General features: G+C 35.2%; 81 protein-coding genes, 6 tRNA genes, 3 rRNA genes and 3 pseudogenes. 51 read left to right on the plus strand and 42 right to left on the minus strand.

Going from position 1 to position 84,007, the window contains the following annotated elements; all coding sequences use genetic code 11:
- Nucleotides 1-115 precede the first annotated feature (115 nt).
- Nucleotides 116-316 carry a cold-shock protein gene (locus ACLHDF_RS28725; protein ID WP_013056497.1) on the plus strand — a complete coding sequence of 67 codons (201 nt, stop codon included), beginning with the start codon at nt 116-118 and terminating at the stop codon, nt 314-316.
- A 262-nt stretch (nt 317-578) separates the two neighbouring features.
- Here ACLHDF_RS28725 and ACLHDF_RS28730 read toward each other — a convergent pair whose 3' ends face one another.
- The gene (locus ACLHDF_RS28730) at nt 579-782 is read right to left on the minus strand and encodes a cold-shock protein (RefSeq protein ID WP_413921831.1); all 204 of its coding nucleotides are present in this window, start codon (nt 780-782) and stop codon (nt 579-581) included.
- Between the two features lie 379 nt (nt 783-1,161).
- Here ACLHDF_RS28730 and ACLHDF_RS28735 point away from each other — a divergent pair.
- The 14 genes from ACLHDF_RS28735 (at nt 1,162) to ACLHDF_RS28800 (ending at nt 10,384) form a co-directional block, all read left to right on the plus strand.
- Nucleotides 1,162-2,713 (plus strand): 16S ribosomal RNA (locus ACLHDF_RS28735).
- Between the two features lie 225 nt (nt 2,714-2,938).
- Nucleotides 2,939-5,874 (plus strand): 23S ribosomal RNA (locus ACLHDF_RS28740).
- A 63-nt stretch (nt 5,875-5,937) separates the two neighbouring features.
- Nucleotides 5,938-6,053, plus strand: a 5S ribosomal RNA gene (rrf, locus tag ACLHDF_RS28745).
- Together the 16S, 23S and 5S rRNA genes with 6 tRNA genes alongside form the textbook arrangement of a ribosomal RNA operon.
- 116 nt (nt 6,054-6,169) lie before the next feature.
- A tRNA-Val gene (locus ACLHDF_RS28750) sits at nt 6,170-6,245 on the plus strand.
- Nucleotides 6,246-6,249: 4 nt separating this feature from the next.
- Nucleotides 6,250-6,325 (plus strand) — tRNA-Thr (locus ACLHDF_RS28755).
- A gap of 7 nt (nt 6,326-6,332) precedes the next feature.
- Nucleotides 6,333-6,407, plus strand: a tRNA-Gln gene (locus ACLHDF_RS28760).
- 4 nt (nt 6,408-6,411) lie between these two features.
- Nucleotides 6,412-6,487 (plus strand) — tRNA-Lys (locus ACLHDF_RS28765).
- 3 nt (nt 6,488-6,490) lie between these two features.
- Nucleotides 6,491-6,565 (plus strand) — tRNA-Asn (locus ACLHDF_RS28770).
- Between the two features lie 4 nt (nt 6,566-6,569).
- Nucleotides 6,570-6,645, plus strand: a tRNA-Glu gene (locus ACLHDF_RS28775).
- A 132-nt stretch (nt 6,646-6,777) separates the two neighbouring features.
- Nucleotides 6,778-7,092 carry a hypothetical protein gene (locus ACLHDF_RS28780; RefSeq protein ID WP_413921832.1) on the plus strand — a complete coding sequence of 105 codons (315 nt, stop codon included), beginning with the start codon at nt 6,778-6,780 and terminating at the stop codon, nt 7,090-7,092.
- A 217-nt stretch (nt 7,093-7,309) separates the two neighbouring features.
- Nucleotides 7,310-7,657: a hypothetical protein gene (locus ACLHDF_RS28785; protein WP_413921833.1), complete on the plus strand. Its 348-nt coding sequence runs from the start codon at nt 7,310-7,312 to the stop codon at nt 7,655-7,657.
- Between the two features lie 46 nt (nt 7,658-7,703).
- Nucleotides 7,704-7,910, plus strand: a complete 207-nt coding sequence (locus tag ACLHDF_RS28790; RefSeq protein WP_413921834.1) for a hypothetical protein — start codon at nt 7,704-7,706, stop codon at nt 7,908-7,910.
- An 891-nt stretch (nt 7,911-8,801) separates the two neighbouring features.
- Entirely contained in the window at nt 8,802-9,986 is a 1,185-nt protein-coding gene (locus tag ACLHDF_RS28795) for a hypothetical protein (RefSeq protein ID WP_413921699.1), read from the plus strand.
- Nucleotides 9,987-10,003: 17 nt separating this feature from the next.
- Entirely contained in the window at nt 10,004-10,384 is a 381-nt protein-coding gene (locus tag ACLHDF_RS28800; protein WP_413921835.1) for a hypothetical protein, read from the plus strand.
- 829 nt (nt 10,385-11,213) lie between these two features.
- Here ACLHDF_RS28800 and ACLHDF_RS28805 read toward each other — a convergent pair.
- Nucleotides 11,214-12,041: an HAD family hydrolase gene (locus ACLHDF_RS28805; protein ID WP_413921836.1), complete on the minus strand. Its 828-nt coding sequence runs from the start codon at nt 12,039-12,041 to the stop codon at nt 11,214-11,216.
- Between the two features lie 385 nt (nt 12,042-12,426).
- On the opposite strand from ACLHDF_RS28805, the gene fsa reads away from it, so the two are divergent.
- On the plus strand, nt 12,427-13,095 hold the full coding sequence (fsa, locus tag ACLHDF_RS28810) for a fructose-6-phosphate aldolase (protein ID WP_413921837.1): 669 nt from the start codon (nt 12,427-12,429) through the stop codon (nt 13,093-13,095).
- A gap of 567 nt (nt 13,096-13,662) precedes the next feature.
- The gene (locus ACLHDF_RS28815; RefSeq protein WP_413921838.1) at nt 13,663-13,794 is read left to right on the plus strand and encodes a hypothetical protein; all 132 of its coding nucleotides are present in this window, start codon (nt 13,663-13,665) and stop codon (nt 13,792-13,794) included.
- Between the two features lie 457 nt (nt 13,795-14,251).
- Here ACLHDF_RS28815 and ACLHDF_RS28820 read toward each other — a convergent pair whose 3' ends face one another.
- Nucleotides 14,252-15,226 carry a LacI family DNA-binding transcriptional regulator gene (locus ACLHDF_RS28820; RefSeq protein ID WP_413921839.1) on the minus strand — a complete coding sequence of 325 codons (975 nt, stop codon included), beginning with the start codon at nt 15,224-15,226 and terminating at the stop codon, nt 14,252-14,254.
- A gap of 555 nt (nt 15,227-15,781) precedes the next feature.
- On the opposite strand from ACLHDF_RS28820, the gene ACLHDF_RS28825 reads away from it, so the two are divergent.
- The 8 genes and pseudogenes from ACLHDF_RS28825 (at nt 15,782) to ACLHDF_RS28860 (ending at nt 23,854) form a co-directional block, all read left to right on the plus strand.
- Nucleotides 15,782-17,083, plus strand: coding sequence for an ABC transporter substrate-binding protein (locus ACLHDF_RS28825; protein WP_413921840.1), 1,302 nt, complete (start codon nt 15,782-15,784; stop codon nt 17,081-17,083).
- Between the two features lie 25 nt (nt 17,084-17,108).
- A complete protein-coding gene (locus tag ACLHDF_RS28830; protein WP_413921841.1) occupies nt 17,109-18,053 on the plus strand; it encodes a carbohydrate ABC transporter permease in 945 nt (314 codons plus the stop codon).
- On the plus strand, nt 18,053-18,901 hold the full coding sequence (locus tag ACLHDF_RS28835; protein ID WP_413921842.1) for a carbohydrate ABC transporter permease: 849 nt from the start codon (nt 18,053-18,055) through the stop codon (nt 18,899-18,901). Before ACLHDF_RS28830 ends, ACLHDF_RS28835 begins: the two co-directional genes overlap by 1 nt.
- 179 nt (nt 18,902-19,080) lie before the next feature.
- Nucleotides 19,081-20,322, plus strand: coding sequence for an MFS transporter (locus tag ACLHDF_RS28840; protein ID WP_413921843.1), 1,242 nt, complete (start codon nt 19,081-19,083; stop codon nt 20,320-20,322).
- A 12-nt stretch (nt 20,323-20,334) separates the two neighbouring features.
- Nucleotides 20,335-21,807: a glycoside hydrolase family 32 protein gene (locus ACLHDF_RS28845; protein ID WP_413921844.1), complete on the plus strand. Its 1,473-nt coding sequence runs from the start codon at nt 20,335-20,337 to the stop codon at nt 21,805-21,807.
- A gap of 53 nt (nt 21,808-21,860) precedes the next feature.
- A complete protein-coding gene (locus ACLHDF_RS28850) occupies nt 21,861-22,850 on the plus strand; it encodes a carbohydrate kinase family protein (RefSeq protein WP_413921845.1) in 990 nt (329 codons plus the stop codon).
- 76 nt (nt 22,851-22,926) lie between these two features.
- Nucleotides 22,927-23,486 (plus strand): annotated as a pseudogene (locus ACLHDF_RS28855) (maltose acetyltransferase domain-containing protein).
- Between the two features lie 98 nt (nt 23,487-23,584).
- Nucleotides 23,585-23,854, plus strand: coding sequence for a hypothetical protein (locus tag ACLHDF_RS28860; RefSeq protein ID WP_413921846.1), 270 nt, complete (start codon nt 23,585-23,587; stop codon nt 23,852-23,854).
- Nucleotides 23,855-24,131: 277 nt separating this feature from the next.
- Here the strand turns inward: ACLHDF_RS28860 and ACLHDF_RS28865 are convergent.
- The 4 genes and pseudogenes from ACLHDF_RS28865 to ACLHDF_RS28880 form a co-directional block, all read right to left on the minus strand.
- Nucleotides 24,132-24,245: pseudogene (locus ACLHDF_RS28865) on the minus strand (NAD(P)H-dependent oxidoreductase); the annotation flags it as partial.
- Nucleotides 24,246-24,261: 16 nt separating this feature from the next.
- On the minus strand, nt 24,262-25,248 hold the full coding sequence (locus ACLHDF_RS28870) for an NAD(P)H-dependent flavin oxidoreductase (RefSeq protein ID WP_413921847.1): 987 nt from the start codon (nt 25,246-25,248) through the stop codon (nt 24,262-24,264).
- Nucleotides 25,229-25,585 (minus strand): MmcQ/YjbR family DNA-binding protein, encoded by a 357-nt coding sequence (locus tag ACLHDF_RS28875; RefSeq protein ID WP_413921848.1) that lies wholly within the window; start codon nt 25,583-25,585, stop codon nt 25,229-25,231. Before ACLHDF_RS28875 ends, ACLHDF_RS28870 begins: the two co-directional genes overlap by 20 nt.
- 67 nt (nt 25,586-25,652) lie before the next feature.
- Entirely contained in the window at nt 25,653-26,243 is a 591-nt protein-coding gene (locus ACLHDF_RS28880) for a TetR/AcrR family transcriptional regulator (RefSeq protein WP_413921849.1), read from the minus strand.
- Between the two features lie 432 nt (nt 26,244-26,675).
- Here ACLHDF_RS28880 and ACLHDF_RS28885 point away from each other — a divergent pair, with 432 nt between their 5' ends.
- The 3 genes from ACLHDF_RS28885 to ACLHDF_RS28895 all read left to right on the plus strand — a co-directional run bounded on the left by ACLHDF_RS28885 (nt 26,676) and on the right by ACLHDF_RS28895 (nt 30,468).
- Complete coding sequence (locus ACLHDF_RS28885) at nt 26,676-27,809, plus strand: Gfo/Idh/MocA family protein (RefSeq protein WP_413921896.1); 1,134 nt, start codon at nt 26,676-26,678, stop codon at nt 27,807-27,809.
- Nucleotides 27,810-27,965: 156 nt separating this feature from the next.
- On the plus strand, nt 27,966-28,877 hold the full coding sequence (locus ACLHDF_RS28890) for an AraC family transcriptional regulator (RefSeq protein ID WP_413921850.1): 912 nt from the start codon (nt 27,966-27,968) through the stop codon (nt 28,875-28,877).
- Between the two features lie 166 nt (nt 28,878-29,043).
- Entirely contained in the window at nt 29,044-30,468 is a 1,425-nt protein-coding gene (locus ACLHDF_RS28895; RefSeq protein ID WP_413921897.1) for a sugar porter family MFS transporter, read from the plus strand.
- 430 nt (nt 30,469-30,898) lie between these two features.
- On the opposite strand, the gene ACLHDF_RS28900 is transcribed toward ACLHDF_RS28895, so the two are convergent.
- The 3 genes from ACLHDF_RS28900 to ACLHDF_RS28910 all read right to left on the minus strand — a co-directional run bounded on the left by ACLHDF_RS28900 (nt 30,899) and on the right by ACLHDF_RS28910 (nt 32,629).
- Entirely contained in the window at nt 30,899-31,177 is a 279-nt protein-coding gene (locus tag ACLHDF_RS28900; RefSeq protein WP_413921851.1) for a hypothetical protein, read from the minus strand.
- 64 nt (nt 31,178-31,241) lie between these two features.
- On the minus strand, nt 31,242-31,598 hold the full coding sequence (locus ACLHDF_RS28905; RefSeq protein WP_413921852.1) for a hypothetical protein: 357 nt from the start codon (nt 31,596-31,598) through the stop codon (nt 31,242-31,244).
- A gap of 284 nt (nt 31,599-31,882) precedes the next feature.
- Nucleotides 31,883-32,629 (minus strand): alpha/beta fold hydrolase, encoded by a 747-nt coding sequence (locus ACLHDF_RS28910; RefSeq protein ID WP_413921853.1) that lies wholly within the window; start codon nt 32,627-32,629, stop codon nt 31,883-31,885.
- A 530-nt stretch (nt 32,630-33,159) separates the two neighbouring features.
- Here ACLHDF_RS28910 and ACLHDF_RS28915 point away from each other — a divergent pair.
- From ACLHDF_RS28915 to ACLHDF_RS28925, 3 genes and pseudogenes are all read left to right on the plus strand, one after another.
- Nucleotides 33,160-33,576, plus strand: a complete 417-nt coding sequence (locus tag ACLHDF_RS28915) for a carboxymuconolactone decarboxylase family protein (RefSeq protein WP_413921854.1) — start codon at nt 33,160-33,162, stop codon at nt 33,574-33,576.
- Nucleotides 33,577-33,802: 226 nt separating this feature from the next.
- Nucleotides 33,803-34,146 (plus strand): annotated as a pseudogene (locus ACLHDF_RS28920) (GNAT family N-acetyltransferase); the annotation flags it as partial.
- 326 nt (nt 34,147-34,472) lie between these two features.
- Nucleotides 34,473-34,982 carry a GNAT family N-acetyltransferase gene (locus ACLHDF_RS28925; RefSeq protein ID WP_413921855.1) on the plus strand — a complete coding sequence of 170 codons (510 nt, stop codon included), beginning with the start codon at nt 34,473-34,475 and terminating at the stop codon, nt 34,980-34,982.
- 207 nt (nt 34,983-35,189) lie between these two features.
- On the opposite strand, the gene ACLHDF_RS28930 is transcribed toward ACLHDF_RS28925, so the two are convergent.
- Nucleotides 35,190-35,474: a YxiJ family protein gene (locus ACLHDF_RS28930; RefSeq protein WP_413921856.1), complete on the minus strand. Its 285-nt coding sequence runs from the start codon at nt 35,472-35,474 to the stop codon at nt 35,190-35,192.
- A 336-nt stretch (nt 35,475-35,810) separates the two neighbouring features.
- Here ACLHDF_RS28930 and ACLHDF_RS28935 point away from each other — a divergent pair, with 336 nt between their 5' ends.
- Nucleotides 35,811-36,827, plus strand: coding sequence for a DUF3231 family protein (locus ACLHDF_RS28935; protein WP_413921857.1), 1,017 nt, complete (start codon nt 35,811-35,813; stop codon nt 36,825-36,827).
- A gap of 310 nt (nt 36,828-37,137) precedes the next feature.
- Here ACLHDF_RS28935 and ACLHDF_RS28940 read toward each other — a convergent pair whose 3' ends face one another.
- The 3 genes from ACLHDF_RS28940 to ACLHDF_RS28950 all read right to left on the minus strand — a co-directional run bounded on the left by ACLHDF_RS28940 (nt 37,138) and on the right by ACLHDF_RS28950 (nt 39,368).
- On the minus strand, nt 37,138-37,698 hold the full coding sequence (locus ACLHDF_RS28940) for an MEDS domain-containing protein (RefSeq protein ID WP_413921858.1): 561 nt from the start codon (nt 37,696-37,698) through the stop codon (nt 37,138-37,140).
- Nucleotides 37,699-37,977: 279 nt separating this feature from the next.
- Nucleotides 37,978-38,814 (minus strand): STAS domain-containing protein, encoded by an 837-nt coding sequence (locus tag ACLHDF_RS28945; RefSeq protein ID WP_413921859.1) that lies wholly within the window; start codon nt 38,812-38,814, stop codon nt 37,978-37,980.
- 242 nt (nt 38,815-39,056) lie between these two features.
- Nucleotides 39,057-39,368, minus strand: coding sequence for a hypothetical protein (locus ACLHDF_RS28950; RefSeq protein WP_413921860.1), 312 nt, complete (start codon nt 39,366-39,368; stop codon nt 39,057-39,059).
- A 315-nt stretch (nt 39,369-39,683) separates the two neighbouring features.
- Here ACLHDF_RS28950 and ACLHDF_RS28955 point away from each other — a divergent pair, with 315 nt between their 5' ends.
- Nucleotides 39,684-39,926: a hypothetical protein gene (locus ACLHDF_RS28955; protein ID WP_413921861.1), complete on the plus strand. Its 243-nt coding sequence runs from the start codon at nt 39,684-39,686 to the stop codon at nt 39,924-39,926.
- A 984-nt stretch (nt 39,927-40,910) separates the two neighbouring features.
- Here ACLHDF_RS28955 and ACLHDF_RS28960 read toward each other — a convergent pair.
- Nucleotides 40,911-42,596, minus strand: a complete 1,686-nt coding sequence (locus ACLHDF_RS28960; protein WP_413921862.1) for a NucA/NucB deoxyribonuclease domain-containing protein — start codon at nt 42,594-42,596, stop codon at nt 40,911-40,913.
- 474 nt (nt 42,597-43,070) lie between these two features.
- Between ACLHDF_RS28960 and ACLHDF_RS28965 the strand changes: the two genes are divergently transcribed.
- From ACLHDF_RS28965 to ACLHDF_RS28975, 3 genes are all read left to right on the plus strand, one after another.
- Nucleotides 43,071-43,502, plus strand: coding sequence for a dual specificity protein phosphatase family protein (locus tag ACLHDF_RS28965; RefSeq protein WP_413921863.1), 432 nt, complete (start codon nt 43,071-43,073; stop codon nt 43,500-43,502).
- Nucleotides 43,503-43,763: 261 nt separating this feature from the next.
- Nucleotides 43,764-44,051, plus strand: a complete 288-nt coding sequence (locus ACLHDF_RS28970) for an ArsR/SmtB family transcription factor (RefSeq protein WP_057238061.1) — start codon at nt 43,764-43,766, stop codon at nt 44,049-44,051.
- 65 nt (nt 44,052-44,116) lie between these two features.
- Nucleotides 44,117-45,424 (plus strand): MFS transporter, encoded by a 1,308-nt coding sequence (locus ACLHDF_RS28975; RefSeq protein ID WP_413921864.1) that lies wholly within the window; start codon nt 44,117-44,119, stop codon nt 45,422-45,424.
- A gap of 384 nt (nt 45,425-45,808) precedes the next feature.
- Here the strand turns inward: ACLHDF_RS28975 and ACLHDF_RS28980 are convergent, their stop codons facing one another.
- Together ACLHDF_RS28980 and ACLHDF_RS28985 are read right to left on the minus strand one after the other, a co-directional pair.
- Complete coding sequence (locus ACLHDF_RS28980; RefSeq protein WP_413921865.1) at nt 45,809-46,318, minus strand: GrpB family protein; 510 nt, start codon at nt 46,316-46,318, stop codon at nt 45,809-45,811.
- Between the two features lie 510 nt (nt 46,319-46,828).
- Nucleotides 46,829-47,038, minus strand: coding sequence for a cold-shock protein (locus ACLHDF_RS28985; protein WP_413921866.1), 210 nt, complete (start codon nt 47,036-47,038; stop codon nt 46,829-46,831).
- A 582-nt stretch (nt 47,039-47,620) separates the two neighbouring features.
- On the opposite strand from ACLHDF_RS28985, the gene ACLHDF_RS28990 reads away from it, so the two are divergent.
- Nucleotides 47,621-47,866: a YolD-like family protein gene (locus ACLHDF_RS28990; RefSeq protein WP_413921898.1), complete on the plus strand. Its 246-nt coding sequence runs from the start codon at nt 47,621-47,623 to the stop codon at nt 47,864-47,866.
- A gap of 149 nt (nt 47,867-48,015) precedes the next feature.
- Here ACLHDF_RS28990 and ACLHDF_RS28995 read toward each other — a convergent pair whose 3' ends face one another.
- Both ACLHDF_RS28995 and ACLHDF_RS29000 read right to left on the minus strand, forming a co-directional pair.
- Entirely contained in the window at nt 48,016-48,456 is a 441-nt protein-coding gene (locus ACLHDF_RS28995) for a DMT family transporter (RefSeq protein WP_413921867.1), read from the minus strand.
- A gap of 119 nt (nt 48,457-48,575) precedes the next feature.
- On the minus strand, nt 48,576-49,490 hold the full coding sequence (locus tag ACLHDF_RS29000) for a LysR family transcriptional regulator (protein WP_413921868.1): 915 nt from the start codon (nt 49,488-49,490) through the stop codon (nt 48,576-48,578).
- A gap of 157 nt (nt 49,491-49,647) precedes the next feature.
- Here ACLHDF_RS29000 and ACLHDF_RS29005 point away from each other — a divergent pair, with 157 nt between their 5' ends.
- A complete protein-coding gene (locus ACLHDF_RS29005; RefSeq protein WP_413921869.1) occupies nt 49,648-50,940 on the plus strand; it encodes an MFS transporter in 1,293 nt (430 codons plus the stop codon).
- A 413-nt stretch (nt 50,941-51,353) separates the two neighbouring features.
- Here the strand turns inward: ACLHDF_RS29005 and ACLHDF_RS29010 are convergent, their stop codons facing one another.
- Nucleotides 51,354-52,283, minus strand: coding sequence for a DMT family transporter (locus tag ACLHDF_RS29010; RefSeq protein ID WP_413921870.1), 930 nt, complete (start codon nt 52,281-52,283; stop codon nt 51,354-51,356).
- Between the two features lie 112 nt (nt 52,284-52,395).
- Between ACLHDF_RS29010 and ACLHDF_RS29015 the strand changes: the two genes are divergently transcribed.
- Nucleotides 52,396-53,826: a PLP-dependent aminotransferase family protein gene (locus ACLHDF_RS29015; RefSeq protein ID WP_413921871.1), complete on the plus strand. Its 1,431-nt coding sequence runs from the start codon at nt 52,396-52,398 to the stop codon at nt 53,824-53,826.
- Between the two features lie 45 nt (nt 53,827-53,871).
- On the plus strand, nt 53,872-54,045 hold the full coding sequence (locus tag ACLHDF_RS29020) for a hypothetical protein (RefSeq protein WP_413921899.1): 174 nt from the start codon (nt 53,872-53,874) through the stop codon (nt 54,043-54,045).
- Nucleotides 54,046-54,222: 177 nt separating this feature from the next.
- On the opposite strand, the gene spxA is transcribed toward ACLHDF_RS29020, so the two are convergent.
- Nucleotides 54,223-54,621, minus strand: a complete 399-nt coding sequence (gene spxA, locus ACLHDF_RS29025; protein ID WP_413921900.1) for a transcriptional regulator SpxA — start codon at nt 54,619-54,621, stop codon at nt 54,223-54,225.
- Nucleotides 54,622-55,416: 795 nt separating this feature from the next.
- On the opposite strand from spxA, the gene ACLHDF_RS29030 reads away from it, so the two are divergent.
- Complete coding sequence (locus tag ACLHDF_RS29030) at nt 55,417-56,676, plus strand: cytochrome P450 (protein ID WP_413921872.1); 1,260 nt, start codon at nt 55,417-55,419, stop codon at nt 56,674-56,676.
- A 41-nt stretch (nt 56,677-56,717) separates the two neighbouring features.
- Here the strand turns inward: ACLHDF_RS29030 and ACLHDF_RS29035 are convergent, their stop codons facing one another.
- Together ACLHDF_RS29035 and ACLHDF_RS29040 are read right to left on the minus strand one after the other, a co-directional pair.
- Nucleotides 56,718-57,155 carry an Hsp20/alpha crystallin family protein gene (locus ACLHDF_RS29035; RefSeq protein ID WP_413921873.1) on the minus strand — a complete coding sequence of 146 codons (438 nt, stop codon included), beginning with the start codon at nt 57,153-57,155 and terminating at the stop codon, nt 56,718-56,720.
- A 539-nt stretch (nt 57,156-57,694) separates the two neighbouring features.
- Nucleotides 57,695-58,405: a MerR family transcriptional regulator gene (locus tag ACLHDF_RS29040; protein ID WP_413921874.1), complete on the minus strand. Its 711-nt coding sequence runs from the start codon at nt 58,403-58,405 to the stop codon at nt 57,695-57,697.
- A 149-nt stretch (nt 58,406-58,554) separates the two neighbouring features.
- Between ACLHDF_RS29040 and ACLHDF_RS29045 the strand changes: the two genes are divergently transcribed.
- Both ACLHDF_RS29045 and ACLHDF_RS29050 read left to right on the plus strand, forming a co-directional pair.
- Complete coding sequence (locus ACLHDF_RS29045) at nt 58,555-59,427, plus strand: alpha/beta fold hydrolase (protein WP_413921875.1); 873 nt, start codon at nt 58,555-58,557, stop codon at nt 59,425-59,427.
- A 104-nt stretch (nt 59,428-59,531) separates the two neighbouring features.
- Entirely contained in the window at nt 59,532-59,705 is a 174-nt protein-coding gene (locus ACLHDF_RS29050) for a hypothetical protein (protein WP_413921876.1), read from the plus strand.
- Nucleotides 59,706-59,806: 101 nt separating this feature from the next.
- Here ACLHDF_RS29050 and ACLHDF_RS29055 read toward each other — a convergent pair whose 3' ends face one another.
- The gene (locus ACLHDF_RS29055) at nt 59,807-60,073 is read right to left on the minus strand and encodes an AbrB/MazE/SpoVT family DNA-binding domain-containing protein (RefSeq protein WP_413921877.1); all 267 of its coding nucleotides are present in this window, start codon (nt 60,071-60,073) and stop codon (nt 59,807-59,809) included.
- A 675-nt stretch (nt 60,074-60,748) separates the two neighbouring features.
- Nucleotides 60,749-61,300, minus strand: coding sequence for a L,D-transpeptidase (locus ACLHDF_RS29060; protein WP_413921878.1), 552 nt, complete (start codon nt 61,298-61,300; stop codon nt 60,749-60,751).
- Between the two features lie 746 nt (nt 61,301-62,046).
- Between ACLHDF_RS29060 and ACLHDF_RS29065 the strand changes: the two genes are divergently transcribed.
- Complete coding sequence (locus ACLHDF_RS29065; protein WP_306386215.1) at nt 62,047-62,628, plus strand: YitT family protein; 582 nt, start codon at nt 62,047-62,049, stop codon at nt 62,626-62,628.
- 130 nt (nt 62,629-62,758) lie between these two features.
- On the opposite strand, the gene ACLHDF_RS29070 is transcribed toward ACLHDF_RS29065, so the two are convergent.
- The 6 genes from ACLHDF_RS29070 to ACLHDF_RS29095 all read right to left on the minus strand — a co-directional run bounded on the left by ACLHDF_RS29070 (nt 62,759) and on the right by ACLHDF_RS29095 (nt 66,096).
- Nucleotides 62,759-63,436, minus strand: coding sequence for a DUF421 domain-containing protein (locus ACLHDF_RS29070; RefSeq protein ID WP_413921879.1), 678 nt, complete (start codon nt 63,434-63,436; stop codon nt 62,759-62,761).
- Nucleotides 63,437-63,601: 165 nt separating this feature from the next.
- Nucleotides 63,602-64,063, minus strand: coding sequence for a hypothetical protein (locus ACLHDF_RS29075; RefSeq protein WP_413921880.1), 462 nt, complete (start codon nt 64,061-64,063; stop codon nt 63,602-63,604).
- Between the two features lie 82 nt (nt 64,064-64,145).
- Nucleotides 64,146-64,442: a DUF3231 family protein gene (locus ACLHDF_RS29080; protein ID WP_413921901.1), complete on the minus strand. Its 297-nt coding sequence runs from the start codon at nt 64,440-64,442 to the stop codon at nt 64,146-64,148.
- Entirely contained in the window at nt 64,379-64,972 is a 594-nt protein-coding gene (locus tag ACLHDF_RS29085; protein ID WP_413921902.1) for a DUF3231 family protein, read from the minus strand. Before ACLHDF_RS29085 ends, ACLHDF_RS29080 begins: the two co-directional genes overlap by 64 nt.
- Before the next feature lie 10 nt (nt 64,973-64,982).
- Nucleotides 64,983-65,531, minus strand: coding sequence for a DUF3231 family protein (locus ACLHDF_RS29090; protein ID WP_413921881.1), 549 nt, complete (start codon nt 65,529-65,531; stop codon nt 64,983-64,985).
- Between the two features lie 10 nt (nt 65,532-65,541).
- Complete coding sequence (locus tag ACLHDF_RS29095; protein WP_413921882.1) at nt 65,542-66,096, minus strand: DUF3231 family protein; 555 nt, start codon at nt 66,094-66,096, stop codon at nt 65,542-65,544.
- Between the two features lie 751 nt (nt 66,097-66,847).
- On the opposite strand from ACLHDF_RS29095, the gene ACLHDF_RS29100 reads away from it, so the two are divergent.
- The 3 genes from ACLHDF_RS29100 to ACLHDF_RS29110 all read left to right on the plus strand — a co-directional run bounded on the left by ACLHDF_RS29100 (nt 66,848) and on the right by ACLHDF_RS29110 (nt 69,259).
- Nucleotides 66,848-67,981: an FtsK/SpoIIIE domain-containing protein gene (locus ACLHDF_RS29100; protein WP_413921163.1), complete on the plus strand. Its 1,134-nt coding sequence runs from the start codon at nt 66,848-66,850 to the stop codon at nt 67,979-67,981.
- Nucleotides 67,978-68,673 carry a hypothetical protein gene (locus ACLHDF_RS29105; protein WP_413921883.1) on the plus strand — a complete coding sequence of 232 codons (696 nt, stop codon included), beginning with the start codon at nt 67,978-67,980 and terminating at the stop codon, nt 68,671-68,673. Before ACLHDF_RS29100 ends, ACLHDF_RS29105 begins: the two co-directional genes overlap by 4 nt.
- Nucleotides 68,674-68,854: 181 nt before the next feature.
- Complete coding sequence (locus tag ACLHDF_RS29110) at nt 68,855-69,259, plus strand: hypothetical protein (protein WP_413921884.1); 405 nt, start codon at nt 68,855-68,857, stop codon at nt 69,257-69,259.
- 1,003 nt (nt 69,260-70,262) lie between these two features.
- On the opposite strand, the gene ACLHDF_RS29115 is transcribed toward ACLHDF_RS29110, so the two are convergent.
- Nucleotides 70,263-70,592: a helix-turn-helix domain-containing protein gene (locus ACLHDF_RS29115; protein ID WP_413921885.1), complete on the minus strand. Its 330-nt coding sequence runs from the start codon at nt 70,590-70,592 to the stop codon at nt 70,263-70,265.
- A 329-nt stretch (nt 70,593-70,921) separates the two neighbouring features.
- Here ACLHDF_RS29115 and ACLHDF_RS29120 point away from each other — a divergent pair, with 329 nt between their 5' ends.
- Complete coding sequence (locus ACLHDF_RS29120) at nt 70,922-72,475, plus strand: DUF4365 domain-containing protein (protein ID WP_413921886.1); 1,554 nt, start codon at nt 70,922-70,924, stop codon at nt 72,473-72,475.
- A gap of 97 nt (nt 72,476-72,572) precedes the next feature.
- Here ACLHDF_RS29120 and ACLHDF_RS29125 read toward each other — a convergent pair whose 3' ends face one another.
- The 7 genes from ACLHDF_RS29125 to ACLHDF_RS29155 all read right to left on the minus strand — a co-directional run bounded on the left by ACLHDF_RS29125 (nt 72,573) and on the right by ACLHDF_RS29155 (nt 77,938).
- The gene (locus ACLHDF_RS29125) at nt 72,573-72,794 is read right to left on the minus strand and encodes a helix-turn-helix domain-containing protein (RefSeq protein ID WP_347396090.1); all 222 of its coding nucleotides are present in this window, start codon (nt 72,792-72,794) and stop codon (nt 72,573-72,575) included.
- Nucleotides 72,795-73,139: 345 nt separating this feature from the next.
- A complete protein-coding gene (locus ACLHDF_RS29130; protein WP_413921887.1) occupies nt 73,140-73,613 on the minus strand; it encodes a hypothetical protein in 474 nt (157 codons plus the stop codon).
- 802 nt (nt 73,614-74,415) lie between these two features.
- Nucleotides 74,416-75,150: a MerR family transcriptional regulator gene (locus tag ACLHDF_RS29135; RefSeq protein ID WP_413921888.1), complete on the minus strand. Its 735-nt coding sequence runs from the start codon at nt 75,148-75,150 to the stop codon at nt 74,416-74,418.
- Between the two features lie 618 nt (nt 75,151-75,768).
- On the minus strand, nt 75,769-75,993 hold the full coding sequence (locus tag ACLHDF_RS29140; protein ID WP_413921889.1) for a hypothetical protein: 225 nt from the start codon (nt 75,991-75,993) through the stop codon (nt 75,769-75,771).
- A 125-nt stretch (nt 75,994-76,118) separates the two neighbouring features.
- Nucleotides 76,119-76,361, minus strand: a complete 243-nt coding sequence (locus ACLHDF_RS29145) for a hypothetical protein (protein WP_413921890.1) — start codon at nt 76,359-76,361, stop codon at nt 76,119-76,121.
- A 1-nt stretch (nt 76,362) separates the two neighbouring features.
- A complete protein-coding gene (locus tag ACLHDF_RS29150; RefSeq protein ID WP_413921891.1) occupies nt 76,363-76,542 on the minus strand; it encodes a hypothetical protein in 180 nt (59 codons plus the stop codon).
- 109 nt (nt 76,543-76,651) lie between these two features.
- On the minus strand, nt 76,652-77,938 hold the full coding sequence (locus tag ACLHDF_RS29155) for a replication protein (RefSeq protein WP_413921892.1): 1,287 nt from the start codon (nt 77,936-77,938) through the stop codon (nt 76,652-76,654).
- A gap of 2,722 nt (nt 77,939-80,660) precedes the next feature.
- Between ACLHDF_RS29155 and sigH the strand changes: the two genes are divergently transcribed.
- Both sigH and ACLHDF_RS29165 read left to right on the plus strand, forming a co-directional pair.
- Nucleotides 80,661-81,323, plus strand: coding sequence for an RNA polymerase sporulation sigma factor SigH (gene sigH / locus ACLHDF_RS29160; protein ID WP_413921893.1), 663 nt, complete (start codon nt 80,661-80,663; stop codon nt 81,321-81,323).
- Nucleotides 81,324-81,461: 138 nt separating this feature from the next.
- Nucleotides 81,462-81,734: a DUF1871 family protein gene (locus tag ACLHDF_RS29165; protein WP_413921894.1), complete on the plus strand. Its 273-nt coding sequence runs from the start codon at nt 81,462-81,464 to the stop codon at nt 81,732-81,734.
- 552 nt (nt 81,735-82,286) lie between these two features.
- Here ACLHDF_RS29165 and ACLHDF_RS29170 read toward each other — a convergent pair.
- Nucleotides 82,287-82,466 carry a hypothetical protein gene (locus ACLHDF_RS29170; RefSeq protein ID WP_413921895.1) on the minus strand — a complete coding sequence of 60 codons (180 nt, stop codon included), beginning with the start codon at nt 82,464-82,466 and terminating at the stop codon, nt 82,287-82,289.
- Between the two features lie 138 nt (nt 82,467-82,604).
- Nucleotides 82,605-82,745 (minus strand): FbpB family small basic protein, encoded by a 141-nt coding sequence (locus ACLHDF_RS29175; protein WP_080743162.1) that lies wholly within the window; start codon nt 82,743-82,745, stop codon nt 82,605-82,607.
- Nucleotides 82,746-82,987: 242 nt separating this feature from the next.
- Here ACLHDF_RS29175 and ACLHDF_RS29180 point away from each other — a divergent pair, with 242 nt between their 5' ends.
- Complete coding sequence (locus ACLHDF_RS29180) at nt 82,988-83,188, plus strand: cold-shock protein (protein WP_013056497.1); 201 nt, start codon at nt 82,988-82,990, stop codon at nt 83,186-83,188.
- 262 nt (nt 83,189-83,450) lie between these two features.
- Here the strand turns inward: ACLHDF_RS29180 and ACLHDF_RS29185 are convergent, their stop codons facing one another.
- A complete protein-coding gene (locus ACLHDF_RS29185) occupies nt 83,451-83,654 on the minus strand; it encodes a cold-shock protein (protein ID WP_413921831.1) in 204 nt (67 codons plus the stop codon).
- Nucleotides 83,655-84,007: the final 353 nt, after the last annotated feature.

Below are 84,007 nucleotides of genomic sequence, written 5' to 3' on the forward strand. Positions count from 1 at the left end.
TCGGTATAAGATTGAGAGAAGAAAAACCTTAAACAGAAGTTTTTATCTTGAAATAGTATGATTGGGCAAGAGAGGTAATACATTTGTGGAGTATTCCACAGCAGGAGGCAACATTATGACACAAGGTACAGTAAAATGGTTTAATGCAGACAAAGGTTTCGGTTTCATTGAAATCGAAGGCGGAGACGATGTATTCGTTCATTTCAGTGCTATTCAAGGTGAAGGTTTCAAATCATTAGAAGAAGGTCAAAAAGTTACTTTTGATATCGAGCAAGGTCAACGTGGAGCACAAGCTGCTAACGTTCACAAAGCATAATCAAAAGTGATAAAAAAAGACTCCTATGAAGGAGTCTTTTTTTATGGTCTTATAATTAGAAAACCATGATTTATCCACTATTATTCCAATAGAAAACCCAGACTTTTAAAAAAGCCTGGGTTTTAGTCAAGACGATCGATACAAGGTTAAACTAGTTATAACACACAATAGAAATACAAAGCAAACGTGAATATATTAACAAGTATTTGTAACTAAATAAATAGCAGTAATTTTTTGATCTTTGTAAAAACGTAGATATACATTATCTTCGATGGGGATTACGGGGGATTTTATCAATAAGCCGTTCCCCAGCTCTCATGTGATTTCCACACAAAGGGCATTTTTGATGATTATCGTAGGAGAAATCTTTTCTCATCCATCCCTTACAATCTTCTACTATACATTCCCACACTTCTGTTTGTTCTTGAGCTAAAGGTTCTTGATTTCTTTTACCGTAATAAGACATACTAATCACTACTCCTCTTATTATAGTATACCTTATAAAAGAGTACTAAATACTTTATACATTTTTTTCTATGCATATTTTTACTAGCATCGGTCTCTTATTTAAATTTTATAAAATAAGAGTAAAAGGCTTGGACATGAAGGTTAAGGTATAAAAATTAATTTTTGGTTAATAGTTGTTACTGTGATGCGGAAAATATAATGAAGATAAAAAATAATGTTTTTCAGAAAAAACTATTGACGTTTAAGTGAATATGTTTTATTATTATAAAGCGTCGTTGATACGACAACTTATTTTACGAAATATTGTACTTTGAAAACTGAACAAAGCGACAAACGTCAACGTTAATTTTTATTTTTAATTGAGCAATTCAAACATTTCTTCGGAGAGTTTGATCCTGGCTCAGGATGAACGCTGGCGGCGTGCCTAATACATGCAAGTCGAGCGAACTGATTAGAAGCTTGCTTCTATGACGTTAGCGGCGGACGGGTGAGTAACACGTGGGCAACCTACCTGTAAGACTGGGATAACTTCGGGAAACCGAAGCTAATACCGGATAGGATCTTCTCCTTCATGGGAGATGATTGAAAGATGGTTTCGGCTATCACTTACAGATGGGCCCGCGGTGCATTAGCTAGTTGGTGAGGTAACGGCTCACCAAGGCAACGATGCATAGCCGACCTGAGAGGGTGATCGGCCACACTGGGACTGAGACACGGCCCAGACTCCTACGGGAGGCAGCAGTAGGGAATCTTCCGCAATGGACGAAAGTCTGACGGAGCAACGCCGCGTGAGTGATGAAGGCTTTCGGGTCGTAAAACTCTGTTGTTAGGGAAGAACAAGTACGAGAGTAACTGCTCGTACCTTGACGGTACCTAACCAGAAAGCCACGGCTAACTACGTGCCAGCAGCCGCGGTAATACGTAGGTGGCAAGCGTTATCCGGAATTATTGGGCGTAAAGCGCGCGCAGGCGGTTTCTTAAGTCTGATGTGAAAGCCCACGGCTCAACCGTGGAGGGTCATTGGAAACTGGGGAACTTGAGTGCAGAAGAGAAAAGCGGAATTCCACGTGTAGCGGTGAAATGCGTAGAGATGTGGAGGAACACCAGTGGCGAAGGCGGCTTTTTGGTCTGTAACTGACGCTGAGGCGCGAAAGCGTGGGGAGCAAACAGGATTAGATACCCTGGTAGTCCACGCCGTAAACGATGAGTGCTAAGTGTTAGAGGGTTTCCGCCCTTTAGTGCTGCAGCTAACGCATTAAGCACTCCGCCTGGGGAGTACGGTCGCAAGACTGAAACTCAAAGGAATTGACGGGGGCCCGCACAAGCGGTGGAGCATGTGGTTTAATTCGAAGCAACGCGAAGAACCTTACCAGGTCTTGACATCCTCTGACAACTCTAGAGATAGAGCGTTCCCCTTCGGGGGACAGAGTGACAGGTGGTGCATGGTTGTCGTCAGCTCGTGTCGTGAGATGTTGGGTTAAGTCCCGCAACGAGCGCAACCCTTGATCTTAGTTGCCAGCATTCAGTTGGGCACTCTAAGGTGACTGCCGGTGACAAACCGGAGGAAGGTGGGGATGACGTCAAATCATCATGCCCCTTATGACCTGGGCTACACACGTGCTACAATGGATGGTACAAAGGGCTGCAAGACCGCGAGGTCAAGCCAATCCCATAAAACCATTCTCAGTTCGGATTGTAGGCTGCAACTCGCCTACATGAAGCTGGAATCGCTAGTAATCGCGGATCAGCATGCCGCGGTGAATACGTTCCCGGGCCTTGTACACACCGCCCGTCACACCACGAGAGTTTGTAACACCCGAAGTCGGTGGAGTAACCGTAAGGGGCTAGCCGCCTAAGGTGGGACAGATGATTGGGGTGAAGTCGTAACAAGGTAGCCGTATCGGAAGGTGCGGCTGGATCACCTCCTTTCTAAGGATTTTATAAGACGTACGTTTTGACACTTTGTTCAGTTTTGAGAGTTCAATCTCTCAATTATAGAAAGCACACTACTTTCTTCTTATCTAATAAGAAGAATTTTGGTTGCGATTGTTCTTTGAAAACTAGATAACAGTAATAGCTGAGGAAAAGTGAAACTTTTCTTTTAATCAAATCAATAAATAACACAACAGTATGTTGTACCATTTATTCGCTAATGGTTAAGTTAGAAAGGGCGCACGGTGAATGCCTTGGCACTAGGAGCCGATGAAGGACGGGACTAACACCGATATGCTTCGGGGAGCTGTAAGTGAGCTTTGATCCGGAGATTTCCGAATGGGGAAACCCACTGTTCGTAATGGAACAGTATCCTTACCTGAATACATAAGGTATTGATGGCAGACCCGGGGAACTGAAACATCTAAGTACCCGGAGGAAGAGAAAGCAAATGCGATTTCCTGAGTAGCGGCGAGCGAAACGGAATTAGCCCAAACCAAGAGGCTTGCCTCTTGGGGTTGTAGGACACTCTATACGGAGTTACAAAGGAACGAAGTAAATGAAGCGACCTGGAAAGGTCCGTCGAAGAAGGTAACAACCCTGTAGTTGAAACTTCGTTCCCTCTTGAGTGGATCCTGAGTACGGCGGAACACGTGAAATTCCGTCGGAATCTGGGAGGACCATCTCCCAAGGCTAAATACTCCCTAGTGACCGATAGTGAACCAGTACCGTGAGGGAAAGGTGAAAAGCACCCCGGAAGGGGAGTGAAAGAGATCCTGAAACCGTGTGCCTACAAGTAGTCAGAGCCCGTTAATGGGTGATGGCGTGCCTTTTGTAGAATGAACCGGCGAGTTACGATCCCATGCAAGGTTAAGCCGATAAGGCGGAGCCGTAGCGAAAGCGAGTCTGAATAGGGCGTTTAGTATGTGGTTGTAGACCCGAAACCAGGTGATCTACCCATGTCCAGGGTGAAGTTCAGGTAACACTGAATGGAGGCCCGAACCCACGCACGTTGAAAAGTGCGGGGATGAGGTGTGGGTAGCGGAGAAATTCCAATCGAACCTGGAGATAGCTGGTTCTCTCCGAAATAGCTTTAGGGCTAGCCTCATGTTGTAAGAGTCTTGGAGGTAGAGCACTGATTGGACTAGGGGCCCCCAACGGGTTACCGAATTCAGTCAAACTCCGAATGCCAAAGACTTATCCATGGGAGTCAGACTGCGAGTGATAAGATCCGTAGTCAAAAGGGAAACAGCCCAGACCACCAGCTAAGGTCCCCAAGTATACGTTAAGTGGAAAAGGATGTGGAGTTGCTTAGACAACCAGGATGTTGGCTTAGAAGCAGCCACCATTTAAAGAGTGCGTAATAGCTCACTGGTCGAGTGACTCTGCGCCGAAAATGTACCGGGGCTAAACGTATCACCGAAGCTGTGGATTGACATCTTAGATGTCAGTGGTAGGAGAGCGTTCTAAGTGCAGCGAAGTCAGACCGTAAGGACTGATGGAGCGCTTAGAAGTGAGAATGCCGGTATGAGTAGCGAAAGACAAGTGAGAATCTTGTCCACCGAATGCCTAAGGTTTCCTGAGGAAGGCTCGTCCGCTCAGGGTTAGTCGGGACCTAAGCCGAGGCTGAAAAGCGTAGGCGATGGCCAACAGGTTGATATTCCTGTACCACCTCCCCGCCGTTTGAGTAATGGGGGGACGCAGTAGGATAGGGTAAGCGCGCTGCTGGATATGCGCGTTCAAGCAGTTAGGCTGATGAGTAGGCAAATCCGCTCATCATTAAGGCTGAGCTGTGATGACGAGGGAACTATAGTACCGAAGTTCCTGATTCCACACTGCCAAGAAAAGCCTCTAGCGAGGCGGGAGGTGCCCGTACCGCAAACCGACACAGGTAGGCGAGGAGAGAATCCTAAGGTGATCGAGAGAACTCTCGTTAAGGAACTCGGCAAAATGACCCCGTAACTTCGGGAGAAGGGGTGCTCTGGTAGGGTGTATAGCCCGAGAGAGCCGCAGTGAATAGGCCCAGGCGACTGTTTAGCAAAAACACAGGTCTCTGCGAAGCCGCAAGGCGAAGTATAGGGGCTGACGCCTGCCCGGTGCTGGAAGGTTAAGAGGAGGGGTTATCCTTAGGGAGAAGCTCTGAATTGAAGCCCCAGTAAACGGCGGCCGTAACTATAACGGTCCTAAGGTAGCGAAATTCCTTGTCGGGTAAGTTCCGACCCGCACGAAAGGCGTAACGATCTGGGCACTGTCTCAACGAGAGACTCGGTGAAATTATAGTACCTGTGAAGATGCAGGTTACCCGCGACAGGACGGAAAGACCCCGTGGAGCTTTACTGTAGCCTGATATTGAATTTTGGTACAGCTTGTACAGGATAGGTAGGAGCCTGAGAAGCCGGAGCGCTAGCTTCGGTGGAGGCGTCGGTGGGATACTACCCTGGCTGTATTGAAATTCTAACCCGCGGCCCTTATCGGGCCGGGAGACAGTGTCAGGTGGGCAGTTTGACTGGGGCGGTCGCCTCCTAAAATGTAACGGAGGCGCCCAAAGGTTCCCTCAGAATGGTTGGAAATCATTCGTAGAGTGTAAAGGCACAAGGGAGCTTGACTGCGAGACCTACAAGTCGAGCAGGGACGAAAGTCGGGCTTAGTGATCCGATGGTTCCGCATGGAAGGGCCATCGCTCAACGGATAAAAGCTACCCCGGGGATAACAGGCTTATCTCCCCCAAGAGTCCACATCGACGGGGAGGTTTGGCACCTCGATGTCGGCTCATCGCATCCTGGGGCTGTAGTCGGTCCCAAGGGTTGGGCTGTTCGCCCATTAAAGCGGTACGCGAGCTGGGTTCAGAACGTCGTGAGACAGTTCGGTCCCTATCCGTCGTGGGCGTAGGAAATTTGAGAGGAGCTGTCCTTAGTACGAGAGGACCGGGATGGACACACCGCTGGTGTACCAGTTGTCTTGCCAAAGGCATCGCTGGGTAGCTATGTGTGGACGGGATAAGTGCTGAAAGCATCTAAGCATGAAGCCCCCCTCAAGATGAGATTTCCCATAGCGCAAGCTAGTAAGATCCCTGAAAGATGATCAGGTTGATAGGTCAGAGGTGGAAGCATGGCGACATGTGTAGCTGACTGATACTAATCGATCGAGGACTTAACCAAACTTTTAAAAGCGTAAGCTTTACTCAGCGAACTGTTATCTAGTTTTGAGAGAGCAATCTCTTGTCTGGTGGCGATAGCGAAGAGGTCACACCCGTTCCCATACCGAACACGGAAGTTAAGCTCTTTAGCGCCAATGGTAGTTGGGACTTTGTCCCTGTGAGAGTAGGACGTTGCCAGGCAATGAATAAGACCCCTTATGAGTCTCTTGTAAAAGAGCATGGGGGTTTTTTATTTGAAATATTCTATCATAAGTAATGAAAATAACGCTTTTTATAGCGCTTATATAGATTTTTTTGGAGGATTAGCTCAGCTGGGAGAGCACCTGCCTTACAAGCAGGGGGTCGGCGGTTCGATCCCGTCATCCTCCACCACCGTGCCGGTGTAGCTCAACTGGTAGAGCAACTGACTTGTAATCAGTAGGTTGGGGGTTCAAGTCCTCTTGCCGGCACCATTTTTATTGGGCTATCGCCAAGCGGTAAGGCAACGGATTTTGATTCCGTCATGCGTTGGTTCGAATCCAGCTAGCCCAGCCATAGAGAGCCATTAGCTCAGTTGGGAGAGCATCTGACTTTTAATCAGAGGGTCGAAGGTTCGAGTCCACTTAGGCCCACCATATTCCACAGTAGCTCAGTGGTAGAGCTATCGGCTGTTAACCGATCGGTCGTAGGTTCGAGTCCTACCTGTGGAGCCATACTGGCCCGTTCGTTGGTCAAGCGGTTAAGACACCGCCCTTTCACGGCGGTAACACGGGTTCGAATCCCGTACGGGTCATCAAAAGAGCAGTTTGCATTTGCAAACTGCTCTTTTATTTATGTATATTCATGTGCAATACTTCCCGGGCGTTATTCTAAAGGAATTCCTCTTTTTATGTCGAAAATTAGTAAGTATTAAGGAGGGTTTTAGGTGCCTAAAGATTTAGTGAAGGAACTATTAGATAAAGGCTTTAAAGTAGTGGATTTAAAATGTGTCGGCACTATAGATATCATTCCAGCAGAGGAACTGTATTTAGAAAAAATAAGTACTGATGCCATAGTTAACATGTTATCACTAGATGAAGACAGCATTAAGCTTTTTCTTGATGAAGAACTTCCTTATTTTGTAGGAAGTACCAAACCATTAGCTGGATATATCAATTTAGAAAATGAGTCGCCCATGATCGAGGACGCAATTATTGACTACAAAGTGTATGTTAAAGAAGCAATTCTTCAGTCTAAGTAGTCATCAAAAGAGCAGTTCACATTTGTAAGCTGCTCTTTTATTTATGGTAGATAATTAACTGATTTTAATGGAATACGGTATGTAGTTCTAATGGAAACACTTTAAAATACTTGCGGCTAATCTTCCAAGCTTGAACATACTAATACTAATAATTTAAAAATGCAACTGACATCCCGTGCTATAATAGATAAAAACTAAATACTAGGGGCAATGAATGATGGAAGAATTAAAACAAAAAAATCAATATGCTGCTGAACTATATGAAAAAGGGTTTAAGTGGATGCGTTTTATAAGCTTTTTTATGGGGGTGAACCTTATTTTCACCCTAGCTTTAGTAGCAGTTTCCTTAGTAGCCCCTCAAATTCAAGAAACTTTTCAATGGGTAGCATTTGGTGTATATGGGTTTACAGTACTTTATCTCATCTTTATGCGGGAAGTAGCCTTTAGAAAGACATATGAATCTTTGGTAGTTTGGATGCGAATTGTATGGGGGTTTAGCTTTATTGCTAGCGCGTTTGGGGCAGTCACTATGTTCGTGGTTAATACTCACTGGACTCTATTTTAAAGGGGTACCTGTTTATGTTGGAAGTAAAAATAAAGGAGGAATACATATGAATCCATACGAACAATTTCAATTAAATAAAGAGGTAGAAGAGATGGCTAAACAACGAATTGAAATCCATAAAAAGCGAATAAAACTATCTGAAGAGTTGGAAAACAACTGGGGTAATAAAGAACTCCAAGATAGAATCATTGAATTAGAAGAAGAAAGCCAAAAACTTAAGAAGAAAATTGAAGCTTTACAGGCTAACTTTTAAGCATTGGTATGCTCCCTTTATAGTAGACCAGTAAAAGAAAGCAACCTATTCCCACACAAAGGAATAGGTTCAATGAAGTAAGATGATATAGGTGTATATAACCATTCAAATGCATTTCTATTATAATCTATATTGGAAAATAAAGCACTTACATTTTATGAAGAGCATAAAAAAATCCGTAACCACGAAGGGTAACGGACTCGTTGGAAGTTGATTTTAAGAACCAATATGCATCTATTAGTTTACCATATTATTTATCAGAATGAAAGCGATTGCAAAAAATGATACACAATACAAAAAAGCATATACTAGGCACGGACTTATCTGCATAAGATTTTTTACTTCTAAGATCTTCAAAGGTACATTAATACCCCAAATTGCTTCACATTAAAAAACATCATTGTCTTTTATTCGATAGTTCAAGCGTAATAAATCTGAATATTCAAAATAAAAGGCTACATCATTTTAGAATGATGTAGCCTTTTATTTTAAGTGTCAGATGAAATTTGTAAAGAATAATCAGTTCCTCTACAAGTATATCACATTCATATAAATGATAAATGAATTTTTTTGGGGATGTGTGTATGTATAAGCGTACTGTTTTTTATGCATTACGTATCTTTTAGAAAAAGCCTGTTTTTTAGTTATGCTTGGAAAAGAGTCTACATCTTTTTTGGTACACACTCTTTTTATATTCATGATATAAAGTAAGGTACATAAGATAACGAATTTGAATATCGTAGGGGATATAAGTTCCACTTAATTTGTATAATTGTTGATATATAGAATGTTTTGTAGATAACTTAGTTGCTCCCACATATTGAATATTTATCCTAAATCAAGTACAATAAGTTGAATATAAGTTCAACTTAAAAGATGAGGTGTTTATAAATGAAAATTTCACGTTTTAATAAAGACTGCGGTAACTCTGTTGATATGAACATTATGGATGGATATCTATTTGATTTCCCAACGAATGTAGTTGAACTTCAAAAGGAAGCTGCAGACTCCTTTTTCACAGATGCTGTTACAGCTCCAGAAGAATTCAAAAAGCGTATTTTACTTTCTACAACCATTGAGGGAGAAGAGAAGGAGCGTTATTTCTTAGTAGGCGACATTGCAGCTAGTCAATTGCTGGCTAATAATCACATTAATAAATTACATAATAAAATTACAAGTCATATTCCATACATCACCTTTTTAGCTGCGATTGCGTATTACCATGCGTTACATGCAAAAAATAAAAAAGACAATACAATTGAAATTGACTATTTTTCTACTATGTTACCAATCTGGCTTCTTAAGAAAGAGAGCACATTTGGGGCGGCTCAAAAAGCCATGGCTAATCGCTTCTCAGGCGACCATACATTTACTGTTCATACGCCTGGTTTTGAAAATACTTTAAAGGTAGTAGTAGAAGAAAGTGCGTGCTTAAAAGAGGGAGAAAGTGCACGTTTTGCGTTAAAAAAAGACTTAACACTTCAAGATCGTGAAGATGCAAATGAGTATGTAGAATGTGAAACGGTGATGGTGGATATAGGTGGTGGTTCCATTGATGTGGTTATTCTACCCGAAGGGTTGAAAGCAGCTAATAGTCGTGAATCGTTCCAAAGTATTGAGGGTATTCCTTATTTAGCGCATATTGATAAATTGCGTAAAGAGAAATTTTTAGAGTTATTCACAGACTTACGTGCCTTCGATCAATTTATTCTTGATAACTACAGCAAGCAAAAGTTTGTACTAAAAAACGAGAATACAGGTGAATCCATTGATTTAACAAGTACAATCAAATCTTCACTACGAGAATACGTGGAAATCTTATTGGCTAAATTAAATGATGTCGCACCACCACCGGCGAATAAACTACGTAAGTATGTATACTGCGGCGGGGTAGCTCCTACTTTGGAAGTAGCTATCATGAACAGTATGCGTGAAAAAATTGGAGAAGAACGTACGGAGAAGTATCATAAGGTTCCCCAAGATAGCCGCCATTTAAATTTATTTGGCTTAGAGATTCGTAGTATTGGTTACGTTCAAAAGAAGCAAGAAGCAGAGAAAAAAGCCGTTAAATCCTAACAACGTAGGTGATAGGGATGTCAGAGCGTCAAAATGCGTTTACCATTAAGACGAATCGATTGAGTGATGAAGTGTATAATAAACTAGCTACATATGCTAAATCGCGTAAGTTGGGGGATTATATTTCATCTTTAATTCTACATGATCTAGATGGTTCATTTACTGAAAGAAAAGCAATTGAAGACAAAAAAACCTACGAAATGCTTGAACATATCAAGAATGAACTAGCTGATTTAAAAACATTAGCAAAAACAACAGATTTTGTAGGAAACGATTCCTTCAAAGAAGAAGAGCCTTCTTCAAAGGTTCCACAACTAAAAGAAGGAAAGATTGCAGATTTAGAAAATATATCTGGCTCATTAGACGATGACGACTTAGAAGAATATAACGATTTTTAAACAGTAAAACCACTAGAATTGAACCTAGTGGTTTTTTCTGTTTTACATATCACTACACTTATAAGGTGGTGATTATTCATCTTAGGTAGTTTGCTCAATTAAGATATAAACCATTCATATAAATATTTCTCTAGCTATGAAACATTTATGTAGCAACAGGCTTAAACTTGCTACTATTTTGGGGAGCTCCTTTTAAGTTGGAAAATAGATTACTTTACTTATCATAGGATGTAGTACTTTCTTGTGTTGAAGAGAATAAATCCTTTAAGTCAATGTTTTCTATGTCAGTTACATAAGCTACAATCAAAAAAATAAAAATAATCCAGTATATGATTTTTTTCAATCCCCCCAACTCCTTTACTAAAAACAGTATTATGAGAAACGCTCAGAATTGCAATAAATGGACATTTAACTGCGAAATAAATGGTATTTTTTTCTGATAACTTCTCAATAACAACATTTCAACACTTTTGCATTAGAATCCCTTTAATAGTGTATAGTTAATTTATGATTAAGATTGTTCAATATAGATAGTTCCAAAAGGTAAATCTATTTAGACGGTTGGAGGCAATAAAATTTTACGTAACAAACGAAAAGTACCGATACATTGATAAGGCTATTACAAGGAAATAGCGACCTTATTCCTTTTCATTTTGCCGAATATGCTAGCAAAATAAGTGATATTTTCCACTTGAGCTTGATTAACGACAGTCAGTAAATTCAAGGTCAAAAACCTTCTAAAAAAGCCACTCTTTTAGAGTGACTTGACTGAATTTTTATAGAATGTATGGATGTATAGGTTTTTAGAAGAAATGGGCATAATTTAGCGTTATATCACGGATATGACATCTTGTGTTTTTGTTAGTTTTAAAAGATGGTGCACTGCATAGGCAAACCCATCTTCATCATTTGTTTTAGTTATTAAATCAGCTTTTTGTTGAATGTCTAGGGGAGCATTTCCCATAGCAACTGAGGTAGTTGCTACCTCGAATTGAGCAAGATCGTTGCCCCCATCTCCGAAAGCAAAAATCTCTTCAAAATCCAGATTCATCATCTGTTGGTAACGCAATATAGCCTTTCCTTTATGCGCTTCGTTTGAAGTGATTTCTACGTTATTAGGAAAAGAAGAAGCCACCGAAATATCAAATTGATCAGCTAATGCCCTTTTTACTTCTTCGACTTTTTCCAATTGCTCGTACTGTACCAAAGCAATTAATTTATAGATTTTAAGGTTGTCTTTATTTAGAATTTCATCGTAATTGTATTCTTGAAAAAGAGTGGCGAGCTCTTCCTTGCTTTTATTATGTAATGGAGGCAAAGTTGAAGGAAAGCCACCATAATTAGTGTATACAAGAATCCCTACACCAATTTCATTTAGAATTGAAAATATTTTTTTATATGTAGAAACAGATATAGTTGCCTCATACAGCAATTCTCTTGTTTTTGAATATAAAACAGAACCATTAATACAAAAAATGGGAACTTCCATATTTTGTACCGCCCTCAGTTTAATTACGTCTGCATAGGCTCGGCCTGTATTCAAAATAATACTATGTCCTTGCTGGTGCAATTCTTTTAAGGTTTTCACATTTTCTTCAGATATTTCATGTTGAGAGTTTAATAACGTACCATCTAAATCAATTGAAATACATTTCATTGTTTGATCTTAATTCCTTTCCCCTCTTTAGTCTTTTGTACGAACTAAAGTTATCTTATTTTTGTTATTACCTAGGATAGCTATATTAAACCATACCTTCTCTAATTATAAAAATTCGGTATGAAATGTTTAATACCTGCTTCGGAATCTGGTATCAATAAATCAGAAAGAGTATTTCTATAATCTATCTCATAAAAAAAACTATAATTAAGAAAAAGAATCCATTTACAGAAAGCGTTTTACTTTATAATCGTGGTAATTTCAGATAGAATAAAAGAGGCTCGTCAGCTAACTTGAAGCCTGGGAAAGTATAGATTTCATACATATAACTCTATTGTAAAGAAAAAATACATTTTGACTTTCAAACTATTGGAGGAAAGAAATCATGAAATTTTTTATTGATACTGCAAACCTTGAAGACATTAAGAAAGCATACAAAGTGGGAGTTTTATCCGGCGTTACAACCAATCCATCTCTAGTAGCAAAAGAAGGCGTAAGATTTGAAGATCGTATTGAAGAAATCCTTCAGATGGTGCCAGAAGTTGAATCTGTTTCAGCAGAGGTAACACCTGATGCAATTACAGCCGAAGATATGATTGCTCAAGCTGAAGAATTGATTAAAATTAATGATAGCGATAAAAATATTACTATTAAACTTCCTATGACGTTAGCTGGATTAGAAGCTACTCGTTATCTTTCTAAAAAAGGTGTAAAAACAAATGTAACTCTTATTTTTACAGTGAATCAAGCTCTCTTAGCTGCTCGTGCTGGTGCAACCTACGTTTCTCCTTTTTTAGGACGATTAGATGATATCTCTGAGGATGGAGTACACTTAGTATCCAGAATTGCAGAACTATTCCGTGTTCAAAATATCGATTCTCAAATCATTGCTGCATCTGTAAGACATCCAGATCATGTAACTCGTGTAGCAATGGCAGGTGCTCATATTGCAACAATTCCTTACTCCGTTATCGAGCAATTAGTAAAGCATCCTTTAACTGAACAAGGAATTGAAAAATTTGCAACTGATTGGGAAAAAGCTGTTAAAAACTAAAACAATTTTAATTTAAACATCAAGTGTGAAAGCTGATTGAGTTTAATATTGTAGATATATTTTATTTTTTGTCATATGGATGCTTGCGGGCATCCTTTTTTATTTCTCTTTTCTTGCCCAGAGTAGAACAATAATATGAATTTTTTCGATATATCTAATTAGTAATTTCTTTAAAACAACTATAGTGGAAATAGTAATATTTGATATAAATTAATTAATAAATATTTTTTATGAAGAATAAAATTAACATTATTACTGATTCAATAAAGCACAGATAAATTTGCATCTTAAATTAAGATATTTAATAAATTATTTTTATTAAAATTGTTTTAACTATTACTTCTTTTATAGAAAAACCCACAATTTGTCGTCAGTTAGAGTAAATGATAAAACTTTAATTTTTATAAGTTAATTTTGTCATTTACATTATATATATACTAAAATTAATTTAGTTATAGTATTAATGGTAATATTAATAATGATATTATTACTAATAACATTATGGTATTTTTCTAATTGATTTTTATACTTTATTAAATTATATATATTAATAACAGAAGATATTAAATGGAAAATAGCGATAATACAAAGGTAATTGTTAAATTGGAGTTTAATAAAGAGGTATGTAAGCAGTTGAATGAAATTCTTGATCATTTGCAATCTTATTTAATCAGCATCGTAACCAGAGAAGAAGAATGATTATGTATACCAATTTAATGTTATAATAATCTCAAATTCGAAGGGGAGTGTTTGAGTGGATATATTTGCTAGTATCATTCCTATCATCGTAGTGCTTGGCATACTTATAGTAGCAGTTAGGTTTCTTTACAAATCGTTTGTTAAAAGTAGAAATAGAATATAAAAGAAAACAGCCTTGCAACTTTTGCTATCTGTATAATAAGCAAACTGAATTAACATAATTACTCTTTCCAGTACACACCCCAAATAGAACCCATATGGCAGAAGGGCTCTGACAAGGGTTCTTTTTCCGGAGTATGCAGCTTTTTATACAACTTTGATTTCTCAACCTTTCTGAGACAACCAAGCTCGAAATCTTTGGGGAAAATTAGTTATTTTAATCACTCTAAATTAAGAATAAATTGTTTTCAGGTCTTTGAAGAGGAAATTTTCTCCTTTCTAAATGTTATGAATTTATTTAAGTAGTTCCACCTTCTAAAAGCTTAATAGGCAGATAAGTTTCAAGTTCTATATTGTTGAATTCGCCTTCAATCTCTTTAGATAAAATGTCAATTGCTACCTTCGCAATAGAATCGATAGGTTGTTGTATAGTCGTTAATTCTGGTAGTATAGCCTTTACTGTTTCTGTTCCATCGTAACCAATCACTTTTAATTGAGTGGGTATATCTTTGCCTCTTTTTTTAGCTTCTGTTATGACAGCAGCAGCAATTAGATCATCACTTGCAAAAATACCATCTACTTCCGGATGTTCATTAAAAAGCTCAGCTATTACCTCCTCACGGCTCTTTTGAGGAGAGACTTCATATGTAATTGGTAATTTTTCGTATCCTTTCATAACATCCTCATACGCTTTTCTTCTTAAGTTTGCTGGTGTTTCCAGGTCGAGCGGACCATTAATATGAATAATATTTTCACACTGTTTCTTTATTAACAATTCTGTAGCTTTTTTCCCTCCATCATAATTATCGGATCCTACAACAGGAATCTTTTCAGATAAATAATGATCAATTGCTACGATAGGTAAATTTTGTTTGTGATAATCTAGGACTCCTCGGTTGTATGTTACAACAATGACCCCATCTACCTGATTTCGTATAAGCATTTCTAAGTATTTTTCCTCTTTATCCATACGGTTTAAACTGTTACAAAGCAATAATTTATAACCTAGTGATGTACAAACACTTTCAATATGAAAGGCAAGTTCACCGAAAAACGGGTTACTTGAATTGGGTATAATTAACCCTATTAAATTTGTTTTTTTATGAAATAACGAACGTGCTAAATCGTTTGGAAAATAGTTAATTTCCTCCATTGCTTTATAAACTTTATCCTTTGTTTTCTCACTTATGTAACCTCGATTATTTAAGACACGTGAAACTGTTGTTGATGAAACTCCTGCAACCTTTGCTACGTCATGGATATTAGGTTTCATTATCTTTCCTCCTATCCCACTAAATATCACTTGTTAATATTATATTAGGATTTTTTATCTTTATTATTTAAATAAACTTTTATATTTTTTAGTCCCATAAGAATTTTTTGATTAGGTTAGGGAAATAGCTTGTTGAACATTAGATAGACACTTTATAACAATTAAAATTAATTCCTCCTTTGATAGCTTTACAATTTCCTGATTAATAAAAATTTCATATTGTGAAATAGTTCATTTCGAGGAACACTTTAATTAATTAAAGTTTATTTGTTACGGACTTATTGTAGAAAATATCTCTAACATGTGCAAGAATTAGGGGTTAATTAATATTAGCTTATATCGAATAGACATTAACTTTTATTGTGAACGAGATATGGATAATACATATATTCTAATATATTATACCTCCGTTTTAAGGATAGGAGCGAAAAGTTTGATATTTCAAAAAAAATATGTCAACCGATTGACATATGTAAACGGTTGACATAAAATACTCCTTGAAAGCGCTTTTATATATTTATTGTGATTAAGGATAAATAAGGGGGACTGGAACGTATGAAGAAATGGTTTTTAGTAGGTATATCTTTATTACTAATTCTTGCTGTAGCAGGCTGTAGCAAGGGTAAAAGCGTAAGTAGTGACGGCAAACAAATGATTACAATGTGGGTACATGTATCAGATGATAGTGAAGAAGGTAAGGTTTATAAAAAACGAGTAGATACTTTTAACAAGAAGTATGCATCTAAAAATGTTAAAGCTAAAATTGAATTTATTCCACGTAGTGGGAACGGCGGGGGGTATGAGGATAAAGTGAACGCAGCGTTGACAACTGATACATTACCCGATGTTATTACATTAGATGGTCCAAATACAGCTGCTTATGCAAAATCTGGCATCATTGCCCCACTAGATGATTACGTGAAAGATCAAGATGATTTACTACCAAGTATTAAGCAACAAGGAACATACAAAGACAAATTGTATGCGATTGGTGCGAGTGAATCGTCCGTGGGAATTTACTACAATAAAAAAATGCTACAAGAGGCAGGCGTTGATTTAAATACGTTACCGACAGTTGATAATCCTTGGACATGGGATCAGTTTATGTCCCTATGTAAAACGTTGAAAGAAAAATATAATAAACCGGCTATTGATATGCAATTACAATCAAAAGATGAAATGTTAACGTATGCACTAACGCCATTTGTATGGTCTGCAGGCGGAGAAATTATTTCGAAAGACGGTACTAAAGCAGAAGGTGTATTTAATAAAAAGCCTAGTATTGAAGCCATGACTTTTATTCAAACGATGTTAAAAGAAGGTTATACAACGCGTACTCCGGTCAAACAAGCTTTTGAAACAGAAAAGTACCCAATGAAGTTTAGTGGTGTATGGACAGTGACGGATATGAAAACAAATTTTCAAAAAGTCGATTATGGTGTTATGCCTTATCCAGTATCACCAAAGACAAAGAAACTGGTTTCACCTTCAGGAAGTTGGCAGTTTGCAATGACACAGAAATCTGAAAATAAAGAATGGTCTGCTAAACTAGTAGATTGGATGACAAATAAAGATTCGAATTTAGAATTAAGTCGTACAATTGCAGCACTACCAGTTCGTTACTCTTCTGAAAAAGTACTTACAAAAGAATTTTCTGATCAAATGAATGTGTTTATGAAGCAATTAGAGGAATCAGGACACGCACGACCAGTAACACCAGCATATCCACAAGTAACACGTGCTTTCCAGCAAACAATTGATGATATCAGTTTCTATGATCAAAACAAAAACATTAAAAAAGTCTTAGATACACGTGCTACAGAAATGCAAGCAGCTATCGATAAGGCTAATCGATAAAAGCAGCTAGCTAGAAGGAGGCATTATGATTAAAACTGGATTAAAAGGAAGTAAGACTGTTTACACATTCCCAGGAACAGAAAAAGAGACTAAAAATAGAATTAAATGGAGAGAAAATGTAGTAGCTTATACATTTTTAGGACCGGCACTATTACTTTTATCGCTGTTTCTTATTATTCCAGCTATTATGTCCGTCTACTATGCATTTACAGATTATTATCTTTTAACACCCGATACGCGCAGATTCGTAGGATTAGACAACTTTATTAATTTATTTAAGGATCCTATTTTCTTGAAAAGTCTGGTGAATACACTGAAATTTGTCATTTGGGTAATTCCTTTACAGATAGGGGCAGCTCTTGGGCTGGCCCTCCTGTTAAACAAACAACGTAAAGCTAACACATTTTTTAAAGTGGCTTACTTTAGTCCTGTAGTAATGTCGCTCGTTGTTATCTCAGTTCTTTGGCTTTATTTGTTAAATCCAAATGAAGGAATTATCAACAATGTACTCACTTATTTTGGTGTTTCAGCTCAACCGTTCTTAACAAGCCCTAAACAGGCTATGTTTACAATTGTTTTTGTTTCAGCATGGCAGGGAGCTGGCTTTCAAATGTTAATTTTTCTAGCAGGTTTGCAAAATATACCTGGAGACGTCTACGAAGCTGCACAACTAGATGGAATGAATAAATGGCAACGATTTATTCATATTACGTTACCATTATTAAAGCCAACCTCTATTTTTATATTTATTACGACATTAATTGGTGCGTTTAAGCTATTAGTCCAACCAATGGTTATGACACAAGGAGGCCCAGTCAACTCCACGATGACGGTTGTATATTACATTTATCAAACTGGCTTTACGGATCGAATGGTTGGATACGCTAGTTCGATTGCCCTTCTATTTGGAACAATTATTGGGTTAGTTACGCTAGCGCAACGGAAATTAGTAAAGGAGGAAGATGACTAATGAGACGAAAATTCGGTCCTTTAACAACCCTAGAGTACATTTGTTTAGTTTTACTAGCCGTATTATTTATATTCCCGTTATTTTGGATGATTGCATCTTCAATGAAACCTGAAGCAGAAGTTTATAAAAACATGAACAGTATCAAAGCATTCCTACCTTCCTTTCATCCATCAGATTGGTTTATATCCTATAAGCAAGTTCTGTCACGCTTTCATTTACTTGGTTATATGATAAACAGCTTGTTTTATGGTTTATGTGTAGCAGCAGGTTCTGTCATTATCAATGGGATGGCAGGTTATGCGTTCGCTAAATTGAATTTTAATGGAAAAAGAGTGTTGTTTGGTCTTTTATTGGCTCTTTTAATCGTACCGCTGGAAACAATCTTAATCTCACAATTTACTATAGTTCACAAACTGGGATTAGTAGACACTCGTCTTGCTGTAATTCTGCCAGCCTTAGCAGGGGCATTCAATATTTATTTATTCCGAAACTTTTTCATGTCTATTCCAGCAGAGATTATTGAATCAGCCAAATTGGATGGAGCAAATACCTGGCAAATATTCTTGAGAATTATGCTACCCATGTCTAAACCAGCTGTTGCTACAGTAGGAACTTTAGCTTTTATCGGAAGTTGGAATGATTATATTTGGCCTTTAATGGTTTTAACAGACAAGTCAAAATTTCCGATTCAAGTGGCAATTACAGCTATCAATAGTACGGATCCAGTTTACACGAATCAAGTTATGGCTGTTTTAACAATATCCACCATCCCATTAATTCTTATCTATATAGTGGCTCAGCGTTATATTTTAGAAGGGATTGGTGGTTCAGGAACAGGTATTAAATAAGAAAAAATTAGGTTATTCCTGCGTAAACACTACCTATGTATGGGTAATTTTTAAACCGGGTGTCAACCGGTTGACATAAAAATATTGACATGTGAAACCGGTTGACATAAAATAATTACGAAAGTGCTTTCATATCAAAAATTACTATTCTACATCACTAGCTAAAGGGGCAATTTAATGTGAAAGGTTCAAAAAGTCTATATTGGAAGTTAAGTGCATATTTCTTCTTTTTCTTTTTTACTTGGTCTGCTAGTTACTCTTTATTTTCTATCTGGTTAGGTCAAGAAATAAAATTAAATGGTTCAGAAACAGGTTTAATCTTTTCTGTAAACGCTATCTTTGCCTTATGTATGCAGCCCTTGTATGGTTACATTTCTGACAAGATAGGTTTAAAGAAAAATATCTTATTTTTTATCAGTTTATTACTTATATTTGTAGGACCCTTTTATATTTTTATTTATGGACCGTTATTACAATACAATGTCTTTTTAGGCGCAGTTATCGGAGGACTATATTTAGGAGTAGCTTTTTTAGCTGGTATCGGAGCTATTGAATCTTACATTGAAAAGGTTAGTCGTAAATATAAGTTTGAGTACGGCAAATCAAGAATGTGGGGATCATTAGGATGGGCAGCAGCTACATTTTTTGCAGGCCAGCTATTTAATATCAACCCACATATTAATTTTTGGGTAGCATCTGTTTCAGCTATCATATTGGTAACAATAATTATGTCCGTAAAAATAGATATGACAGATTACGAGATGGAGAAAGCCGATTCTGTTACATTAAAAGACGTTGGACGACTTTTTCTATTAAAAGATTTTTGGTTTTTGATGATGTATGTCATGGGAGTGACATGTGTTTATAGCGTTTATGATCAACAATTCCCAATTTATTATGCATCCTTATTTCCAAATGAAGCTCTAGGTAATCAAGTATTTGGATATTTAAACTCTTTCCAAGTATTTTTAGAGGCTGGGATGATGTTTCTTGCCCCGTTTGTAGTAAACAAACTTGGTGCAAAGAATAGTTTAATTTTAGCAGGACTTCTAATGGCCTTTCGAATTATTGGGTCTGGACTTGTAATTGGCCCAATTGGCATTTCATCTATGAAATTAATTCATGCACTTGAATTACCGATTATGTTGATTGCTATTTTCAAGTATTTAGCAGCGAATTTTGATACAAGACTATCTTCTGTATTATATTTAGTGGGTTTTCAATTTGTCTCTCAAGTAGGTGCATCTATTCTTTCACCAATCGCAGGTGGATTATACGATAGTGTAGGTTTTCGTCATACCTACATCATCATGGGAATCATGGTTTTGTGTTTTACAATCATTTCAATTTTTACGTTGTTAAATTCAAAAAATGGCATAGGTTCGCGAGTCAAGGCAGAAAAGATACAAAAAGTTATCTAGGAGGATATTAGGATGTTAACAGTAAACAGAATTCAGCAAGCAGAAGAGGCACTAAAGAATACAAAAGAAAGAATGAGTAATCGTTATCGACTAGGTTATCATATCATGGCACCGGCGAACTGGATCAATGATCCAAATGGGTTAGTACAGTATAAAGGGGAATACCACGTATTTTATCAGCACCACCCATATGATGAAAATTGGGGACCGATGCATTGGGGGCACGTAAAAAGTAAGGATCTTGTTCATTGGGAGCACCTTCCTGTTGCCTTAGCTCCTGGAGATGTTTGTGATACAGATGGATGTTTCTCGGGAAGTGCCGTCGATAATAATGGAGAACTAACTTTAATCTATACGGGACATCATTATACCGATAAAGAAAAGGACCTTTTCTATCAAAATCAAAATATTGCGGTCAGTACCGATGGCACTACATTCGAAAAAGTTGGAGAGAATCCAGTTATTGCCCAACCACCAGCAGATAGTGCCCATCATTTTCGTGATCCAAAGGTATGGAAACATAACGACGTTTGGTATATGGTTTTAGGAAATTCAACTAAGGATAATATTGGACGAGTTATTCTATATCGTTCTTCTAATCTACGTGAATGGGAGTACATTGGTGTCCTTGCGCAAAGTGATGGAACTCTTGGATACATGTGGGAATGCCCAGACTTCTTTGAATTAGATGGAAAGTATGTCCTCATGATTTCTCCACAAGGGATTCATAAAGATGGAGATTTATATAATAACTTATTTCAGACAGGTTATTTCATTGGAGATTATAATTACGAAACCAACGAGTTTGTACATGGGGCATTTACTGAGTTAGATAATGGACATGACTTTTACGCGGTTCAAACATTATTAGATGAGAAAGGTCGTCGGATTGCGATTGGTTGGATGGACATGTGGGAGTCCAATATGCCAACAAAAGCAGATGGATGGTGTGGAGCACTTACATTGCCACGTGAAGTTACCCTAGGAGAAAATAATGAAATTTTAATGAATCCGGTTGAAGAGTTACGTTTATTACGTGGGATTGAACATAATGCACTTACGAATCAAGTGGTTTCCGAGAATCATTTAATAGAAACAAACGAGGATTTACTTGAAATAAAAGCTGTATTTGACTTAACCAATTGTAACTCTCAATCTGTAGGTTTAAGGGTTCGTGGAATTAATAAGGAAGAAACAGTATTAACGTATCACTTAGACAAGCATAAATTGACAATTGATTGTTCTAAGTCAGGTAAGGTAGAAGATGGAGTCAGAAATGCTATCCTTAGAACAAACAAAGAGCTTTCGCTACGTATATTTATTGATCGATCTTCTATTGAAGTATTTGCAAATGAAGGACAAGCAACTATGACAAGTCGTATTTATCCAACTGAAGATAGATTAGGCATTGAGGTGTTTGCAGATGTTGGGGATGTAAGAATTAAGGAATTAACATATTGGAAGTTAAAAGATATCTGGAAATAAATTATGAATGAACAAGTGTTTGTACACTTGTTCATTGTTTTGGGGTGAAGATGTTGAAAAGAGTTTTTTGTATTGGTGAAACATTAATTGATTTTATTCCTGTTCAAAAAGAAAAATCTTTAAAAGAAGTTACTAGTTTTGAACGTGTGGCTGGGGGGGCTCCTATGAACGTTGCAATTGCGATTGCAAAATACGGAGGAAATTCTGTTATGCTGACGAAAATAGCTAATGATAGCTTCGGTGATTATTTAGTAGATGTGCTAGCAGGAAATGGGGTAGATACTTCCTACATTATTCGATGTAATGAAGGAGAGACCGGTTTGGCATTCGTATCTGTAGATAAATTGGGAGATAGGGACTTCAGTTTTTACAGAAAGAATTCAGCTGACTTATTACTCTTACCAAACGAGGTGAAAGTAGGGTGGTTTGATAAGGGAGACCTTCTTCATTTTTGTTCTGTAGATTTAGTCGAAAGTCCAATGAAACAAACTCATATAAAAGTAATAGATAGTTTTCAAAAAATAGGGGGGATTGTCAGTTTTGATCCTAATGTTCGTCTTCCCTTATGGCCTGATAAAGAAATCTGTCGTCGAACAATTCTAGAATTTTTACCTTTAGCAGATATTGTGAAAGTATCGGATGAAGAATTATTTTTTATAACCAATATTAAGGGAGAAAGAGAAGCCATTAACTCTCTTTTTGTTGGCAATGTAAAAGTAGTAGTTTATACAAAAGGAAAAGATGGAGCTATTATTTATTTGAAAAATGGAGAACAATTTGAGGATAAAGGATTTAGAGTAACTGTTTCAGATACAACCGGGGCAGGTGATGCGTTTATAGGTGGTTTTTTATATCAATTGCTTTCAATTGATATATCGAGCGAAAATCTATGTCAAAAAGTGAGTGAACACCATCAACAATTGCTTACCTTTGCTAATGCAAGTGGGGCACTTACTGCTTCAGTAAAAGGAGCGATCCACGCAGCACCTGGAAAACAACATATAATGAATTTTATTGCTACTCAAAGAGGCAGATTAACTTAAGAAAATATGTATTTATAATTGGGAATTAGTTTGGAATTCACAATATAAGTAAGGGTTAAAAGAAAGGATTTAAATAATGAGGACTGAAAAAGAAAAGATGTTAGGTGGAGAAATGTATAATCCTGCAGACGCACAATTAAGAAAGGATCAAGAACATGCTAGAAGGCAGGTTAGGATATATAATGAAACTTTAGAGAGTGAAGGGAATAAGCGTATAAAATTATTAAAAGGTTTATTCGGTTCTACTGGGGAAAACGTATATGTTGAACCGAATATTAGAGTTGACTATGGCTATAACATATTTGTTGGCGAAAACTTTTTTGCAAACTTTGATTGTGTCATCCTAGACATTTGTGAAGTGAGATTTGGAGATAATTGTTTACTTGGTCCTGGTGTACATATCTATACAGCAACTCATCCAATTGACCCGAATGAACGAAATTCAGGAAAGGAATACGCAAAACCAATTATTTTGGAGATAATGTATGGATTGGTGGAAGTGCAGTGATAAATCCAGGAGTGACGATAGGAGACAATGTTGTTATTGCATCTGGCTCAGTAGTGACTAAAGACGTACCTAACAATGTAGTGGTAGGTGGGAATCCAGCAAAAATTATTAAAAAAATTAGAAATTAAGGATATAAGAATATTTCACTAAATTTTAGTAACAGTACTCTAAATGAAATTTGAATTTCTAACTTATTAGTTAATTGGTGATTAAATTGGATATATGGATGGGGAAAATTAGAGATTATAATCATTTTGGTCATTATTTAGGGACCTATCAAGCAATTATAGAGAAACAGGATAAGATGCTTTATAAGATGACATTATCGTTTAATCCAGTATATACGCTAAAAAAGCGAGATAAAAATAATCATTTAAAAGGTAAAATATTGTATAGTTCAAGTGTAGAGGTACTTAAAAGAAAATTTAGAAATAAAATCCCTCTTTTAAAGAAACAAACGAAAGTAGTATGGATAAAAAGAGGGTTAAATATTTAATTTCTTCAAATGAAAGGTCATGATGGGAAGAAATCTTGCTTGTAAAGCTAGTTTTATTGGTCCCGGTGTAAGCCAACCCATGATTATGCATTTTAAGTATATACAGAGTAAAATAACTTAGAAAGACATATCTTATGATATGTCCTTTTAGTATGGTTAATTTTCATCTTTTTTTCATTGTTAAATGATAAATTAATTGCTAATCATGCTGTAAAGCATTTTCCATAGATATTCTACTTTACAAGCTTATATAAAAAAGGTGAGCTTTTTTCTTATAATCTGCAATTTTGTACTCATGTCCTGCTTCTGCTAATCCCTCAATAAATTTCTTAGCTATGTTCGCACTGAGTGAGTCTCTTCTTGGGTGAGACACAAAGACAAGTACTTTCATAAAAATTCCCCCAATTTTATCTTAGGTTACTTTTATTTCTTGTTCCCAAAATGTTTATCAAACGCTGCTTTCCTTGTTCAGCTGTAGAAACCATCTCATCAAATAATTCCTGAACCGTAGGAACATCATTAATTAGTCCGATAACCTGTCCAGCCCAACCAAATCCCTCTCCTTCATTCCCATTGTAAATATATTTGCAGTTTGCCTTACCACTGACCATATCTTTTAAATCTTCATAAGTTGCTCCTTTATGCTCACGTTCAATAATATCGTTAGTATATTTTGATTCTAAAACACGCCCAGGATGCCCTAAAGTTTTCTTGATAATGACTGTGTCTGTCTCTTTTCCGTTCACAAGTGCTTCTTTGTATACAGGGTTTGCATGCACACACTCTTGCGTAGCAATAAATCTTGTTCCCATTTCTATCCCTTCAGCTCCAAGGGCTAGGGCTGCTAATAAGCCTCTTCCATCTCCAATGCCTCCACTAGCTAGTACAGGAATTGACACAGATTCAACTACACGAGGGATAAGAACCATTGTACCAATATCATCCCGTCCTAAGTGGCCGCCTCCTTCTTGTCCTACTGCCATTATGGCATCAGCCCCAAGTTCCTCAGCCTTTTGTGCTTGTCTAACTCCTGAAACTAGAACAAGAGTTTTAATGTTTTCTCCTTTTATCCGTTCAAAAACAGGTTGGGGATTCCCTCCGGTTATAGAAATAGCAGGTACCTTCTCCTCGATAGCCACTTCTAGCAAGTCTTTATAATTTCCATCATGCCTCGCAATTGCAAAATTTACCCCAAATGGCTTATCGGTCATGGTACGTACTCTACGAATTTCTTCCCGAAGCTTTTCTGGAGTTCCTAGAGTCGCAGCTGTAATTTGCCCAAGTCCACCAGCATTAGAGACAGATGAAGCTAATTCAGCATAAGCTAAGTAGGCTAATCCTCCTTGAACGATTGGATATTGGATTCCAAAGATTTCAGTTATTCTTGTTTTCATAAGTTTTCCTCTCCTTCGTTAAATGATAGCTTGTTTTAACCATTTCATGTATTTCTTTTTCTGGTACGGTACCGTCTAGAATGATAGAATTCCAATGTTCTTTATTAAGGTGATAAGCTGGTACTACGGAATGATAAATTTGGCGCCAATGACGATTTACCTCTGGTTCACCTTTTAAATTTATCCAAATATGATTGTCTCTCTCAAAAATCCATGCAAAGACTTTTTGATTTTCTTTATGCCTAATGGTAGTCCAATTTTTATCACGAAACGGTTGGTCTTCAAATACATTCCTATATTTCATGCAGTAATTAATAGCTTCTTGTCTACTTTTCATGAATTTTCATCCTTTCATTTGTTATGAATAAAGATTTACGTAAATGAAAGTTAAGAAGGCTTGATGTCTATGCCTGTTTACTACCATTAATTCCTTGCCAAAAGACATTCCAAGTTGAAGAGATTCTTTTATTTAAACGTTCTGATCTCCCTCCATACAACATTTCTACAAATAAACCATCTAGAATAGTCAGATAGGCTGCTGTAGCAGTATCAGCGCTAAATTGAGAATGTAATAAATGCTCTTTTTCTTTAAATAATGTCTCTAATAAACACTCTAAATTATTCGTTAATTGGTAAGAGTCACGTACTATCAGCTCCCTGAGATGCTGTGGAGGGAAAAATGAGGTTCGGATAAAAAAGCTTGTGTTAAAATTTCTGTCATATCGATCTAAATACTCTATTAAGAACTTATATAATAACTTCTCTAGAGGTAACGTACGATTGGTTCCGTCAAAAAAGCCTTCTATAAAATGTAGTTCACGTGATAGAGATTCATTAAAAGAGTAAACAAAAAGCTCTTCTTTGCTTTTAAAATATGTATATATAGATTGCTTTTTAATCCCAACTTCATTAGCAAGGGATGATAACGACGTTCCTTCATAACCATTTAGTGCAAATTGTCTTAGGGCTGCTTCTTTAAGCTGATTAAATGTCACAATCTCGCCTCCTTCCGAACGTTCGTCAGTTTATGTTATCAGCATTTATCTTTGCCGTCAATCAGATACACCTTTCACCTTTCATCTCTCATTTACATTGATTATTATAATCAACGAAATTAACAATAAGATAGAAGCCTCTTATGCCCCCAAAGTAAATTTAATTTTTTAACTCGTTTTACTCTCTCAGAATCTTTAGTGCAAGATTGTGAAGTTTTTTAAAAAATAATTAACAATATTCTGATGAATTATGATTTTTTCAGTGCTCTAAAAGTAAGATAGTGGAGGTTATTATATGCCAAAACATTATAATTTAATTACAGGTACAGAAACCGCTTACATATCAGTTGAATTAAAAATCATAATTTTCGAAAAGGAGTGTTTGCTTTGTTAAATGGAGAAAAGAAAATTGAAAGACCTCTTAGATGGGCAATGGTAGGTGGAGGACGCGAAAGTCAGGTAGGATACAAACATAGAACGGGTGCTTTAAGGGACAATACAGCCTTTACCTTAGTAGCCGGAGCATTTGATATTGATGCAGAAAGAGGGAAAGACTTTGGTGTAAATATTGGTGTAGATGAGGATCGATGCTATCCTGACTACAAAACAATGTTCACTGAGGAAGGGAAACGGGAGGATGGCATTGAGGTCGTATCGATTGCTACTCCTAACGGAACCCACTATGAAATTTGTAAGGCAGCGTTAGAAGCTGATTTACATGTCATCTGTGAAAAACCTTTATTTTTCACTTCTGAGGAAGGGATAGAAATCAAAGATTTAGCAGAGAAAAAAGGAAAAATCGTTGGTGTCACGTATGGTTTCTCCGGTAATCAGATGTTACTTCAAATGCGGGCAATGATTGAACAAGATAAAATTGGTGAGATACGAGTCGTTGAACTACAGTATACTCATGGTTTTAGTTTAAATAATCAAGTTGATAAGGCGAGTGCTTCACAAAAATGGCGTGTTGATCCTAAAATTGCAGGACCTAGTTTTGTGTTAGGGGATCTCTCTACTCATACTTACTACATGTCCCAGTTAATTATGCCAAATATGAAAATTAGGGAATTATTATGTGACCGTCAAAGTTTTGTTGGAAGTCGCGCTCCTTTAGAAGATAATGCCTTTGTTCTTATGCGTTATGAAAACGGAGCTGTAGGACGATTATGGACGTCTTCTGTAAATGCAGGGTGCATGGATGGCCATAGAATTCGTATTGTAGGATCGAAAGGCAGTTTAGAGTGGTGGGATAGCAAGCCCGGTGAATTAAAGTATGAAATTCAAGGAGAGCCTGGGCAAACTTTAATTCGGGCCATGCCTTATCTGGATGATAGCTGTAATGCGGACGAACGTTTAGGTGCATTGCATGTAGAGGGACTCTCTGAGGCTTGGGCAAATATATACTTAAAATTTGCTACGGCAATAGATGCAAAGAACAGAGGCGATGAAGAATTGTTAAAGAATCTTGTTTATCCTGATATTAATGCTGGTATTGAAGGTATACGATGGATAGAAAATTGTGTCAGATCTGCTGATAATGGTGCTGCTTGGGTAGAATTCATCTAAAAGTTTAAGGCCCATTTAGATCCACTGGTTTAACGATTGTGGGTGGGTTTTAATTTATAATGCCTTTATAACTCGTAACATAAGATTGTGAAGTATGTAGTTAATTCATTATAATGAATTAACTACATACAGACTAGGGAAGAAGAGGTTGATTTTATGGTACAGAGTTTTGTAAAAAAGAAGTTCATACCAACTTTTGCAAACGGGAGATCCCCTAAACTACTTTACGTTTGTAAGGCTGAAGCAGATCATACTAAATTACCTTGTGTTATGCATGTGCATCAGGATCGCTTAGAAATTTTATATATCAGACAAGGGAGAGGAATTCATACAATTGGAGGGCGTCAGTATCACACTAAACAGGGTGACATTCTTATTTACAATAGTGGTGTTATTCATGATGAGCGTACGAATCCAGAAGCAGAAATGACTGTATACAGCTGTGGGATAAGTAATTTGAAGTTAGAGGGGATGCGAGAAAATTGTCTATTGCCTGATGGTGCGAGTCCAGTTTTGTTCAGCGATGCTTTTAGTCAGGACATCGAAAATCTCTTTTGCATGATGTATACCCAAATTTGTTCAGAGAATGCTGGAGCTGAAGAAATAAGCCACCATTTGTTACAAGCTCTTATTATCATGCTGGTAAAACAGTTTAATAGAAGTATAGAGAAGGAAGAAGATAAAGAAGTTATTTTAGGAGAGCGAATAAGAGGGTATATTGATGACCACTATTCCGAAAATCACACGTTGGAAAGTATAAGCGAGACATTGAATATTAGTTTATCTTACTTGTGCCACATTTTTAAGGAGACTACTGGGTATGCTCCTATGCAATACATTATGAGACGTAGAATTGGGGAAGCGCAGTCTTTGCTAATTAATACCCAATATAGTGCTACTCAAATTGCCTCTATAGTAGGCTATAATAATTCCAACTATTTTAATACAATTTTCACGAGGATTGTCGGCATGTCCCCCATCAAATATCGAAAGTGTTGGGTAGATCAAAATAGCCCAAAAAGAATATCTTCTATTGATATAAATGAAATCGTTTTCAATGAGGATTAAAAAAAGAAAAACCCCATTAAGAGGGTTTCATACGATTAAACCCCAAAAATACGTATTTATATTAGGGTACCGGGTCATTATTCATTCTCAACTCAAGAGACCTAATGGTGCCCATAGAATGCTAGATATTTACCCATTTGCTAAAAAGCAAGGAGGAGAAAGTACCTTGAATAAACAGGTAAATCAAAAGTCATTTTTAAGTACTATTGTCTTAGTCTCTACATTTGGTGGACTTCTCTTTGGATATGATACTGGAGTTATCAATGGTGCGTTACCTTTTATGTCGGAACCAGACCAGCTTAATCTTAACTCCTTCGCTCAAGGGTTTGTTGCAAGTTCACTTCTTTTTGGGGCTGCTATAGGTGCTCTATTTGGAGGACGACTAGCAGATTACAGTGGTCGCCGTAAGAATATTCTTTTACTTGCAGTCCTGTTCTTTATCTCTACACTGGGATGTACTCTTGCTCCAAATATGGGGGTAATGGTTACCTTTCGTTTCTTATTGGGACTTGCTGTAGGAGGAGCGTCAGTTATAGTACCGAGCTATCTGGCAGAAATGTCACCTGTAGAAAGACGAGGCCGAATGGTTAGTCAAAATGAATTAATGATTGTTACTGGTCAACTATTAGCCTTTATTTTCAATGCTATTATTGGCAATACAATGAGTGACAGTTCACATGCATGGCGATACATGCTGGTCATTGCCGCACTTCCTGCGGTCTTCTTATTCTTAGGTATGCTTAAAGTGCCAGAGAGCCCTCGCTGGCTTGTTTCAAAAGGAAGAAAAGTAGAAGCACTACGTGTTCTTCAAAAAATACGGGATAAAAACCAAGCTAATGTGGAACTTAATGAAATTGAGAATGCCGTTGCAGAAGAGTCAACTATGAAGAAAGCAACTTTTAAGGATCTATCTATTCCATGGGTAAGACGTATCCTATTTATCGGGATTGGTATAGCTATCGTGCAGCAAATTACAGGGATCAATGCAATTATGTATTATGGTACCGAAATTCTCAAGGATGCAGGTTTTGCAACAGAAGTTGCTCTCATTGGTAATATTGCAAACGGAGCTATTTCAGTCATAGCTGTTTTCTTTGGGATTTGGCTCCTTGGAAGGGTTGGTCGCCGACCAATGCTACTAATTGGATTAGGTGGAACTACGACATCACTTCTCCTTATTGCAATATTATCCTTAACACTTAAAGGATCTGTTGCTCTTCCATTTGTTATACTTTCTTTGACAGTTGTATTTCTTGCTTTTATGCAGGGATTTATTGGTCCGGTAACATGGTTAATACTTGCAGAGATTTTTCCATCAAGGCTAAGAGGTCTTGGCATGGGGCTAAGTGTCTTTTTCTTATGGATGACAAATTCTATCATCGGTTTGGTTTTCCCAGTATTACTTGCAACCATCGGTTTATCAACTACTTTTTTTATCTTTGTCGTTCTTGGAGTAGGCGGTATCATGTTTGTAAAAAAGTATATGCCAGAAACGAAGGGCCGTACCCTAGAGGAGTTGGAACATTACTTCCGAACATACGATGATGATACAAGAGCTGAAAAAGAAGTTACTGAGGGAACTGCGCTATAATCTACAAATGGTATGATTAAAAGTTAGATGTCTACGGACATCTTTTTTCTATTCTAAAAGAGGAAAGGTACCAAGTTTTAAATAATTTATTTATACATATTTAAGTAATTAATTAGCTTATAGTCAAACTCGATATTTATCTACTCAACATAATGTACTTTATAGGCAAAAAAATAAGCAATGCACTATTTTGCATTGCTTATTTTTTGTAGATTACTTCGTAAGCTACATATATAACAAACAGTGCTATGGAAGCAATTCCTATTTCTATAAATGATCCGCAGACTATCCCTTCAACACATATTTGACCATTATAAAAAGATACGCCCATACTTAACACCCCTATATACACCGGTGTTAGAGTATATGTTTAGCTATTCCTTTCTAGTTAACATAAAACTTGTTATCGGCAATCATTAAAGCACCTTTATTAAGGTAATGGTCTACTTAGTATTATTTTTTCAATCCATTCTTGTATTTCTATATCTTCATGAAAATATATATCTGGTTCAATTTCTAAGTCAATACATAACAAGAAAATAAGGTATTCATGTAGTTGATCTTCATCAGAAGAGAGTCTATTTCTACCCTCTAGGTTTTGAACCCATTTATAGGACCATTGATTAAATTGCTCTCTAGACATATTTCCTTTAAGAACGATCTCTAATTTGTTTATCCAATCCTGTTTAGTTGGCTGACTTTCAAACATTAATTTCACCTTTTCTAAGTATTTACTAAAGTTAAGATGATCAGCGTTATCGATAGCAAGTATGTTAAAACTTAATATCTACCCAATGTCCCTCTATTAACTTCTCATAAGTTCCCCATTTAGGAGCATGGGTATTTATACTTTTAACTCTTACTGGTTCAATAATATCTTCCTGACAACCCTCCATTGGATTCTGTATATAAATCCAAGAAACTTTACTATCTCTGTCCCTTAAGAATTCCCTGTTGAAAAGCTCCTCTGCTTCTTGTAATGTTTCAAAACTATAATCTTCAATTGAAGGCACATCATCTAACGTATCGTAAAGAAACATATTTATTTCATCTTTAAGATCAACTATCATAACTATCATAACTTTCTTAACATCATGTATAGGCGTATCTAATATTGTATATTTTCTCATTAAATCTCCTTACTCAAATAAATTTTTCATTTAATGATTATAAATGGTTTCAGAAGTGTTATCCTCTTTTATCTTCTAAATGGATGCATATCTTGCACACTTACAGTTACATAATACGGCTTCTAGGAAACAAAAAAAGGTGTCCCTTGGTAAATTAGGACACCTTTTAATTATTTAATCAATTAATTCTTCTTCATGAAACAAATTAGATATTTTCTGCTACGATTATTAAAAACATCGGTCTTCTCGTTTCATGTACCATTTCAGGGATACTTTCTAATATTTCATTCCTTCATAAAATCATTAATGTGATGATACAATTTCTCAGGATGGGTGAGATTGACCATATGGTCAGCATCTGGAATTTCTATGATGCGAGCATCTGAGTGCTTTCGAAAGTAATCAGCAACACGAAGGTTATCAGGTGAATCCTCCTTACCAATTATCAACAATGTTTTAGTCGTCAATTCTCCTAATCTTTCGATTGCCAATGGTTGCTGCCAAATCAATTTAACGGCTGGCCATTCAAACATTCGATTCATATGGTGCTTGAGCATTTGAACCATTAAACCCCGGTGAGGACTCATCGTTAGAACAGGATAAGATGGATCACTGAGCAAAAGCTCAACCATCTTATCTATATCTGGGGCAGCTTGATGAATCTTCTTCATGTTCTCTTCAAATTCTTTGGAATAGGTAAACCCAGATAATCCAGGCGCAAGCAAAACAAGTTTTGAAACCCTTTCAGGATAATTCAGAGCGAATTCAGTAGCAATTTGGCCACCCATTGAGTGACCGATAAGCGTTGCCTGGCTGATTTCTAGATGATTAAGTAGTGACAGCAAATCTTTAACAGGGTTGATATCTTCTAAAGGAACCGGTGATTTCCCCGTCCCACGTCCATCATAAGCAACAACCTTATAGTGTTTTGCTAAAAGAGGCACCATAAATGTCCAGTTCCGTACATCAGCACCGCCAGTTAGGAGAACAACAGGATGGCCATGCCCATTAACTTCGTAATACAAATCCATTGAAATTCCTCCACCCATTACAATTTAATATTATTTTATTGTCGAATGAACTTTTATTCATTGTTCAAAAGTGGTAGTAGGGTATCTTTATTTTAAAGAACCAATCACCTTGACATCGACTTATAGCCATTCAAATAATTTACTTCGTCTCATTTATAAAAAAACCTTTATGGATTCTGTCCATTTTATGTTCCTAAGTTGTATATAGTATTTATTCTTGGTTACCATAATGGATTTTTCCGGAACATATACAAAAAAACTCCCCAAAGCCCCAAGGGGGCTGTTGAGTTTTCATTTTACCGATTGTGAAATTCCCTATACATCAACTTTTGGTTTAGTGTGATTAACTATGCTGATAAAGATAGCTTTTTAAATATAAATAATTTCTTTACATTACATTTGTAATGAAAGAAATTATTTTGGATTCTATTTGTATCTTATTTAAATGTTATTTAATTCGAAATAAATTCTCAAAGGAACTGAAAACTTTTAGAATAAGGGATGAAAAATAATAAGGGAGGATCAGTATTATGACAAATATTTCTTTATCCGGTAATGGAAGTACTCCTTTTCAGCAGCTATTAGGCCATAACACAAATGTATTGAGTGCTTGGAACAACCTAGGAGAAATTCTAGAAGGGGATAACAGCCTCTCAGCTTCTTTGAAAGAGCAAGTTAGAAGAACATTAGCTCAAAAAAATGGATGCGAATATTGTAAAGCAAAAGGAAAGCCTAACCCAGATTTATTTGATGAGAAAACGTCTCTTGCTGTAGGTTTTGCGGAAGTTTTTTTAAAACAAAGAGGGGAAATAAACGAATCCTTTTTTCAAGTGTTGAAGGAAACCCTCACCGATCGTGAGATTAGTGAATTATGTGCATTTATAAGCTTTGCTACAGCTTCACAATATTTTGGAGCCTTATTGGCTTTAAAGCCGAATAAGGAGTAAGCATATGATCAAGTAGACCAAGAGTTTTCCCTAAATCAATAGGAGTAAAAATAGGTAGAGTTTACACCATATCTATTATATCTATTTAATAAATGTAATTTTGCTCTTACAATAAGGGGGAAGACATGCTTTAAATAAGATAAAATCATGAACTTTATTAGTAAAATACAAGGAGGAACCTTTATTGATTTCGGAATTATATACAAAAAGGTTACACCTAAGAAAGATGAATGAATCCGATGCATCTAATTTATTTAATATTTGGTCTAACCCTTATGTTACTAGGTACATGAATATTAATAATTTTACCAAGATAGAACAAGCAAGAGATATGATTAACTTTTTAAATAAACTAGCTTTTGAAAAAAAGGCTATTCGCTTTGCTATTATTGAATTAAAAACATATGAAATTATTGGATCATGTGGCTATAACATGTTAGACTTCGAGCATCCAAAAGTTGAAATCGGATACGAGCTTTCCAAAGCAGTATGGGGAGAGGGTACGCGTCTGAAGCTATTAACAGTTTATTAAATTATGCTTTTTTAGATTTAGACATAAACCGAGTTGAAGCAAAAGTAGAGCCTTTAAATACTAATTCGATTAAAACTTTACGTCGGTTGAATTTTACATTTGAAGGAACACTTAGGTAAGTAGAGAAGTCAAAAGGTAAGTTTATAGATCTTAATGTATATTCCAAATAAAAAATAGATTAATGGCTTAATTCAATTATACATTTACTTGCTTTACTAACATTTACCTTTACTTACATCGTGATTAGAAATACATTTCTACCTTTGTCAGTAATATTTACGGGATGAAGTATGGCAGGATGTATAGCTTGTTATTAACATTTAAAAAAATTCGCTGGTTGAGGGCAGAAGGAGCAGATAAATAAATGAGTACAAAAAAAATATATCTTACCCCATTTGAAACGACCCATATTCAACAGTTACATAAATGGTTAAATGATGAACAAGCAATACGAATGATTGGTAGGACACCTTTAACTTATGAAGAGGTAGTACAGGAAGTAGAAAAGAAAAGAATGAATGACGATTTAATTTTAGGGATTGAAACCAATGAACAAGTATTAGTTGGCTGGGTATTCCTAAAAGATATAGATTATACACATGGAAGAGCTAGTATCGGCATTCTTTTATCTTCAGAAGCTAGGGGTCAAGGGTATGGTCAAATGGCCATGGAGCAAATGATTGATCTAGGATTTAAACAGCTTCGTCTAAATAAAATCTATTTAACAACAAGAGGATTAAACGAGCAAGCCATTGCATTATATAAAAAAATTGGTTTTGTTACAGAAGGCACATTAAGAAATCACGCCTATGTGGAAGGGAAATATGTAGATACATATTTTATGGGTATATTAGCTTCAGAGTGGCACAGGTGAACCTCAGTTAATGTATATTATATAACTTCTAGAGCAAACTATTAAAGTCAACGTGGTCTGTTCTTTAGAAGAATAGATCAAAAAAGCCACCAACTCATCAATGGCTTTTTTTCGTTTTAAGCTGTATGAGATATAAATCTTTAGTTAACATAAAACAGCTTCTAGGAACAAAACAAGAGCTGATAAATTGATTTATCGGCTCTTGTTTTACTGGCTTGTATTAAATAAATAACTTAACGTAAGCTCTCTGGTTTTCTCATGAATTTTATATTCTTCATAAAAAGTTGGATAGCTAAAGATTTCTTTTTCTAAAAAAGAATATTGAGGAAAAACTTCAAAAAAGGTCAACTTTAATTCATTTATTTGATTTTGAGGAATTTTTTTCGTTTTGCCTTTTAAAACATAGCTTAAACTCCCAGCTATATTTGCCCAATAACTATCTAAATCCGCAGTTAGTATGTCATCTTCTCGAAACTTTTCATTAGAATTCATTTTTTATTTTATCAACACCATCGTGAGAAAACGGATGATACAATTCAACTTTAAGTTGTCTTAGATCATTAAGTAACTTCGTTTTGTCTATATTAAACGCCACCTTTCGTAATCTATACCAATCTTACTTTATCATTTTTATTAATAATACAACTTCAAATCACTATGTATAAGATATACAGAACTCGTTTACATAAGGGTCATTATCAGAAATCTTAATAATAATTCAAAATTTCTTCAAATACGAGGTCAACGAATAATTCTTTGTATTTTTCATATTTATTTACTTTTTGTCAAGAATATATTTATCTGATATATCTCTAGGAGGCCAACAAGGTGAATGAAAAGAAAATCTATTTAACATCGGCTGAAATTGGTTGTCTTTGGACTTCCTATATGAATGATAGTATGTCTAAATATATTTTAGGTTATATGCTTAAACATTTGAATGATCCGGATATCCGACCTGCTGTTCAATTTGCCTATGACATTGCGGTTGGTCATTTGGATCAATTACTTACCATTTTTGAGCAAGAACAGTATGCAGTTCCTCACGGTTTTACCGAACAAGACGTAAATATGGAAGCTCCTTGGCTTTTTTCCGATGTATTTTGTTTAACATATGTAAATCATATGGCGAAAGTTGGAATGCTAGCTTATAGTGGATTTGTTTCCATGAGTGCAAGAGAAGATATTAGAACTTTCTATACAAAAGGGTTAATAGAAACGTCTACACTTTATAATCAGACTACTGAAATTGCCATTTCAAAAGGGGTGCATTCAAGACATCCTTATATTGAAGTTCCAAGAGAAGCAGATTATGTCGATAGCAAAAAATATTTAAGTGGATTAAATCCATTTAAAAACAAACGTCCATTAAACTCCGTGGAAATTTCGCATTTGTACATGAACGTGCTAACGAATTCGATGGGGGTTAAACTTTCTATTGGCTTTGCTCAAACCTCTCCATCTAAAGAAATCCAAGATTATATGTTACGAGGAAAAGACATATCGAACAAACACATCAAAATTTTTGCCGATATCTTGCTTGAAAACGATCTTGCCACCCCTCGTTTACCGGATGTCAGTATAAGCAATTCAACTACTAAAACATTTTCAGATAAACTAATGATGTTTCATATGTCACTACTAAGTGCTGCCGGTACAGGGAACTATGCCACTGCAGCAGCTGCCAGTCAACGAAGCGATTTAGGGCTTAATTATGAACGATTGTCATTAGAAATTGCTCAATATGCTAAAACTGGGGCCGATATCATGATTAAACACAATTGGCTTGAACAACCACCGGGAACAAAGGATCGTGAGAAATTAGCCAGAAAAAAGGAACAATAATAATTGCACAAAAAACTTGATTACCTTTTTAACCTTATATTAATTTTAAAAATTCGCATGTATCTCCTTGTATTTAATGGTCACAAGAATGAATAACTTACTCTATTTTGAACAAACTACCCAAGACGCTCTGCAACGTCAGCTAACTATTGATCACCATTCATGAAACAGAAAAAACTACTGATCCCTGTTCAGTAGTTTTTCCGATTTTTAAGCTGTATATCATATACAATAGTAGTTAACATAATCACCGATATAGGAACCAAAAAAGCTATGGATATGTAGATTCATGGCCATACTTTTAATAAATTCACTCATTGTAAAAGGGAGAAATAAAAAAGGTATCATCTGTCATAATGTATTGATGTAATTGCTGCAGAGTAGCATCCAACGTTGAAGATAAAGAATCAGCAGCATATGCACAAATAGAAATCATACCTTCCTCTTTAACAAAATTATCGGCAGTTGATTCAAATTTTTCTAGTAAAAGAACATCTGGTTCCTCTGAAGCCCATTCTACGTGAGCCCATGTTCTGATCCATGTATTTTTCATTTTCAACATAGACAAATCTTCTTGAAAATGAGTAAGAATGGTTTCTGTGTGAAAATCACCATTTGCCAAGTAATAATCAAAATTATTAACTAAACGAATAGATTCTTTTTGTTGATGATTAAACTCTTTATCAATTTTAGCTTTAATTTGAGGAAGTGTCCTCATACTCTCAATTATTAATATACGTTGTTTACTCTCTAATCCATTCTTAATAAAACTCATTAAATTATTTATGTAAAATTGGTTATCTTCATAACGGTAAAAGACATGGCCTTTATCAAATTTTTTGGAACTAGATATAGAATTAATTGTTTTCATAGTTCACCTCAGAATGATTTTGGCGAAAATTCAAAAAATTATAGGCTAATAAGGTATTCTCATTTGTGATAATTTTACATTAAGTTGTTTAAGATGTATATCACATACGGAATTAGTATTTTATCAGTGTTATAGCAAAACAGCCCTAGAGTTATAACTCCAAGGCTATCTTAGTAATGATTACTTAGATAGAATAAACTTTATTTACTTTTTCAATACGAATGTATTTTCACAAACTCATCTGTATTTCCGCGTGTAGAGGAAACTTCTCTATTCCTCCTACAGTCGGTTCTGTTCTAGATATTCTTTTAATGTTTGCTGTAATGTTCCTTTTGCTTCTGCCTTTCCTTCAAAGGAGATTCCTGAGTGAATCATTGTCCGCACCAGATCAGCACGTAAACCTGTGAGAATAGCTTTACATCCCATCATTGAAATTGCAGTTAATATTTTTTGAAAATGGTCAATGACATGCATCTCCATGTTAGCAATTCCAGACAGATCTATAATTAATGTTTCAATCCTTAAATCTGAAATATCCATCAATACTTTCTCCTCAATCGTTTGGATACGATGGATGTCAACCATTCCGATCAAGGGCAATACAGCTACAGATTGACTAAGTGGTATAATAGGTACTGATAGATGTTCAACTAAGTCCCTCTGGGAGGCGATTAATTCATCTTTATACCTGGAATAACTAATCAGAAAAGTGTTGAGAAATTGATCAATCCTATCATTAATACGCTTCTCTAAGGCATAAAATTCTTCACGGTCTTTAAAATGGTTATTTATTCGGTCATATTGATAGAGAAAATGCCACAATGTTCGCCTAATAGCCTGTACCCACTCTAGTTTAAAGGCAAGAGTTAGGGTGTGCTCTGCCCAGGCTATCCCTTCTTGCTGAGCGAAAGCAATGAGTTGTTCTTCCTTTTGCTCTACGACATATAAAGATAATTTTTGAGCATTTTTTAAAAGATCAATATTCCCAGTTTCTAAAATGTCATTAATCTTAGAAGCTACGTTAACCGCCTCTGATAAGAGTTTATCCTGGAAATTCTGTTTGTTGTCTCTAATAAAATCGGTCATTTTCTCTCTCTGGTTATAAATAATTTTCATTTTAAATACGCCCCTTATTCGATTTTAGATTATAGTTATCTTTAATTAATCAATATCTCCAAATGAAATATTATCTATTTTTATTTTCAGTCTCAGTCTTTGTATATCAAGAAAAGTTCTCTTTCTTTGTACTAACGACACTAGATATGTTTTTAGATAAAAAACAACAAAGCTTTTATAATGAATCTTTAAACATCGATATACCTATGTATCATGCTCATTTTTTTCAACATGATAAAGGGTTAATTAAGGTCATTTCTACTAGCTGATACCCATTTAGATAGTTCATCGAAAACAATCTGAACTTGTTTTTTACTTAACTTGTCAACATTCTCCCAAGTAATAGAAATGTAATCTTCTAAATAATCAGGGGAGGAAATAGATTCAGAAGCAAGTGCTTTATAGAATAAAGGATTACCACCTCTATCTACTTCACCCTTACATCTATAGTTTTCAAACTTCCAACCATCTTTTGTTTTTATAAACTGATAAAGGTCATTGTGTCCCCATCTAGGACTGTAAATTTGCATTTTAAATCTAGATGCACTACTCAATTTCAGCTACCTCCTACCTCCTCAAAATATCACTTTTACATAGGATTCTTTGTATCTTTACCCCTTAAACGTATATTTTATTTACATCTTTTTTACCATATATTTCTGTAGCTCCTAACTATATTGTATTCGCAATATAGCGCCTAACCTTAATAGAAAATTACATTTTATTGGTTTTTTACAAATTTATTTCATTTTTAAAATCTTTATTTCAATTATTGAAGGTAATAACCTATAAATATACCCTATGTTAAAATGGATTAAACTTTAATTTATAAATTTTTTTAAAATAGTGAGAAGGGGGTTCATTGATAGATGACAATCATTAAAATCAAAGAGATGTTAGAAACTTTATTACAGTATGAAGATAGTGAAATCACTCATACCATTTGTAATGTAAATAATACCTTTTCTCTCAGTTATTCTAAAGAACTAAAGAATTTTCAAGTAACAAATGTTGAAACAGGTTATATTGAACATTTTCCGGATGTGGAGACTACGTCTATAGCTTTGTGTAGAATAATAAATACTGCGGAAAAAGAAGGCACTGAACAATAAGTTACTTTTAAAATTTACATAATAGGAATTCTAGGTAGTAAAAGGATAAGGAATTTAATTCAAGGATATTTCTTTCATATCGTTATGTTAGTGTGAGGGACAGAAGAAACAAATAAAATAAATTATTTGGTCTCTTTGTACCTAAAGTTTCCTCCTGATGGGAAGGAATACATTTATTTATGAGCATAACCGATATAAAAAATGCTTAATACTCTAATTGAATATGAGGATAGCACGATTACCCATACCATGCCTGGATTAATGGAATTAGTGTATTCTAAGGCACTTCAAACCTTTCAAGTTACTACATTTGCTGATGGAAATGTATCACCATATGACGATATAGATATTGCTTGCGACGCTTTATATACCATATACAACCTTAGTTAACATAATGGAGGTTATAGGAAATTGCATAACAAAAAGCCCTTTTATTAAGGGCTTTTTTATTTTTTCATCTTTATCAAAGATACTAATTTGAAGCAAAATCTTCTCGATCCGCAGCTTCTGGTAGAACTGCTGTAGACTTCTTCATAATTGAACACCTCTCCACATAAATTATTATTTATCATTTACCTGTTGTTTTTAACTTAAAATCTTGTTTTATAGTGACCAACCACTATATTATAACTAAATAGTTAATCCTCTTTACTTTAATCGACCCTAGGTAGCTGTTTAGGTAGTAGAAAATAATATTCTTTCTAACATTCTCTTCACCGACGATAGAGTTGTTCCGTGAAAGGGCCAGATTGTTAAATAATCAGGAAGAGTAAAAATAGTGATTAAATATTGTTTTGTTTACGAAATGTTAAACCTTACTAGCGTTTTTTATAAATATAGGACTATTAAAAAAGAAATTAGTATTTCTTGAATTAAAGGAATAACGTAATGTTGAAACAGTAGGTTTGGATCTGATTCTCTAATGGTTTAAAAGAGGCCGGCCTTTAAGTGTCACATACTTAAAGGCCAGCCTCTAAGTTATTATTATGGGATTGCATAAACTTCGACAGTGAAGCTTTCTCCATCGGTGTTTTCCGGTCTGGCAATGTAGAAATCTTCGCTCGTTTTGATTTCTGTCTCGGATCCGTCTGTAAGGTCATTGAAGATCGTTTCGTCGATGCCGAAGCTGATGTCTTTCATGACATCGAATTTCGCATTAGTAGGGCCGTCGACGATTTTCCATTGTAACTTGGTCGCGTAAGAAGGGATATTCCCGATCGTGAAGTTATCACTTGATCGGTTATCCTGTCCATCCTGAGGCTGGCCTTCCGATCTGATCGTAGCTATTTTCTCAGGGGCTTCGACCTGCACATTGAAAGTGTCCCCATCCAGAATCCTATCATAGGCGTACCAGGCACCAAGCCATGTCCCTGCAGCGCCGTTCGATTCGGTTGAAATCATTTTTACTGAAAAATTATCCGATCCATTGGTCGCCGAACCTTCCCAGGTGGAAGCAAACGGATATTCGTCACACTGCTTGCCGGTCCGATCCTCATCTCCGAATTCCCTGTCACAAGTCCTTCTTGTCTTGTTCCTATTGCGATTATATTCATCCTGATGACGTTTCGTATACATCCGTGTCAGTGTGCTGTCTCCCACAGCTCCCGGTATTTTCTTTCCAACCATTTGAGGCTTCGTCTGATCTGGATAATCCATCGCAAACTTCCAATGCTGTCCAGCTTCGGCTAACATCGAAAATTCTGGCTTTGTGACCGGAACATTGAAGATTGGTCTGGCTTTACTGAATACGGCTCCTTGCCAGAAATATTGATCTGGGAAAGCAAACATATATTTTGCAGAATCGTAACGAACGGTCTGTTTAATACCATCAATGCTTTTTTTGAATTTCCTTGGTGCATGTGTAAGGGTAAGTTTTGGCCAAAATTCCATGTACCCTAACTGATCAGGGTTTGCGTCAGTCGGTGGGGGTGCTTCTGATGTGAAAATTTCTGTGCTGAAGTTCGTGTTTTTCCATTGGGCGATTGTTCGTTCCGTCGGCGGAAAGTCAGGATCCTCTTTACAGTCACCTGCGTTTACCTTGGATTCACATACCATATCAATTTTTAACTTGGCCCCATTCAAGGATGGATGGGTCACGAGGATATTATCAAGTGTATAATAGACCCTCATTTTCCGGCTTTGGTTGGAGCCATAACCTATTTCAGTGAATTGAAATTGAACGCCTTCGTAAAAACAGAACCCACCAATGCATTTTACTGGGACTTGATATGTTGCGACGTGGGACCAACAGAAGGAATACCGGTTCTTAATATACCCTGTTTCTGAACTGCTGTCTGGACTTCCCTGGCATTCTTCTGTAGTCAGGATATGATCATAGTCGAAGTCAGGGGGTGTCCATCCGGCTGCTGTCTTGATCGGAGGCGCCATGTTCGCTCTGTATGTTGTGTCACTTTGCTGGTCTTCCTCCATCAATTTATCTAATGTCTGGATGCCTTCTTTTTTCTGGATCTGATCTTGCTTAATTCCAATCTCTTCAACTGACTTGCCTTGCTTCATAAGTTTAGTTGCCTTTTCAATCTTCTCCTTGTTGTTTGGGAGCCAATAACCTCCGCCATTTGAATCAGACTGCGCTTGCGCCGGTGAAATCATTCCTGTGACCAAAAACAAAAAAAATACAGATAAAACGATACGTCTATAAAACCTGGACATCCTATCCCTCCCTTATTTTTTGATTTGGAATAAAATGTTGTCTTAGAAACATATAGAGGAATTATCTTTGCAGATAATAAACTAGATTCATTACTTCGATGGCATCCAAATCGATGATAGAATACTATAAAAAAAATTCTCCCACAATATAATATAAGGAAAATGAAACCAAAAACCTACAATAATTACCATATTAATTAGCGTGCTAGGAAAAATGGGTCATATAAAAAATCCCTTTATTTATAAAGGTTCTCCACAATCGGGCGCCATTTGTCGTCATTAAGGTAAATAGTTAAACTGTGGATTTTTATGAAATACTTTACGATTTACTTAACATAAAACAAATTATAGGAAATAAAATAGTGAAAAGCCTTTTAGCAAAAAATTATATTTTTATGTACAGTTTTAAACTTTATCAGAATTAACGAGCATTTTTGGAAGATATCTTTTATAAAGGAGGGTTATCTCATAAGTATGGTGGAAATGATACCAGGAAGGTTATATATTGGGGGACGAATAAAAAACTTCGATTGGAATTTTATTTATAGCCATATTTCAGCTATTATAAATCTTCAAATACAACAGGATCAACCACCTTTTGACTTCAGTCACCGGATCATGATTTGGGCGCCTCTTACTCTCTCTTCACCTCCCAGTCTGCAATGGACTATAGATATGACTAAGTTGATAAATAACCTAATTGATTCAGGGTACTCTGTTCTATTACATGATACAGCAGGAATTCAACGTCTAGGATTTGTCATTACAGCGTTTTATATGCAGCGTTTTAGCCTAGGACGAGATCAAGCTCTATCAGTTATACGTCAAAGAAAACCAGACATTAATCCACCTGAGAATTATATGAATTTGTTAGCTCAATTTGAGGCTTATATCCAACATCCATGATTTCTAATTTATTTTAAATAAGACTATTATCCTTTCAGTCAATATGTTAAATTATCGGAAATTATAGTTTACAAAAAAGCAGTTGATTATTATTTCAACGGCTTTTTTAGAGAGTATCCATTTGTCTATATGAGGTAAAACATTTATCTTGAACAAGTTACCATAATCACAATTCTAGGTACTAAAAAATAAATCAAAGTAGCCATCTCTAAGGAAAATAACAATAGTTGACAATTTGGTTAATTATTATATAATAGTTTTATGACTTTAGAACAAACAAATGACCTTCAAAGAGTTAAAATATTTAATGCATTAGCAGATGAAAAGAGAATAAATATTATTCGTATCTTATCTCAAGAAGAAAATTGCCCGCGATGTACAGATATTGGAAGGAGTTTAGGAATTAGTAAATCAAATGGTTCTTACCATTTGAAAATTTTATCTGATGCACAGCTGGTAACAATTAAACGAGAAGGTGTAACTAAATACGTTTCTTTGAATACCGAAATATTTAAACAATACCTTCCTGGATTTTTGGCTACATTATAAAGTAGCTTTTTTTTCAATAATTAGTTTTAAAGTTTTATGACTATTTGATCAAAGAGGAGTTATTTATGAAAAACAGGACGAATTATCTCATTGTAACGTTATGTTTCATTGTTCTATCTGGTGTCATTAATGCTATTTTATTTAACGTGGCTCTTGAGGATATGACAAAAGATTTGAGTGTTACGAGCTCTGCAATCAGTTGGATTGTTATTTCTTATACATTGGTTATTACTTTTGGCTCAATCACATATAGCAAATTAGCTTCCTACATTCAGATAAAAAAATTATTAATGATTGGTGTTCTTTTATTCACTTTAGGTTCAGTAATAGGCTACTTATCTAATGGATATATTGGAGTTCTGATAGGACGTGTTATTCAAGCTATGGGAGGCAGTTCTTTTATTGCTTTATCCATGATCACAGCAAATCAATATCTTCCATTAGCTAAGCGAAATGTCACTCTTACATTAATAGGAGGGTGTTTGTCTCTAGGTTCTGGATTTGGTTTTTTGATGGGAGGAATACTAACTCATACCTGGGGATGGCCATCCTTATTCTTATTTATGAGCCTGACTTTACTCGTAGTTTTTGGCCTATACTACTTTGTCCCCTCTGGATATGCTGGTAAAGAGAAAGTGACTAAACCCTTTGATTTTTCCGGGTTGTTTTATTTATTTCTCTTTGTTATTTCTTTTATCTTAGGAGTAAAACTAAATGGATATTTGCTTATTCTAAGCGTCCTTTCTATCCTCTTATTAGGCTTGCATAGTAAAAAACAAGGAGTCTTGTTATTTATTGATTTTTCCGTATTTCGATCTTATTCTTTTAACAGATTAATCTTAGTTAGCTTTATTAATAATGCAGCCATGGTAGCTATTTTGTTTCTTTTTCCTTTACAGGCCATTCGAACATTTCATGTATCGACTATCCTAATTGGTCTTATCTTATGTAGTATCTCAATAGTAGGCTTTTTGATTAGTCTACTTGTGAGGAAAGCTGTTCATTTTATAAGTAACAAGAAATTAATGGTTATATCTATTGGTGTACAATTAATAGGTTTTGGCATTCTAATCTTTCTTGGTCTTCATTCTATGGCTATGATCACACTAGGAGTATTATTTATCTATATAAGTTTTAGTGCTCTAACTGTAATTATTAATATTGAAATTCCTCATACAATAGAGAAGGAGAAAATGTCGATGGGGATAGGGGTATACAATCTCTTCAACTTTTTAGGGATGTCTTTTGGTCCTTCCATATCCAGCCGTTTATTAGAGATTTCTTCAAATCTTAATTTTTCCTTCTTCTTCTTTGTAGTGTTATTAATCCTTTCTTTTGTGTTATCTATAGTAGAACGAAAGAGTACTGAGTAATATGAGATTTACAGCAAACTACTCAAGACGTGCTGCAACGTCAGCTAATCGATGATTACCATTCATGAAACAGAAAAACTACCCTGTCAGACAGCAGGGTAGTTTTTTCTGTTTTTACGCTGTATATGGTATACATCTTTAGTTAACATAGTGTACCTTATCAGTATGGAATAGAAAAGACGCCTTTTTGTTTTAAAAATAAGTAATCGCTTTCATTTTTTCGCTTTCTCAAAATGATTTGATAGGTTATAATAAATATCTACAAAAATATTAAATGATATGTAAGTAACAAGCAATTACACCCTTAATATTTAACAACAAGAAAATCCCTTGCATTTAAGGGATTTTCTTGTTATTAAGTTTTCTTTTTTTATAATTGTATCTTCAACTTTTTTTAGCCTGCTCGAGTATATTGGATACGTAATCAGCTTTTTCGTCCGAATAAAAGAGTAGTGTAGTATATCCTTTAGTAATGGCGCTAAGTTTTCTTTCACTATATTGCTTGGCTATACGTGGATTATTTCTTAAGTAATTTCTTATAAGGAGGTTATTTATCGGTTGCTCGCTATTCCAAATGACAACAGCAAGGTCATAGGCATGTTCTTGACGTTTTCGAAAATATAATCTTCCCGTTCCATCCATTTCTCCAAACCCTTCATAACCAAGCTGTATTAGATTATTAGCTACGGAGTTTTTCAAATCGAGTGTTTTAACACCTATTAGGATATCAATAATGGATTTTGCAAACATCCCTTGTATCGGGGTACTGCTAAAATGCTGTATATCAATGGCACCTTCTTTAAAAGCTTTAAAAGGATTTACCCTTTCATTTTGAAATAAAATAGTCCACTGTTTATCATAAGGAACTACACTAATTATCTCATCAATTTTCATTCGAAATCCCACTTCCTTTCTTTGAAATATTACATTAGTACATTGATATGGGTTAATGTATACGATATACAAAGTTAGTTAACACAATCACTCTTTCCAGAAGACATTAAAAAGAGAACCCTTATTGGGAGAAGGGTTCTCGGTGGGGCCTTGTTTCTTCTTTATGCAGCTTTTTATGCATCCTTGATATAACGGTATTTCCTTGGATAAGTGGATAGAATTTGATGTATAAAAAGTGCACGTTTTATTCATATGCTCGTCCCTATAAAAATAGTCTTTTTTGAAAAAAATGTGATATTGTTTACTTGCGGTTATATTCTGGCACTTTATAATTGCGAATCCCGATAAAAAGCTACCTCACTTACCAATGTAGGGAGAGCTTTTTATTTTTTCTACAATTTATAATAGTATGTGACCTATTTTAGACTAATGGTCAAAACAGCTTTATAAAGCACAAATAAGGCAACGGAATAACCTGTTTCCTTTTAAATAACAGATGATCGTAGGGTATTAGTCTAGGACCCGTACACGTACTGCTTCTAGACCCCTTTGACCTGTTTCTACGTCAAAGGAAACCTTTTGACCTTCTCTCAGATCTGCATAACCATTCCCTTCAATAGAGCGAAAAGAAACAAAAATCTCAGTTTCATCTTCTGTTGTAATAAAACCATATCCTTTATTAAAATTGTACCACTTAATTGTTCCATTTTGTCTTCCCATATAATCTTCCCCCTAAATTATCAGTCTTTTTATATTGTATAACATTTGTATCATGGAGAGGAAATCAATGGAGAAAATTGAATTGTGTCTTTATTATTAAGTCTGGTTTTTCTAATCTATAAAATTAACGTAAATTCATTTTCCTTAATACACCGCCCGTAAAAGCATACTCTCACGGACAAAAATTAAACGTTATTAGCGAACGGTTTTAAAAGTTCGTTTAAGTACAAAAACCATATACGAACGCCTTTAATCTAGCACGCGACTTTTACGAACAGTTTTAATACTGGATATGTAACAGATAAAGCTTTCCATTAAAATAAGTTACAACATTTACACACTTTATGGAAAAAGCCTATATTTGTTGGCAGGGAGTATAAAACGTTAAATAGGAAAGGCTCCTTAAATAAAAAAGTAAAAAGCATAAACTACCTACAGGTGGTTTATGCTTTTTGACTTAAGATAATAATAAAAGAAAAGTTGTCAACTATCACCTTAACACCGTAACGCTTTAAAGTGAATTCTGAAATTATTTACTCTATATACTTATATTAAGAGAATAATCCATGTCGCATAACCCTAATATCCGTAGCTCAACCTGTTTTAACAGAAGAGCAAATGGAACAAATCAATTTCATCTTGATTGAAGCATCACATACAAATAAACAAGTATACCTTACATATTATAAGAACGGACAGCGTATAATCGAAACAGGATTCATACAATTTGTTGACTCCCTAGGGGATTTATTTATTTTTATAGATGAAGTATTTGAATTAAAAATTAAAATAAAGTTAAGTGAGCTAATTGATGTTCGTTTTATGTAAGGAAAAAATAAAAACGTATTCAAAATAAGCACTAACTAAAAGAGGAGATAGTCAGTGCTTATTTAGATAAAGTATTAGTTATTTTTTCTACTGTATGATCTTATGTTTACTGTCGATTTCACAACTATTTTCTTTTATATTATTACACTTTAGAATTTTTGGATGATAATAACTCCACCAATGATTAAAACTATTCCTATTACTCTAGGAATGCTTAAAGAGTGCACATGCACTCCTATTAATCCAAAGTGGTCAATTAAAGTAGAAGCAACCATCTGACCTGCAAGAATATAAGCAACTGTAGCAGTCGCTCCTAGCCGAGGTATAAGTATAATAGATGCAACTACATAAAAAGCTCCTAAAAGACCGCCGGTCCATACCCACCACGGTGCTGCGAACCATTCTTTATTCACACTCATACCTTTTCCGAACAAAGATATAATAAGCAAAACAATTGCACCTACTATAAAAGAAATAGTCGAAGCAATGATAGGGGAATGTACGACAGATCTCAATTGAGCATTGACACTAAATTGAGTAGGTAAAGCCATGCCAGCTAATAATGCAAATATAATTAAGAAAATTATCATTATAGCCCTCCCATAAATCTTTTATATTCAACAGAGCTGATTGCAACTGAGAATTGTTAATATTTCTTCTATATTTGAATGACTAAAGAAATTTCAATACTAAAAAGCACCATGTTCGCTCAACAAGTAGCTTCTGCACATGACCAGCCTCTTGCATGTTTCAAAGTAATCTCAATAAACATTGATAAAGCTGGAGAAATCCACTTATTTTTGCGATAAGCGACTTGGGAGAAAATTTGTTTAAAGTCACCGACACAGGGAATTATTTTTAACTTTCCTTCCTTGATTTCATCATTTACTGTCATTAAAGGTAAACAAGCAATACCAAGCCCACTCATTATACAACGTTTCATCGCTTCTATACTCCAAAGCTCCATCGTGTGGGAAGGGACGATTCCCCGTTCTCTAAGGTACTCTTCAAATATCGTTCGATAACTGCATTCTTGCTCGTTCACAATCAGACACTCGCTTATCCTTTGATTTTCGTAGCCTTTATCTAAAATATTCAGCAAGCAACAATCAGCACTTCCAACAAGGACAAGTGGTTCGTCCAATAACGAATGGACGATTAAATCTGAATCCTGCAACTGCGGCAACATGACAAATGCAATATCTGCACTACCATTAAGTATTGCTCTCTTATTATCTCCGCAGGTTGCGTTGCTTAAACTGATATTTACATGAGGAAACTTCTTTCTATATTCTCTTAATATTGGTTCTAGACGGTATACCGTTAAAGACTCTGGGGCTGCAATCTTTAATTCCCCTCTTATTTCCTCTCCATCATTGGTGATGCTTTCGATCTTTCCATAGGTATCTAAAATCTCTTGAGTATAGGGCCACAACTTCTTTCCAATATCAGTCAATCTAACCTTTCGACCCATTCGATCAAAAAGAGGTGCACCTATATGTTCTTCAAGTGCCTGAATATGAGAAGTCACCGTGGATTGAGTGTAACCTAAATGTTCTGCTGCTTGTGTAAAGCTACCCGTTTCAATGATCTTTTTAAATGTAACAAAATGACGTATTTCCATCATATCACCCACTTTTATTTTACTTTTGGTTTTATAGTATCAAAAAAATCGATGGATAACATCGTGTTTTTCAATTTTACTGATAATAAGTTATGACTTAATATTAAGGACAATAGAAAACAGGACAATATTTGAAGATAACAGGGGTGATTAAGTTTTGAGACATATACACTATAGCTGGTTTATTCTGGTTATAACATTTTTTTCTATTATTGTAGCCGGAATCGTCATGTCATCATCAGGGGTTTTCATAGAACCTTTCGAAAATGAATTTGGCTGGGATCGTTCTGTTATTGCACTAGCTTTTGCCATTAGTATGTTTTTATATGGTATATCAGGTCCGTTTATGGCAGCATTACTTAATATAATTGGCTTAAAAAAATTGATGATTATTTCTATGACAACTTTGCTGACTGGCATTATACTAACGTTCATTATGAATCAATCATGGCAGATGATCATCATTTGGGGCTTTATTATTGGGCTAGGATCAAGTCTTTTTTTAACAGTGTTAAGTCCATATGTGGCGAATCATTGGTTTGAGAAAAGAAGAGGGCTTGCAGTAGGAATATTAACGGCAAGTACAGCGACAGGTCAGTTAATTCTACTTCCTGTTTTGGCGGCTATTATAGAAAATTATTCGTGGCGCCCAGCACTTTGTTTAATTATGGTCCTTAGTTTCATTATGCTTATAATAATCCTCTTATTTATGAAAAACACACCAAAGGATGTTGGTATTCTTCCCTATGGACTTGAACAAGAAGTACAAGGGAGCAATGAAAGACAAAAGGAAAATCCTATTACTATAGCCTTCAAGGGTTTATTCGAAGCTGTGAAAGTGAAGGAATTTTGGTTATTAGCTGGAAGTTACTTTATTTGTGGGCTTTCAACGAACGGCTTAATTGGTACACATTTTATTTCTTACTGTATGAGTTTTGGACTCCCTTTAGTTACAGCAGCTTCGTTTCTTTCGTTTATGGGAATTTTTGACCTGGTAGGAACAACTCTATCCGGTTGGCTATCAGATCGTTTCGATAATCGGTGGCTATTGTTTTGGTACTACGGCTTAAGAGGAGCTTCTCTTGTATTACTTCCTTATGCATTAATTGAAGGGTCTATGACTATGCTAATTATCTTTACTGTGTTTTATGGATTAGATTGGATTGCAACTGTTCCACCAACTATTAGTATCTCAAGACGAATCTTTGGCATCAATAAAAGTGGAATAGTTTATGGTTGGATTAATGCATCTCATCAGGCAGGTTCTGCAGTAGCAGCATATGGAGGCGGTCTAATTTATAGATTTTTCAACTCTTATACGTGGGCCTTCGTCTTAGCAGGAGCCTTCTGTATATTAGCAAGCTTATTTGTCATTATTATTAAAAAACAATATTCAAATCAATTAACTAAAGAGGGAGTAATGAATAAACAGCAATGCATAGAAAACTAAAATCGATGTATCTACTTTACTCGCACCGTAGAGGATAAATTATTTATCCAACAAATTTTTTATGGATTTGGAAAAGCATCCTGTATTGGATAGAATCTATTTAATTATTAAAAGGTGCTTTTCTGAAGTGGCTAAAACCTAATTTCTATGTGCTTAAAGCGAGAAATTAGGCTTTTTATTTGAATTTCCTTGATATTGTATATCTGCGTTTTCCTAAAGCTATTTTTAATTACCTTTTTCTTCTTTATAATTCTCTTTTATTAGTATCTTCTCACATAGGACTTGCTTAACTCAGGGTTTTTACGGGTTTTTCTTACATATAAAAGAACAAAAATTATAGCAATTGAAACGTTAATATAGATAAAGTGTCCTTACTTTTTAAAATTGATTGCTTTATTGTCATGTATCAAGTATTATCGTTGATTGCATACTTTTTCCACTTTGTTTGGCTTTTTGTCCACTAACTGTCTTAAGTTATCCACATTGACCAGAACGATTCCAACGATAATCGTGATTCCCCCTGCCAACGACAGTAATGTAAGAGGCTCATGATATAAAAGAGCTCCCAAACTAAGGGCAATCAAGGGAGAGATATAGAGCCAAGTGGATGGAAAGACGGGATTCGTTTTGGCTACAAGCCAATAGAAAAGAGTATGTCCCATCATGGAACCAACGATAATTAAGTATAGAAGCGAAGTGATAGCCTTTGGGTTTAGCATGGATTCAATGTGCACTTTTTCCGTGAACAACGATAAAACAAGCAGCATCCCTCCACCATACATCATCTGAGCTGCATTCAAAGTGATGGGGGAGGTATCTTGAAACCGTTGTATTACACGCCGGGAATAGACAGTACCGACAGAATAAAAGATTTGACCTGATAAGATAGCAACGCAGCTAAATATCCAAAACTTATTAAATGTGATAGTAAAACTAGGTAAAAGAAGTAAGATCACACCAGCAAATCCTACGAGGCAACCTGCCCAGGACGTGACAGAAAGCTTTTGCCGAGAAATGCCAGCTTGAAGCAGCAGAATCATGATTGGGGCTGTTGCTGATAATACTGCTGCAATTCCGGAACTCACATACTGCTCTGCCCAATACAATGGTGCAAAAACCCCGAGGGTTAATCCAATTCCTGTAAGGAACATCTCCTTACAGAGTAGAAGTGATAAACTCGCCTTTCTTTTCCAAGCCATCAATAAAAATAGAACCATACCTGCAAGCATAAAACGAATTCCGGCTGAGAAAAAGGGCGATGCCCCCGTATCAATCCCTACTTTGATAGCTAAAAAAGTCGTCCCGAAAATCAAACACATCAAGATATAATTGAATAATACCATTTCTAATTCCTCCTTTTCCTCATCATAAGCAGGAAGTAATAGAACAGATTAGATAAAATAGAACAGATTTCAAATAAGTCATATATACTATAAGGAAAGAGGTGAGAACGGTATGAAAAGAGAGATTCTCTCAAACACTCATTCAGATAAGCTTTTCGAACAAATTTATGACTATCTTCTGGAAAGGATCAGGCGCGGAGAGTGGAAGGCACATGAAAAGCTTCCTTCTGTTCGCACGCTGGCTATGGAATTCGATGTGCATCGACTAACTGTCTTTAAAGCGTATCAATTGCTGAAAAATAACCAAAATGTGTATGTCAAGGATAAATCAGGATACTATGTTCAACCAGGAAGCATTCTGCCAGTGGATTCACAACACGACCCTATTATTTCAGCCTACGTACATGAAAGCCATCTCTCTGAAATTCATCAGGTTCAAGCTACTTATCAATTTTCCAAAGCACTGCTCGATCCTAATCTTTTGCCCAATCTTTATTTTTCAGAATACGTTAAGAAAGTGTTTGATCTGTATCCAAAAGTGCTGGGGACATATTCTACCACTCAGGGGGATCAAGAACTGAGGGAAGCCTTGTGCCGTTATTTCACAAATCAGTATAATTTCTACCTAACTAAGGATGAATTGTTAATTACATCCGGTTCGCAAGAAGCCATTGATTTAATCTCCAGAGTCTTGATAAAGCCGAGAGATACAGTATTGCTGGAGAGACCCACTTACAGCCCTGCCATTGATGTTTTCAGAAGACAAGGTGCTAAAATCATTCCAATCGAGATTCACCCTTCTGGCTATGATTTGGATGAGGTAGAAATAATCATGCAGAAATATAAACCGCGCCTTTTTTATCTCAACCCTACCTTTCACAATCCAACCGGATACACCGTACCGGCCGAACAAAGGAAGAGGTTGGTAGATATTGCCCATAAATACCAGTGTCTATTAGTAGAGGATGATCCCTGCCGTGACATTTACTTTGGGGAGGAGCCCCCTCTGCCGATTTTTTCTTATGACACAGAAGGATATGTCATCTATATTCGTAGCTTTAGTAAATACGTAGCTCCTGGTCTGAGTATTGCAAGTGTGGCTTGCCATCCATCCTTGATGAAATTTTTCGTGAGCGCAAAATCATTATCAGACAGTGGAGCGCCATTGTTGAACCAAAAGATTTTTTTGCATTATTTCTTTTCCGAACGGATGCAGCAACATTTGGAAAAACTGCGGATTGCCCTGGCAGTTCGCAAGGACATAATGGAAGAAGAATTGTCTGTCACCGGCTGGAAATGGTCCAGCCCGACAGGAGGTTTTAATTTATGGATTATGCTCCCCGAGTCGATCCCAATGGAAAGTCTTCTTAGTAAGTGCATGGAGCAATCCATTACTTTTGTCCCCGGTTCCATCTGTGATCCACTCAGGGAGTTAAAATCATGGATACGCTTGAGCTATTCCTATCTGAATGAACAACAATTGAGGGAGGGCTTAAAACGACTTGTCAGTCTATTTCGTTGGTTATGTCCAGATGGAAATTAGAGGAATGACTTTTTAACAGTAGCATAACATGAAAATACCTTACAGATTTTCCAAACGAGAAAGCTCATCCCTTCAGACCCAAATGAAAATTACGCTGAATATCCAGATAAGGTAAGTGGTTTATGTGACAATTGTAATTTAGCTTACTTCAAAACTCCCATAAAAAATGGCGTTTTTTTACGCGAATGTCGGGAATGTGGCATGAAGAAGAGTATTTAAGTATAGAGGATTATATAGTAAAAGGAGAAGGGTAAAAACCCTTCTCCTTTTTATATAAATGTAGTTGTATTTACTCATTTTTAGAATCTGAAATATATGCCTTACTACACTTCCGATGCCTTTTATTACAATCTGCTTTAGAAGTTAAGGCATCCGTTGATCGCTCTTCTATTCCCCCTAATGATTACCTACTGCAGACTGTTCGATAATGGTGAAGGTACGAAGTCTCCGAGGAATAAAAGCCCGTATCTCCTCTTCCTTATATCCAATTTGTAACATTTTCTCATCTTGTATAATGGGTCGTTTAAGTATAGTAGGATGGGTCCTTAACAATTTATATAGCTCTTGTAACGAAAGTGTATCTATCTCTATATTTAACTTTTGAAGTATCTTTGATCTTGTAGAAATGATTTCATTTGTACCCTCTTCTGTCATGCTAAGAATGCCTTTGATTTCATCTTCCTTAAGAGGATCATGTGATATATTTCTCTCAATATAATCAATTTGATTTTCCTCAAGCCAAGCCTTTGCTTTTCGGCAAGAAGTACAGCTTGTTGTCGTATATAGATTAATCATTTCTCGCACCTCATCAATATTTCTTTTCTTTTCAAAATCTTTGATTAATGAATCTTGTTTAAACCAAAAACTCATATTATGTATGTGTTACAGAAATTGAATTTAATTGATATTCCACTAGATGCAACAAGGGTATCCAGTTCTTCACCTTTATGCATTTTCCATAGCCTCGCTGCAGCTACAGATTCGGCAACGAGTGATTGGTGTATATGTTTTTACACTAACTAATCATAAATTTTTATAATGTTTACGTCAACGTTATAAAAATATTTAATAATTTAGTTTTAGTGCAAAAAATTTAAAACACTTGCAAGTAAACTCTTAAACTTTAATGTCCCAATAATCCCAATTTAAAAAGGTATGATTAGTACGGAAAATGCCTTTCCATGTATGATTTTGACTTACTGTATTAGTGAGGCATACATTCGATTTCTCGTCCATTTCATGACAAATAAAGGCCACTAGGCTAACCCTTAGCATATAAAAACCCAGCACCTCTTACATCACCATCTACTGAACACCTCCTATGGAAAGCACGACTTTTTCAGGAATAAAAACTGTGAAAATAATGAAATAATCCTCAATGATTAAAGTTAGAGAAGTAGATAATCTAATCATTATTATGTAAATTAAAACTTCATATCATATCCATTCTAAAAACAGAAAACTACTACTCCTCTTTAAAGGTATACTTTACCTCAATTGGGGTATGGAGGATTAAGGTCTTTGAAGGATAAACAGGAAATAGTTAACATAAGATAAGACCATTACTCGTGAAGAATGGAGATGAAGGATATGTCGAATACAAATAAAATACCTCGAGAAGAAGGAATAGATCACAGCTTGAGCCTTATAAGAGAAGGATATAGGTATATATCAAACAGACGTCAGAGTTTTCATTCTGATATTTTCGAGACACGATTGCTTGGAAAGAAAGCAATCTGTATGGGAGGAAAGGAAGCAGCAGAAGTTTTTTATGACACTGAAAAGTTCCAAAGAAAAGACGCAGCACCAAATCGAGTCGTACAAACATTGTTTGGTAAGAATGGTGTTCAGGCTTTAGACGGAGAGGCTCATAAACATCGTAAGGAAATGTTTATGTCGATTATGTCGCCTGATGGAATTAAAAGCCTAATCGACATTACAAAAAAGCAGTGGGAGATGGCAGTGGATAAATGGATACGGATGGATGAGGTTATTCTCTATGAAGAGGCACAGGAAATTATGTGCAGGACAGCCTGTCAATGGGCTGGTATACCGGTACAAGAAGAAAAAGTTAGGGAACTAACAAAAGATTTGGGAGCGATGTTTGAATCGCCGGCTGCCATTGGTCCAAACCATTGGCTCGGGAGAAATGCGCGAAATCGGGTGGAAAAGTGGATGGGAGAACTGATTGATGAGGTTCGTAATGGAAATATGAATATCTCCACTAATACCATATTATACAGATTTGCGCAGTATCGTGATTTAGAAGGGAATCTTCTGGACACCAAAACTGCTGCCGTAGAAGTAATAAACATCTTGAGACCAATTGTAGCAATTGCTATCTTTATTAATTTTATTGCCCTATCATTACACCATTTCCCTGAGGAGAAGGGCAAACTTAAATTTAAAGATGAAGAATATGCACAGATTTTCATACAGGAAGTTCGTCGCTTTTATCCATTTTTCCCGTTTGTCACGGCATTGGTAAAAAAGGATTTCACTTGGAATAACTACAAATTTGAGGAGGGTACATTAACTTTGCTAGATCTTTACGGTACAAATCACGATCCTAAGATTTGGGACAATCCTGATGTATTCAATCCTGATCGTTTTACAAGATGGGAAGGAAGCCCCTTCAGTTTCATTCCACAGGGTGGTGGAGATTACTTTATGGGACATCGTTGTGCAGGTGAGTGGGTCACTCTTGAAGTCATGAAAGTGAGTCTTGATTATCTAGTACATCGAATAGAGTATGAGATTCCTGACCAAGATTTAAGTTTTATCATGGTTGATATGCCATCTATTCCTCATAGTAAAATCGTGATTAAAAGTATTAAAAGAACGCTTTAATTTAATAAAAAGAGGAGCCACTTTTGGCTCCCTTTACTTTTTTAATGAAAATCCACGTCAATTTTTTTCTTTTGATCTGTTGCTAATTTAGGCATTCTAACTTCTAGAACTTCATTTTTATAAGAGGCTTTTATCCCTTCGTTAGATACAGGACTTGGAAGATACACAGAACGATGAAAACGTCCTACAAAACGCTCTTTTCGATGCATATGCTCCTCTTTTACCTCATTTGTTCGAGTAGTAGATCCACTAATAATTAGCGTATTATTTTCAACTGTAATATCCAAATCTTCTTTACTTTGCAGTCCTGGAACATCACAATTATCCACCACTTCATTCTCTGTTTCGTGAACATCTACTCGAATATCTCCAAGATTCGTATCTGTTCCTAAAGTAGATGGAAAATCAGAAAAGAAGCGTTCAAAATCTTTTCTCATATTAGATAGTTGTCTAAATGGATCATATGGTACAAGTGCCATTGATACATTCTCCTTCTTTCTTAGCATGAGATTAGTATGGCTCCTGTTTAGAGAAGTCATTCAAGTCATGTACACCATATCTTCATCGTTAATTGATGAAGTACATATTTTCCACACATCCTAAAGAATGATAATCAAACATTTTAGAAGACTAAGAATCCAATAAAATAAGGCAAGGTATCTAAGACTAAAATTTCATATAGATGTTTACTCCCTTTTAGGGCTGAAACATACGATTTATCATGCTTCTTTTGCTTCTCACTGCGTTTCCCTTTAGATGTTGAGGCATCTTTCAATCTCACGTCCATTTAATAAAAAGAATAAACTATTGGGACAACTCCTAGCATCTATAATCCAAGCACACCTTACATCATTACCTACTCCTCTCCCTACTGCAGTAAGGGTTCTTTTTTATTTTTGAGTGGACAGGCAAGCTTACTGCAGTAGCTACATAGTATCTAAAGAATCACGATTTCATTCACTAATAGGTATCTATTCCTTTATTGTTGCTGCATGAGTACAAGCTTTATTATCTCTTTTTAAATATTTATTTCTTGATAAAAGCTTATATATTTTGTCAGTTCTGTAATTCCTTTAAATTGAAGTAACAGTTGATTGTTCAGGTTTTCTAAAGCCAATTGAAAAGCACGCTCGATTTTAATATGGCTTTGTGTATCTAAATCCTCTAAGAGCTGTTTCATATTCTCAATATAATAAACCGTTTTCCTTAAACTGCTGATGACAAGTATCTTACGCAATTCAGGTATCGTAAACATTCTATACCCATTCTCTTTATTCCGTTCTGAACGGATTAACCCCTCATTCTCCCAATGACGAATAGCCGAAGTATTTACTCCTGCTATTTCTGCAGCTTCCCCAATACTTATATGTTTTTTAATTTTTATATTTTTATATGAGGTAAAATTCGCACTTTGAATCATAGCGAGTATTTCCCCAACTCTCTGTTTCTCCACTTGTAGATGGAATTGTTGTTTATTTACCGACCAAAGAGCTTTTTCAATATTTGCGTTTTTAATCATTCTCATGACTTCATAAACAACAGGTATGTTATACCCTTTTAATAATGCTCTAATGGTAGTAAAGGCCTGTAAGTGTATCGATGTATAGAAACGGTGATTGCTTTTCGTTCTTGGTACATTAGGAATAAGATCTTGTTCCTCATATCTCCTCAAAGTTGTTGTACTTACACTTAAAATAGTTGCAATTTGTTTAGGGGTATATATATTCATTCTTCACTCCTTATTTAAAGTAAAACCTTCAAGTGCTACAATAACGAATTTCAAACGAAATACTGTTATATAGAGGTCAAATCGGACAATAACCGAAATATTGCATGAATGTTATACGATAGTAGTATAAACAATTTAGGAGTGATAAAGTGGAGAAATTCATAAAACTTATGGATAAGTCCGAATTAAAGGTTGGCTTAGTGGGAAACTCCAACTGTAAAACAATTATGCTTCCAGTAGCCAAAGATTCCATTTATGGACAGGAAGCAGAAAACTTAAAGTTGTGGGGAGTAGACCCTGAATTAGGAAAACATTTTATCGAGGGGCTCATAGATACGTTTCAGATTTTGTATTTCGACTATGAAGGTCACCGTTTGCAACATCCAAATCCAGAAAATCTCACACCTGAAAACATAATAAAAGATCTGTTAGTAATTGCGGATGAAATGAACATTAAGAGATTTAGTTATTATGGTTACTCTTGGTTAGGTTTAGTTGGCTTACAATTAGCAATTAGAACAGACCGACTAGAAAGCTTAATCATGGGTGGGTTTCCGCCGATAGACGGTCCTTACAAAGAGATGATGGTAGTGACTAGTAAAACATATGAACAGGCTTTGAATAATCAATATTCCCCTACTTATGATGAACAAGAAGAATATAAGATTCCAGAAAAGATTAATTGGGATAACGTACAAGTGAAGATTGACATAAATCAAACTAAACAGTTTGTTACGATGTACAAAAATTTGATGGAATTTAACGATGGAGAAATTCAACATAAAATAAATATTCCTAAGATGACGTTTGCTGGCGAAAAAGATACCATTGTTTATGGAGAAAACTTTGGCAATGTAATAGTTGATATTGTTGGTACACTACAAAAAAACAAAAAAGAGTTACAGAAATTGGGATGGGATATAGAAATCCTGAAAGGAAATGATATGGATCATACCAAAGCCATGCAACCTGTAAACGTTCTATCACTGATAAAGCCTTGGTTAGTTAAAAATTTGAATTAATCTTATAAAAATGAGTAAAACCTTAATAACGACTTCAACAGCTATATAAAAATTAAACAATAAAGTGTCCTTAGTAGGACATGATAAAAGTGGAGGTGAAATATATGAACAAAGAAGAGTATAAAGAAGCAGCTTCGAAATATCCAACAAGTAAAATGGTTCAACCGCCAGTTGGCGGTAGTATACCTAAAGAGCAAAGAGATAAAAACCATGATTTCGAAATCTCTCCAGAAAATGATTCCGTCTATCTAGCTCGTGGGGATATTAAAACGCCATAAAAAAGGGAAGGTGAAAACCTTCTCTTTTTTTATGTAAATGTGTCTTCAGTCTTTTTAGAACATGAGATATGCAGTTTATAATGTTGCTACCACTATTTCAATTAGTTATTTTTTAATGCATCAAATAAAATTTCTGCTCCTCTTGTGCTTAACACTATTCCACCTGAATATAACCTGTTTTGTAGAGAGATTTCACCTGTTATCATACATTCGAGCAAATGCCTATTTTTCTTTAAAATAATCTTGTCTTCATTTATATGAATTTTTACAGGAGCTCTCTCTTTAATGTTAAAAATGCTTCGTATCTCAACTGGAAGAGCTACACGCCCTAACTTATCTACTCTTCGTATAATACCTTTTGATTTCATTCTTCCTTTCGCCTACCTTCCTTGCTATTACTCGCTATGATAAATGCTGAAATTCACACAACTAATAAGAGGTATTTCCCATAAAACAAAAGTTAATTGCGTCACAGCGCTTATTAGCATCACTATATTTTCTATCGGTAATTGTCAAAATACTGATGCTACAAAATAGATGGAGAAGATTAAATTAAAAAGACTTATATTACTCTAAAAATGATACAGGTCATTTTCCTTTTAGCTACCTCTTCAACATGTTGACATTCTTTAAATTCAGCTGGTCCAAATACGATTTTCATCAAACATTCCTCCGAAATATCCTCTATTATTGTTGTAATATACTAGTGAAAAATTAACATATACTTAGAAGATTCTTAAAAAATGATTAGAAATTTGAGGATAATAAGTTGTAGCTTATTTCAAAGCTATACAATAGAAAAGAATGTGAGCTCTAACTTTGAAAAAGTGAAAAAATGGAGAGCTTTTTTCACCAGGCCGGAGTAATACCCAGGGTTACAGGAAGTCATGAACAAACAATCGTCCCAATAATCAAAAATGAAATATTAAAAGAAGAACTTCAAGGAGCAGTTATTAAAGAAATAGAAATTTTTCAAATGCAGATGATAGAACGAAAATAAAAAGCAGCCATTATAAAAAATATAGTGGCTGCCTTTATATATATTATTTAGTATTATAACCTTTAAACTTATAACCATAAATTTTTGTTAGTTCTTGAAAGCTCTTAGGTGAGTTTGTAATTGCAACAGGTGTTCCAACCTTAACCTTATCAAAGAGTTTCTCAATTGAAGCGTTATGCATTCTCACGCATCCTTGACTTACATATTTTCCAATACTTGATTCATTAGCGTTACCGTGAATAGCATATGTATCGCCTTTTGTTCCATTAGCATCTAAACCCAACCAACGTTTACCAAGTGGATTACGTGGGTCACCCCCAGGAATATGTCCGGTATAATATGGACGATTTTTAATTTTATTCACGATTTTAAAATGTCCTACAGGTGTTTTCTCCCAACTTTTCCCCGTAGCAACTGGTTCAATCATCTCAACATATCCATTATGATAATAGATTAGTTTGTTGTAGTGCTTATTAATAATAATTAAATCATCACTCTTTGTTGCGGCTGCTTCAGCTTTAACTCCTGAGCTTCCGAACAGGGTTACAAAAGCAAGTGCAAATACCATTAATGAATTTACCAAGAACCTCTTCATCGACCTATATTCCCCTTTTGTCATGAATATTATATACATAATTCTAGTTATATTGGTAATATAACCAATATTTGATATATGTAATATATATACATTATAACCAATATATAGACTGATTTCAATATAGGTTTTAGTGGTTATAATACTTAAAAGGAGGGATTTATATCGTAGTTGATAAAAGTAAGAATAAACAAGTTCTCGTTACCTTCCCACTGGAACAATTAGAAGAAATAGAAGAGTATTGGCATGAGAAGAGATATAATAACCGAAATGAAGCAATAAGAGCACTCATTCAAGAAGGACTAGAAAAAGTTAAAAAAGATGATAAATAATGATAGGTCTGATAAAACTCTATGTTAGTCATAGGGTTTCTTTTGTATTTAGCAATGGCTAACATTGCTCCGTATTACTTTATATTCTTGTTTCCCCAATACTGTTTTCCATTACATTTTACCTACGTTCATACAGAATAGCTATTTATCATTAAGGCCTTATATAAGCATCTTTCAATCGTTAACTCTAACTTACTGTATTTAGTCGGTGGGTCATTCTTAGATTTCTCGTTCACTTCATTCGAAAGGTAGCCCACTAAGCCAATCCCATGTATAAAAAATGAACATATATTTTATTACCATCTACTTCTTTTAACATCTATAAAGTAAACGTAGTCTATTTAATTTCGTATAATCTAGCAATAACTTTCATATTAATAGAATAAAAGACTAGAAAGAATGCAGGTGAATAGAATGAAAAGAAAATGGTTTATGATTGGACTAGGTGGTATGTTTATTGGGATAGGAATCAATTTATTTATTCTTCCTTCTCATATTATAAATGGGGGTGTATTTGGGATTAGCTTGTTGTTAAAGTATCTACTGGGATTTAAGGTGGGTCTTAGTATCGTTTGTATTAACATTCCGATTTATTTATCAGCTTTAAAACATAACCGTTCATACTTTTACAATAGCCTATTTGGTTTAACCATTACATCCCTTGCTATTGATTTACTCTTCCCTTTAAATGGAATTTTTGATCTCCCTGTGTTTGTAAGCGCCTTACTAGGTGGCCTAACTATTGGGCTTGGGGTAGGAATTATGCTTAGACATAATACATGTCCTGGAGGAATCGATCTTCTCGCTTTTTTACTTTCAAAATGGACATCTGTGAATATAGGGTTCCTCCTTCTTCTCATAGACACTTCTATTGTTTTGATTGGCTTATGTATAGTTGGAGACAAAACCCTTATCTATTCACTCATCACAGTAGGAGGAGTGTCCGTAACAGCAGGTCTATTAACGGCATTTAGGTCTGTTACTTACTTACGATAGAGGCGAAGTAGTATATACGTTCACTGCCTTATTTCTACGACTTGAATAAACCTTATATAAGTTCTTATTAGGGAAAACATTTTAGCAACTAAATACTACGTAGGTTATATATCAGCACTTTTAAAAATCTTTATTGATAAGTTTGTACAAAGAGTCCATCATCTTCCAACCATTCGGCTAAAAAAATAGTTTTATATTCACTTATCCTTTGGGATGAAAGTTGAGCTCTTAACCATTCTTCATCAAAACCTAAATCTTTTACCTCATCCCATAAGACTTCGCCGTCCCGTATAAGGGTAACAGGAACATAGACGGGTTTTACAGACATATTAAAATCTTCTTGGGTAGTTTTTTGATATTTCGCCTTTTTTAGAATGCTAATCGAACCATTTGCTTCTAAGTAACAAAAAGCTACTTCTCGAATAGAGAAGGTTTCACTTTGTCGAAGTAGGCTTTGCAGCTGATTGATGTTCATTCGATTCTTTCTCAATTCTTCTCGATCAACTATTCCATTTTTAATAAGAGCAGACGGTTTTCCTTCAACAATGCCGCGAAATGATAAATATTTTTGTCCAAGGTACTCAACTACAAAGAGTAAAATAGCCCATAGCCCCATGGAATAAATAATATAGAAAACACCGATTTGACGATCATATAATGCGTTTCCTAATAATTCACCGAGTACTATAGAGGCAATAAAAGTGAAGGGAGTAATTTGATTAATAATCTTTTTCCCTACAAACTTGACAATTATAAAAAGAAAAAAAAATCCAGTAATAATTTCAATGGTTAGGTACATGATTTTCATATTATAAATGCTCCGATCTCACTCTATGCATTTTTACACAATTATAAAGATTTTAGTTTTAAATGACAAAATTCCGTTTTTTTAGTAGGCACTTCCAATAAAACTCCATTAGGGTAACTAAGTTTGTACATGATATCTAGTTTAAATGCAAAAAACTACCAATTATTAGTTTTTTCTTTTATAGATAATTATCTGCTTTACGATTAATCCAACTAATAAACCAATTGGTAAGCAAAGTAAAGGGAACCACAGAGGCCCTAATAACACACCCCTTATAGTAAATGTAGAAGAATACATGACTCCCACTGTAACCAAATAGGCGGAAAATACGAATGGAAGAAAACTTAAAGGAGATTTTTCTTCATTAGCATCTTTATAAGCGTCCCATATAGAAAAAAAGTAAAGACATGGGTAAAACATTAACCATTGATAATTTGTGTGTTCAATAGCCTCGTCAATCTTTCCTTGAAAGTTTAGCAATAAAACCGTATTAACATTTGATTGAATGTTAATGGCTATTTCTAACGTGATAAATAGAATACCTTTTATTAGCCTTCCATTTAAGAGCTGAGGAAAGCCCGGCATAGCTATACTCCAAAAAATACTTTCTAACTCATTTTTCGTCATTTGTTATTCACATCTAATTTTAATTTTTTAGAGAAGGTAACTTATATTCAATATAACTTTATCATGTCTACTTCTTTATTTATTATAATTTGGTGCGACTCTCTGTTTGAGGCGGTTCCTCTAACCATCCATTATTAATCATAATTTTCACAGCATAAAAATAAATATCTTTGGCAATTAATGCTGTTTTCATGGATAGATCTTTTCGTGAGCTAAATATAGTTCCGAAACTACTTCCGACAATTCCAAATCCGTTTAAAAGGTAAATACAAAATATCATGAGCTTTTGAGAGAATGGAGCTCCTGTAGAAGGTGTTACAGTACTTCCAGAAGTAGCAGAAAACTGAATATCACTCTCAAGAAGAATATCTCCAAATATTTTATTTGCTTCTTAGCAAGGTCTTTGCCCTTTATAAAATATTGTTTTACTTCTTTATTCTCTGCACACTGTGCAAAGCCAGTAATCAGTTGTATTCCGATATTATTTGTTTCTATTCCATGATGAAGATAACCTAGTTCAATATCATTCAAAGCCCTTTTTTTATTAAAAACATTCAATCCACTTAAATAGCTTTTATTTTTAATGAACTCAGTAGATGTAGGCATTGTAACTTTTGGTGCCAGAGTAAGAATTCCTTTCTCAAGTAAATAAAGCGTAGATAATTTATAAACTTTTTGGGTCACAGAAGTCAGCCCTTCATAAATTTCCATTACCTCGTCCTGATAGGCCATATTCATATTAAGAATGTACATACCCATACTAATTTCTTTTAAAATACGTACAAATAAAATACGTACAAACATAATGTCAAATCCATTGTCGTATAACTTAGGAGCTTCTAAATTTACATCCTCCTGATTAAACCCAATAGGGATAACTACACCCTGCTCTTGAAAAATCTTCTTTATTTTTCAACAATCACTTTATCGGCGTTCCTGGAGCATAGTAGTATGGAGGAACTTTAAGCCATCCCCTTCTTTTCACGAGTTCTTTTAGGGTTGCTCCAAACGTCATATATTCCTGCAAATATTCAATCCATATCAAAGTAACATCATTGCGTGTAGATTGAATGATTGCATTTGCACAGTAGGTAATTAAGATAACCATTTTAATATTAAGGCTGTTTGCAAGTTCATCATCCGTTAATTTCACACCTAATGGAATATCACTTGGATTAGACTGTGGCTTGGACTCACTTAAAGGGGGAATAGGAACTCCTTCTGACTGCATAAAAGCAATAATTCGCTCTTTCTGTGATTTGAACATCTCAACTGCTTCATGGAAAGCTTTTCGTAATTCAGGGTCCGTTGTACTGTTAATCCCTGCTTCAGAATGAACTTGTTCGTCGGCTAATTCGGAAAGGTAGGACCAGCAGGACATGACTTCCCCCACATGTAAGGGTGATTTGGGTTCCTCGTCAATAAATGATTGAATAATATTTTTAAGAGCTTTTCCGACATCTGGCACATTTCTCACCTCACTTTTCGGCTTGGGGTAGACCTGCAGCATGATACGGCGGTGGAACTTTGAGCCATCCCCGTTTTCGCATCAATGATTTAAAGATTAGTAAAAAGGTTATGTGTTCTTGCAAAAATTCAGCCCACATCAGACTAACATCGCTTCGAAGGGATTGCGATGCTGCTTCCGAACAGTTTGTAATCGCCATAGAGACTTTTTTCTTAAGGCTGTTTGCAAGCTCGTTATCTGTGAGCTTAACCCCTAATGGAACACTATTCGGGTCAGAGATTGGTTTGGATTCACTAAGAGGTGGTGACGGAATTCCTTCTGACCGCATAAAAGCAATAATTCGCTCTTTCTGTGATTTGAACATGTTGACGGCTTCTTGAAGGACTTTTCGCAACTCAGGATCCGTTGTGCTGTTAATTCCTGCTTCAGTCTGTACTTGTGTCTCACCAGCTAACGCTAAAAATATCCAGCACCCCATAGCCTCCCCAATATGAAGAGGCGTTTTATTCTCATCTTTAATAAAAGACTGAACAACATTTTTCAAGGCTTGCAAAAGATCAGGCACGTACTTCACCTTCTTTTTTCTTTTAATTTCCCCTAAAGAGTATTTCTAATGCAAAAATTGAGCTTTATTTTCTTCTAAGGTTTGAGCTATGTAATTTTTCACGCTACTATTGCTTCTCACTACGTTCTACTTCAGATATTGAGGCATCTTTAGATTTCTCGTCCACTTAATGAAAAAGATAAGCCTATAGACCAAACCATAGCATATAAAAACCGAGTATAGCCTCCATCCCCTCTACTCCTCACCTACTGCAGTAAAGGTTCTTTGTTATTTTTGGAGTGGACAGGCAAGCTTACTGAAGTAGCTACATAGTATCTAAAGAATCTTAACTTCATTACCTAATCAGTATCTAGTTCAGTAGCACTACCTCGTTAATACAAGCTGTATACGCTTAGTGAAGCCCTTCATGGAACCTGTAAGGGAGCTGAGCCGAAGAGGCGAAGGGGGCGACCGGATGCGTCGAGTTGAAATAACAGGTACGTAAAAGGCCAAAAAATAAAACAAGAGACCTCGTCTTTTCAAGACGTATTCCTTTGTCCCGTTTAGTCCACTCGCCCTGCTTGACCCCACTATTCTGGCCATAAGAGGCATTGTCTTAGGAATTGCCATTATTGAACGGATATTAGAGCGATGGGGTGTGATTGATCTTATGGATCAGTTTGCGAAATTGATGCGCTTTATCTTACCTGTCACCTTCTATAGCGCCTTACTTTACTTTTTTGCGACCTTTATGTTTTGAGGAGGAATGTTGATGTTTGAAAAATTAAAACTGCGTGGCCAATTGATTAAAGCGTTTCGTACAGCAGAGATTTACCGGGTAGTGAAACGAGGAGACCGTACCTCCTATCTGTTTCCGAAAATCCATCAAATCGATAACCATCATACGTACACTCGGTACGCCTTTTCCTTACTAAATGGGATCGATCCTGAGCTTTTAACGAAAAAAAGGTGGGCCTTACGACAAGTATTAGGCAGCAACATCGAAATAAATGGCAGTTTGAAGAATTTTAGTATCACCGTTCATCATAAAAGCTTACCTAAGATGCTTGAATACAAGTATGAAGCAATTCATCCTTATATTGAGAAAATGGAGCTTCCCGTATGCATTGGTCAAGATATCTATAGAAACCCCGTTTCATGGGATTTTGCAGATTTGGAAACCTTACTGATATCGGGTGAAATTGGAGCCGGAAAAAGCAGTTTAATGCGTGTAATTCTGACTACATGGGTGAAATATGCCTCCCCTGAAGACTTGCGCTTAGTCTTAGTGGACCTTAAACGAGCCGATTTAGGGTTATTTCATGGGATTGAGCATGTAGATGCGCTTTGTTTTGAAGCAAAAGACATGAGAAAACCTTTTGCCTTACTTCGAGCTGAAATGTATCGACGAGGTGATTTACTGTTAGAGCATGGTGTGACTCATATCAGCAGGCTTCCCTTTAAATTACCTCGCATTGTCGTGGTGGTTGATGAAATGAGCATCATCAAGCGAGAAACGGATCTCGTAGAGATGATTCAACAGTTCGCAAGTCAAGGTCGTGCGCTGGGCGTTCATACCATTATTGCCATGCAACGTCCGGATGCGGATTTATTAAACTCTGCGCTAAAAGCCAACTTACGAGTAAGGATATCTGGGAGGCAGGCAGATGCGACAAATGCAAAAGTTGCCGGAGTCATTGGAGCAGAAGAAATTGATGCAGCAGCTAGAGGACGTATGAAAATTAAAATTGATGATGTGAAAGAGTTTCAAGCTTTTTTCTTAGATGAAGAAGCGTGTAAGGAAATGCTTTCACCTTATAAAACGCGCGTAAAAGATCCTGAACCGCACCTAGAGGTTGTGCTCCAGTCAATCTTTGGTTTATTAGAGAAGGAGGAACAGCGATGAGCTTTCGGTTATCTCAGCGTGATAAAGACATCATTGGATTTATCAATCAGTTTCGAGCTGTGGATCGCGACTCATTAGTGGAACTGTTCTTTAAACAGCTGAAATCGCCTGTGAATGCGTGTAATAGTGTCATGGTACGTTTATATCGATTAGGGTTGATTGAACGCACACAGCAGTATTCCCCGACGGTCTATTTGCCTGTAGATGCGAAGATCAAAAAGAACTCTCAAAAAATATTACATTTCCTTTCAATTCTAGATATCTATAAACAAATGTGTACGTATAGTGCACCTAAACAGGTGATTGTCGAGGATAAGCCCACAGGACGAAAAGGAGGCATTGAACCCGATCTCTTTTGTATCTTTAAAGGATCTCCGTTTTGGATTGAAATGCAACGCAATCAGTATTCTGAGCAGAAGATGCAGGCGAAGGTCAACCTCTATGAGGAGTTTTTCTTTTCGGATGAGTGGAAAGCATTGCAGTGGCAGCCAGAAGATCGAGCAGCCCTCTTCCCTTCGGTTATTCTGATTACGCCTGTTCGGTATGCAGTGTCTTCAGATCACATCCGCATTATACAGATAGCAAGTATTCATAAATTAATGGAGAAATACAAAAGTTCAGCTAAACAGCAAAGAGATGGAAGACCAAGAACGTCTGCTTCTTCCGGTGGGATTAAAATCAACTTAACGTAGCCTATTCATATACATTAAGTAGAATAATAGTTAACCTTGAATGAAACCTGATTATTTATAATAAATTTTAATGAAAAACCTTTTGGATAATAATAATATGTAGTTTTTTATTAAGTTAACAACCTAGGTTAGTTCCATGAAATTTAATAGGTTATTTAGATGGGAAAAGGAGTGAATACGAATGAGTTTAGCCACCTATATAGGTTCGAATGTAGAATTACCTATTAATGATGAATTAGATGATGTAGTTACCCTTGGGAATTGCTTTTCAGATGAAAGACATCGATTGAACATAAAGAAACATCAATTTACTACTCCTTATGTTTATGAAGTTTCAAGTGACTGGGGAATTGAAATTACGGAATATATGAATAAAAGCAGACGTAAAGAATCAAAAGAGAAACTACTTGCACTATGTAAACTGATGGACCCCTACCTTACGTCAGGAGATTTTTTTGAATTGTATAGTTGTTGGATAGGGGAAGAAGCTGAAGAGCGAGAAAGGGAATTAACATTAAACATCCATTACTTTGACATTGATGGCATTGAAATGCCTGAAAAAACATTAGTTAGAATTGAAAAATGAATTCTCCCTATTATGCTGACAAGTTCTTTGGTATATAAGCTACACTAAAAATATAAAAGTAAAAAAGCTATCTCACTGAGCGAGATAGCTTTTTAGTAGGAATGCTAATTATAAAGTACCCAAATATAACCGCAATTAAATGATATCATACTTTTTCCACATGGTCCAATTGTTGGGTGAATAATCATATGTATAAAAGACTGCATATCCGATTAAAGGCACCCATGAGAGGACCCTTTCACCTGTAAGGGTTCTTTTGCTTGGTTCCTATAGAAGACATTATGTTAACTACGGGTGTATATCATATACAGCCGAAAAAGAGAAAAAACTACTGGCCATGTTCAGTAGTTTTTTCTCCTTTCGTAATTAAGTTGTATAAGACGATGCCCCGTTTCTTCTTAAGTAGTTTGCTCATGACATGTAACATTATTCAATCTACTAGACGCAATAAAAGTAGACAGAATATTCGATTAAATACTTTACTTTGTAATCGCTTTCATTTATAATAAGGGTAGGTTGGATGGCATGAGTGGCTGTCATAGTATTTAGCGTAGGTGGGGCTGGTACAAGGGAACAGGGCATAAAAAAAATGTCCTTTTTTATTTTCATGAAGAAGGTAAAAATAACATTCTATAATTTAGGTCAGACAATATAACAGAATTATGGTTTTTTTATTCTAATTATGTAAAATGAAGTTGTGTAGAATCTACAAAAAAAAGAAAGGAGTACCTTTGGGGATAAGGTACTCCTTTTTTTATTGGTTCGAAAATTACAAAAATATTTATATTTTCAAAATATTAAGTGATGACATTGATCACCATAGATAGTAAGATATAGGTGGTCAGCCTAACGGAGGGTTCACGTTTGATAACCCAAATCATGCTTATAGAAAGGAGCATTTCTCATTTGAGAGGAATGCTCCTTTCTCTGTATAAGAAAAAGCAGGCTTAAGCCTGCTCTTGTAGCCTTAGAGGCTATTCTATAGTTAAGAAGTACGTATTAGTTACTGTAAGGGTTCTCGATGTAAATTCAGAAACTGTTGAACAGCTTCTGTCATAGATGATGTATTCAACTTCTCTAAGATACTTCTTTTTTGATTCTTAATCGTGTACTCTTCTTTATGGAGAATGTCTTGTATTTCTGAAATAGAATGACCATCAATAGCAAGTGCAAAGACTTCTTGTTCTGCTTTAGTAAGTTGGTTCATGAAGATTTTCTCTTTCAGAATTTTGCATTCTTCTACACTCTTCAGTCGAGCAACTTCATCAATTAAATCAGAAGCTACACTTAAGATATTTTCAATACCCATTAATAGTTTTTCGCTTTGATCCATGATAAGACCCTCCTATTTTTTGAGGGCAACCCATGCTATAATAAAGATCCAACGTTTTAATTGACACGGGGTGCATCCTTTTCAGAGGAAGTGCCCTTTTATTATTTAGTTTGGACTTGCATTGTTTATAATAAAGTTTGATTAAAAATCCTGTCTATAACAGGATTTTTTTGTTCGATAATAAGACTATTTTATTGAACAAGAGGCGACATAGAAACAAAACTGGTGGTTTTAATTTACCTAACGAATTCTGTGCTATTATTGCTATACTAAGATTCGATGAGTTTTTAACGGACTTAAATGTTCATCATGAAGAAGGAGAGAATGGAATGGTTACAACAAAGACCAAAGAAAAGATTGCAGCACAAGATCTAGAAACTGATACAACAATTGTTGAACAGCTAGCGTATTATCGAATATTAGCCCCGCTAGAAGTGAGATCCCTCTTATCTCGTCTTGATTTAAGTGGAAAGAAGTCTATTCCCCTAGATTTAACGCAATTTAAAAATAGAGATTTAGAGCCCTTCTGTAACACTTTTATAGAAGAGATAGACAAACAGTCAAAACACTTTACCGAAGCATCCGAAAAGGAAGAAGCTTCGAATTACAAAGTAGATTTTGTTAACATGCAAAAGGCAGCTTTTAATTTATTTGAAGGGATGATCCACGTATATGGTATCCCAGACGACGGTATTAGGTTACCAGTGGAGGAAGCTAAGTTAGATGAGTTAAAAATTAGAAAAAATGAAGTGGTCTACATGAACAGTGAATCCACCTTTGTTACTTACCAAATTATTGAAACAGAGAAAGGATTCAAAGTCGTTATAGAGGATACTTTAACGTTGGATTTTGATAAGAGAAAGAAATCTGGTGTATTCCATTTAGAAAAAGTAAAAAGCCTCAGTTCCTATATGAAATGTTTACGGTTAATAAACTATTACATACAGCGCAATAAGTTTCCATTTCAATATTTAAAGTTATCTGGCGGAACATTAAATGTAAAGGGACATCTCCAACAAATTGAAAAAGAGATTGAATATTACAAAGAACTGATAGATATTTGCAATCAAATTGGAATAAGTGAAAATTATATATTCGATGATAAAGAGGACTTACCTTCCCTATTCAATGCTATAATCAATATCTTTAAAAATAAACAATATAGCTTGCTTAATATTCGTCAAGAAAAACTGAAAAAAACGGAGATAATCAACATTGAACTTTCTAAATATGTGAAACTAGCATTAGTGTATGCAGATAGATGTTTCCTTAGCCTTTATAGTGAAGAAGCGTTAAAAATAATGGATAGAAATTCGTCTATAACAGATGTAGCTAGTAACCAAGGGAAGGATATTGTTAAATCTGTTATGTTACCTGATAATCGGGAAAATTATGACCAAAAAGTAAGCATTTTCGCTTCTCGAAAAATTGAAGAAATGGTGAAAGATACAAACTTTGATTTCGAAATAGTGAAATTGTCTTTTGCCGATGAACATCATGATATACAAGCTGACTTAACAATTACTAGTTCTTTAGGCTATATAGACTTTTATGATAAAACCCTCGATGAAAATTATTTAAAACTTGCTCTTGATCTAAACCAACGATACTTAGCTAAGTATCCAGAAGATGATATTGCAAAGGTTAATATTTATCTCATTAAACTCAAGCAAGGCTATGAATTACCAGAAGATGAACAAAATGATCTTTATAACATAAAAGCAAGAGCAGAAATGGATAACGAGCAAACAATATGTTTTGCATGCGAAGTATTGTTAAAAAATAAGGCAGAAGCAAGGAAATTATTTGATACTCTTCACGATGAGGACAAAAAAGAGCTGATAGAATTTCCAATTTACCGTTTTTATCAAGACTTGGAGTAGTATGCTCATTTTCTTCTGTATATAGGTTGCTAGTAAACTTTTATAAAAATTTTTATGCTTAATAACAATAAATAAACCTTATTTAACCTTGTAGGGCCTACAAATCAAAAAAATCCTCTACTTTTAGTTTTGGATCAATTTTTTTTAGGATATTCATAACTTTCTTTATTGTAGAACCAGATGGAATATAACTTGAATCATTATAAATTTTACTAACAGTTTTTCTGTTTATTTTAGTTACTTTTACTATTTCTGTTTGAGTATAGCCTTTGTTCATTAAGTATTTTCCTAATTTACTTTTTTTAGTGATTTTAGGCATACTAACACGCTCCTTTTTATAAAGGATGGACGCATTTTTAAAAAACTATACATTTTTGTGAAAAAAAGTACGCAAAAAATTTCAACTACAACATATAATAAACTACAAAACAAAAAGTATATGAATATTGCTTATGCAAAGTTAGAATAATGTCGATATTTTTGGCATAATCATATAGCATGAATACAGTTAAGACCGCCTTATACACTGATACATATTGGGCGGTCTTTGTTATCGATATTCTTTGAAATTGAACTTTACCCAAAAAACCTTTTCTCTCTAGGTAGAGGGAAAAGGTTTTTTGGGTGTAAATATTAGATAAAGAGATAACACCATTCTAGCGAATCATTTTTCAAAAAAGGTTTTTAACCACTTATAAAAACTCTTCTTTTGTTGTTGTGCTTTTTTCAACGCCCGAATTTCGCGGGCCATTGAAATTAATTGACGTTCGCGTTCTTCAAATTTGGCATCGATATAACTTTGTATCTCTTTCATTTGTGCTTCGAATGGTTCTGAGATAAGGGTTTGTTTTTTAGTTGAAATGTTAGGTGGAGTGTCTGATACTAAGTTGAATCTTTTTGCAACGGTTATAACAGCTTTTTCTAGGGTGATTTCAGAATTGGCATAAATTTTTTTTAGTTCATGAAAGATGGTAACATCGTCATTTGTATAAGCTAATCTACCTTGGTTTTTTGTAAACTGAACACCAATTTTAGAAAAATGGAAGTTGTATTTTCGTATAGTTGATATGGGTAAACCAAGTATATCAGCTAATTCTTCGGTGGTATATGCTGCCTCTGCGGTTATTACTCTCAACATATGATCACCTCCTCTTATCAAGAGAACTATTCTAGGTATATACGTTAAAACCTTCAATTAATAAGAAGATGAGATATTATACTTGTAATGCTATTGTTACTATAATAATCGGTATTCCCAATTCAGGGTATGTTACAATGTTTAGCTCTTTAATAACGTCATAGATTAAATATTTGCCCTCTTCCCTCATCATGATGGTTTTTCCTGCTTCAGCGATGCATTTAGCCATATAAACATAAACTATTTAAAGAGATTAATCTAATTAGTTATTAAATAATGTTATCTTAATTTTAAAGTGTAATATCTACTGGATTTGAGTCAGTAATTTAGATATAACAAAGTTGTCATGATAATAGATGAGCTAATTGGAGCATTGATAAATGTTAGAATTTTATTTTTAGAGAATCAAATCTTTTGTTATATAAAAATCTATTTTTAAATTCCTGTTTTATTTAGGAAATTATAAATCTATAAACTCGGAAATAAAACAATAATGATTCATTTCCGGTTTTATTAAATTTAAAACATCTTAGAGTTGTGTTTGTAAAAGAATAAATGAATTTTCTTTTAAATTATTGATTTTTTGCACGTTGAAGTTTTTAATAATTCTCTAGCATGTTCATTATAATTAAGCAATGAAATTCAGTTAATCATGAAAATAATATTAAAATGATAATTAAAGCAATCATAAGTAAATTCCGATTTAGATATTTTCATGAAATTGATAAATAATTAAATAAAGATATTATTGTTTTTCTATTTTTTATTAGTTGACAAAATAAAAAACCAGGAATGATTTTTCCTAGTTTGAGAATAGCTTTTGCCATAATGTCTTCTTTTGATTTTGTTCTTTAATCAACTCTTTTTGAGTATGAGTAAATGCATTTAAAAGGTCTTCATCTCTTTGTTTTAATAACTCTTTTAGATTAGTATTTATTAGTTCTTCAAGATTCTGTTTGCTTTGATTTAAATCTTGTTCAGCTGAATTATCTTTTAGCGTTTCTTGAGTTTTTCTAATGCTTTCAAGAAGAACTTTATCGCGTCTTTTTAGACTGTTTTCTATGTATGCTTCTAAGTCTTTATTTTCTGTTTTTACTTCAATCATTTGCTGCTTTGTTGCTGCAATTTCTTTATTTGCATTAGCTAACTCTTTTTGAGTAGAAATAAGTTCTTTTGTTAGAAGCTCCAATTTTTCAGAAAGAATCCTGTTAAATTCTATTTGTTGTTTCTGGCCTTCAATTAGGTGATCTATCTTCTTTTCTAAAATAGACCGTTCTACGTGGTCATTAATAGTCATTTCTTCGCCATTACGCCATTGTTTCACTTGATCCCAGGACCAACCTTGCTCATGAATTTTCTTCTTTATACTGTTAAGTGTCTCTAGATTCTCTTTTGTAAACCTTCTATGACCTTTTCCATAATCAGTGCCTGTCCATTCTGTAATAATATTGAATTCTTCGCACCATTTACGAAGCAAATCTCCAGAGATACCCAGTATATTTACCACTTCTTTTGGTAAGTACAATTTTTCAGACATAACTACACCTCCATATGTCAATTAATAATTAATATAATACAAGAATCATGCAATTGATTTCGAAGTGAAACGTACCATGAGATTATTAACATAGATTCTAATAATATTGTTATTATCTCATTATTGATTCTATATTAACTGCTAACTTATCCTATGTAAATCTTAAAGCAATAATAATATAATAACTGATTCCTGAATAAGATTATCGTTTTATCTTTTAATCAATAACTGTCATTATTGATTAAAACGAAACGGAAAAAACTTATTATTGATTTAATTATCGTTTAAATTCATTTAAGTTGACCTTAAGTTCAACAAAAATTGTATTTTAACTGAAAAAGAAATTACTTTTTTATTCTCAAACGTGAATTCCTTTTTTAGTTCATCTCAAGTTTAACTCAGATTTGGATATCAGAACACGCAAATGGGATAATAGGTACAAAATTGTATTATTTAACTAATGATATATCAAAAATGGAAGGTGAAATCATAAAGTAGATGAGCTATATGTAGAAAGTGGCTTTCAAGATAAATAGATAGCAAACAACTATGAAAGGGGACACTTTATAGTTGCTTGCTGTCTATTACGAATAACAAGCGATAATTAGATAAAAAGCTTTATTCTTTAGATTCATACACTACAGGAAGCTTATCCATTTTAACTGTTTTGGCCACAATATAACGACGATAGCCATCTTTTAAGACCTTAGAGCCTTTATCAATCGTTAAAGGCTCATCTAAGTGTCCAATCCGTTTTACAAAATCAATAACCTTTTGCGTTTTTTCAGGGTTTGGGCGTGTCTTTAGGAAGGCTTCAGGAACAATTATTTCATCAAAGCTCACAACATCCTGTGTTCCTATTGGTTGAGTTGGTAGTTGCTTCTGTAGTGATGCAGTCTGCTGCTCTTGAACAGACGTTTCTTTCGCTTCTGGCTGTACCGTTCCAGGTTCCTTTTTCTCTACTTTTGCTACGAGTTGAGAAGCAGACTCCTGTTTTTCTTCCTGTTTGGTAGATTCACTGTTTTTTGTGCCTCAGAAGGCGCAGAAGCCTCTTTTTTCGTTTCTTTTTTATCTTTCGATTCATTTACTTCTTTATCGTTTTTATTCGGGAGAATGGTAATCTGGAAGCAGATGACGCCAATTTCCCCAGGGCACTCGTCGATTGGAATATCTAACGTGGGTTCTCCTTGTATTAAGATTTTTTCATGCATGTTAGTCCGGTTTTATTAAAGGCTTCTTCGCAACAAACACCGTATACGAAATAAACGTACTCTTCTTTAAACCTTTAGGCGCAGAAGGTGAACCTTTTTCTCGCATATCAAAGGCAACGTAACGATCGTATTCTCGTAATGGGCCTGTCGCAGATCCTGTTAGGGTCATTTTATGGGGCATCGTAATCCCCTCCTACATAGATTTTCGGTTATTGTTTATTTAGAACATATATCTAAATAAACATAATCTATTTAAATACCAGTTTCTAGGGGATTTCTACATTTTTTGATTAAGAAACTGATCCTTTGAACTGTTCATGTTGGTGCAGTAAGGCTTGTTCCTCTGGTGTTAAGGCTTGTCCTAGATCCTGTTTCAGCTGCGCCATTTCGAATGAACTGTACGTAGTACTGTGCTCTTGGAGTACGTTTTCTTCTTCTGGCGTGAGTTCTTGCCCTAAATCGTGCTTTAATTGAATCATTTCAAGCTGTTGATCCAGAGAAATAGCTTCTTCTTGTGTACACTCTTTTTGCTCCTGTTCAACTTTTAACCAAGCAGGAACCAATTCCTTACGGATGATATGTTTAGGCGTAAATCGTGCTGCTGTTTCAGCTTTAGTATGTATGTCTGACTCAGATGATTGTTCTTCTTTATTCTCTTTTGATAGATTTGTAAATTGATTGTAGGCAATTTGATAAACAAGACGGCACATGTCATCCAGTGATAGGGGAGTACCCTTATGATTCGCCTCATGGACATATTTATCTAAGCCTACAATGGTTGTATAAGCGACTTCATGAACTTGTTCTTTCACAATCTCACTCTTTGTATCTCGTTTTACTGCTTTTGCCGCATTTTGAATACGCGCATAAAAATCTTTTAGTTGATGACCATATTTACCTGCGTACACATGATTTACTTTTTTAGGTACACCTTTGATATACGTAAATGACTGTGAAGCAGATATTAAATGATTATTTAAATGATTTTTAGGTAAATCAAGGTTAATAAAGGGGGACGATGTTTTTTCGTCCTCAAAGCTTGGTGTATCAACGTTTTCAGCACGTTCTGGACTTGTCACAGGAGTTGTCACAGGAGTTGTCATTTCTTCTTGTTGAAGTGTTTGTACACCTGTTGTGTCATGGGCAAAAAAGATTTCATCACAAATTTGATCAAAATTCGTATGGCTTTTAAGGATAAACACATAGCTATCAGGATGAGCACCTGTGGTATCTTCTTTGATATAACGTGCCACGATCATAAACGGTGTTGCCTTTAAAGACTTCACAAAGCGAGAAACGGTACTTTGGGATACTTCAAATTTTTGCATAAGTGTTTTTGAGTGAATCGCTTGAATGCCTGTAGCAACAAGGTTATAAATCACGTAATCTAACATTTCCATCCGTTTTTTAGGGAATACTTTATGTAAGGCTACTTGTTGTTGTTTAAAGTATGTACGAAGTGTTTCTAAAAACGCTTCTTTCTTTTTACGAAGGGTCGGTTTTTCTTTCCATAACCATGTGAATCGTCCATTGAAGGTATTTACATCTTGTAAATAGCAGGTAAAAAGCTTTGTCATTTGTTCATCTTCTCCTTTAAGGAACACAAAAAAGACATTGTCTCCCTTGTAAAAGGAAAACAATGTCTTAATTAAGATAAACTAAGCCCTTGAAATAGATGTCAATTTCGTATAAAATAAAACCATAAGTTTTATTTTGTACAAAACTAACTCCATTAACAAGAGACTTCGACAAGTGTTTTCCCTACCGTTTCTAGGGGGAACGGTTTAAGAGTGTTGACGCACTACTTAAACAGTTGAAGTCTTTTTTCTATCCGCACGTTTTTGTTAGTTATATTATAGCGTTAAGTCGTCTCATAATTCAATAAAAATTAGCAAAATATATCAAAACAAGTATATTTAGCTACGAGTGATCCTATATTGCTGTAGGAATCACCTTTATCATATATGAGTTTTTGAGAGTAGGGGAGGGGAAAAAAGTTTCCCCTCCTCAAGTATTCTAAAGTATGTTATGATGTTTAGCTTTTGTTATTTTTGGAAATTTAGTGAATGAATACAACTTCAATGTTAAGGGTAAATGGGCATTCTGGGTAGTGCCATTTTTTATAGTACTTTTTCTAAAAAGGGACTATAAAAAATGACACTATGCAAAATTTCAAAAGTATGATATAGGCAGCTTCTACTTATAAATGTAGAAGCTGCTTTTTTTATTCATGTGTGAGGGGAAAATGGTCCTATTGGAAAATTAGGAGTCCCAAGTGGTGAGCTTACTCATGAGAAAATTAGTGCAGTTCCATTCTTTTTTGTTTATATTTGAATCTATTACAAATGTCAGATATAGTGTCGCCAGGATATCTAATTTTTTTAAAAGCATGTAATCTTGAATGTATTAATATGTGACTATATCGAGTGAAATCATCCGGCCTTTCTATTCACCATCCCTATACTTCCTCATCAATTCTTTTAACATATCATTTAAATTTTCTATTGAAATTAGACAACGTTCCATCGCCTTACTTTTGATTTTAATTAAATTTTTAAGACGTTCTTCCCAGCCAGATTGTTGACTAGAAACAGCTAATGTGTGAACTAGTTTTTTGAAAATTTGTATCATGATTAATCATGTTTCTTTGCTAACTCATTAATTTTTTTTACGGCAATAGGACTAACATTTATTATTTGAAGTTCTATATTTTGTTTGAAATTCTTAAAATACAGGTGCCTTTTAAAAAATGGGGAGAAGAGCATAAGGGGTTTTTGCTATCACAGAGTGTGATAGGCTAGGCAGAGCCTAGCAAAATCATGATATCATGCAAAATCTTCAAGGAACCCCCTCAGCGCACCCTCAAATTGAAGGATAGTCCCTTCAGAGGCCCTTCAATAATCGCAACATTTTTGCCAGAAACCCCTTCGCCGACCCTTCATAGTTGATAAATGTCCCCTCAAGGGTCCCTTCATTTTGAAGTATTTTTTGAAAAAAATAAGACAGAAGAAAGCGATTTTTTTTTATTTTTTCCGCACGTTCATGATCAAAACGGCCATTTCATTTTGCTTACAATACAAGTGATTTACGCGTGCTTTTCTATGATTCATGAATCAATTTTTATTCTATAAAAGATCGCCGTTTTAAAAAAATACAAGTTCACAAGACGTCGATATTTATTTTTTTCATGTTCACATAAGTTAGAAAAAGATTTTATAAAAAAGAAAATAAAAAGCTATGGAAAAGTCGAGACAGAATCAAAAATTACGATAAAAAAGATAGGATTTAGTTCAGGGATGAAAGCATTCAGCTCTATTAAGATGAACAAAAAAGTTTGCAAGAAAAGCCGAAAAAGTTGAATGAAAAAGAACAAGATTTGGTCATGAAGTGAAAAAAGGCATGTTCACAGTAGGTTCACATGCCCTGTTTTTCTTCCAAATTTTGAGCTTTTGGAGGTTCACAGCAGGTTAACATGAGTGGTTTTAGGTTCACATTAGGTCCACAGCAAGACGGTTTTCTTGACCCCATCGTTTTGCTAGGCTTTGCCTAGCCTCACACCTATGGTGGGGGCAAAAACCCCTTATGCTCTTCTCTCTTTTGTAGTAGGGAACCACATTTTACAGGAAAGGAACGAATATCATGGATCTGTTCTTACGAAATATTAATCCAATTATTGTTGAAAAATAGATGAAATAGAAAAAGAAAACAAGGATTTTTTACTAAGATTTCTTTAAAAGTCATCCTAAAAAGGAGGGAGGTACAGAGAGAGATAAAGGATTATGAAAAAGGAGAAAAATAGAAATTATAAAACGGGTTTACGTAATTTTTTGCACGGAATAATGGAGCACATTCTACAACAAAAGAAACGCAGTACAAGAAATGGAACGTAAAAAAAAGTAAAAGTTTGGAGGCGAAGTGAAGGATAAGGAGTCTTCTTTTTTCATACTGGAAAGGTAGAAGAAGGGAAGAAGTAGCAAGCAAATCACCGAATCAAGATTTGATTATTATCAATAAGTACTACAACAAACTTGCTTATTTTTATAATGGCTATATCGAAATTGTTGATCCAGTAGCAAGAGGTCAAACATGCGAGAAAACACCTGTTGGCTTTTTTAAAGTCGTAAACAAGATTAAAAATCGTCCTTATTATACAGGTCATATATATAAGGTTTTATGTAATGTCTCCCTTCTTTCTTCCTAAATATTCTTTCTACTCTTTGTTTTTTCGACATTTTTTATACCTTTTCTTTTTTATAATGTAAAGTACATAGAAAGCATAAGATAAGAGGAGGAACGCAGATGAACATGGTAGCAGGTGTAGAAACAAGAGGAGGAAAGACGACCCTAAATGATGAAGAGATTGTTCAAACGTTTCAAAAAGGCGACGAAGATGTTTTCAATGTACTCGTAAGGAAATATGAGTATTTGGTCTGTTCAAAGGTAAAAAGCTACTTCCTAGTAGGAGGAGATCGAGAAGATCTCTTACAAGAAGCAAGGCTAGGATTATATAAAGCTGCCCGTGATTTTAAAACAGAAGGGAAGAGTTCATTTAGAGGATTTGCTGATCTATGCATTACACGTCAACTCATTACAGCTCTAAAGGCAAGCGCCCGTCAAAAACATTCCCCTTTAAATAATGCCCTCTCTTTAAACATACCTAAGAATTCAAAGCAATTGGAAGATGATATGATCCTTATGGAGATGCTTCCTCGTCCACGTGCCGTAAGCCCGGAACAAGCTGCTGTAGAAAGAGAGAATAAAAGAGAAAGGGAACAAATGTTACAAGAAATACTGTCACCTATTGAACAAGATGTATTCGCTCTATATCAGAAGGGACAAACATATATGCAAATCTCTCAGAATTTACATCTTCCTCAAAAAGCTGTGGATAATGCGCTTTACCGAATCAAGAAAAAAATGAAGCATCACATGCAGTGTCTGTATTTACAGCAATCATCCTGATAGACGTGGATAAGTTTCTATAAGCTATTCGTTCTAAAATCGCACAACGTCTATTGCATAGATACTACTTTTTTCTTTTATATGTTCTTTTATTTATAATAAGGATAACGATGAGTAAGCTAATAGAAGGTGATGGGAATGCAAGGACAACAATGGAGTATAAGGATGTTTAATGATGCAAAAGAAACGATACAATCAATTATCTATACATGGAATCCACTCTCTTTGCATGCTTCTGAGGAATATGAGTATGAAGCTACATGGATCCTTCCTATGGTGTACAAAGTCCCAAACGTTGAGAGTCTGGCGATTGAGATAACAGAAATATTAAATCAGTCATTTAATAGTACGTTAACAAAAGAGGACTGTATAGGAATTGCGCAGCAAATATGGGAGCAGATAAGAGAATAGATAAACGCACGCTCGTAGTTAGATAGGTGCTTAGGAAGAAGAGATTTCTTCTTCCTAAGTACCACTGCCGAGACGAGTTATGATATACACCTTTAGTTCCCATAATGGATTTTCTAGTACAATAAGTTTAAGAAGATACTAATTTTTTGTTTTCCGTTACACGAATATTATTTTCCATTATGAACAATCTACTCAAGACGCCGTGAAAGGGTCATTTACGACCATGATTCAACAAATAGAAAAAGGCTGCCTCATTTGACTGGAAATGAGGCAGTCTTCTTCTATTCTCAGGTTGTATACCATATGAAAATTAATCTCTTTTCTAGTCAATAGTATGCAAAAAAGCTTTTACCAAGTTGATTTAAATTAGACTGAAATTAGAGGGGATCGCTATTAAAATACATAAGTAATTGGGACTGACTTAGATAAAAGGGGAATAAATCAGCTCTTTTATTTACTTTTTCAGGGGGAGGTGTTTTTCATAAAGAAAGTTCTAGCACAAAAGTGTTGAATGGTGAAAAAAACGCCCCTAGACGGATGACGTGCTGTGAATTAAACTGTTTCATCGTTCATTTTTAGGAACTTACTTTCTAACTCTAATTGCTTCATTCTTCGTTGTATTCCTAGATTCTCTAAGTCTTTTTCTAATTCAGAAGATGAATCAATTCGTTCTTTAGCATTTCCCATTAGTTCTCTAGTAGTTGCCAACCTCTTTTGTTCTTTTGAATTCATATTAACCCCCCCTTCCTGGTGACTTGCTAAATTCGACATGGCAGATGAAATATCCTGTAAAAAGACATTTACCTAGAAATGCAACAGCAGTACAATACAAAAAAACATCCGTTTAGATAGGATGTTTTTATTCTACTCTTATTTCGTTTTCATCTTTATAGCCTGCTCCTGGCGAGCTTCAATTTTTTCTTCAATCTTTTCCATGACCTTTTTATCTTCTAGTATTTTATGTCTGTTTTCATTAACTAGGTTTTGAAAAGAGGGTTTCAACTTTCTCATAATGGCACTTCTTTCTTACTGTTTAGTTTAGTCCGTAGACAAGTATGATTATAACGATTAAATGAAAGAAAGCAATCATTTGCTATCGATATACCTATGTGTTATACTCCAATTAACTTGTTTTTGTTCGGTATAAGATTGAGAGAAGAAAAACCTTAAACAGAAGTTTTTATCTTGAAATAGTATGATTGGGCAAGAGAGGTAATACATTTGTGGAGTATTCCACAGCAGGAGGCAACATTATGACACAAGGTACAGTAAAATGGTTTAATGCAGACAAAGGTTTCGGTTTCATTGAAATCGAAGGCGGAGACGATGTATTCGTTCATTTCAGTGCTATTCAAGGTGAAGGTTTCAAATCATTAGAAGAAGGTCAAAAAGTTACTTTTGATATCGAGCAAGGTCAACGTGGAGCACAAGCTGCTAACGTTCACAAAGCATAATCAAAAGTGATAAAAAAAGACTCCTATGAAGGAGTCTTTTTTTATGGTCTTATAATTAGAAAACCATGATTTATCCACTATTATTCCAATAGAAAACCCAGACTTTTAAAAAAGCCTGGGTTTTAGTCAAGACGATCGATACAAGGTTAAACTAGTTATAACACACAATAGAAATACAAAGCAAACGTGAATATATTAACAAGTATTTGTAACTAAATAAATAGCAGTAATTTTTTGATCTTTGTAAAAACGTAGATATACATTATCTTCGATGGGGATTACGGGGGATTTTATCAATAAGCCGTTCCCCAGCTCTCATGTGATTTCCACACAAAGGGCATTTTTGATGATTATCGTAGGAGAAATCTTTTCTCATCCATCCCTTACAATCTTCTACTATACATTCCCACACTTCTGTTTGTTCTTGAGCTAAAGGTTCTTGATTTCTTTTACCGTAATAAGACATACTAATCACTACTCCTCTTATTATAGTATACCTTATAAAAGAGTACTAAATACTTTATACATTTTTTTCTATGCATATTTTTACTAGCATCGGTCTCTTATTTAAATTTTATAAAATAAGAGTAAAAGGCTTGGACATGAAGGTTAAGGTATAAAAATTAATTTTTGGTTAATAGTTGTTACTGTGATGTTTTTCAGAAAAAACTATTGACGTTTAAGTGAATATGTTTTATTATTATAAAGCGTCGTTGATACGACAACTTATTTTACGAAATATTGTACTTTGAAAACTGAACAAAGCGACAAACGTCAACGTTAATTTTTATTTTTAATTGAGCAATTCAAACATTTCTT

The sequence above is a fragment of the Priestia megaterium genome, assembly GCF_046599315.1.
GTDB classification, from domain to species: domain Bacteria; phylum Bacillota; class Bacilli; order Bacillales; family Bacillaceae_H; genus Priestia; species Priestia megaterium_F.

Bases quoted from the DNA above. Each gene is read 5' to 3' on its own strand.
- ACLHDF_RS28910 (WP_413921853.1), bottom strand. From the start codon at position 32,629: ATGGATTTGTATTACGAAGTTAATGGGCATGGCCATCCTGTTGTTCTC.
- ACLHDF_RS28835 (WP_413921842.1), top strand. From the start codon at position 18,053: ATGAGACGAAAATTCGGTCCTTTAACAACCCTAGAGTACATTTGTTTA.
- ACLHDF_RS28975 (WP_413921864.1), top strand. From the start codon at position 44,117: ATGAAAAACAGGACGAATTATCTCATTGTAACGTTATGTTTCATTGTT.
- spxA (WP_413921900.1), bottom strand. From the start codon at position 54,621: ATGATTAATCTATATACGACAACAAGCTGTACTTCTTGCCGAAAAGCA.
- ACLHDF_RS28875 (WP_413921848.1), bottom strand. From the start codon at position 25,585: ATGAAAAGTAGACAAGAAGCTATTAATTACTGCATGAAATATAGGAAT.
- ACLHDF_RS29105 (WP_413921883.1), top strand. From the start codon at position 67,978: ATGAGCTTTCGGTTATCTCAGCGTGATAAAGACATCATTGGATTTATC.
- ACLHDF_RS29170 (WP_413921895.1), bottom strand. From the start codon at position 82,466: ATGAATTCAAAAGAACAAAAGAGGTTGGCAACTACTAGAGAACTAATG.
- ACLHDF_RS28930 (WP_413921856.1), bottom strand. From the start codon at position 35,474: ATGAATTCTAATGAAAAGTTTCGAGAAGATGACATACTAACTGCGGAT.
- ACLHDF_RS28825 (WP_413921840.1), top strand. From the start codon at position 15,782: ATGAAGAAATGGTTTTTAGTAGGTATATCTTTATTACTAATTCTTGCT.
- ACLHDF_RS28970 (WP_057238061.1), top strand. From the start codon at position 43,764: ATGACTTTAGAACAAACAAATGACCTTCAAAGAGTTAAAATATTTAAT.
- ACLHDF_RS28925 (WP_413921855.1), top strand. From the start codon at position 34,473: ATGAGTACAAAAAAAATATATCTTACCCCATTTGAAACGACCCATATT.
- ACLHDF_RS28885 (WP_413921896.1), top strand. From the start codon at position 26,676: ATGGTAGGTGGAGGACGCGAAAGTCAGGTAGGATACAAACATAGAACG.
- ACLHDF_RS29035 (WP_413921873.1), bottom strand. From the start codon at position 57,155: ATGGCACTTGTACCATATGATCCATTTAGACAACTATCTAATATGAGA.
- ACLHDF_RS28870 (WP_413921847.1), bottom strand. From the start codon at position 25,248: ATGAAAACAAGAATAACTGAAATCTTTGGAATCCAATATCCAATCGTT.
- ACLHDF_RS29055 (WP_413921877.1), bottom strand. From the start codon at position 60,073: ATGAAATCAAAAGGTATTATACGAAGAGTAGATAAGTTAGGGCGTGTA.
- ACLHDF_RS29110 (WP_413921884.1), top strand. From the start codon at position 68,855: ATGAGTTTAGCCACCTATATAGGTTCGAATGTAGAATTACCTATTAAT.
- ACLHDF_RS29070 (WP_413921879.1), bottom strand. From the start codon at position 63,436: ATGAAAATCATGTACCTAACCATTGAAATTATTACTGGATTTTTTTTT.
- ACLHDF_RS29010 (WP_413921870.1), bottom strand. From the start codon at position 52,283: ATGGTATTATTCAATTATATCTTGATGTGTTTGATTTTCGGGACGACT.
- ACLHDF_RS28830 (WP_413921841.1), top strand. From the start codon at position 17,109: ATGATTAAAACTGGATTAAAAGGAAGTAAGACTGTTTACACATTCCCA.
- ACLHDF_RS29145 (WP_413921890.1), bottom strand. From the start codon at position 76,361: ATGCATGAAAAAATCTTAATACAAGGAGAACCCACGTTAGATATTCCA.
- sigH (WP_413921893.1), top strand. From the start codon at position 80,661: ATGAACATGGTAGCAGGTGTAGAAACAAGAGGAGGAAAGACGACCCTA.
- ACLHDF_RS28800 (WP_413921835.1), top strand. From the start codon at position 10,004: ATGTCAGAGCGTCAAAATGCGTTTACCATTAAGACGAATCGATTGAGT.
- ACLHDF_RS28980 (WP_413921865.1), bottom strand. From the start codon at position 46,318: ATGAAAATTGATGAGATAATTAGTGTAGTTCCTTATGATAAACAGTGG.
- ACLHDF_RS28965 (WP_413921863.1), top strand. From the start codon at position 43,071: ATGGTGGAAATGATACCAGGAAGGTTATATATTGGGGGACGAATAAAA.
- ACLHDF_RS28795 (WP_413921699.1), top strand. From the start codon at position 8,802: ATGAAAATTTCACGTTTTAATAAAGACTGCGGTAACTCTGTTGATATG.
- ACLHDF_RS28905 (WP_413921852.1), bottom strand. From the start codon at position 31,598: ATGAGAAAATATACAATATTAGATACGCCTATACATGATGTTAAGAAA.
- ACLHDF_RS28940 (WP_413921858.1), bottom strand. From the start codon at position 37,698: ATGAAAACAATTAATTCTATATCTAGTTCCAAAAAATTTGATAAAGGC.
- ACLHDF_RS28785 (WP_413921833.1), top strand. From the start codon at position 7,310: ATGGAAGAATTAAAACAAAAAAATCAATATGCTGCTGAACTATATGAA.
- fsa (WP_413921837.1), top strand. From the start codon at position 12,427: ATGAAATTTTTTATTGATACTGCAAACCTTGAAGACATTAAGAAAGCA.
- ACLHDF_RS29120 (WP_413921886.1), top strand. From the start codon at position 70,922: ATGGTTACAACAAAGACCAAAGAAAAGATTGCAGCACAAGATCTAGAA.
- ACLHDF_RS29115 (WP_413921885.1), bottom strand. From the start codon at position 70,592: ATGGATCAAAGCGAAAAACTATTAATGGGTATTGAAAATATCTTAAGT.
- ACLHDF_RS28845 (WP_413921844.1), top strand. From the start codon at position 20,335: ATGTTAACAGTAAACAGAATTCAGCAAGCAGAAGAGGCACTAAAGAAT.
- ACLHDF_RS28815 (WP_413921838.1), top strand. From the start codon at position 13,663: ATGGAAAATAGCGATAATACAAAGGTAATTGTTAAATTGGAGTTTAAT.
- ACLHDF_RS29100 (WP_413921163.1), top strand. From the start codon at position 66,848: ATGTTTGAAAAATTAAAACTGCGTGGCCAATTGATTAAAGCGTTTCGT.
- ACLHDF_RS29175 (WP_080743162.1), bottom strand. From the start codon at position 82,745: ATGAGAAAGTTGAAACCCTCTTTTCAAAACCTAGTTAATGAAAACAGA.
- ACLHDF_RS29060 (WP_413921878.1), bottom strand. From the start codon at position 61,300: ATGAAGAGGTTCTTGGTAAATTCATTAATGGTATTTGCACTTGCTTTT.
- ACLHDF_RS28890 (WP_413921850.1), top strand. From the start codon at position 27,966: ATGGTACAGAGTTTTGTAAAAAAGAAGTTCATACCAACTTTTGCAAAC.
- ACLHDF_RS28790 (WP_413921834.1), top strand. From the start codon at position 7,704: ATGAATCCATACGAACAATTTCAATTAAATAAAGAGGTAGAAGAGATG.
- ACLHDF_RS29000 (WP_413921868.1), bottom strand. From the start codon at position 49,490: ATGGAAATACGTCATTTTGTTACATTTAAAAAGATCATTGAAACGGGT.
- ACLHDF_RS29155 (WP_413921892.1), bottom strand. From the start codon at position 77,938: ATGACAAAGCTTTTTACCTGCTATTTACAAGATGTAAATACCTTCAAT.
- ACLHDF_RS28730 (WP_413921831.1), bottom strand. From the start codon at position 782: ATGTCTTATTACGGTAAAAGAAATCAAGAACCTTTAGCTCAAGAACAA.
- ACLHDF_RS29185 (WP_413921831.1), bottom strand. From the start codon at position 83,654: ATGTCTTATTACGGTAAAAGAAATCAAGAACCTTTAGCTCAAGAACAA.
- ACLHDF_RS29015 (WP_413921871.1), top strand. From the start codon at position 52,396: ATGAAAAGAGAGATTCTCTCAAACACTCATTCAGATAAGCTTTTCGAA.
- ACLHDF_RS29050 (WP_413921876.1), top strand. From the start codon at position 59,532: ATGAACAAAGAAGAGTATAAAGAAGCAGCTTCGAAATATCCAACAAGT.
- ACLHDF_RS29130 (WP_413921887.1), bottom strand. From the start codon at position 73,613: ATGTTGAGAGTAATAACCGCAGAGGCAGCATATACCACCGAAGAATTA.
- ACLHDF_RS29040 (WP_413921874.1), bottom strand. From the start codon at position 58,405: ATGAATATATATACCCCTAAACAAATTGCAACTATTTTAAGTGTAAGT.
- ACLHDF_RS28900 (WP_413921851.1), bottom strand. From the start codon at position 31,177: ATGTTTGAAAGTCAGCCAACTAAACAGGATTGGATAAACAAATTAGAG.
- ACLHDF_RS28955 (WP_413921861.1), top strand. From the start codon at position 39,684: ATGACAATCATTAAAATCAAAGAGATGTTAGAAACTTTATTACAGTAT.
- ACLHDF_RS29125 (WP_347396090.1), bottom strand. From the start codon at position 72,794: ATGCCTAAAATCACTAAAAAAAGTAAATTAGGAAAATACTTAATGAAC.
- ACLHDF_RS29165 (WP_413921894.1), top strand. From the start codon at position 81,462: ATGCAAGGACAACAATGGAGTATAAGGATGTTTAATGATGCAAAAGAA.
- ACLHDF_RS29135 (WP_413921888.1), bottom strand. From the start codon at position 75,150: ATGTCTGAAAAATTGTACTTACCAAAAGAAGTGGTAAATATACTGGGT.
- ACLHDF_RS28725 (WP_013056497.1), top strand. From the start codon at position 116: ATGACACAAGGTACAGTAAAATGGTTTAATGCAGACAAAGGTTTCGGT.
- ACLHDF_RS29075 (WP_413921880.1), bottom strand. From the start codon at position 64,063: ATGACGAAAAATGAGTTAGAAAGTATTTTTTGGAGTATAGCTATGCCG.
- ACLHDF_RS28945 (WP_413921859.1), bottom strand. From the start codon at position 38,814: ATGAAAATTATTTATAACCAGAGAGAGAAAATGACCGATTTTATTAGA.
- ACLHDF_RS28995 (WP_413921867.1), bottom strand. From the start codon at position 48,456: ATGATAATTTTCTTAATTATATTTGCATTATTAGCTGGCATGGCTTTA.
- ACLHDF_RS28915 (WP_413921854.1), top strand. From the start codon at position 33,160: ATGACAAATATTTCTTTATCCGGTAATGGAAGTACTCCTTTTCAGCAG.
- ACLHDF_RS29065 (WP_306386215.1), top strand. From the start codon at position 62,047: ATGAAAAGAAAATGGTTTATGATTGGACTAGGTGGTATGTTTATTGGG.
- ACLHDF_RS28960 (WP_413921862.1), bottom strand. From the start codon at position 42,596: ATGTCCAGGTTTTATAGACGTATCGTTTTATCTGTATTTTTTTTGTTT.
- ACLHDF_RS28985 (WP_413921866.1), bottom strand. From the start codon at position 47,038: ATGGGAAGACAAAATGGAACAATTAAGTGGTACAATTTTAATAAAGGA.
- ACLHDF_RS28820 (WP_413921839.1), bottom strand. From the start codon at position 15,226: ATGAAACCTAATATCCATGACGTAGCAAAGGTTGCAGGAGTTTCATCA.
- ACLHDF_RS29030 (WP_413921872.1), top strand. From the start codon at position 55,417: ATGTCGAATACAAATAAAATACCTCGAGAAGAAGGAATAGATCACAGC.
- ACLHDF_RS29150 (WP_413921891.1), bottom strand. From the start codon at position 76,542: ATGCCCCATAAAATGACCCTAACAGGATCTGCGACAGGCCCATTACGA.
- ACLHDF_RS28805 (WP_413921836.1), bottom strand. From the start codon at position 12,041: ATGAAATGTATTTCAATTGATTTAGATGGTACGTTATTAAACTCTCAA.
- ACLHDF_RS28860 (WP_413921846.1), top strand. From the start codon at position 23,585: ATGGGGAAAATTAGAGATTATAATCATTTTGGTCATTATTTAGGGACC.
- ACLHDF_RS29180 (WP_013056497.1), top strand. From the start codon at position 82,988: ATGACACAAGGTACAGTAAAATGGTTTAATGCAGACAAAGGTTTCGGT.